At 42.3% G+C, this 115343-nt stretch carries 113 protein-coding genes, 1 pseudogene and 2 riboswitches (1 of these 116 running past the window's edge); of the genes and pseudogenes, 83 read left to right on the forward strand and 31 right to left on the reverse strand.

The features are described 5' to 3' along the window. Nucleotides 1-402 precede the first annotated feature (402 nt). Both CCS02_RS00010 and CCS02_RS00015 read left to right on the forward strand, forming a co-directional pair. Nucleotides 403-888 carry a DUF3015 domain-containing protein gene (locus CCS02_RS00010; RefSeq protein ID WP_100188398.1) on the forward strand — a complete coding sequence of 162 codons (486 nt, stop codon included), beginning with the start codon at nucleotides 403-405 and terminating at the stop codon, nucleotides 886-888. A gap of 118 nt (nucleotides 889-1006) precedes the next feature. Next, the gene (locus CCS02_RS00015) at nucleotides 1007-2884 is read left to right on the forward strand and encodes an Lnb N-terminal periplasmic domain-containing protein (protein ID WP_100188397.1); all 1878 of its coding nucleotides are present in this window, start codon (nucleotides 1007-1009) and stop codon (nucleotides 2882-2884) included. A gap of 44 nt (nucleotides 2885-2928) precedes the next feature. Here the strand turns inward: CCS02_RS00015 and CCS02_RS00020 are convergent, their stop codons facing one another. Further along, on the reverse strand, nucleotides 2929-3864 hold the full coding sequence (locus tag CCS02_RS00020; protein ID WP_100635225.1) for a LysR substrate-binding domain-containing protein: 936 nt from the start codon (nucleotides 3862-3864) through the stop codon (nucleotides 2929-2931). 108 nt (nucleotides 3865-3972) lie between these two features. Here CCS02_RS00020 and CCS02_RS00025 point away from each other — a divergent pair, with 108 nt between their 5' ends. Further along, entirely contained in the window at nucleotides 3973-4881 is a 909-nt protein-coding gene (locus CCS02_RS00025; protein ID WP_100188395.1) for a DMT family transporter, read from the forward strand. Here the strand turns inward: CCS02_RS00025 and CCS02_RS00030 are convergent. Then, a complete protein-coding gene (locus CCS02_RS00030) occupies nucleotides 4867-5469 on the reverse strand; it encodes a TetR/AcrR family transcriptional regulator (RefSeq protein ID WP_072837694.1) in 603 nt (200 codons plus the stop codon). The two genes, CCS02_RS00025 and CCS02_RS00030, sit on opposite strands and share 15 nt — an antisense overlap. A gap of 117 nt (nucleotides 5470-5586) precedes the next feature. On the opposite strand from CCS02_RS00030, the gene CCS02_RS00035 reads away from it, so the two are divergent. Further along, nucleotides 5587-7608: an oxidoreductase gene (locus CCS02_RS00035; protein WP_100635226.1), complete on the forward strand. Its 2022-nt coding sequence runs from the start codon at nucleotides 5587-5589 to the stop codon at nucleotides 7606-7608. Between the two features lie 74 nt (nucleotides 7609-7682). On the opposite strand, the gene CCS02_RS00040 is transcribed toward CCS02_RS00035, so the two are convergent. Further along, complete coding sequence (locus CCS02_RS00040) at nucleotides 7683-8036, reverse strand: YkgJ family cysteine cluster protein (protein WP_100188393.1); 354 nt, start codon at nucleotides 8034-8036, stop codon at nucleotides 7683-7685. Nucleotides 8037-8221: 185 nt separating this feature from the next. On the opposite strand from CCS02_RS00040, the gene CCS02_RS00045 reads away from it, so the two are divergent. Together CCS02_RS00045 and CCS02_RS00050 are read left to right on the forward strand one after the other, a co-directional pair. Next, the gene (locus tag CCS02_RS00045) at nucleotides 8222-9676 is read left to right on the forward strand and encodes a phospholipase D-like domain-containing protein (protein WP_100635227.1); all 1455 of its coding nucleotides are present in this window, start codon (nucleotides 8222-8224) and stop codon (nucleotides 9674-9676) included. A 47-nt stretch (nucleotides 9677-9723) separates the two neighbouring features. Further along, a complete protein-coding gene (locus CCS02_RS00050; RefSeq protein WP_100635228.1) occupies nucleotides 9724-10500 on the forward strand; it encodes an endonuclease/exonuclease/phosphatase family protein in 777 nt (258 codons plus the stop codon). A 31-nt stretch (nucleotides 10501-10531) separates the two neighbouring features. Here CCS02_RS00050 and CCS02_RS00055 read toward each other — a convergent pair whose 3' ends face one another. Continuing rightward, nucleotides 10532-11884 carry a DUF2254 domain-containing protein gene (locus CCS02_RS00055; RefSeq protein WP_157807955.1) on the reverse strand — a complete coding sequence of 451 codons (1353 nt, stop codon included), beginning with the start codon at nucleotides 11882-11884 and terminating at the stop codon, nucleotides 10532-10534. A gap of 36 nt (nucleotides 11885-11920) precedes the next feature. Further along, nucleotides 11921-12439: a hypothetical protein gene (locus CCS02_RS00060; protein WP_100188389.1), complete on the reverse strand. Its 519-nt coding sequence runs from the start codon at nucleotides 12437-12439 to the stop codon at nucleotides 11921-11923. A gap of 276 nt (nucleotides 12440-12715) precedes the next feature. Between CCS02_RS00060 and iscR the strand changes: the two genes are divergently transcribed. From iscR to CCS02_RS00165, 21 genes are all read left to right on the forward strand, one after another. Continuing rightward, nucleotides 12716-13204 carry a Fe-S cluster assembly transcriptional regulator IscR gene (gene iscR / locus CCS02_RS00065; protein ID WP_100188388.1) on the forward strand — a complete coding sequence of 163 codons (489 nt, stop codon included), beginning with the start codon at nucleotides 12716-12718 and terminating at the stop codon, nucleotides 13202-13204. Nucleotides 13205-13278: 74 nt separating this feature from the next. Next, the gene (sufB, locus tag CCS02_RS00070) at nucleotides 13279-14715 is read left to right on the forward strand and encodes a Fe-S cluster assembly protein SufB (RefSeq protein WP_072837701.1); all 1437 of its coding nucleotides are present in this window, start codon (nucleotides 13279-13281) and stop codon (nucleotides 14713-14715) included. 13 nt (nucleotides 14716-14728) lie between these two features. Further along, nucleotides 14729-15514 carry a Fe-S cluster assembly ATPase SufC gene (gene sufC / locus CCS02_RS00075; protein WP_100188387.1) on the forward strand — a complete coding sequence of 262 codons (786 nt, stop codon included), beginning with the start codon at nucleotides 14729-14731 and terminating at the stop codon, nucleotides 15512-15514. Between the two features lie 3 nt (nucleotides 15515-15517). Beyond that, on the forward strand, nucleotides 15518-16777 hold the full coding sequence (sufD, locus tag CCS02_RS00080; RefSeq protein WP_100188386.1) for a Fe-S cluster assembly protein SufD: 1260 nt from the start codon (nucleotides 15518-15520) through the stop codon (nucleotides 16775-16777). 11 nt (nucleotides 16778-16788) lie between these two features. Then, nucleotides 16789-18006: an aminotransferase class V-fold PLP-dependent enzyme gene (locus tag CCS02_RS00085; RefSeq protein WP_100635230.1), complete on the forward strand. Its 1218-nt coding sequence runs from the start codon at nucleotides 16789-16791 to the stop codon at nucleotides 18004-18006. Between the two features lie 9 nt (nucleotides 18007-18015). After that, nucleotides 18016-18366, forward strand: a complete 351-nt coding sequence (locus CCS02_RS00090; protein WP_100188384.1) for a HesB/IscA family protein — start codon at nucleotides 18016-18018, stop codon at nucleotides 18364-18366. A 4-nt stretch (nucleotides 18367-18370) separates the two neighbouring features. Further along, nucleotides 18371-18901: a putative Fe-S cluster assembly protein SufT gene (sufT, locus tag CCS02_RS00095; RefSeq protein ID WP_100188383.1), complete on the forward strand. Its 531-nt coding sequence runs from the start codon at nucleotides 18371-18373 to the stop codon at nucleotides 18899-18901. 117 nt (nucleotides 18902-19018) lie between these two features. After that, the gene (locus tag CCS02_RS00100; protein WP_100635231.1) at nucleotides 19019-19444 is read left to right on the forward strand and encodes a SufE family protein; all 426 of its coding nucleotides are present in this window, start codon (nucleotides 19019-19021) and stop codon (nucleotides 19442-19444) included. A 51-nt stretch (nucleotides 19445-19495) separates the two neighbouring features. Further along, complete coding sequence (locus tag CCS02_RS00105; protein ID WP_100635232.1) at nucleotides 19496-20650, forward strand: IscS subfamily cysteine desulfurase; 1155 nt, start codon at nucleotides 19496-19498, stop codon at nucleotides 20648-20650. Nucleotides 20651-20806: 156 nt separating this feature from the next. Next, nucleotides 20807-21214, forward strand: a complete 408-nt coding sequence (gene ndk, locus CCS02_RS00110; RefSeq protein ID WP_100188381.1) for a nucleoside-diphosphate kinase — start codon at nucleotides 20807-20809, stop codon at nucleotides 21212-21214. 145 nt (nucleotides 21215-21359) lie between these two features. Continuing rightward, entirely contained in the window at nucleotides 21360-22475 is a 1116-nt protein-coding gene (gene rlmN / locus CCS02_RS00115; protein WP_100188380.1) for a 23S rRNA (adenine(2503)-C(2))-methyltransferase RlmN, read from the forward strand. A gap of 42 nt (nucleotides 22476-22517) precedes the next feature. Next, nucleotides 22518-23237 (forward strand): tetratricopeptide repeat protein, encoded by a 720-nt coding sequence (locus CCS02_RS00120; protein ID WP_100188379.1) that lies wholly within the window; start codon nucleotides 22518-22520, stop codon nucleotides 23235-23237. Nucleotide 23238: 1 nt separating this feature from the next. Next, nucleotides 23239-24243, forward strand: a complete 1005-nt coding sequence (locus tag CCS02_RS00125) for a RodZ domain-containing protein (protein WP_232617188.1) — start codon at nucleotides 23239-23241, stop codon at nucleotides 24241-24243. 8 nt (nucleotides 24244-24251) lie between these two features. Further along, on the forward strand, nucleotides 24252-25364 hold the full coding sequence (ispG, locus tag CCS02_RS00130) for a flavodoxin-dependent (E)-4-hydroxy-3-methylbut-2-enyl-diphosphate synthase (protein ID WP_100188377.1): 1113 nt from the start codon (nucleotides 24252-24254) through the stop codon (nucleotides 25362-25364). Nucleotides 25365-25373: 9 nt separating this feature from the next. After that, nucleotides 25374-26648: a histidine--tRNA ligase gene (gene hisS, locus CCS02_RS00135; protein ID WP_100635233.1), complete on the forward strand. Its 1275-nt coding sequence runs from the start codon at nucleotides 25374-25376 to the stop codon at nucleotides 26646-26648. Between the two features lie 61 nt (nucleotides 26649-26709). Beyond that, entirely contained in the window at nucleotides 26710-27351 is a 642-nt protein-coding gene (locus CCS02_RS00140; protein WP_100635585.1) for a YfgM family protein, read from the forward strand. 2 nt (nucleotides 27352-27353) lie between these two features. Further along, complete coding sequence (gene bamB / locus CCS02_RS00145; RefSeq protein ID WP_072837714.1) at nucleotides 27354-28487, forward strand: outer membrane protein assembly factor BamB; 1134 nt, start codon at nucleotides 27354-27356, stop codon at nucleotides 28485-28487. 91 nt (nucleotides 28488-28578) lie between these two features. Then, entirely contained in the window at nucleotides 28579-29916 is a 1338-nt protein-coding gene (gene der / locus CCS02_RS00150) for a ribosome biogenesis GTPase Der (protein ID WP_072837715.1), read from the forward strand. 210 nt (nucleotides 29917-30126) lie between these two features. Continuing rightward, nucleotides 30127-31032 carry a 30S ribosomal protein S6--L-glutamate ligase gene (gene rimK, locus CCS02_RS00155; RefSeq protein ID WP_012069075.1) on the forward strand — a complete coding sequence of 302 codons (906 nt, stop codon included), beginning with the start codon at nucleotides 30127-30129 and terminating at the stop codon, nucleotides 31030-31032. Next, nucleotides 31032-32081: a succinylglutamate desuccinylase/aspartoacylase family protein gene (locus tag CCS02_RS00160; protein ID WP_100635234.1), complete on the forward strand. Its 1050-nt coding sequence runs from the start codon at nucleotides 31032-31034 to the stop codon at nucleotides 32079-32081. Before rimK ends, CCS02_RS00160 begins: the two co-directional genes overlap by 1 nt. 140 nt (nucleotides 32082-32221) lie before the next feature. Then, the gene (locus CCS02_RS00165; RefSeq protein WP_072837717.1) at nucleotides 32222-32839 is read left to right on the forward strand and encodes a hypothetical protein; all 618 of its coding nucleotides are present in this window, start codon (nucleotides 32222-32224) and stop codon (nucleotides 32837-32839) included. A gap of 92 nt (nucleotides 32840-32931) precedes the next feature. Here CCS02_RS00165 and CCS02_RS00170 read toward each other — a convergent pair whose 3' ends face one another. Together CCS02_RS00170 and tmpT are read right to left on the reverse strand one after the other, a co-directional pair. Next, nucleotides 32932-35199 carry a YgiQ family radical SAM protein gene (locus tag CCS02_RS00170; RefSeq protein WP_100188373.1) on the reverse strand — a complete coding sequence of 756 codons (2268 nt, stop codon included), beginning with the start codon at nucleotides 35197-35199 and terminating at the stop codon, nucleotides 32932-32934. A gap of 148 nt (nucleotides 35200-35347) precedes the next feature. Next, nucleotides 35348-35986 (reverse strand): thiopurine S-methyltransferase, encoded by a 639-nt coding sequence (gene tmpT, locus CCS02_RS00175; RefSeq protein WP_072837719.1) that lies wholly within the window; start codon nucleotides 35984-35986, stop codon nucleotides 35348-35350. A gap of 173 nt (nucleotides 35987-36159) precedes the next feature. On the opposite strand from tmpT, the gene CCS02_RS00180 reads away from it, so the two are divergent. From CCS02_RS00180 to CCS02_RS00195, 4 genes are all read left to right on the forward strand, one after another. Then, nucleotides 36160-36357, forward strand: coding sequence for a DUF2496 domain-containing protein (locus CCS02_RS00180; protein ID WP_072837720.1), 198 nt, complete (start codon nucleotides 36160-36162; stop codon nucleotides 36355-36357). 110 nt (nucleotides 36358-36467) lie between these two features. Then, nucleotides 36468-36827: a DUF1304 domain-containing protein gene (locus CCS02_RS00185; RefSeq protein WP_072837721.1), complete on the forward strand. Its 360-nt coding sequence runs from the start codon at nucleotides 36468-36470 to the stop codon at nucleotides 36825-36827. A gap of 25 nt (nucleotides 36828-36852) precedes the next feature. Then, entirely contained in the window at nucleotides 36853-37386 is a 534-nt protein-coding gene (locus CCS02_RS00190) for a DinB family protein (RefSeq protein ID WP_072837722.1), read from the forward strand. A 42-nt stretch (nucleotides 37387-37428) separates the two neighbouring features. Further along, the gene (locus CCS02_RS00195; RefSeq protein WP_100635235.1) at nucleotides 37429-38670 is read left to right on the forward strand and encodes a leucine-rich repeat-containing protein kinase family protein; all 1242 of its coding nucleotides are present in this window, start codon (nucleotides 37429-37431) and stop codon (nucleotides 38668-38670) included. Nucleotides 38671-38799: 129 nt separating this feature from the next. Here CCS02_RS00195 and CCS02_RS00200 read toward each other — a convergent pair whose 3' ends face one another. After that, nucleotides 38800-39291, reverse strand: a complete 492-nt coding sequence (locus CCS02_RS00200; protein ID WP_072837724.1) for a 6,7-dimethyl-8-ribityllumazine synthase — start codon at nucleotides 39289-39291, stop codon at nucleotides 38800-38802. 121 nt (nucleotides 39292-39412) lie between these two features. Beyond that, nucleotides 39413-39588: riboswitch (FMN riboswitch) on the reverse strand. A gap of 268 nt (nucleotides 39589-39856) precedes the next feature. Here CCS02_RS00200 and CCS02_RS00205 point away from each other — a divergent pair. From CCS02_RS00205 to CCS02_RS00230, 6 genes are all read left to right on the forward strand, one after another. Next, complete coding sequence (locus tag CCS02_RS00205; protein WP_157789926.1) at nucleotides 39857-40222, forward strand: MliC family protein; 366 nt, start codon at nucleotides 39857-39859, stop codon at nucleotides 40220-40222. Nucleotides 40223-40334: 112 nt separating this feature from the next. Continuing rightward, nucleotides 40335-41111, forward strand: a complete 777-nt coding sequence (gene cobJ / locus CCS02_RS00210) for a precorrin-3B C(17)-methyltransferase (protein ID WP_072837726.1) — start codon at nucleotides 40335-40337, stop codon at nucleotides 41109-41111. A 47-nt stretch (nucleotides 41112-41158) separates the two neighbouring features. Beyond that, nucleotides 41159-41932: a precorrin-4 C(11)-methyltransferase gene (gene cobM, locus CCS02_RS00215; RefSeq protein ID WP_072837727.1), complete on the forward strand. Its 774-nt coding sequence runs from the start codon at nucleotides 41159-41161 to the stop codon at nucleotides 41930-41932. A gap of 38 nt (nucleotides 41933-41970) precedes the next feature. Beyond that, on the forward strand, nucleotides 41971-43053 hold the full coding sequence (gene cobW, locus CCS02_RS00220) for a cobalamin biosynthesis protein CobW (RefSeq protein ID WP_100188369.1): 1083 nt from the start codon (nucleotides 41971-41973) through the stop codon (nucleotides 43051-43053). A gap of 92 nt (nucleotides 43054-43145) precedes the next feature. Next, complete coding sequence (gene cobN, locus CCS02_RS00225) at nucleotides 43146-47042, forward strand: cobaltochelatase subunit CobN (RefSeq protein ID WP_100635236.1); 3897 nt, start codon at nucleotides 43146-43148, stop codon at nucleotides 47040-47042. A gap of 82 nt (nucleotides 47043-47124) precedes the next feature. Continuing rightward, nucleotides 47125-48381 carry a sirohydrochlorin chelatase gene (locus CCS02_RS00230; protein ID WP_100635237.1) on the forward strand — a complete coding sequence of 419 codons (1257 nt, stop codon included), beginning with the start codon at nucleotides 47125-47127 and terminating at the stop codon, nucleotides 48379-48381. 66 nt (nucleotides 48382-48447) lie between these two features. On the opposite strand, the gene CCS02_RS00235 is transcribed toward CCS02_RS00230, so the two are convergent. From CCS02_RS00235 to nspC, 3 genes are all read right to left on the reverse strand, one after another. Next, nucleotides 48448-49752: a hypothetical protein gene (locus CCS02_RS00235; protein WP_072837731.1), complete on the reverse strand. Its 1305-nt coding sequence runs from the start codon at nucleotides 49750-49752 to the stop codon at nucleotides 48448-48450. Between the two features lie 202 nt (nucleotides 49753-49954). Further along, nucleotides 49955-51193 (reverse strand): saccharopine dehydrogenase family protein, encoded by a 1239-nt coding sequence (locus CCS02_RS00240; RefSeq protein ID WP_072837732.1) that lies wholly within the window; start codon nucleotides 51191-51193, stop codon nucleotides 49955-49957. Nucleotides 51194-51229: 36 nt separating this feature from the next. Further along, on the reverse strand, nucleotides 51230-52327 hold the full coding sequence (nspC, locus tag CCS02_RS00245; protein WP_100635238.1) for a carboxynorspermidine decarboxylase: 1098 nt from the start codon (nucleotides 52325-52327) through the stop codon (nucleotides 51230-51232). Nucleotides 52328-52728: 401 nt separating this feature from the next. Here nspC and CCS02_RS00250 point away from each other — a divergent pair, with 401 nt between their 5' ends. Then, nucleotides 52729-53310: an NnrU family protein gene (locus tag CCS02_RS00250; protein ID WP_072837734.1), complete on the forward strand. Its 582-nt coding sequence runs from the start codon at nucleotides 52729-52731 to the stop codon at nucleotides 53308-53310. Between the two features lie 89 nt (nucleotides 53311-53399). Here CCS02_RS00250 and CCS02_RS00255 read toward each other — a convergent pair whose 3' ends face one another. Then, nucleotides 53400-55310 carry a methyl-accepting chemotaxis protein gene (locus tag CCS02_RS00255; RefSeq protein ID WP_100635239.1) on the reverse strand — a complete coding sequence of 637 codons (1911 nt, stop codon included), beginning with the start codon at nucleotides 55308-55310 and terminating at the stop codon, nucleotides 53400-53402. 199 nt (nucleotides 55311-55509) lie between these two features. Between CCS02_RS00255 and yegD the strand changes: the two genes are divergently transcribed. The 3 genes from yegD (at nucleotide 55510) to CCS02_RS00270 (ending at nucleotide 59254) form a co-directional block, all read left to right on the forward strand. Continuing rightward, complete coding sequence (gene yegD, locus CCS02_RS00260) at nucleotides 55510-56874, forward strand: molecular chaperone (RefSeq protein WP_100188365.1); 1365 nt, start codon at nucleotides 55510-55512, stop codon at nucleotides 56872-56874. A gap of 167 nt (nucleotides 56875-57041) precedes the next feature. Continuing rightward, nucleotides 57042-58109: an FUSC family protein gene (locus CCS02_RS00265; protein WP_442919279.1), complete on the forward strand. Its 1068-nt coding sequence runs from the start codon at nucleotides 57042-57044 to the stop codon at nucleotides 58107-58109. 162 nt (nucleotides 58110-58271) lie between these two features. Continuing rightward, a riboswitch (cobalamin riboswitch) is annotated at nucleotides 58272-58499 on the forward strand. An 83-nt stretch (nucleotides 58500-58582) separates the two neighbouring features. Further along, the gene (locus tag CCS02_RS00270) at nucleotides 58583-59254 is read left to right on the forward strand and encodes an energy-coupling factor ABC transporter permease (RefSeq protein ID WP_072837737.1); all 672 of its coding nucleotides are present in this window, start codon (nucleotides 58583-58585) and stop codon (nucleotides 59252-59254) included. Nucleotides 59255-59318: 64 nt separating this feature from the next. Here CCS02_RS00270 and CCS02_RS00275 read toward each other — a convergent pair whose 3' ends face one another. Beyond that, nucleotides 59319-60206 carry a LysR family transcriptional regulator gene (locus CCS02_RS00275; protein ID WP_100635241.1) on the reverse strand — a complete coding sequence of 296 codons (888 nt, stop codon included), beginning with the start codon at nucleotides 60204-60206 and terminating at the stop codon, nucleotides 59319-59321. Nucleotides 60207-60320: 114 nt separating this feature from the next. Here CCS02_RS00275 and CCS02_RS00280 point away from each other — a divergent pair, with 114 nt between their 5' ends. Next, nucleotides 60321-61517, forward strand: coding sequence for an MFS transporter (locus tag CCS02_RS00280; RefSeq protein ID WP_072837739.1), 1197 nt, complete (start codon nucleotides 60321-60323; stop codon nucleotides 61515-61517). Between the two features lie 53 nt (nucleotides 61518-61570). Here CCS02_RS00280 and CCS02_RS00285 read toward each other — a convergent pair whose 3' ends face one another. Beyond that, entirely contained in the window at nucleotides 61571-61975 is a 405-nt protein-coding gene (locus CCS02_RS00285; RefSeq protein ID WP_100635242.1) for an NUDIX hydrolase, read from the reverse strand. 111 nt (nucleotides 61976-62086) lie between these two features. Here CCS02_RS00285 and CCS02_RS00290 point away from each other — a divergent pair, with 111 nt between their 5' ends. The 7 genes from CCS02_RS00290 (at nucleotide 62087) to CCS02_RS22095 (ending at nucleotide 65888) form a co-directional block, all read left to right on the forward strand. Then, on the forward strand, nucleotides 62087-62506 hold the full coding sequence (locus tag CCS02_RS00290; RefSeq protein ID WP_100635243.1) for an Rpn family recombination-promoting nuclease/putative transposase: 420 nt from the start codon (nucleotides 62087-62089) through the stop codon (nucleotides 62504-62506). A gap of 27 nt (nucleotides 62507-62533) precedes the next feature. Continuing rightward, on the forward strand, nucleotides 62534-63118 hold the full coding sequence (locus tag CCS02_RS00295) for a 3'-5' exonuclease (RefSeq protein ID WP_100635244.1): 585 nt from the start codon (nucleotides 62534-62536) through the stop codon (nucleotides 63116-63118). Between the two features lie 474 nt (nucleotides 63119-63592). Further along, a complete protein-coding gene (locus tag CCS02_RS00300) occupies nucleotides 63593-63814 on the forward strand; it encodes a TA system antitoxin ParD family protein (protein ID WP_100635245.1) in 222 nt (73 codons plus the stop codon). Beyond that, a complete protein-coding gene (locus tag CCS02_RS00305; protein WP_012069113.1) occupies nucleotides 63807-64097 on the forward strand; it encodes a type II toxin-antitoxin system RelE/ParE family toxin in 291 nt (96 codons plus the stop codon). The genes CCS02_RS00300 and CCS02_RS00305 overlap by 8 nt, the downstream gene beginning before the upstream one ends. A 280-nt stretch (nucleotides 64098-64377) precedes the next feature. Further along, a complete protein-coding gene (locus tag CCS02_RS00310; protein ID WP_100635246.1) occupies nucleotides 64378-64614 on the forward strand; it encodes an addiction module protein in 237 nt (78 codons plus the stop codon). A gap of 2 nt (nucleotides 64615-64616) precedes the next feature. Continuing rightward, nucleotides 64617-64943, forward strand: coding sequence for a hypothetical protein (locus tag CCS02_RS00315; RefSeq protein WP_100635247.1), 327 nt, complete (start codon nucleotides 64617-64619; stop codon nucleotides 64941-64943). Nucleotides 64944-65672: 729 nt separating this feature from the next. After that, on the forward strand, nucleotides 65673-65888 hold the full coding sequence (locus tag CCS02_RS22095; protein ID WP_157807956.1) for a hypothetical protein: 216 nt from the start codon (nucleotides 65673-65675) through the stop codon (nucleotides 65886-65888). Nucleotides 65889-65912: 24 nt separating this feature from the next. On the opposite strand, the gene CCS02_RS00320 is transcribed toward CCS02_RS22095, so the two are convergent. Together CCS02_RS00320 and CCS02_RS00325 are read right to left on the reverse strand one after the other, a co-directional pair. Further along, nucleotides 65913-66884, reverse strand: coding sequence for a hypothetical protein (locus CCS02_RS00320; RefSeq protein WP_100635248.1), 972 nt, complete (start codon nucleotides 66882-66884; stop codon nucleotides 65913-65915). A gap of 85 nt (nucleotides 66885-66969) precedes the next feature. After that, nucleotides 66970-67707: a DUF4145 domain-containing protein gene (locus tag CCS02_RS00325; RefSeq protein WP_100635249.1), complete on the reverse strand. Its 738-nt coding sequence runs from the start codon at nucleotides 67705-67707 to the stop codon at nucleotides 66970-66972. Nucleotides 67708-68161: 454 nt separating this feature from the next. On the opposite strand from CCS02_RS00325, the gene CCS02_RS22425 reads away from it, so the two are divergent. After that, entirely contained in the window at nucleotides 68162-68296 is a 135-nt protein-coding gene (locus tag CCS02_RS22425) for a hypothetical protein (protein WP_269800412.1), read from the forward strand. Between the two features lie 1137 nt (nucleotides 68297-69433). Here the strand turns inward: CCS02_RS22425 and ppsA are convergent. Then, nucleotides 69434-71830: a phosphoenolpyruvate synthase gene (gene ppsA / locus CCS02_RS00330; protein ID WP_100635250.1), complete on the reverse strand. Its 2397-nt coding sequence runs from the start codon at nucleotides 71828-71830 to the stop codon at nucleotides 69434-69436. Between the two features lie 239 nt (nucleotides 71831-72069). Here ppsA and CCS02_RS00335 point away from each other — a divergent pair, with 239 nt between their 5' ends. From CCS02_RS00335 to CCS02_RS00395, 13 genes are all read left to right on the forward strand, one after another. Further along, nucleotides 72070-72873 (forward strand): pyruvate, water dikinase regulatory protein, encoded by an 804-nt coding sequence (locus tag CCS02_RS00335; RefSeq protein ID WP_072838054.1) that lies wholly within the window; start codon nucleotides 72070-72072, stop codon nucleotides 72871-72873. A gap of 450 nt (nucleotides 72874-73323) precedes the next feature. Then, nucleotides 73324-75876, forward strand: coding sequence for a ribonuclease R (gene rnr / locus CCS02_RS00340; protein WP_232728798.1), 2553 nt, complete (start codon nucleotides 73324-73326; stop codon nucleotides 75874-75876). 87 nt (nucleotides 75877-75963) lie between these two features. Then, nucleotides 75964-76731 carry a 23S rRNA (guanosine(2251)-2'-O)-methyltransferase RlmB gene (gene rlmB, locus CCS02_RS00345; RefSeq protein WP_072837750.1) on the forward strand — a complete coding sequence of 256 codons (768 nt, stop codon included), beginning with the start codon at nucleotides 75964-75966 and terminating at the stop codon, nucleotides 76729-76731. A gap of 13 nt (nucleotides 76732-76744) precedes the next feature. Further along, entirely contained in the window at nucleotides 76745-77806 is a 1062-nt protein-coding gene (gene cobT / locus CCS02_RS00350) for a nicotinate-nucleotide--dimethylbenzimidazole phosphoribosyltransferase (RefSeq protein WP_100635252.1), read from the forward strand. 59 nt (nucleotides 77807-77865) lie between these two features. After that, complete coding sequence (locus CCS02_RS00355; protein WP_100635253.1) at nucleotides 77866-78651, forward strand: adenosylcobinamide-GDP ribazoletransferase; 786 nt, start codon at nucleotides 77866-77868, stop codon at nucleotides 78649-78651. After that, nucleotides 78648-79241: a histidine phosphatase family protein gene (locus CCS02_RS00360; RefSeq protein ID WP_072838055.1), complete on the forward strand. Its 594-nt coding sequence runs from the start codon at nucleotides 78648-78650 to the stop codon at nucleotides 79239-79241. Before CCS02_RS00355 ends, CCS02_RS00360 begins: the two co-directional genes overlap by 4 nt. A gap of 69 nt (nucleotides 79242-79310) precedes the next feature. After that, nucleotides 79311-79925: a trimeric intracellular cation channel family protein gene (locus CCS02_RS00365; protein ID WP_072837753.1), complete on the forward strand. Its 615-nt coding sequence runs from the start codon at nucleotides 79311-79313 to the stop codon at nucleotides 79923-79925. Nucleotides 79926-80000: 75 nt separating this feature from the next. Beyond that, nucleotides 80001-80639: a cob(I)yrinic acid a,c-diamide adenosyltransferase gene (gene cobO / locus CCS02_RS00370; protein WP_100187389.1), complete on the forward strand. Its 639-nt coding sequence runs from the start codon at nucleotides 80001-80003 to the stop codon at nucleotides 80637-80639. 214 nt (nucleotides 80640-80853) lie between these two features. After that, nucleotides 80854-81297 carry a hypothetical protein gene (locus tag CCS02_RS00375; protein WP_100635254.1) on the forward strand — a complete coding sequence of 148 codons (444 nt, stop codon included), beginning with the start codon at nucleotides 80854-80856 and terminating at the stop codon, nucleotides 81295-81297. A gap of 30 nt (nucleotides 81298-81327) precedes the next feature. After that, nucleotides 81328-81549, forward strand: a complete 222-nt coding sequence (locus CCS02_RS00380) for a hypothetical protein (RefSeq protein WP_100635255.1) — start codon at nucleotides 81328-81330, stop codon at nucleotides 81547-81549. Next, complete coding sequence (gene sodN / locus CCS02_RS00385; protein ID WP_100635256.1) at nucleotides 81539-82042, forward strand: superoxide dismutase, Ni; 504 nt, start codon at nucleotides 81539-81541, stop codon at nucleotides 82040-82042. Before CCS02_RS00380 ends, sodN begins: the two co-directional genes overlap by 11 nt. A 54-nt stretch (nucleotides 82043-82096) precedes the next feature. Then, on the forward strand, nucleotides 82097-82381 hold the full coding sequence (locus CCS02_RS00390) for a S24/S26 family peptidase (RefSeq protein WP_048813955.1): 285 nt from the start codon (nucleotides 82097-82099) through the stop codon (nucleotides 82379-82381). Between the two features lie 138 nt (nucleotides 82382-82519). Next, a complete protein-coding gene (locus tag CCS02_RS00395) occupies nucleotides 82520-83140 on the forward strand; it encodes a YitT family protein (RefSeq protein WP_100635257.1) in 621 nt (206 codons plus the stop codon). A gap of 170 nt (nucleotides 83141-83310) precedes the next feature. On the opposite strand, the gene CCS02_RS00400 is transcribed toward CCS02_RS00395, so the two are convergent. Next, a complete protein-coding gene (locus tag CCS02_RS00400) occupies nucleotides 83311-84366 on the reverse strand; it encodes a maleylacetate reductase (protein WP_100635258.1) in 1056 nt (351 codons plus the stop codon). 31 nt (nucleotides 84367-84397) lie between these two features. Here CCS02_RS00400 and CCS02_RS22100 point away from each other — a divergent pair, with 31 nt between their 5' ends. Further along, nucleotides 84398-84544 carry a hypothetical protein gene (locus tag CCS02_RS22100; RefSeq protein ID WP_157807957.1) on the forward strand — a complete coding sequence of 49 codons (147 nt, stop codon included), beginning with the start codon at nucleotides 84398-84400 and terminating at the stop codon, nucleotides 84542-84544. Nucleotides 84545-84615: 71 nt separating this feature from the next. Here CCS02_RS22100 and CCS02_RS00405 read toward each other — a convergent pair whose 3' ends face one another. Further along, nucleotides 84616-85920, reverse strand: a complete 1305-nt coding sequence (locus CCS02_RS00405; protein WP_084122045.1) for a short-chain fatty acid transporter — start codon at nucleotides 85918-85920, stop codon at nucleotides 84616-84618. Nucleotides 85921-86357: 437 nt separating this feature from the next. Between CCS02_RS00405 and CCS02_RS00410 the strand changes: the two genes are divergently transcribed. The 4 genes from CCS02_RS00410 (at nucleotide 86358) to CCS02_RS00425 (ending at nucleotide 88765) form a co-directional block, all read left to right on the forward strand. Continuing rightward, nucleotides 86358-86888 (forward strand): GNAT family N-acetyltransferase, encoded by a 531-nt coding sequence (locus CCS02_RS00410; RefSeq protein WP_072837761.1) that lies wholly within the window; start codon nucleotides 86358-86360, stop codon nucleotides 86886-86888. Nucleotides 86889-86918: 30 nt separating this feature from the next. Further along, complete coding sequence (locus tag CCS02_RS00415; RefSeq protein ID WP_072837762.1) at nucleotides 86919-87608, forward strand: pseudouridine synthase; 690 nt, start codon at nucleotides 86919-86921, stop codon at nucleotides 87606-87608. A gap of 25 nt (nucleotides 87609-87633) precedes the next feature. Then, entirely contained in the window at nucleotides 87634-88002 is a 369-nt protein-coding gene (locus tag CCS02_RS00420) for a DUF2750 domain-containing protein (RefSeq protein WP_072837763.1), read from the forward strand. Between the two features lie 133 nt (nucleotides 88003-88135). Further along, nucleotides 88136-88765 carry a TetR/AcrR family transcriptional regulator gene (locus CCS02_RS00425; protein WP_100635259.1) on the forward strand — a complete coding sequence of 210 codons (630 nt, stop codon included), beginning with the start codon at nucleotides 88136-88138 and terminating at the stop codon, nucleotides 88763-88765. A gap of 6 nt (nucleotides 88766-88771) precedes the next feature. Here the strand turns inward: CCS02_RS00425 and CCS02_RS00430 are convergent, their stop codons facing one another. Continuing rightward, entirely contained in the window at nucleotides 88772-92230 is a 3459-nt protein-coding gene (locus CCS02_RS00430; RefSeq protein WP_100635260.1) for a hybrid sensor histidine kinase/response regulator, read from the reverse strand. Between the two features lie 263 nt (nucleotides 92231-92493). Between CCS02_RS00430 and CCS02_RS00435 the strand changes: the two genes are divergently transcribed. The 5 genes from CCS02_RS00435 to CCS02_RS00455 all read left to right on the forward strand — a co-directional run bounded on the left by CCS02_RS00435 (nucleotide 92494) and on the right by CCS02_RS00455 (nucleotide 95791). Next, the gene (locus tag CCS02_RS00435; RefSeq protein ID WP_100187396.1) at nucleotides 92494-92856 is read left to right on the forward strand and encodes a DOPA 4,5-dioxygenase family protein; all 363 of its coding nucleotides are present in this window, start codon (nucleotides 92494-92496) and stop codon (nucleotides 92854-92856) included. A gap of 41 nt (nucleotides 92857-92897) precedes the next feature. Then, complete coding sequence (locus CCS02_RS00440) at nucleotides 92898-93320, forward strand: GNAT family N-acetyltransferase (RefSeq protein WP_100635261.1); 423 nt, start codon at nucleotides 92898-92900, stop codon at nucleotides 93318-93320. Between the two features lie 301 nt (nucleotides 93321-93621). Beyond that, nucleotides 93622-94104, forward strand: coding sequence for an FKBP-type peptidyl-prolyl cis-trans isomerase (locus CCS02_RS00445; protein WP_012069141.1), 483 nt, complete (start codon nucleotides 93622-93624; stop codon nucleotides 94102-94104). 211 nt (nucleotides 94105-94315) lie between these two features. Next, entirely contained in the window at nucleotides 94316-95104 is a 789-nt protein-coding gene (locus CCS02_RS00450; RefSeq protein ID WP_100635262.1) for a hypothetical protein, read from the forward strand. A gap of 60 nt (nucleotides 95105-95164) precedes the next feature. Then, nucleotides 95165-95791, forward strand: a complete 627-nt coding sequence (locus CCS02_RS00455; protein ID WP_100635263.1) for a uracil-DNA glycosylase family protein — start codon at nucleotides 95165-95167, stop codon at nucleotides 95789-95791. Here the strand turns inward: CCS02_RS00455 and CCS02_RS00460 are convergent. Then, nucleotides 95760-96227, reverse strand: a complete 468-nt coding sequence (locus CCS02_RS00460; RefSeq protein WP_100635264.1) for a GNAT family N-acetyltransferase — start codon at nucleotides 96225-96227, stop codon at nucleotides 95760-95762. The genes CCS02_RS00455 and CCS02_RS00460 overlap by 32 nt on opposite strands. A gap of 159 nt (nucleotides 96228-96386) precedes the next feature. Between CCS02_RS00460 and CCS02_RS00465 the strand changes: the two genes are divergently transcribed. The 3 genes from CCS02_RS00465 (at nucleotide 96387) to CCS02_RS00475 (ending at nucleotide 98054) form a co-directional block, all read left to right on the forward strand. Continuing rightward, the gene (locus CCS02_RS00465; RefSeq protein WP_100187401.1) at nucleotides 96387-97193 is read left to right on the forward strand and encodes a PhzF family phenazine biosynthesis protein; all 807 of its coding nucleotides are present in this window, start codon (nucleotides 96387-96389) and stop codon (nucleotides 97191-97193) included. Continuing rightward, nucleotides 97190-97438, forward strand: a complete 249-nt coding sequence (locus tag CCS02_RS00470) for a hypothetical protein (protein WP_100187402.1) — start codon at nucleotides 97190-97192, stop codon at nucleotides 97436-97438. Before CCS02_RS00465 ends, CCS02_RS00470 begins: the two co-directional genes overlap by 4 nt. Before the next feature lie 97 nt (nucleotides 97439-97535). Then, nucleotides 97536-98054 (forward strand): Mpo1 family 2-hydroxy fatty acid dioxygenase, encoded by a 519-nt coding sequence (locus CCS02_RS00475; RefSeq protein ID WP_100635265.1) that lies wholly within the window; start codon nucleotides 97536-97538, stop codon nucleotides 98052-98054. A gap of 186 nt (nucleotides 98055-98240) precedes the next feature. On the opposite strand, the gene CCS02_RS00480 is transcribed toward CCS02_RS00475, so the two are convergent. Together CCS02_RS00480 and CCS02_RS00485 are read right to left on the reverse strand one after the other, a co-directional pair. Beyond that, on the reverse strand, nucleotides 98241-98444 hold the full coding sequence (locus tag CCS02_RS00480; RefSeq protein WP_072838057.1) for an RSP_7527 family protein: 204 nt from the start codon (nucleotides 98442-98444) through the stop codon (nucleotides 98241-98243). 193 nt (nucleotides 98445-98637) lie between these two features. Then, the gene (locus CCS02_RS00485; protein WP_072837773.1) at nucleotides 98638-99111 is read right to left on the reverse strand and encodes an Lrp/AsnC family transcriptional regulator; all 474 of its coding nucleotides are present in this window, start codon (nucleotides 99109-99111) and stop codon (nucleotides 98638-98640) included. A gap of 152 nt (nucleotides 99112-99263) precedes the next feature. Here CCS02_RS00485 and CCS02_RS00490 point away from each other — a divergent pair, with 152 nt between their 5' ends. Further along, entirely contained in the window at nucleotides 99264-100499 is a 1236-nt protein-coding gene (locus tag CCS02_RS00490; RefSeq protein ID WP_100635266.1) for an aminotransferase class V-fold PLP-dependent enzyme, read from the forward strand. Nucleotides 100500-100577: 78 nt separating this feature from the next. Here the strand turns inward: CCS02_RS00490 and bluB are convergent, their stop codons facing one another. The 4 genes from bluB to CCS02_RS00510 all read right to left on the reverse strand — a co-directional run bounded on the left by bluB (nucleotide 100578) and on the right by CCS02_RS00510 (nucleotide 103989). Beyond that, entirely contained in the window at nucleotides 100578-101234 is a 657-nt protein-coding gene (gene bluB / locus CCS02_RS00495; protein WP_100635267.1) for a 5,6-dimethylbenzimidazole synthase, read from the reverse strand. 92 nt (nucleotides 101235-101326) lie between these two features. Further along, on the reverse strand, nucleotides 101327-101854 hold the full coding sequence (locus CCS02_RS00500; protein WP_100187408.1) for a hypothetical protein: 528 nt from the start codon (nucleotides 101852-101854) through the stop codon (nucleotides 101327-101329). 102 nt (nucleotides 101855-101956) lie between these two features. Beyond that, entirely contained in the window at nucleotides 101957-103723 is a 1767-nt protein-coding gene (locus CCS02_RS00505; protein WP_100635268.1) for a sodium:solute symporter family protein, read from the reverse strand. Between the two features lie 5 nt (nucleotides 103724-103728). Next, on the reverse strand, nucleotides 103729-103989 hold the full coding sequence (locus CCS02_RS00510; RefSeq protein ID WP_100187410.1) for a DUF4212 domain-containing protein: 261 nt from the start codon (nucleotides 103987-103989) through the stop codon (nucleotides 103729-103731). Between the two features lie 110 nt (nucleotides 103990-104099). On the opposite strand from CCS02_RS00510, the pseudogene CCS02_RS22210 reads away from it, so the two are divergent. The 3 genes and pseudogenes from CCS02_RS22210 to CCS02_RS00520 all read left to right on the forward strand — a co-directional run. Continuing rightward, a pseudogene (locus CCS02_RS22210) lies at nucleotides 104100-104336 on the forward strand (DUF6500 family protein); the annotation flags it as partial. A gap of 6 nt (nucleotides 104337-104342) precedes the next feature. Continuing rightward, nucleotides 104343-104795, forward strand: coding sequence for a VOC family protein (locus CCS02_RS00515; RefSeq protein WP_100635587.1), 453 nt, complete (start codon nucleotides 104343-104345; stop codon nucleotides 104793-104795). Between the two features lie 125 nt (nucleotides 104796-104920). After that, the gene (locus CCS02_RS00520) at nucleotides 104921-105388 is read left to right on the forward strand and encodes an MOSC domain-containing protein (protein WP_100635269.1); all 468 of its coding nucleotides are present in this window, start codon (nucleotides 104921-104923) and stop codon (nucleotides 105386-105388) included. A gap of 52 nt (nucleotides 105389-105440) precedes the next feature. Here the strand turns inward: CCS02_RS00520 and CCS02_RS00525 are convergent, their stop codons facing one another. Both CCS02_RS00525 and CCS02_RS00530 read right to left on the reverse strand, forming a co-directional pair. Then, entirely contained in the window at nucleotides 105441-107159 is a 1719-nt protein-coding gene (locus CCS02_RS00525; RefSeq protein ID WP_100635270.1) for an aminotransferase class V-fold PLP-dependent enzyme, read from the reverse strand. Nucleotides 107160-107206: 47 nt separating this feature from the next. Next, on the reverse strand, nucleotides 107207-107677 hold the full coding sequence (locus tag CCS02_RS00530) for an Lrp/AsnC family transcriptional regulator (protein WP_100635271.1): 471 nt from the start codon (nucleotides 107675-107677) through the stop codon (nucleotides 107207-107209). Between the two features lie 316 nt (nucleotides 107678-107993). On the opposite strand from CCS02_RS00530, the gene CCS02_RS00535 reads away from it, so the two are divergent. From CCS02_RS00535 to CCS02_RS00545, 3 genes are all read left to right on the forward strand, one after another. Further along, complete coding sequence (locus CCS02_RS00535; RefSeq protein WP_100635272.1) at nucleotides 107994-108860, forward strand: delta-class carbonic anhydrase; 867 nt, start codon at nucleotides 107994-107996, stop codon at nucleotides 108858-108860. A gap of 182 nt (nucleotides 108861-109042) precedes the next feature. Next, the gene (gene zigA, locus CCS02_RS00540; RefSeq protein ID WP_100187415.1) at nucleotides 109043-110254 is read left to right on the forward strand and encodes a zinc metallochaperone GTPase ZigA; all 1212 of its coding nucleotides are present in this window, start codon (nucleotides 109043-109045) and stop codon (nucleotides 110252-110254) included. 177 nt (nucleotides 110255-110431) lie between these two features. Then, entirely contained in the window at nucleotides 110432-110926 is a 495-nt protein-coding gene (locus CCS02_RS00545; protein WP_072837784.1) for a DUF1993 family protein, read from the forward strand. A 68-nt stretch (nucleotides 110927-110994) separates the two neighbouring features. Here CCS02_RS00545 and CCS02_RS00550 read toward each other — a convergent pair whose 3' ends face one another. Together CCS02_RS00550 and CCS02_RS00555 are read right to left on the reverse strand one after the other, a co-directional pair. Next, nucleotides 110995-114249: an efflux RND transporter permease subunit gene (locus CCS02_RS00550; protein WP_072837785.1), complete on the reverse strand. Its 3255-nt coding sequence runs from the start codon at nucleotides 114247-114249 to the stop codon at nucleotides 110995-110997. After that, nucleotides 114246-115343: the 3' portion of an efflux RND transporter periplasmic adaptor subunit gene (locus CCS02_RS00555; RefSeq protein ID WP_100635273.1), read on the reverse strand. The gene runs 93 nt beyond the window's last position; 1098 of the gene's 1191 nt are visible here — the last part of the coding sequence; the start codon falls outside the window, past its right edge; its stop codon occupies nucleotides 114246-114248. Before CCS02_RS00555 ends, CCS02_RS00550 begins: the two co-directional genes overlap by 4 nt.

Here is a 115343-nt window from a genome sequence, read left to right on the forward strand (position 1 = left end):
CCTGCAGGAAATCAGATACTATTCAACGGTTATAGAAGCATTGAGTCACCGCTCGATCCTTCTTGTAGCAGGAGTTCAGAAGCTGCTCCCTATTCGTCTATGTTGTCACGCAAGGGGATATGTGTGTGGGGGATCCCATTTATGGGCCTCAAGCGGATAAGCATTCATAAGCTTTATATTAATAAGGCTCTGATAGCTAAGGCTGTAGTGCTTTTTATTTGGATGAAAGTCGCCAATAGGAAGTAGAAAGGACTATATAGTTGGAGGTTTTTAAATCTATATGACCATTTTAATATTATTGGCATCATCTTTCTGTACATGCACCATTATATATTTATAATGGTGCTGTCTTAATTAACTGATTTATCAGAAAAATTTCTAATCTATATAAAGGATATATATATGAAAAAGTTAGCATTATCACTCGTACTAGCCGGCATGTCAGCAACTTCTTTTGCAGCGGGCGGTCATGGACCGGCAGGTTGTGGTCTAGGTACTGAGTATGTTTTTAAAAATGCTGATGTTTGGTATGAGCACGTAATGGCTGCAACTACAAATGGTACATCTGGCAACCAAAGTTTTGGTATGACTTCTGGTACTCTTGGCTGTGAAGATGCAAATGGCCCTCTTTCTGGTAGTGTAGCGGTTTTTCTGAATGAAAACCTTGAGCCTCTAGCTGTAGATATGGCTAAAGGTGATGGCGAAACTCTTGATGCTTTTGCCTCTTTGATGGGTGTAAAAGCTGAAGATAAAGCATTGTTCAATGCTCAAATGAAGCAAAATTTTGATCAGATCTTTGCTTCTGCAGAAGTAACTCCTACGACTGCACATGAAGGGATTACGAATGTTATGTCTAATTCCCAAGAATTGTCTAAATACTTAGGTTAATTCTAATAGTATTTTGTTAAATGAGAGCTATGTCTTTTAGAGACATAAGCTCTCTTTTTTTTGTCTACAAAATAGCGGTTTTTCTGTATTAATCCCATCTACCTAAAAGTAAGTTGATATGCGTTTTTTAGTTTTTTTATCGTCTGTACTATGGTGCTTTTCAGCATTCGGAACTGAGCCTAAATCTGCAGTTGTAGATGACAGTTTGCTCACAGAGTTAGCACAAAGTTCTTTGTGGTTAGACTTACTGCATTACCACCAAATAGGCGTTATTTCACCTAATGAAAGTCAGATAGATGATTCGAAATTTTTTTTATCTCCTCAGGGAATGTTGGATCCTAAAGCTGAATTACTTGCAACATTGACTGCTTTCCAAACTCCTTTTCTGGGGGAAGATGTTAATGACGCCAGTCAGTGTCGTTACCCTGCAAGACTAAGTTGGCTGAAAGAGCAGCATCTTGGTATAAGTTTTATTGAACCTAATTGCCCTGAATTTCAAGATTGGTATGGGAAATTAAATGGTGAAAGTATTTACTTAGTTTTTCCAGCAGCTTATTTAAATAGTCCTTCTTCTATGTATGGACATACGTTGTTGAGGATTAAAAAGAAAGGCAACAATTCTCCTTTATTAGATTTTGCCGTAAATTATGCCGCGAATGCTGATCCAAATGATAACCAATTGGTCTTTAGTTATAAGGGGCTCACAGGTGGGTATCCCGGTGTTGTTTCAGTAACGCCTTATTATGAGAAAGTAAAAGAATACAATTTTTTAGAAAGTAGAGATATTTGGGAGTATAAGTTGGATTTATCTCAGCAGGAGGTAAATCAATTTATTCGACATGTATGGGAAGTACGTAATACTTATATGGAATATTACTTCTTTTCAGAAAATTGCTCTTATCAATTATTAGCTATGTTAGATGCTAGCAGTGAGCGTTTAAATACGACTAAGAACTTTAACTATTGGGCGATACCAGCAGATACAGTAAGAGAGTTAAAAAATGCTGGTATTTTACAAGATGTGAGCTATCGACCATCTGTTGTTGCTCAAATGGGACATATGTTAGAAGAGCTCACAGATGAGCAAATAGTAGAAGTAAAAGCATTGGTGTTAAATGAACAGCTTTCACTGGAAGGCTTGTTGGATTTTACTGAAGATGAACAAGCGCAGATACTTGAGGTTGCTTATCAGTATAGTCGTTACCTTTCAGCTAGAGAGAAATCAACATTAGACTATTTAAACTCGCGCTCAATTAAGCTTCTATCACTGCGTAGTAAATATGATACAACAAGTGCGTTTTTACCGATTCCCCCTCCAGAGGTGAGAGATGATGAAGGTCATAAAACTCAGCGTCTTGGCCTGACTGTAGGTGAGACAGAAGGTGATTACTTCACTCAACTTGAGTATCGCCCATCATATCATGATTTATTAGATTCGAAAGGCGGTTATCTCGAAGGAGCTGAGTTATCTATGTTTAGCGGTACCTTGGGTGTTCGTGAGGAAGATAGCCTGCGTGTTGAAGAAATTTCCTTTATTAATATTCGTTCGTTGGCAGCCTCAAATGCATTAGTCATTCCTAAGTCTTGGCAAATAAACGCTTCTTTAGTAAGAGATTTTGTAATTGATGATGCTCTGGTATTTCGTCTAAAGGGTGGTGCAGGTGTTACCGAGAAAGTATCTAATCATTTATTTTCTGTACTCATTAATGGTAGTGCTTCCGCTAGTGACAAGTATCAAGATACCTATCAGCAAAAATACAAAATCCAGGTTGGGCCTCAGTTACAATGGCTTTATTCAGGTGATATTCATCGCTTAATGGCTTCTTATGAGTACCTTGATGATGTTGATCATCATGCAAAATCTCTAGAAATTGGCAAAATTGAATGGTCTTATTTAGTTGATAGTGACTGGCAAGTTCGAGCGAAGCTAGAACAACAAAAGCAAGATGGCTTAAAACAAAATACAACACAGCTATCACTATTACATTATTTTTAACTAATGAAGAGGCTAAGATGAAATTAACTAGGGTAACTAAAATTCTAGTTAATAAGATTTTTGGCCTCTTTTTTTAGCCAGCTTCTTAAAGACCTTATTGCGTCTTCATCTTTTCGACTTTCTTTGTAAGCTATATAGAAGTTGTCTCCAGTCTTGAATGAGCTACAAGGGAGTCTTATTAGAGTTGTTTCATCATGTTTTTCACTCATCATGTAGTCATTTACAAGTGCGATCCCTAACGAGTGTTTTGCGGCTTCATAAGCCAGCATAAGGTGACTGAATCGATGAAATTGAATGTGTTCAGGTAAGGGGTGTTTTAAATTAGCAAACCACCGCTTCCAGTCTTCTATGTGACGATCATAGATGCTGTATGAAGTAATAAGTGGGAATTGAGCAAGTGAGCTAGGAGTCGAGCTTAATTTATTTACTAGCTCTTGATGGGTTATTGCTCCCAATTTATTCTTAATTGTCTCAAAATAGCTTTGGCTGCAAACAGGAAATAACTCTTCTTGATAGAGAGATTCAAATAGAAACCCTCGTTTTTCTTTTTCTGTGGTGATAAAAAAGTCTGCAGTTCGATCAGAAAGGTCCGGAGTGCCATGACTCATTTCAATGCTAAGTTCTAGGTTTGGATATAAGTGCTTCAGTTCTGGAAGTCTTGGTATGAGCCAATAGACGGCAAATGAGCTGTATACAGCTAATCTGATATGTGTTTTTTGTTGACCTTTAATGTGGTTTGTCGCCTCTTCAATTTGCAATAATGAATTGCTGATAGAATCTAGATAATGCTTCCCTTCCTTTGTTAATTCGAGATTTCGTCCTTGCCGATGAAAAAGGCTTTCTCCAAGATGGTTTTCTAAAATCCTTATTTGATGCGAAACGGCGCTCTGGCTGATATTGAGTTCGTTAGCAGCCAGTGAAAAACTGTTTAGCCTAGCAACGGCTTCGAAGACGGGAAGTGATTTTAGAGGAGGAAGCATATTCTTATTATCCAAATAACTAATACTAGTGGTAAATATATCACTTTATCTAATGGCATGTACTCATTAAGCTGATGCGAATAATACGTGCTCTCTAGGAGATAAATTGTGTCAGGTCGTACAGTAAGCAGTGCTATTTTAATTCTTGTATTAGGAAGCTTTTTTGCAACCTTGTGCGACGTCTTTATTAAGATGGCAGGCGTTGATGTGGCTATTTTTCAGTTCACCTTTTTTCGTGCAGTCTTCATGTGCCTTATTCTGTGTCCTATCGCAGTTGCTAAATACTTGCGTTCACCTAGGTCAATGGCAACCTTGGGTTTAAAGTGGCATTTTATTCGAGGGAATATATGGGTTTTAGCGGCTGTTCTTCTTGTTATATCCTTAGCTGAATTGCCTTTAGCAACAGCCAATGCAGTGTTTTACACAGCACCTATTCTAATAATGCTTTTTGGCTCTTTTTTCTATAAAGAGCGCTTAACTATGGATGTTGTACTTGCTGCTGTATTAGGCTTTATTGGTACTTTGGTAATTTTAAGGCCAACTGAAGTGACGTTTGCCATGATAAGTGCGATTTTATTTGCGGTAGTGTTAGCGGCGAATAGCTTATTGATTAAAAAACTGCCTCAAGAGCAAAGTATGCTTTATGGTTTATTTGTTACTCAGTTTTTTGCTTTGCCGCTGGCGGGTGGTTTAGCATTTTGGGAAGGAGAAACGTTTGAAATTGAAATCTTGATTTACGCGGCAGTATCTTCAATTTGTTCTATTTTATACAGCGTATCCTGTCTTATTGGGTACCGTTATGTGGCATCGAGTAAAGTCACTAGCGCTGAATACTCAGGGTTGATTTTTGCATTTTTGCTAGGTTGGTGGGTATTTGGTGAAACACCAGACTTAGGTGTTTTCATTGGGTCGCTTTTTGTTATTACACCGTTATTGTATTTAAGTCATAGGGACATTAGGCGATTAAAGAAAGAGCAATTAATGTCTAATACCCGATCCAATTTAGGTGCTGGTTGAACAAAGGTTTTTAATCATTTGTTCAACCATATCTGTTAAATCTTCTGTATCTAGGTAGATGCCATCTATAAACAGTCGGGCTAGTCCGTGAAGGCTAGCCCAAGTTGTTTGTCCAATTCTGAGTGGCGTATTGTTACTTGGAAGGATATTTTGCTCTTGTAACTCTTCCACCCAATCAATCCATGCTTTAAATGTTTGCTTAGAAGCTGCTTTTAGCGAGTCACTTGGATTGCCAGCTTTCCATAGCGTTCTGCCATACATAAGATCATAAGTTTCATTATGTTGAAGCGCATATTCTAAATAAGCGTGAACATATTTTTTGAAACCTTCTTCAGCGGTGTTTTTTTGTGCTCGCAAAGAGTGGAGCATTTTCGCTTGCTCGTAAAAACCTTGTTCTGCTAGTGCGCAAAGCAGCGCGTTTTTATCTTTGAAGTGATGGTAAGGCGCCGTTCTTGAAACACCAACAGTGTCTGCAAGTTTGCGCATACTTAGACTTTCGACGCCTTGTTCTTTGATGATTAAAGAGGCGGATTCAAGTAATGATTTGGTGAGATCACCGTGATGATACTGTGTTTTTAATGTCGACATGGGCTGATTAAATACTTCTATCTTGACAATGTCAAAATGAAAACCTATCTTGACAGTGTCAAAATTGCATGCGGGCAGCTGCAATACCAAAAAATAATAAACAAAGTGAGTCAGATTATGAGCCATTCAACGTATCCACATTTATTTGAACCATTAGATCTAGGGTTTACTCAGCTAAAAAATAGAGTGCTGATGGGATCGATGCATTTAGGTTTAGAGGAAGTGAAGGGCGGAATCGAGAGAATGGCCGTATTTTATGCAGAGCGTGCTCGTGGCGGAGTAGGGCTTATTGTTACTGGTGGCATTGCACCTAACTCTGAAGGTGCTGTTTATGCTGGTGCGGCGACAATGGCATCTGAGGAAGATGTTAAAAAGCATCAAATTATTACCGATGCAGTGCACGCAGAAGGCGGGAAAATATGCATGCAAATCTTGCATACGGGCCGATATGCTTATAATCCAAAACTGGTTGCGCCATCTGCCTTGCAGGCGCCGATTAATCCTTTTAAGCCTGAGGCGTTAACTCCAGAAGGCATTGAAAAACAAATATCTGATTTTATCAATGCCGCTACTTTAGCTAAAAAAGCGGGTTATGACGGCGTTGAGGTGATGGGATCAGAAGGCTATCTGTTGAACCAATTTATTGCTGCTCGTACAAACCAACGTGAGGACGAGTGGGGTGGGGAGTACGATCATAGAATCAAGTTACCGACAGATATAGTGAGACGAATTCGAGACGCCGTAGGCAGTGATTTTATTATTATCTACCGATTGTCTATGTTGGATCTTGTTGAAGGTGGTAGTGACCTTGAAGAAGTGGTGAAACTTGGACTTGCTATCGAAAAAGCTGGCGCCAGTATTATAAGTACGGGAATTGGTTGGCACGAAGCGAGAGTACCAACGATTGCTACCAAAGTACCACGAGCTGCATTCACTTGGGTAACGGCAGAGCTGCGTAAATCCTTATCTGTTCCTTTGGTCACTTCTAATCGAATTAATACACCTGAAGTAGCGGAGCAGGTTCTGGCTCGTGGCGATGCGGATATTGTGTCTATGGCGAGACCTTTCCTTGCCGACCCTGAGTTTGTGATAAAAGCAGAGCAAAATCGTGCCGACGAAATTAATACCTGCATTGCTTGTAATCAAGCCTGTTTGGATCACGTGTTTGATCAAAAGATGACGTCTTGTTTGGTCAACCCAAGAGCATGTCATGAGACAGAGATCATTATCACACCAGTTGATTCTCCTAAGCGTATTGCCGTAGTTGGAGCTGGCCCTGCTGGTTTGGCTTTTGCTACCACGGCCGCAAAGCGGGGTCATCTTGTTACTTTATATGATGCGAGTAATGAAATTGGCGGGCAATTTAATATCGCCAAACGAATCCCCGGTAAAGGTGAGTTTTATGAAACTTTGCGATATTTTGCGCGTCAGGTAGAACTGACAGGCGTTAATCTTCAGTTGAATACCCAGGTTGATGGTGAGCTTCTAAAAAAAGAGAAGTTTGACGAAATCGTACTAGCAACCGGCATCTTGCCTAGAACCCCAGAGATTGAAGGAGTAAAACATCAAAAAGTACTGAGTTACTTAGATGTGATGAGTGGTCACCCTGTTGGTAAACGAGTTGCCGTTATTGGTGCCGGCGGCATTGGTTTTGACATCAGCGAGTATTTAATTCATTCGGTAGCTCATAAAGAGCAAAAGATTGAAGACTTCATGACTCAGTGGGGCGTGGATATGAGTTTTTCCGCTCGTGGTGGCGTGGAAGGTATCAAACCTGTGTTTGCAAAAGCTGAGCGTGAGGTTTTCTTATTACAACGTAAGAAAAGCAAAGTTGGGGCTAACTTAGGCAAAACGACAGGCTGGATTCATCGTACCGAATTGTCGAAAAAAGGCGTCGTCTTTTTGTCAGACTGTGATTATCAGCGTATTGATGATGAAGGACTGCATTTAACCGTAAATGGCGAGGCCCGTTGCCTTGAGGTGGATACGATTGTTGTGTGCGCAGGACAAGAGCCAAATCGATTATTAGAACGCGAAATAGGTCATGCGGTGCACTTTATCGGTGGTGCTGATGTGGCTTCTGAACTGGATGCGAAGCGGGCTATTAAGCAGGGTACCTTGTTGGCTTGCTCATTATAATTAGGTAAAAGGCTTAGAGAGTGATGGTTAAAGATATTGATTCATCACTCTCATTATTTATTAAGCATGGATATTTACACTAACACTTGCCTAGTCGTGGCTATGTAGTGATGAACCTGATCCTCAATTTTAGAATCAACCATGGTTTCTGGACCACAATCATTAGGGCAAGCCATTTTTGGTGTAGTACCAAAAAGTCGGCAGATTAGTGGACGCTCATCGTACACTTCGCAACCATTCGGCCCTAAGTGGACGCAATTAAGCTCTTCTAAAGCTGCGTCATGCTCTGCATCCGATTTAACTGGTAGGCGTAACATTTCTTCCGAAGAAGCTGTGACAGGCCCGCAACAATCGTGACAGCCCGGTTTGCATTTGAAGGTCGGAATTCGCTCACGTAGTCGTGCAATAATGTCTCGGTCATTGGTCATGTGTTTCTGCCTTTGGGTCGCTGTTTTAGTATTATTGCTGATATCTTGAGCTTAATTTTTGCCCGAATACCTCGTAAGCTTTCTGTAAATCACTTTATCTCGTTGATTAATGGTGTAACTTATCACATATAAAATAGTTGATAAAAGTAACGATTATTGGCAGCACATTATTAGAGTTGGAGTTTATGCAGGTATTAGAAGCATTGTTTGAATGGGTTAGCTTTCACTGGGTAACTATTATCGTCGTGTTGCATATTGGTTTGTCTGTTGTGACATCCTTGCATGTGCTGCTGTTCAAAGAAAACGAACGTACTTCCCTTGCTTGGATAGGTCTGGTGATATTTTCGCCTGTCTTAGGCAGTTTGTTCTACTGGTTGTTTGGCATAAACCGCATTAGGCGTATCGCAAAGAGAGAGCATCCTCAAACGCTTAAACAAGACTTCCGCTATAAAGAGGATTGTATTGATTTTCATTGCCTACCTGAAAACTGGCATTCCTCTGTTATCGCGGGGTACGCTATTCATCCAGTGAATTATGTTGATGATAATAGTATTGAGCCCCTTGTTAACGGCGATAATGCTTATCCAGCGATGATAAAATCGATTCAAGCTGCAAAACATCACATAGTTTTATCAAGTTATATTTTTGATTACGACTCACTTGGACGTCAATTTGTTAACGCACTAGCGCAAGCGCAGCAGCGTGGTGTGTTAGTGCATGTTTTATTAGATGGCATTGGAGTGGGTTACAGTTGGCGTAAATCAGATAGGGCATTAAAGAAACGAGGTGTGAGAACAGCACAATTTTTACCTGCGATTTCGTTTACAAGCATTCGTTTTATTAACCTAAGAAACCACAGGAAAATACTCTGTGTTGATGGTGAAGAAGCTTATATTGGTGGCATGAATATCAGTAAAAGTAATCTGGTTAAGTCTGCAAAACACCCGATTGATGATGTTCATTTTAAGGTGACGGGCCCTGTTATTGATCAAATTAGCCAGGTTTTTATAGAGGACTGGTTCTTTGCTACAAGAGAGTTGATTCAATTTCCTTCCTATAGCCCAAGCACTCCGAAGGTAAAAAATGATAAATCTGTTGTCGCTAGAGTTATTCAAGATGGCCCGGATGAACATCATAACAGGATACGTTGGACACTAATTAACGCACTCGTTTGTGCGCAGAAAAGCGTTAAAATCATCACTCCCTATTTTATTCCAGACCAAACATTAATGACGTCTCTTCATGCCGCAGCTTTGCGTGGCGTGTCTGTTGAAATTATTGTGCCTGAGCACAGTAATATTCTATTTGTAGATTGGGTTATGGAAGCCAATTATCCAAGAATTATAGAGCATGGTATAAAAATATATAAAAATAAGCGGCCGTTTGATCACAGTAAAATAGTGCTTATTGATGATGTCTGGTCATTCATAGGTTCAACTAACTGGGATGCCAGAAGTTTAGAGTTCAACTTCGAAATCAATTTAGAGTGCTTTGATACGAATCTGAATGGGCTACTGACGGAATTATTTGAGTCCAAGAAATTCAACGCTGAAGATGTGCTAGAAGAGGATGTTCGAGGCTTATCCATCTACAAGAAAATCCGTAATAACCTATTTCGTTTGTTTTCTCCGTATTTGTAATGCGAACAATTGTTCGTTGTCGTTATCATTTTTAAAGGCTATTTTTTATGATGAAAAGTCGTTATAGCACTGTTGAATCGTTAAAAATAATGGGGAGCGCTTCGAAACAGGTGATAGGGCCAAACATCAAAGTGTTATTGTGGAATGTATTTAAATGCAAACGAAAGGGCTGGCAGAGCGATTTTGCTTCCCTCATTGATAATAAAGATTTAATTTTATTGCAAGAGGCTATTTTAAATTCCCCCTTTGATGGAATGTTTAATCATTCTTCGCAACATCAGTGGATTATGGCGAGCAGCTTTAAAAACGTAAAATCTAACATTGAAACGGGCGTTAAAACCGGATCAAGCGTTGTGGCAAATAAGCATTTTTTTTCAGCATCTACTCATAGTGAACCTATTACTAAAACCAAAAAAATGGTGTTAGCGACCGAGTATCCGTTAGCGAGTACAACAGAATCTTCTCTTGAGCAGTCGCTGCTCGTTATCAATACTCACATGATTAACTTTGTTTCTTTCGAAAAATTCAGAGCGCATCTTGACCAAGCTTTTCAGGCTCTAGAGCATCATAGTGGTCCGATATTATTGGCCGGTGACTTTAATACTTGGAACAAAAAAAGAATGCAGTATTTTGATGAGCTAGCTATTTCATGCTCGTTAAAAGAAGTGGATATCACTCGCCAGCCAAGGTTAAGCCATTTATTTCGTCATCTTGATCACATTTATTGCCGTGGATTAGGCGTTGTAGACGTGCATGTTCACACAGATATTCATTCTTCTGATCATTACCCAATCAGTTTGTCACTTCGTCTCGCAGGTGATTAGCTTTTTATACAGGCTAATCATTGTTGGTTTTTTACGCATTATCTAATAGTTTACTCAAGGTTTGTAGGCGGATGGATACTTCCTTTCTGTCCAAGTCTATTAGTTGCTGTTGCTCTAATCCATGTTCGATCATGAGCTTTTGATGACAGACAAAAGACCAATGAGTTGCATGACTTGCTTGTTCAGCAATACAAATCAAACCTTCTAATTGACGCAAACGCACTGCTAGGCACGATTGTGAATATTGGCGAATTTGGTCAAAGGCGATATTGGCTAGGGTTTCAAATGATGTCGTTTTGTAGGTTACTCGTTCTACTCCTTTCTCATCATAGGTGATGCCTTCAGGGAAGTTTTTTTGAGTCAAATCACAAATCGCTGCGGTGAGTTTATCTATGCAGGCGATAGCCGTGTATGGATCATTTATCCCAGGTGAAAGGGCTCTTAAGGCTATTTCAACAAGTTGGTGAACGGCAAATTCAGGGTCTTGTAATGGTGTGCGTTTTGGACCTAAGGTAAAACATTCGTGCAGTATTTGTTCGTCTTTTGCTGGGAATTGTTTGATGTCACTTGTCATAACAACCATCCGGTTTACCACAAAGTCCCCTGGATTGATTAAGATATTCATGTGGCCATCTAGTTTGCTCATTATATCGGTGAGGTCAGCATAGTTGATGGTTTGAATATAGCCACATGAATGGCTTCTGAATTGGTTTTCTTTGTTTCTATCTTTTGTTTGGTTTGCTGCCAAAATTTTGTTTTGATTTGTTGAGGATCTTGTTTCTTCTTCCTCTTTTTGCAAATTAAAAATCTGATCAATGCTGTCTTTTAGTTCGGTATAAACGTTGTCTATGACGCTGTCAGATTGCAGATTGAGTGCAATGTGATGAATAAAATAAATGAGCAAAAGAATACCGCATAGCGTCATGACGATAGCGCCAGCAATAGTAAGACCCGGAAGGAAAGCTCCACCAGCAAAATCATCGGTTGTTCGAGCCAAAATTAGGCAGTAAATAAATAAGGAGATAAAAACACCAAGTACGACTTGGGTGCTTGAGTCTTCCATAAAGTTACGAATTAACCTTGGCCCAAATTGTGACGAAGCGTTGGTAAGAGCAACTATGGTAATCGAAAAAGTGATACTTACTACCGTCATCATGCTACTAGCCACTGTGGTGAGGAGATCTCGAGTGATAGCAGCATCGGCATGGTATAGAAAATTTAGCCAATTTAACGAGTTTAGACCCGCGTATAGATCAATAAACAGTAGTAATGTGCAGCTTGAAATAGTGAGTGATAAAATCAGACATGGGGTAAACCAGAAGCTGGTTTTAACCGCATCGTATATTTTTAGTATCTTGGTGTTTTTTATTATCGATAATTGCAAAAGGATACGTCCTTGTGTGTTGTTGAAAATTGGCGGCTACTGACTCTTTTCGTTTGGCTCGCCAGTTTTTAGTAGTTTTAGCAAGTCTTCTCTTTCTATGCTGCCTTTTAGTGCTAAGTCTAGTTGGTACTGATATTCGTCATTCCAGTCTGTCGTTCTTGGGCTGAGCTCAGACAGGTCTCGCATGGCCGATTTCATAACCTTCAGATAAGCCTGAATATTTTGTTCTTGATCGACTAAGATATTTTTTAATGCTGTTGCGCTACTGTGTCTTAGATAAAGCTTAAGCACATCGGTTTGTTCTTCGATCGCTTTTATTTTGGCGTCTTGCTTAGAAAGTGATTGCTCAAAATTTGAGAGTGCAGCACTTTGCTCTGTGATCTTTTCGTTGGCTAGGACGTCTTCTTTTGAAGATTGGACAAGAAAGTAAGTGACGCCAGAAGAAGCTGCGACGCTAAAAACAAAGCATAGAAAAAAAGCGATAATAAGCATAATCTGCTTTTTTTTGGGAGCCTCTTCCTGAGGCTTTTTATCATCATTAGGTTTTGATGGCATGGTATTTCCTTTTTATTCTGTTCATGTGTCGAAATTAATAGTGTGCTTGTTTGGCTGTAAAGGACAAGGCTTTTATTATCTATGATTTACCGAATAGTGATGGTGCCCCTTTTTATACGTATTCAATAGTTTAGTTTTTTCCCTAGTACACGTAAAATACACACGGATTATTACACGTGAGTAATAACCTACTAAAATAGTCAGGTAAATACTTGATCAAAACAGTAGGTTTTGTGTACTATTTACCCTCACTGAATAATTTTAATTGGATAGCTTATGCGCCTGACAACAAAAGGTCGTTATGCGGTAACCGCCATGCTTGATCTGGCATTGCATTCGGATCAAGGGCCAGTGTCTTTATCTGATATTTCGAGTCGACAAGGGATATCGTTATCTTATCTTGAACAACTGTTCTCCAAGCTTCGTAAAAAGTCATTGGTTAATAGTGTAAGAGGTCCCGGTGGTGGATACCGTCTTAGCCGTTCGAATCATGATATTTTTGTTGCGCAGATAGTCGATGCTGTTAACGAGTCCGTCGACGCAACAGGTTGCAGAGGACGAAGTGACTGCCAAAGTGGTAATACTTGTCTTACCCACCATTTGTGGTGTGATTTAAGTGATCAAATACACGATTTTTTAAATCAAATTAGCCTCGATCAACTCGTACGTCGAAATGATGTGCGCCAAGTTGCTGAACGGCAAGAATTCGAAAGCCGACAACGTTGTCTTGAAAATGACAAAATTAGCGCGGCCATTGTTGATTAAATAGAGAATAAATTAGTAGAGCTTAATGCGCTGATTCACAGTGCGTTAGTGACTATAATTGAGTGAGTTTTTATATGACTGAGCAGATAGATAAGGCGCTGGCACGGGAATACGAAGCGGGTTTTGTGTCTGATGTAGAATCAGAAACATTTGAGCCCGGTTTGGATGAAAATGTAATCCGACGTATTTCTGAAATGAAAGGCGAGCCTGAATGGATGCTCGAATGGCGCCTAAGTGCATTTCGTGAATGGTTAGAAATGGAAGAGCCTGAATGGGCATTGGTTGACTATCCGAAAATAGATTTTCAGTCTATTTCTTACTATTCAGCTCCAAAAAGTATGAAAGATAAACCTAAGTCTTTGGACGAGGTTGACCCTGAATTACTGCGTACTTATGAAAAACTTGGCATTCCTCTGATAGAGCAACAAATGTTGGCCGGCATCGCAGTTGATGCGGTATTTGACTCTGTCTCTGTTGTGACCACATTCCGTGAAAAGCTTGAAGAAGCCGGTGTTATTTTTTGCCCGATTTCTGAAGCACTGCATAAATACCCAGATCTTGTTAAAAAGTACATTGGTAGCGTTGTTCCGAAGAAAGACAACTACTATGCGGCGTTGAACTGTGCTGTCTTTACTGATGGTTCTTTTGTTTATATTCCTAAAGGCACTCGCTGCCCGATGGAATTGTCTACTTACTTCCGTATTAACGAACAAAATACCGGTCAATTTGAGCGTACTTTGATCATTGCGGATGAAGGGAGCCATGTCAGTTATCTTGAAGGCTGTACTGCACCTCAGCGTGATGAAAATCAGCTGCATGCTGCCGTTGTAGAATTGGTTGCTATGGATAACGCTGAGATAAAATACTCAACGGTTCAAAACTGGTATCCAGGTGATGAAAACGGTAAAGGCGGTATTTACAATTTTGTAACCAAGCGCGGCATTTGTCATACCAATGCCAAAATTTCTTGGACGCAAGTAGAGACAGGTTCTTCTGTTACTTGGAAGTACCCAAGCTGTATTTTGAAAGGCGATAACAGTGTTGGTGAGTTTTACTCGGTTGCTTTGACGCGTGGTCGTCAGCAAGCAGATACGGGCACTAAAATGATTCACATTGGTAAGAACACCAAGTCCACCATCATTTCTAAAGGTATCTCGGCAGGCCGAAGTAACAACAGTTACCGTGGTCTTGTTCGTATGAATCCAGGTGCCGAAGGCGCACGTAATTTCACACAGTGTGATTCTTTGTTGATTGGCGATCAGTGCGGAGCGCACACTTTCCCTTATGTGGAAAGCCGTAACCCTTCTGCAATTATTGAGCATGAAGCAACGACGTCGAAGGTCAGTGACGAGCAGATGTTTTTGTGTCGTCAGCGTGGTCTTGATCCCGAAAAAGCCGTATCCATGATTGTGAATGGCTTCTGTAAGGAAGTATTTAAAGAATTACCAATGGAATTTGCCGTCGAAGCGGGCAAGTTACTAGAAATAAGCCTTGAAGGCTCAGTAGGTTAAGGAATTATTAAAGATGTCGAACACGAAAAGTTTGTTGACGATAAAAGATTTGCACGCCAGCGTTGAAGAAAAACAGATCATCAAAGGGTTGGATTTAGACATCAAACCAGGTGAAGTACACGCGATCATGGGGCCAAATGGCGCCGGTAAAAGTACGCTTGGTTATGTTCTATCAGGTCGTGATGGTTATACTGTAGACAGCGGTAGTGTGACGCTTGATGGTGAAGACTTGTTGGAAATGGAGACAGAAGACCGTGCTCGTGCTGGTTTATTCTTAGCGTTCCAATACCCTGTCGAAATTCCTGGTGTAAGCAACTTAGAATTCTTAAAAGCATCAGTTGATGCGCAGCGTAAAGCACGTGGCGAAGACGCCATTACTTCTGCTGATTTTTTGAAAGAAGCCAAAGCGGCTTGTAAGCAAGTTAACTTGCCAGTGGCTTTCTTGAAGCGTGGTGTTAATGAAGGCTTCTCTGGTGGTGAGAAAAAGCGTAATGAGCTAATGCAAATGTTATTGCTTAAGCCAAAGCTTTGCATCCTAGATGAAACCGATTCTGGTTTGGATATCGATGCCTTGCAAGTGGTTGCTGAAGGCGTGAATAGCCAACGTTCTGCTGATCGTAGCTTTGTTGTTGTAACGCATTATCAGCGTCTTTTGGATTACATTAAGCCTGACTTCGTGCATGTATTGTCTGACGGTAAAATCGTTAAGAGTGGTGATGCTTCCCTTGCACTTGAGTTAGAAGCTCAAGGTTACGCTTGGTTGCAGAAAGAGCCGGCTGAAGACGAACTTGAGGGGTAATTCATGAGTGAATGGTTAGAAAGCGCCATTGCTCGAGCGCAAGGTATCAATGATTGGCTTGCTCCAAAGCGAGCACACGCACTTGAACTTTTAGCAAATACCAAATGGCCAACACGTAAAACCGAAGCGTGGCGTTACACGCCACTTCGCCCGGTAGAGCGTACGCAAGCTAAAGTAATAAGCGATAAAGTTGATTTGTCGCCAGTTGCCATTGCGGATTTATCGGCTATTGAATTGGTATTTGTAAACGGTCAGTTTGATCAAGCTCAATTAACGAAAACGTTGCCTGAAGGTTTGTCTATCTCCTTAGGTAGCGATTTAGGTTTGGCTGAACAAACTGATGCGCTAAGTGTTTTTTCAATGATTAAACCTGAGCGCCATATCTTTGGTCTAGTAAACGATGCGCTGGCACAAGATGTTGTCGTTGTGACTGTTGCGGAAGGTGTTGAGATTACTCAACCGATTCGTATTAGTTCTTTGCTAAGTCAAGGTGCAGAATCTCATACACGTGTTCAAGTTGCTCTGGCGGCGGGTTCGCGATTAGTCGTTATTGAAGATGTGCAAGCACAAGGCGATAGTTTAAATACGGCATTTGTTGAATACAATGTGGCGGCCAATGCACGTCTAGAACATTACCGTTTTGCACTGCAAACGGGTAGCAACGTTGCTATTGGTGGCAGTCATTTTAACTTGCATGACCATGCGAAAATGAACAGTACAATTGTTGGTTTTGGTAGTGACTTGTCTCGTTTGGATACAGATATTATTCATGCTGGTGAGTTTGCTGATGCCAAGTTAAATGCCATGTATTTGCTGGATGGTAAAGAGCTGTTTGATCTTCATGCGACCGTTGAACACGCTAAGCCAAATGGCAAAACTGAAGAAAACGTTCGCTGTATCGTCGCGGATCGTGCGCGTGCGGTATTTAATGGCCGTATTCATATTCACCGCGATGCACAGAAAACCTTGGCAGAGTTAAACAACCGCAACTTGTTGTTATCCGATAAAGCCGAGATTAATACCAAGCCTGAGTTAGAGATTTACGCTGACGATGTGAAATGTGCTCATGGTGCAACGGTTGCTCAGATTGATAAGCAAGCTCTGTATTACTTGCAGACTCGCGGTGTTAGCCGTTCGAAGGCGCAAGTTATGCTTAACTTTGGTTTTATTAACGAGCTGATTGATTTAATGCCAAATGCAGCGTTAGCGGAGTGGATTCGTCCGATTATTCGTGAACGTTTTGCGCAGATGGAAGTGAAATAAGCGAGAATCGAATGAGTTTTGATGTAGCGGCTATCCGCGAGCAATTTCCGATTTTAAAGCGCGTCATTGACGGTAATCCGCTTATTTATCTCGATAATGCAGCGACAACGCAAAAACCACAGTGCGTGATTGATGCTTTGGTGGATTACTACACGACATGCAATTCCAATGTGCACCGTGGTGCCCATCGTCTTGCGGATGAAGCCACGCGTCGTTTTGAAGACGCACGCGACATCGTAAAAGACTTTATTAATGCGCCGAAACGCGAAGAAGTCATTTGGACTACTGGCACAACTGAAGCGATTAATATTGTCGCAAATGGTTTGGGTTCTTTGTTGTTACCGGGTGATGAAGTTATTGCTACAGGAATGGATCACCATGCCAATCTTGTGACTTGGCAGCAAGCATGTAAAGTGTCTGGTGCGACTCTAAGAACCATTCCAGTGACGGATGCTGGTGAATTAGATCAAGCTGCTTATGATGCCATGCTAAATGAGTATACTAAGTTTGTCGCTTTTCCACATGTTTCTAATGCATTGGGTACAGTGAACCCGATTAAAGAAATGACGGAGAAAGCAAAAAAAGTTGGTGCTTGGGTTTTAGTGGATGGCGCTCAAGGTGCCGCTCATGGTCATGTAGATGTGCAGGATATAGGTTGTGATTTTTATGCCTTTTCAGGTCATAAAATTTATGGGCCGATGGGTGTTGGTGTGCTTTGGGGTAAAGAGTCTGTTTTATCGACTTGGCCTGTTTGGCGCACCGGTGGCGAGATGATTTCCACCGTGACTTTGCAAGACGCTACATGGAATGTCTTGCCTTATCGCTTTGAAGCGGGCACGCCAAATGTGGGTGATGCCATTGCTATGGGTGAGGCGATTCGTTGGTTTAGCGCCTTGGATCAAGAGGCTGTTGCGGCACACGAAAAAGCCTTGCTGGATCATGCCACAGAGCTTGCTGAGCAATTCGAAGGCTTAACCATTATTGGTACTGCCAAAGAAAAAATTGGTGTGCTGAGCTTTGTAATGGATCAAGGGCATCCTGCTGACATCGGTTTTTTGTTAGACCGTCAGGGGATTGCTGTTCGTACTGGTGATCATTGCGCGCAGCCTTTGATGGCGCGTTTTAATGTTCCTGGTACTGCGCGAGCTTCGTTCGCGATTTATAATACATTAGAAGAAGTTGACGCTTTGTTTGCGGCACTGAAAAAAGTGCGAACAATGCTGGCTTAGGAGGTTTCAATGACAGTAACAACGTTTGATCCTGTCTCTAGCGTGTCTTTAACCGCTTCTGCACAGAAATATTTTGCCTCTAAGTTGACAAAGCAACCAGGCAAGCTGATTCGATTAAGTACCAAAGAAAGCGGATGTACGGGCTTTTCCTATGTACTTGATATTGTTGATGCTGCTTTAGAGAATGACACTGTTTTGGATTTTGGCAATGTCACCCTTGCGGTTGATTCGCAATCCACTTCCATGCTGAAAGGCACTGAGATTGACTTGGTACGCGAAGGCGTTAACGAAGTTGTGAAGTTTAAAAACCCTAACGTTGTAGCCGAATGTGGCTGTGGCGAAAGCTTTAGTGTGAGTTAACTTCATGCAAAAAATGGTAGTAACACAGCGCCCTTGTCCAGCTCGACGAGTGCCAAGCGGTGAACCAGTTAGTATTCCTGAAGGTCAGTTTATTACGATTAATCAGAGTTTGGGCGGTAATTACACTGTTACGTGGCAAGGTAATATGCTGCGTATAGATGGAACTGATGCTGAAGCAATTGGTCAGCAACCCGAGGTTTTAGATTTTGAAGATCTCGGTACGGGTGACATTAGTGAAGAGCAAGTCTGGCAAGCGCTAGACACAATTTATGATCCAGAGATTCCGATCAGCCTAGTATCGTTAGGCTTGGTGTATAAAGTGAGGTTAGATCAAGATTCAAAAACTGTTTTGATCGATATGACATTAACGGCGCCAGGTTGCGGAATGGGGCCTGTGTTGGTTGGTGATGTTAAGTATCGAGTGGCGAAAGTGCCAAATGTCGACTCAGTGAAAGTTGATTTGGTATTTGATCCACCTTGGGCGCGAGAAATGATGAGTGAAGAAGCTCAATTGGAAGCGGGTCTTTTCTTTTAATGGCTTTCTTTTGATAGCTTCGGTCATTCATTAAAATCGAATACAATATGAAACGGCCTTGGCTTTTAGCCAATGCCGTTTTTGTTTTAATAGGCTTAGTGCAAAAAGAGGGTAGTCATGGCTTTACCTAGTACAGAAGACATCGTAGACGATCTGTCGTTTTTTGACGATTGGGAAGATAAGTACAAGTACATTATTGATTTGGGTAAATCTTTGCCAGCATTTGATGATGCGTGGCGCACGCCTGAACGTTTGGTAAAAGGCTGCCAGAGCAGTGTTTGGATTCAGCCAGGCAGTGAGCAAGATGCCATAAAGGGCGAAGTGCTGACTTTTGCGGTAGACAGTGATGCCATTATTGTTCGTGGTTTACTTGGTTTGGTGTTGGCAGCATTGGATCATAAAACACCGCAAGAAATTTTAGATTTCGATATTACAGCGTATTTCGAAGAGCTGGATCTTGAAAGGCACTTGAGTCCAACTCGTGGCAATGGTCTGCGTTCTATTGTGGGTCGCATAAAAGGCATCGCACAGGCTGCCGCTTAACTTTTTTAATTGTAAAAAAGCAGCCGTTTAATTTTTATTGGAGAGCTTTAAATGAACACCCCGGTTTACCTAGATAATTCTGCTACCACGCCAGTTGACCCAAGAGTGGCTGAAAAAATGATGGCGTGTTTAACGCAGGACGGCAACTTTGGAAACCCGGCTTCGCGTTCGCATCTTTTTGGTTGGCGTGCGGAAGAGGCGGTAGAAGAGGCTAGATTGCAGGTGGCTAGTTTAATTAAAGCGGATTCTCGTGAGATTGTTTGGACATCCGGTGCGACAGAAGCAAACAACTTGGCGCTGAAAGGTGTTGCTCATGCTTATCGCCAAAAAGGCCGCCATATTATTACTTCGATGATTGAGCACAAGGCGGTTTTAGACCCTTGCAAGCAGCTTGAAAAAGAAGGCTTTGAAGTGACTTATTTGCAGCCTGATGTTCATGGTGTGATTTCACCTAATCAGGTTGCAGAAGCGCTTCGTGAAGATACAATTTTAGTGTCTTTGATGCATGGCAATAATGAGCTTGGTGTGCTGACGGATATTGCTGCAATTGGTGAGTTAACTCGCGCTCGTGGTGTGTTTCTTCATGTAGATGCGGCGCAAACCACAGGTAAAGTTGAAATTGATGTAAATGCCATGAAGGTGGATTTAATGTCACTGACGGCTCATAAAACCTATGGACCAAAGGGCATTGGTGCCTTGTTTGTACGTCGTTCTCCGAAGATCAAGTTAGAGGCGCAGATTCACGGTGGTGGTCATGAGCGTGGTATGCGCTCTGGCACATTGGCAACGCATCAAATCGTTGGTATGGGTGAAGCGTTTCGTTTGGCGGGTGAAGAAATGGAGCAGGATTGTGCTCGTATCAAAGCTTTGCGCGAACGTTTGTGGTCGTCTTTGACTGAGTTATCTGGCGTGCACCTTAATGGTGACTCAGATAACCGCGTTGCCGGTGTGTTGAATGTGGGGTTCTCTGGTGTTGATGGGGAAGTGTTGTTGATGTCTTTGAGCGATATCGCGGTGTCTTCTGGTTCAGCTTGTACTTCCGCTAGTCTAGAGCCGTCTTATGTTTTACGCACGATTGGTTTGGCTGATGATCTGGCGCATAGTTCTTTACGTCTTTCTGTGGGCCGCTTTACTACCGAGGAAGAGGTGGATTTTGCTGCGGAAACTATTAAAAACGCAGTGAGCCGTCTTCGATCCATAGCTTAAACGTAAGAATTTGTACTTTTGTCCTTGTTTGGATAAATAATGTTCGTTAGATCATACAATTTTAATGAATTGGTGCGTATAATACGCGCGCTGAACTTTTAAGTCCCGGGCCATGCAAAAGGCATCGCCCCTTTAAATTTAATTTGGAGTTATATCATGGCGTTAGAACGCACTCTATCTATCATCAAGCCTGATGCTGTTGCGAAAAACGTAATTGGCGAAATCTACACTCGTTTTGAACGCGCTGGTTTCAAAATCGTTGAAGCTAAAATGATTCAACTAGACGACGCACTGGCTGGTGGTTTCTACGCTGAGCACAAAGAGCGTCCTTTCTACAAAGATTTGGTTGCTTTCATGACTTCTGGTCCTGTTGTTGTTTCTGTTCTTGAAGGTGAAGGCGCTGTTCTTCGTCACCGTGAGCTTATGGGTGCAACTAACCCTAAAGAAGCTTCTGCTGGTACTTTGCGCGCAGATTACGCAACTTCTATCGATGCAAACGCTGTTCATGGTTCTGATTCTGTTGAATCTGCAACTCGTGAAATTGCTTACTTCTTCGGTAAGTAATTGACAGCTAGGACCTTTATGTCCGATCTGTTTTATAAAAGCGGGCGCTAGCCCGCTTTTTTACAGAGGCTTCTGAAAAGACTTTTCTTTTCAGAGGCTTTTTTCGTTTACACTTAATGCTACCTACAGCAAGCGACATTGAATTATGACTGACATCAAAAAAGTAAACCTTTTGGGTTTATCCCCCGACAAACTGATTGAATTCTTTGAATCCATTGGCGAGAAGAAATTTCGCGCTACTCAAGTGATCAAATGGATCCATCAAAAGGGAGCGGAAAGCTTCGAAGAAATGACCGATGTCAGCAAGGCGTTACGTGCAAAATTAGAGCAGATTTGTGAGATTCGTGGTCCAGAAGTGGTTTCGCAGAATATCTCTACTGATGGCACGCGTAAGTGGATTATTCGTACTGAAGGGGGTAAAAACGATTGTGTTGAAACGGTTTTGATTCCTGATGGTGATAGAGCTACTTTGTGTGTGTCTTCGCAAGTAGGCTGCTCTTTGGATTGCAGTTTTTGCTCAACGGGCAAGCAAGGTTTTAATCGTAATTTAACACCCGCAGAAATTATTGGTCAGGTTTGGATCGCGATTAAATCGTTTGGCCCTATGGACCCTAATGGTCCTCGTCGTGTTACAAATGTGGTGATGATGGGTATGGGCGAACCATTGATGAACTTTGAGCCTGTTGTTGATGCGATGATCCTGATGATGCATGATCACGCTTATGGGTTGTCAAAGCGTCGTGTAACCTTGAGCACTTCTGGTGTTGTACCTAAAATCTATGAATTGGTAAAACGTACTGATGTGTCATTGGCGATTTCATTGCATGCACCAAACGATGCGCTGCGTAATGAGTTAGTGCCAATTAATAAAAAATACCCGATTGCTGAGCTGCTTGAGGCTTGTCAGTTTTATTTGGCAAACTTGCCAGATAAACGACACATCACGATCGAATATACCTTGATGTCAGGTGTGAATGACAATGAAGAGCAGGCACATGAATTGGCTGAGCTTCTTAAAGTATTGGAATGTAAAATCAACTTGATTCCATTTAATCCATTCCCTCATTCTGGGTATGAAAAACCGTCTAATAATCGCACTCGTCGTTTCCAGAAGATTCTGGCTGATGCCGGTTATACCGTTACAGTTCGAACGACTCGTGGCGATGATATAGATGCGGCTTGTGGTCAATTGGTTGGAGACTTTCAGGACAAAACTCGTCGTAGTCAAAAATACATAGAGTTGCGCGAAGTGAAGAGTTAATCTATTTGAATCATTGATTCTGTATATGACAAGGATGTCGGTATGCGTTTATTGCTATTTTTATTGTATTGTTTGCTTTGTACGTCTTGTGCCTATCAAGTTGTTTCTCCAGACCCGCCTCCTATTTCGGAATCTAAAAAGCTGTCGATTGTTCAGGCGCATCTTTTATTAGGGCAGTTGGGGTTGGCGAAAAAGAAACTGGACCAGATTGATGTTGCTTATCGGCGTCGTGATTATTGGCGATTGCTTAGTTTGTATTGGCTGAGTATTGAAGATTATAACAAGGCACTTTTGGTGCATGAAAAAGCTCTACAGAAGTTTCCCTATGATGATTTTATATGGAATAACTATGGAGTGCTTTTGGGGCTGAAGAAACATTGGGATGAGGCTTGTGAGGCTTTCGAAAAAGCAGGTGAAAAAGGCTTGTCAAAGCGTCAATCAGTGCAAATTAATCTTTCTAGGTGTGCTATACGTCAGAATCAAGTAAATTTAGCCGGAATCTATCTAAAACAAGCAAAAGAAATTGCGGATTTGCCTCTGATTGGTTTGATGACGGAGCTCAATCTTGTTTTAATACAGGGTAGTAATGACAAAGCTCGCTTAATTTTTAATAATATCCAGGCTGATAAAGAAACTGCCCGAGGATCGGTGCATTTTGATGAGTATAACTGTCTGTCGCGGCATTTAATTGCACGCGAAACTGACCCTACACTGTATTCATCTGCGAGTAATTTTACATGCCTGAATGGCTCAAGGTATTGACATGACAACTGAATTTCAAACGGATGCTTCTGTAAGTAAAACAAATATGGACACCATAAATATTGGTAATAGATTAAAGGCAAAAAGATTAGAGCTAGAGTTTGATGAAAGGCATGTTGCTACCGCACTAAAAATTCCTATCGATCAAGTTAGAGCACTTGAAGCGAATAATTTTAAATACTTCCGATCCATAACTTTTGCTAGAGGATTCTTGAAAAGCTATTGCCGTCTTTTAGGGATAGAGCCCTCTGAAATGTTACGCGCATTTGATAGCGAGCGAGAAGATGCAGAGCCAACAATTAAGCCTGTAGATAAGGTAAATAAGCAGACGAACTTTGGCGATCCAATCGTTATATTCATTTCTGTAGTTATTATTGCTGTTCTAGTATTTTTAGTTTTTTGGTGGCCTTCTCAGCCAAGCAAGCCTGTCGTGCCAAATGAAATTAAGAGTGAAGTAAGTGAGCCCACTACTGCACCTGAACCTGCTTCTAATGAATCTCTTATGGATGACTCAAATGAGCCTTTAGCTATTGCTAATGTTTCTAGTTCAAACTCTAGTACGGGTACGGATGTTGCTTCAGGAAATGATGAGCAAGCTGCTAGTGTTCAGGTTGATAAGCCCGCTGACAATGGTGGTGTTGTAACTGGTCTTTCTGCTGAAACAATGGCAATTCTGGAAGAAGCTGGCGTTAGGCCTGAAGATGTTGTTAGAGCAACGGCAGAAGTTCCTGCTGAACTTGTAGCAACGCCGAAAGTACCTTCTTATACTGATGAGGTTGAAATTGCTTTTGATGCAGATTGTTGGACTGAAGTGCGTGATGCTTCGGGTAAAATCCTGTTTTCTGGCGTGAAATCTGCTGGTAGTCAGTTATCACTAACTGGTAAAGCTCCTTATCGCGTCGTATTGGGTTACGCGAAAGGCGTTTCATCTTTGAAATACAAAGGTGAAGTATTCGATTTTTCTTCTTTTACAAATAAAGATTTGGCTCGATTTGAGCTCAAGTAGAGACTCTTATGCATTTTGAATCACCTATAAAACGCCGTCATTCTCGTCAGATCATGGTTGGGAATGTACCGGTTGGCGGTGGTGCGCCAATTAGTGTTCAGAGTATGACGAACACAGAAACTTGTGATGTTGATGCTACCGTGGCTCAGATTCGTGCTATTGCCGATGCCGGTGCCGATATTGTTCGTGTTTCTATTCCATCTATGGATGCTGCTGAAGCGTTCAAAAAAATACGTGAAGCCGTTTCGATTCCATTGGTCGCAGATATTCATTTCGATTATAAAATCGCTTTGAAAGTGGCTGAATATGGAGTCGATTGCCTTCGGATTAATCCAGGTAATATCGGCAATAAAGACCGTATTCGTGCGGTTGTTGATTGCGCTCGAGACAAAAATATTCCCATTCGTATTGGGGTTAATGCGGGGTCTTTGGAAAAAGATCTACAAAAGAAATACGGTGAACCGACTCCTGATGCTTTAGTTGAATCTGCTTTTCGTCAAATCCAATATTTTGATGAGTTGGATTTTCATGAGTATAAGCTGAGTTTGAAAGCATCTGATATTTTCATGACAGTTGAAGCATATCGTAAAATTGCCAGCCAAATAGATAATCCGCTGCATTTAGGGATTACTGAAGCTGGTGGGTTGCGTTCTGGTACAGTCAAATCTTCGATTGGTCTTGGTTTGCTTTTAATGGATGGAATCGGCGATACGCTACGAGTTTCTCTAGCGGCCGATCCTGTCCAGGAGATCAAAGTCGGTTGGGATATGTTGCGTAGTTTGAAGTTGCGTAATCGTGGCATTAATTTTATTGCTTGCCCAAGCTGCTCTCGTCAGAATTTCGATGTTATTAAGACAATGAATGAATTAGAAGAGCGTCTTGATGACATTACTGTCCCAATGGACGTTGCTGTTATTGGTTGTGTAGTGAATGGTCCGGGTGAAGCAAAAGAAGCGGACATAGGTCTTGCTGGTGGTTCGCCGAATAACTTGATCTATCAAGATGGTAAGCCGAACAGCAAAACGAAAAATGAAACGCTTGTTGATGATTTAGAAAGAATGATTCGTAAAAAGGCTCTCCTTAAAGAGCGGGAATTAGCCAATATCATTGTAAAAAATTAAGGATCCATTGTGGCTCGTAAAATTCAAGCGATCAGGGGAATGAACGACATTTTGCCTGATCAATCCTCTGTTTGGTTATATCTAGAAAAAACAGTGGCTGATGTTGTTAAGTCTTATGGGTATCAGCAAATTCGTTTTCCTATCGTTGAAAATACGGATTTATTTAAACGCGGTGTCGGTGAAACAACGGATATTGTAGAAAAAGAAATGTATACCTTTGATGATCGTAATGGTGAGTCTTTGACTTTACGTCCTGAAGGTACTGCAAGTTGTGTTCGTGCTGCGGATCAGGCAGGTTTGTTGTTTAATCAAACTCAGCGTCTGTGGTACACAGGACCGATGTTCCGTTACGAACGTCCTCAAAAAGGTCGCTATCGCCAATTTCATCAAATTGGTGTGGAATCTTTTGGTATGGGGTCTGCTGATATCGACGCTGAGTTAATTATTTTGTCCGCTCGATTGTGGAAAAAACTCGGTTTGTTGGAGCATGTTGAGCTGCAATTGAATACCATCGGCTTGGCGTCTGAGCGTGAAACTTATAAAGCAGCTTTAGTTGATTATTTGACTGAGTTTAAAGATCAACTGGATGAAGATAGTCAGCGCCGTCTAGGTACGAATCCATTAAGAATATTAGATTCTAAAGATGAGTCGACCCAGACAGTACTTAAAGACGCGCCAAATCTAGAGGATTTTATTGGCGAAGAGTCACAAGCTCATTTTGATCTTTTACAAGCTATGTTGAAAGCTAATGGTATATCGTATGTTATTAACCGCCGTTTAGTGCGTGGTTTGGATTATTACGGTAAAACTGTTTTCGAATGGGTTACGACACATTTAGGTTCTCAAGCAACCGTTTGTGCGGGCGGCCGTTATGACGGTTTGGTCGAGCAGCTAGGTGGAAAGTCAACGCCAGCTGTTGGTTTTGCTATGGGGATAGAGCGTTTAGTGCTTCTGCTTGAAACGTTAAACTTGACTCCAGATGAAGCGAAATTTTCTACTGATGTGTTTGTTATTAGTATGGGGGATGATGCAGAGCTTGCTTCTTTTGTTTTAGCTGAGCGATTGCGTGAAAAGAATTCAAACCTTGTCGTTTTGCGCCACTGTGGCGGTGGTAATTTTAAGAATCAAATGAAGAAAGCCGATCGTTCAGAGGCTCGTTTTACGATTGTTTTAGGACAGGACGAGATCGATAGCGGTATTTGTCAGGTAAAAGATATGTCAACGGGTGAGCAACTGCCTCATTCAATTGACGATGTTGCTGACTATATTAATGCCAAGTTGTAATTTGATTTAATGGAGTGTCGCTACTCATATATTTGGCGGCACCTTGCATGAGGAAGAAAAAGTGTCTGAATTAAAGACTGAAGAAGAACAAATCGAAGCGTTTAAATCATGGTGGAAAAAGAACGGCATAATGTTGGTCGTTGTTATCGCTGTTGCTGTTGGTGGTTATTTTGGTTGGCAGGCGTGGAAAACGAGCCAAGCTAACTATACTAGCGAAGCATCTGCGCTTTATCAAAACTTGGTCCAAGCCTCTGCTGATTTAAGTGATGAAAATAATCAAAAAACTGTCGTCTTTATCGCTAAGCAACTTGCCGATGATTATGGTGACACTGGTTATGCAATGTTCGGTCAATTATTCTTGGCTCGTGTAGATGCTGAAAATGGTAAATACGATGAGGCAATTAAGGCATTGGATGATGCTATTGCCAAAACAAAAGATATTTCTTTTGTGGCGATTGCGAATCTACGAGTAGCGCGATTAATGCTTCAAAAAGAGGATTATGCTGGCGCTATGGCTCGTGTTGAAAAAGTATCTGAAGAAGAGTTTGCTGCACAGCAGCAAGAATTGATTGGTGATATTTTAATCTCACAAGGTAAGCGTGATGATGCGCGTATTGCTTATCAGAAGGCTGGTGAGGCATTGGGCGTTGGTGTAAATCATCCATTGCTTGATATTAAACTTAAGGATTTGGTGAAAGGTTAACTATGAGCAAGTCTCTTTTTTTCGTCGTATTGTTTACTGCTTTGATCATTCAGGGTTGCTCTAACTCTCGTCCAGCTTTGCCAGACCTTCCTTCTATTGAAAGTAAGGTTAATTTAAAAACATCGTGGCGGACTGGTGTGGATGGTAATTTTGGTGAGTCTAGTGAACGTTTTAATCTTGTTGCAGAAAACGGTTCGTTGTTCTTTGTCACTGCTAAGGGAACGGTTTACGAACTTGCACAAGAGAATGGAAAGAAAAAAGATACTTTCTCAACTGAATATAGACCTAGTGCAGGTGTGGCGCGCCATGGTGACGTTGTCTATTTTGGTACGTATGATGCTCAACTGATTGCCGTTTCTTTAACAAGTAAATCGATATTGTGGGAAAAGACGTTAAGTTCTGAAGTGTTGTCGGAAGGCTCTTATGCTGCTGGTAAATTGGCTATTCAAACTGCTGATGGCTGGTTAAGCGTACTTGATGCTGAAACGGGTGATACTCAGTGGCGTGCGAAAGAAGATTTGCCATCTTTGACAGTACGTGGTACAAGCGCACCAGTTATTGCTGACGGCAAGGTTATTGCTGGTTTTGCCAGCGGTAAGTTGAAAGCTTATTCGCTACAAGACGGTAATTTACTTTGGTCGTATGAGGTCGGTAAGCCTGAAGGGCGTTATGAAATAGAGCGATTAAGCGATATCGATGGTCGTTTAGTAGTAGAAAACGGTGTTGTTTATGCTGTTGCCTACAATGGTACGCTTGCCGCTCTTTCGATTGAAAATGGTCGCCCATTATGGCAGCGTAGTATTCCTAGTTCTGTAGGTGTTGCCGTACGAGGAGAGCTGTTAGTTGCGGTTGATATGACAAGTAAAGTCATTGCGTTGAACGCTAAAAACGGCACCGAGGTTTGGGAAAATAAAGATCTTGTAGACCGAGATTTAATTACGCCAGAATTTTTCCGTGACTATGTTGCTGTGATGGATCGCGGTGGTTATGTTCATTTACTTGATCTAACAACGGGCGAAGTTGCAGCTCATAAAGTAGCTGATAATGGCGTCCCACCAGGTAGTCGCATGGTGGCAAATGACAAGCAATTGTTTATTCTTACGCCGAACTCTAATGTGACGGCATTGAGCTATTGAAATCAGTTTCGATTTCTTTTAGCGATTTTTAAAGAGGCTGCCATCCCTTTTATAGGGGTGGTGGCCGCTTTGTATTTTTATAGGTAAAAAAATGATTCCAGTTATTGCATTGGTAGGTAGACCCAATGTTGGCAAGTCAACTCTCTTCAATCAATTGACGAGATCTCGTGATGCTTTGGTTGCCGATTATCCAGGCTTAACCCGTGACCGAAAATACGGTGACGGTAAACTTGGTGAACATGAATTTATCGTCATTGATACCGGTGGTATCAGTGGTGATGAGCAAGGTATTGATGAAAAAATGGCACGCCAGTCTTTGTTGGCGATAGAAGAAGCAGATGTTGTCTTGTTTCTTGTTGATGGCCGTCATGGTCTGAACCCTGCTGACGAGATGATCGCTAGTCATTTACGTCGTTCTAATAAGCAGGTTTCTCTTGTGGTGAATAAGACCGACGGTATCAATGAAGATATCGCTTTGGCTGATTTTTATTCATTAGGTTTTGGTGAGTTACACCCAATTGCTGCTTCTCATGGTAAGGGTGTACATGTCCTAATTGATAAGGTCATGTTGCCATTTGCAGAGCGTGTTGAAGAAGCCAAGAATCAAATTAGCATAGAGTCACGTGGCATTCGTATTGGTGTGGTGGGTCGTCCAAACGTGGGTAAATCTACATTGGTAAACCGCATGCTAGGCGAAGATCGTGTTGTGGTTTATGACATGCCAGGCACCACCCGTGACAGTGTTTATATTCCTTATGTGCGTAACGATAAAGAATATACTCTTATCGATACCGCAGGTATTCGTCGCCGTAAACATGTTAAAGAAGCGGTTGAGAAGTTTTCTATTGTTAAGGCTTTGCAAGCCATTCAAGATGCTAACGTAGTTATTGTAGTCATTGACTCCCATGAAGATTTGGTTGAGCAAGATCTACACATGATCGGTTATGTGTTGGATGCGGGGCGTGGTGTTATCATTGCCATCAATAAATGGGATGGTCTTAAAAAAGACGATCGTGAGCATATCAAGAGTGAAGTTGAGCGTCGTTTGGGTTTTGTCCCTTACGCTAAAGTGCATTACATCTCGGCCTTGCATGGTACTGGTGTCGGTGATTTGTACGATACGATTGAAAGTACTTACGAGTCTTGTTATGCCAAATGGACCACAAACCGTTTGACAAGAATTCTTGAAGATTCCATTGCAGAACACCAGCCTCCAATGGTGAATAGTCGTCGAATCAAGCTTCGATACGCTCACCAAGGTGGGTCAAATCCACCACGTATTGTAGTTCATGGTAATCAGACTGATTCTTTGCCAGGAAGCTATAAGCGTTATCTTGAAAATAAATTTAGAACTGTGCTGAACATTACTGGTACACCGATTATTTTTGAATTTAAATCGGCTGAAAACCCGTTTGCTCCTAAGAAATAATCGTTATTTTTAAAAGATAACTCAAGAATCTCTGAGTGCCTTTGTTATGCAGGGGGGCTTGGAGATTTTTTTATGTAAAATGTATGAAATCTCTTTCTAAATATAAGGTTATTCACTATTCTCGCGCCAATGGCATTAACTTTTTTATAAGCACTTTTTTTATAAGCATCGTTTGTACGTTTGCTTTCTTATTTTGTTCAAAGGACATCTATGAAAATCGCAATTCTTTCTCGTAATCCTCGACTTTATTCTACTCGTCGATTGGTTGAGGCAGGTGAACAGCTTGGGCATGAGGTAGATGTAATTGATACGATGCATTGTTATATGGACATTACAAGTAGCAACCCTTCCGTTCGTTACGACGGTAAGCCTCTGCCTAAGTATGATGCGGTTATTCCAAGAATTGGAGCATCAGTTACTTTTTATGGTACGGCTGTGGTTAGACAGTTTGAGATGATGGGCACTTACAGTATTAACGAGTCTGTGGCGATCAGTCGTTCACGTGATAAGTTAAGATCTTTGCAGCTTATGTCCCGTAAAGGCTTGGGTTTGCCTAAAACAGGTTTTGCGCACCATCCTGATAAGATAGGCGACTTGCTTAAAAATGTCGGTGGCGCGCCTGTAGTGATTAAGCTTTTGGAAGGTACTCAAGGTATTGGTGTCGTTTTGGCGGAGTCGAATAAGACTGCTGAGTCTATTATCGAAGCCTTTATGGGCTTAAAAGCTAATATCTTGGTGCAAGAGTATATCAAAGAAGCAGGTGGTGCTGATATTCGCTGTTTGGTAGTTGGTGGTAAAGTTATTGCTGCAATGAAAAGACAAGGTGCAGAAGGCGAGTTTCGCTCAAACCTTCACCGCGGTGGCACAGCGTCTTTAATTCGATTGTCGCCTGAAGAAAGGCGCACAGCGGTAGAAGCTGCAAAAGTAATGGGCTTGAATATGTGTGGTGTGGATATACTAAGATCCAATAATGGCCCTCTTATTATGGAAGTTAACTCCTCGCCTGGTTTAGAAGGTATTGAATCTGCAACCGGCAAAGACGTTGCTTCTATGATTATTAAGCACATTGAAAAAACGGCATTTTTGAGTAGCACAAAAACAAAAGGAAAAGGTTAATGGGGAAAGCAACTTTAACAATTGGCGGTGTAGAGATTCCGCTAGGTGGTACTGCTCGTATAAAACTGCCAATGGTAAAGTTGTATACGGACACGAACATGTCTATGCCGGTGTTTGTAAAGCGCGGCAAGCGTTCTGGTCCGACCTTGTTTATTAGCGCTGCGATTCATGGTGATGAGTTGAATGGTATCGAGATTATTAGTCGAATCATTCAAAGCAAATATCTTGAGAGTTTAAAAGGTACCTTGATCGCAGTGCCAATTGTTAACGGTTATGGCGTGTTGAGTCAAAGTCGTTATTTACCTGATAGGCGAGATTTAAATCGTTCTTTTCCAGGCTCTCAGCGTGGCTCCTTAGCGGGACGCGTTGCAGATCGTTTTTTGAGTGAGATTGTTTCTAAGGCAAATTACGGTATCGACCTTCATACGGGAAGTTTGCACCGTACCAACTTGCCGCAAGTGCGAGCGAATCTTGATGATCCTGAGACGCTGGCTATTGCAAGAGCCTTTGGTGTTCCTGTTTTGATGAACTCTAACCTTCGCGATGGCTCATTACGTGAATGTGCCAATGATGTTGGTGCTAAGGTTATTTTGTATGAAGCGGGTGAAGCGTTGCGCTTTGATGAGCTATCTATACGAGCTGGTGTGAAAGGTATTGTTGGAGTCATGAGGCATTTGGGAATGTTGCCTAAGTCGCGCAGTAAAAAGTCTCTGTCTGAGCCGAGAATTGCACGCAGCAGTAGTTGGATAAGAGCCACTGATAGTGGTTTTACAACACATATGAAAGAGCTAGGTGATCTTGTTGAGACCGGTGATGTGCTTGCTGAGATTAAAGATCCTTATGGTGATATTTTAGATAAGGTTTTGTGCAAAAATGGTGGGATTATTATTGGTAAGCAAAATATACCATTAGTTCAAGAAGGTGACGCTATGTACCATATTGCTCACTTTTCATCCCCAGATGAAGTGGCAGGACATGTGGAAAGTATGCAGGATGAGTTGATGGACAGTGAAGCGTCTTTGAATTTGATCGACTATAAGTCTTCTTGACTCGATGACTAATGTCATTTTTATTATAAATGTCATGACATAAGCATGAAACAAGTAATGATAGTGTCATCTTCACGTGCCATATCGTTTTTTCACTTTTTTTTCACTAAAATCTCAACTTCAAAAGTTGAGGTCTTTTCATGTTTATTCTTCGTGGTTTGGTTTATCTTTTTGCTGTTGCTGGCGTAGCTCAGCTTATCTCTTTGGAAGGGTATCAGTCGCTAACTGCTGCTGAATACAGTGAGCAAACTCTTACTGAGCATCTGCAAGACTTCATGTCTTTCTTTAGCTGCATGTTATTTCTTTATGCTGCGCGTTTAGACGCAAAATTAAATATAGCCGCGACATTGCTCGGAGCTTTGCTGGCGATGATGTTTGTGCGTGAATCTGATTCTTTATTGGATCAGTATGTGTTTGATGGGGCGTGGCAAAGCATTGTAAGTATTATATTTATATGTGTTTTAATTTTTCTATGGGGGCGGTTTTCTTCAATTTACGCTTCTTTAAAAGAATATTCTCTACAATCTAGCTTTGGTACTTTTCTCGCTGGATTTGTCACTATACTGGCGTTTTCTAGGTTGATGGGTCGTAGTTCATTTTGGCAGGCTGTAATGGGCGATTCCTATATGCGTCTTGTTAAGAATATTGTAGAAGAGGGGATTGAGACATTAGGTTATACCTTAATCTTAATCTCTGCTATTGAGTTGGTTATTGCTTGTCGTAGACGCAGTAAGCTAGCAAAGATAGAGCATAACTAATTTCTAATGTAATGAAAAAAACGCGCCATGTTGAATAAGCATGACGCGTTTTTTTATGTCTGTCTCTTTGTGAACTTAATTTGGAGATAAGCTTACTGTTGGCGAGACTTTACTTTTGTCTTGCGGCGTTTTGCTGGAGCAGTTGGCCCACCATTAATACGGCTACTTGCAGGTTTGGCATCGTTGCTCGTTTTGCGGCGAGCTTTTTCTGCAGCGGCATTCTTCTCCATAGTTGGTCTGTTTGACGTATGGGAAGCGCCAGTAGCTTGGCCTGGTTTGGCTTTTTGAGGGCGACGATGGATCTGCTTATCTTTCTCTTCAGCTGGCACCAATTTGTTATCACCATGACCTATAAGGTCAGGGCGTCCCATTTTGATTAAAGTGTTGCGTAGGTCTTGCCAGTTGCTTGGATCGTGATAACGCAAGAAACCTTTTTGTACCGTACGTTGCTTGGCATCTTTGGGTGTATAAACGTCTTCGCTTTTATAGGTAACTGGTTTTAGTGGGTTTTTACCAGAATGATACATAGCTGTCGCTAATGACATGGGCGAAGGATAAAAGGTTTGTACTTGGTCCGGTTTGAAGTCGTTGGTTTTCAACCACACAGCAAGGTTAAGCATATCCTCGTCTGAACTGCCCGGATGGGCGGCGATAAAGTAAGGGATTAAATGCTGCTTCTTGCCTGCTTCTTTGGAATATTTATCAAACATGCGTTTGAAGCGGTCATATGTACCCATACCTGGCTTCATCATTTTTGATAAAGTGCCTTGCTCTGAGTGCTCTGGAGCAATTTTCAGTAAGCCACCAACGTGATGGGTGACGAGTTCACGAACGTACTCAGGATCTTCTACAGCAAGGTCATAACGTAAACCGGAGGCGATAGATACGGTATGAATACCTTCAACCGCACGAGTTTTACGATATAGTTGAGTTGTTGGGCTATGATCTGTATTCAAGTTGGAGCAAATGGTCGGATAAACACAAGACAGTTTACGGCACGACGCTTGTACTTCATCGTCGTTACAGTTCAGGGTGTACATGTTGGAAGTAGGTCCGCCAAGGTCAGAAATATGCCCTGTGAAACCTGGCACCTTGTCCTTGATATCTTCAATTTCCTTCAAAATTGATTCGTGTGAGCGAGATTGAATCACTCGTCCTTCATGCTCGGTAATCGAACAAAAAGTACAGCCACCAAAACAACCACGCATAATGTTGATCGATGTTTTGATCATGTCATAAGCAGGAATGCGGGCTTTTTTGTATTTCGGGTGCGGCACACGTGCATAAGGTAAATCAAACACGCCGTCCATTTCAGGTGTTTCCAATGGAATCGGTGGCGGATTTACCCAGATTTCTTTCTTGCCATGTTTTTGAATCAGTGCGCGTGCGTTATGCGGGTTTGATTCAAGGTGCAAAATACGTGATGTGTGCGCGTATAAAACAGGGTCTTTAGAAACTTTTTCAAAAGAAGGTAAACGAATATAGGTTTTTTCAGGATCGAGCTTTTCGCCACGACGAAGTGGAGCAGGAATTACGCGAATAGGCATTACGTCGGACTCTTCTTCGTCCTTTGTCTGACACTTACCTTCTGGAATATATTCATAAGGGCTGTAAATTTGTTCTACTTTGCCGGGCCAATCCACACGAGTCGAATCGATTTCTGTATAGCCGCCAGGTGGGGTATTTCGAACAATAGTCGTGCCGCGAATATCGGTTAACTCATCAAGTGTTTTACCCATAGCCATCTGATGGGTTACTTCAATCATGGCGCGTTCAGCATTGCCGTAAAGTAAAATATCGGCAGTCGAATCGATTAGCACTGAACGGCGCACTTCATCACTCCAATAATCATATTGGGCAATACGGCGAAGGCTGGCTTCAATACCGCCAATCATCACTGGTACATCATGGAAGGCTTCTTTACAACGCTGAGAATAAACAATAACCGCGCGATCAGGACGTTTTCCGCCAATGCCATAAGGTGTATAAGCATCATCATTACGTACTTTCAAGTCGGCAGTGTAGCGGTTGATCAAGGAGTCCATATTGCCTGCAGTAACGCCAAAGTACAGGTTAGGACGACCAAGACGCATGAAATCTTCAGTGTTACGCCAATCTGGTTGATCGATGATGCCGACGCGATAACCTTGCGCTTCTAATAAGCGACCTAAAACCGCCATACCAAAACTAGGGTGATCCACATAAGCATCACCTGACACTATGATTACATCACAGCTGTCCCAGCCAAGAGCGTCCATTTCTTCTCTTGTAGTTGGTAGGAAGGGCGAAACGCCATAACACTCAGCCCAATATAATGGGTAAGAAAAGAGTTCTTTGGCGGTTTTATGTCGTTTGATCATTGTTTACTCTTGGTATCGGGCGTAATGGCTAGCGATATTCTTTGTCATTACGAGGATACATGGCTTATCGGTGAAAAATTGTGCTGCATTATCCCAGAAAAAACCTAGGGTAGACAGCCTAATCTAGGTCTATTCAGGCTTATATTCTCTAAGGTTGAATACGCCATACACTTTCTTCAAATATGTTGTGTCCTTCCTCTTTATACTGAGGATTGGTCAGTGCTAGGTTTTCCGAGGCGATTTTCTGAATTTGACTCCCCCACAGTGATACAACACTATCTTCATTGACAGAAAACGGCGGACCTTGTTTGTCGCCATCATACTGTAATGAAACCAATAGCACACAAGCAGATGAAGACAAACGATCAAGTGTATGGGTAACATACTCTTTACGTTTTGAATCTGGCATGGCTATCATTGCTGCGCGATCATAACAGGCATCAAAATCGGTTTCGTTGAATTGAAAATAGTCACCCTCGACAATGCGTAGAGGCAATCCGTCAACACTATGAACTTTTAAATCGCCTTCTTGATGTGTTTCAAAGGCCAAATCGTTATCACCTAAAAACTGAATCACCGCTAGAGAAGATAGCTCAACGCCTGTAACCTGATAACCTTGCTCAGCTAACCAGATCATGTCATTGGACTTTCCACATAAAGGCACAAGAATTCGACTTCCTTTTGGCAAGACAGGCCAGAACTCTATTAGCTTTGGGTTGACGCCTTCTTGATGAAAGCCAATACGCCCTGTTTTCCATCGATCCAACCAAAATTCATTTGTAATCACGATAACCTCGTTAAATTAGGCTTGTTTATGTTCTATGTGTATTGTATTTGTCTTATTTTACGTCGAACAATTCGTAATGCAAAAAATCCATTATAGACGGCAAAAAAGTTTTTTAGCTGCCTATTTTTCGCATTTTACACATAGATTGTTGCAGTCTTCCATATGGAGTTTTTATGTCTTTAGACCACGCGCCAGATCATATCAAGCTGGCTGTTGATCTTATTGAGTTGCTTGAAAGTCACGATATTGATCCAAGTGTCGCTGTTGGTGCTTTGACCATTGCTTTGAGAGACTTTCAAGCGAAGCTTGAAAGAATAGATAAAGAGCAAGCGAAGCTTGAAAATACAGATAAAAAAGTAAGTGGAGCTTGAGTGAATAGACCAAGAAGAAACAAAATAGTTTCTCAGAGGCTTCATTCGAACTCGACGAGTTAAATTAAAATTGTTTTACCAATAGAATAAAAAAATAAGAGGTTCTATCTATGCAATTAATTGCACTTGTTGCCACAGCACTTGTCGCTCTTTTACATCTATACATTATGTACATCGAGATGTTTCTTTGGGATAAACCTAAAGGCATGAAAATATTTGGCTTGAAACCGGAATTTGCCAAAGCGAGCAAGGTAATGGCTGCGAACCAAGGGCTTTATAACGGTTTTCTTGCTGCGGGGTTATTGTGGGGGTTGTGGCTTGGTGTGGCAGGCTCACAGGTGACAGTTTTCTTTTTGCTTTGTGTGGTTGTTGCTGGTGTTTACGGTGCGATTACCTCAAGCAAGAAAATATTGTTTGTACAGGGATTGCCTGGGGTGATTGCTTTAATTGCGGTTTTATCAGCAGCTTAGCGAATACATTAAGAGGGGGAGGGTTATGTCGGTAAAAGAAAATATGCAGCTGATGGCGTCTTATAATCAATGGATGAATCAGGCTGTTTATAAAGCCGTTGGTGAGTTAAGTTATGCCGATCTAGTTGAAGATAAAGGTGCATTCTTTGGCTCTGTGCTAGGCACGCTTAATCACAATTTAGCGGCTGATATTATTTGGCTGAAACGCTTTGCAGACCATTTCATTGAGCTTTCTAGTCTAGATCTTGTTCGTGCATTAGAGCGTCCGGCTGAGCTTAATACTCAGTTGTTTGATGATTTACTCTTATTGCAACGTAAACGTTTCGAGCTAGATAAGCAGATTATTACCATGATGGATGAAGTAACCGACGAGATGCTAGCATCGGCATTGGTATATAAAAATATGAAGGGGATTGATCATTCTCAACGGTTTGGTTTTACGCTGCAGCATTTTTTTAACCATCAGACCCATCATAGAGGACAGATAACTACCTTGCTTTCACAAATGGGAATTGACGTTGGTATTACTGACTTGATAATCACCATTCCACGCATGTAATTGTTATAATGCGCATAAATCTTATTTAAAAAGAGTTCTATTGTGCACACACTTGACCAACTTAACCGTGGAGAGTTGAAAGGCAATGTTCGCCTGCAGCTATCTGAGAATTTAACAGTTTTTCCTGAGGCTATCTTTGATCTAGCTGAAAGCCTAGAAATTTTAGATTTATCGAATAACAGTTTAAGTGAGCTACCAGCAGATTTATCACGTTTTAAAAAACTTCGTATACTTTTTTGCTCGAATAATCGCTTCACGCAATTGCCAGAGGTTCTAGGGCAATGCGAGAACTTGGAGATGATTGGTTTTAAAAGCAATCAAATTACTAGCGTGTCTTCTGATTCGTTGCCGACACTGACCCGTTGGTTAATTCTTACCGATAACAAAATTGACTCTCTTCCAGAGGATTTTGGAAAGCTAATACGTCTACAGAAGCTGGCTTTAGCGGGAAATCGTTTAACATCACTGCCTGATTCTATCGTTAATTGTCGCAACCTGGAATTGGTTCGCCTTTCGGCTAATCAGCTGGTGGCTTTCCCTGATGCCTTATTGGAGTTGCCTCGTTTGGCTTGGTTGGCATTCTCTGGCAATCCATTTTGTGCCGAGCGTGATCCGCATAATGAATTTAAAACAGTGCAATTTCGTGATTTGGAATTGCATCAAGTATTGGGACAGGGGGCATCAGGTGTTATTTCCTTAGCGACTTGGCGTGAAAATACCTTTGATTTTTCAGACTCTGTAGCCGTCAAGGTATTCAAGGGTGAGGTAACGAGTGATGGTTATCCTGAGGACGAACTTGATGCATGTCTTGCTGTCGGTAACCACAGTAATTTGGTTCAACCTTTGGCAAAAGTGACGGAGGTTGATTGTTCTGCGCTGGTGATGGAGCTGATTCCTGCACATTATACGAATCTAGGTCAACCACCAAGTCTTATGTCTTGCACACGCGATACTTTTGCGGTGGATCAGCAATTCTCGATAGATAAAATAATTCGAATTGTTGAGCAAGTAGATCAGTTAGTCGCGCATTTTTGTGAGAAAGAAGTCAGCCATGGCGATCTTTATGCCCATAACATCTTAATCAATGAAGAAGGTCATGTATTGTTTGGTGATTTTGGTGCGGCATCAAAATATGCTAATTTATCGCCTCAGCAGCAGAAAGGGATTGAGCGAATAGAGCGACGAGCTTTAGGCTTCTTTATCGATGATATGTTGAGCTTGTGTGTTGAAGAAGATCGAAATAGCGACCTTTATAAATTGCTACGCTCTCACGCATTTTCCTAGATTATAAAGTTGTTTTAAACCTTATTTGTTAGGTAAAAAGTGCCCCGCATCTCATGCTCATGAAATGCGGGGCACTTTTACGAACTTAGTACTCTCTTAACCAAACTTAGTGTTTTCTAAGCCAAATGCTTAGAGCATTTGTTTGGCTTTTTCTGTTAAGCGAATGGTTTGATCGCAAGCATTTGCCAGCTCAATACCTTTCTTAACAAAATGACGGCTGAAGTATTCTTTATGCTCGTCGTGCTCATGGAAGTTATGAGGTGTTAGTACCGCTGTTAGAACAGGTACTTCCGTTTCCAATTGAACTTGCATTAAGGCGTTACAAATTGCCTGAGCAACAAAATCGTGACGGTAAATACCACCATCTACAACCAATGCCGTACCTGCAATAGCGGAATATTGCCCACTTTTTGCTAGCAGTTTTGCTTGTAATGGAATTTCGTAGCCACCAGGTACGGAGATAACCTCAATTAAAGAAGCATCGTAACCGCGAGAGACTAGTTCGTTTTTAAAGCCTTCAACGCAATTTAATACAATATCTTCGTGCCAAGTAGCATGAAGAATAGCGATGCGTTTTGTAGCAGGAGTGAAATCAATGTTATTCGTTGAGCTCTGATTCATTTTTTAATCCTAAATATCTAAGGTGAATCAGGGCGAACGGGCAGGCAAATACACCACTTTTAAATGGCATACCTTAAATCGGGCGTAGCAAAAGTTGCTAAGCCAATATAGGTCTTGTCTGACGCGCTCTCTATCATCCGGACTATAACCGTCGGCTCTGGAATCACACCAGATCTGCTGACCCTAAAAGAAAGGCTTCTTAAAGGCGCTCGCGGGCTTAGATTTTAGTTTAAATTCTTTAGTTTAAACAAAGTCTTTACCGCCGGTGGGGAATTTCACCCCGCCCCGAGAACGAAGTCGGATAAATCCGACTGGTGAAATATACTCGTTTTCATCCTTGACTGTCAAAGAGTCTGCTCTTGTCAATTGTGGCGATTTTGTGACAATTTTGCCGTTAATTAATGGTTTAAATAACAAAAAGTAACTAATAACTGATAGTGCTTGGTAGAGCTTATTATCTAGCGCTATATAATATGAGCTGTTAAAATTCAGATTGCTCACTATAATGACCTTTTAGTCAAGAATGGTGTATCGGAAAAGTGGTTCTAGAATGGAGTCTCATATAGTGCACATTAAAAAGTTGCTTCTACAAAGCGTCCTGCTTGGTTCTTCTTTATTTGGACTAGCTGCTTGCAGCTCAGTTAATAAAAACGTTGCTCCAGATGAAGATACATATGAGATAGAAGACGTTGCTCAAACCAATGAGGCTGATTATCTCTGCAATAACATGCCTTTAAATATATTTTTTCATGCCGAACAAGCCCAGTTATCTTGGAAAGAAAAAACCTATGTACTTACTCATGCAATAAGCGCCTCTGGTGCATTTTATTTGGGTGAAGGCCTATCTTTTTGGATTCATGGTGATGAAGCTGAACTAGAGTTTAATGGCGTAGAAAGAAATCATTGCCGCCTTGTTCGTGTTGAATCCTAAACCTGAACATCACTCATTCTAAATAGTGGTGTTTTCATCCCGTCAAATTTGCAATCCGTGTACAATGGCCTCATTCGCGTCCTGTGGCGCTTGATTATATTGTAGAGAATGCATGAGCAAGTTATTTGTAATGGGTATGGGGCCCGGTGATTTAGGCTTGGTGGCACCGAATGCCACCAAAGCATTGGCAGTTTGCAGTGATTGGGTTGCTTACGGCTACTATTTAGATTTACTGGGTGAGCTAAGCGAAGGAAAAACCTTTCATAATCTGCCATTAGGTGAAGAAATAGGCCGCGCACGCTTGGCTCTTGACTTGGCTGCGCAAGGAAAAAATACTGCTTTGATTTCCAGCGGTGACATTGGCATTTATGCAATGGCGACTTTGGTATTTGAATTGCTGGATATGCAGTTACAAGGCAAAGAAAATCATCCTGAATGGCTGGATGTGGATATTGAAGTTATCCCAGGTATTTCTGCTATGCAAGCGGGCGCTAGCCGAGTTGGCGCCATGCTTGGCCACGACTTCTGCACTATTTCATTGTCTGATTTATTAACTCCTTGGGAAACCATCGATAAGCGCTTGCATGCTTGTGGCGCTGGCGATTTTGTTGTGTCTTTTTACAACCCCGTTTCGAAAAAACGCGATTGGCAATTGAACCACGCTCGTGATGTTTTGTTGCAATATCGTCCTGCTACCACACCAGTCATGATTGGCCGCCAATTAACTCGCCCTGAAGAAGATATTACCTTTACGACGCTTGGCGAATTAGATGCTAAAGACGTGGATATGTTTACCATGGTTAGTGTCGGGAACTCCGACACCAAACACATAGTCAATGGTGAGAAGAATTGGATTTATACGCCGCGCGGCTATTCTAAGAAGCTTTAAGAGCTCTTATAAACGTTTTAGCTCTTTATAAAAGATAAGGGAAATAAATGAAGGTTTACTTTATTGGCGCAGGCCCAGGCGATCCAGACTTGATGACGGTAAAAGCCGTCAAAACCATGGAACGTTGTCCGATTGTTCTTTATGCGGGTTCTTTGATTCCACCGCAGGTGATTGATAGTGTTCGTGGTTCAGCAGAGGCAATTTACGATACAGCGGAAATGAATTTGGATGAAACAACAGCAGTCATCGAAAAAGCCGCGCAAGAAGGCAAAGACGTTGCCCGTTTGCAGTCTGGTGATCCGGCTCTTTATGGCGCGATTGGCGAGCAAATTCGTCGTTTGGAAGCCTTAGATATTGATTACGAAGTGATTCCGGGTGTTAGTGCGGTTGCGGCATCGGCTGCGTTATTACGTAAAGAACTGACGTTATCTGGTGTTTCACAAACCGTTATTATGACTCGTTATGAAGGTAAAACGCCTTTTCCAGAACGAGAGCGTTTGCCAGCCTTGGCGCAAAGTGGCGCGACGTTAGCGATTCATCTTGGTATTACTCGTATCCATAAAATCGTTGAAGAACTCATTCCTCATTATGGTGAAGATTGTCCTGTTGCTGTGTGTTATCGCACCAGTTGGCCGGATCAAGATTATGTTGTGGGAACTTTAGCGGATATTGTTGCCAAAGTAAGAGAGAAAAAATTCACTCGTACCAGTTTGATATTGGTCGGAAAGGTATTAGACACGGAAGATTTCGCGGATTCCTATTTATATGATAAAGGACAAGCGCATATCTTTCGTAAGATACACAAGTCTAAGAAAACATAATTTTAAAATACTATCCCTGAAAGTAAGAAGGATGAATCATGCAGTTGAATAAAATTCCAACAACAATTGTGACTGGCTTTTTGGGCAGTGGTAAAACAACGTTATTATCTAATGTGCTAAAGCAAGCGGCTGGAAAGCGTATTGCCGTGATCGTCAATGAGTTTGGCGAACTAGATATCGATTCTGATCTATTGCGCTCTTGTCCTCTTGATTGCCCAGAAGGTGTAGAAGAGGGAAGCCAGCGTAGTGACGACGGTTTTTACGAACTGGCGAATGGTTGTATTTGCTGCACCGTAGAAGAAGAGTTTTTGCCAGTGATGCAGCAGCTGGTTGCTCGTCGTGGTGATATTGATCATATCTTGATTGAAACCAGTGGCTTGGCGTTACCAAAGCCTTTGGTGCAAGCCTTCAACTGGCCGGGAATTAAAGAGCATTGCACAGTCGATGCGGTCATTACCGTGGTGGATGGTGCTGCTGTAGCGGCAGGCCGCTTTGCCCATGACGAAGACAAAGTACAAGCACAACGTCAAGCTGACGAAAGTCTGGATCATGATCCTAGCTTGCAAGAATTGCTGGATGATCAGTTAAGCGCGGCTGACTTAGTTGTGGTCAGTAAAAATGATTTGTTGAACGATGAAGAGCGTGCTCGTGTGCAAGCGATTATTGCTCATGAAGTGCCAAGTACAGTCAAAACTGTTTATATCGAAAACGGCGAAGCCGCGTTGGATGTCTTGCTAGGTATTGACGCTGCAACAGAAAGCCGAATTGATGAAGTACATAACCACCACGATCATCATCATGCTCATGGTGCACATCATGACCATGCCCACGACCATTTTGATTCTTTTGTCGTGACATTGGGTGAGGTTCAGTCTGATCTTTTGCAAGAAACCCTGACTCAACTTGTGGAAGAACACAACATCTTCCGTGTCAAAGGCTTTGCGGCAGTACATGGCAAACCAATGCGCCAAGTGTTTCAAGTGGTAGGAACTCGTCTAGATCGCTACTTTGATCGCCTATGGCAACCTGAAGAAGTGCGCAAAACGCAGTTAGTGTTTATCGGTAAAGGCATCAGTAAAGAGCAGATTGAGAATATTCTTCATGATGCTTTGAGTGCTTGATATTTGAACGAAGCGGCTGCGCTCGTGACGCTGTGGATAAGAGTCGAATAATCTGATGACAAGATTGATTTAGTAAACAAACTGGAGAAACCGTGCACTTATTAGCAGCCAAACCGGGGGGCTTTGTTGACGATGAAGGGATTGTCGATCTTAGGCAAACACCTGCGGACTTAGTGATTTTGGCCGCGGCTGATAGTGTGCTCGGTGCGCTTGGTAGCGCTCTTGATCAGATCCTTTCTCTTCATCGTGCCAATGATGGATGGGACAACACACGATTACCGAGTGTTCGCCTTGCCAATTGGATGCAGTTGGTCAAACCTGCCGCTTACGATTTATACGAACACAAGGTGCTCGATCACGCTAAAGTGGTCGTCGTTTCACTACTCGGTGGCGAGCACTATTGGGCGTATGGTTTTCAGCGCTTACAAGACTGGGCGAAAGCGAAAGCTGGCCGAATACTGATTGTGGTGCCGGGGGATGACTCGCAAGATCCATCACTAATGAACGTCTCCACCGCGAAACCAGAAGACTGCCATCGTGTGTGGCGTTATCTGCGTGAAAGCGGTCAAACAAACTCTCAGCAATTATTCTATTTCCTCACCGACCGATACTCTGATCAACCTTGTCCTTGGCAAGAGCCAACACCTTTACCCAGTGCGCTTATTTATCATGCCGGTCATTCGTCTGGCTTTACTCAGTGGCAGAACCACTATGCTGATTGGCTGGCGGAAGGTCGTCCTGTTGCCATCTTGGCGTTTTATCGTTCTCATCTACAAAGCGGTAATACTGCCATGTTTGATGGCTTGATCGAGATTCTAGAGCAAGAAGGGCTGGTACCGCTGGCCGTGGCCGTGAGTTCACTCAAAGATGATGTGTCGGTGGGTCTGATCGAATCATTAGTGGAGCGTACCCAAGCTAAGGTCATTTTAAATACCACAGGCTTCGCGGCGAATCGTGTCGGGAGCCCTGATTTAGCCTCTGAACCGACGGATTTTCAATCTGCCTTTGCTTCGCCCATTCCGGTTTTGCAGTTGATTCTTTCTGGTAGTACCGAAGACGATTGGCAAGCGCAAACCCAAGGCTTACGCAGCCGTGATGTAGCCATGCAAATCGTTTTGCCGGAAATGGATGGACGCATTATTACTCGTGCTGTCAGTTTTAAAGCTTTAAGTCATTACAACGATATCGCCCAAGTAGATTTAGTGCGTTACGAATTGCATGAAGAGCGTGCGCGTTTTGTCGCTCAACTTGCCAAGCGTTTTGCGAATTTAGCCAGCAAACCAAACCACGAAAAGCGCATCGCTTTTGTTTTAGCCAATTACCCAACCAAAGACGGTCGTATTGGCAATGGTGTGGGTTTGGATACGCCCGCCTCGACGGTGAATTTATTAAAAGCGCTAGAGAGTGCAGGTTATCCGATTGAGAATATTCCCGATCATGGTAATGCCTTGATCGAAGAATTACTTGGTGCGGTTACCAACAATCCTAACACCTTACATGAACGTGGTTGCTGGCAAAGCCTCGCCTTAGAAGACTACTTAAAGTACTTTTATCTGCTGCCGTTGGAATGCCAAAACGCAGTTTGGGATCGTTGGGGGCCACCAGAAGACGACCACAAATGCCGTGAGCAAAACGGCCAGCGTCGCATCATGTTGGCTGGGATTCGCTTAGGTGAAACCTTTGTCGGCATTCAGCCAGCTCGTGGTTTTAATTTAGATCTCGCCGCGAACTATCATGACCCTGATTTGATTCCGCCTCATAGCTATTTGGCTTTTTACTTTTGGTTGCGTCATGTCTATCAAGTGGATGCTTTTGTACATGTGGGTAAGCACGGTAACCTCGAATGGTTGCCGGGCAAAGGAATTGCCTTGTCGGCGTCTTGTTGGCCAGATATTGCTCTAGGTCCGATGCCGCATTTTTACCCTTTTATCGTCAATGATCCGGGCGAGGGCGCGCAAGCCAAGCGCAGGACTCAAGCAGTGATTATCGATCACCTTATGCCGCCCATGACCCGTGCCGAAACCTATGGCGACATGGCCGAGCTCGAAAACTTAGTAGACGAATATTACCAAGCCATGGGCATGGACGTGCGCCGAGAAACCTGGCTGCGCGAGCAAATTCTCAAAAAAGTTCAAGAGTCCCATTTGTTAGAAGAGCTTACCGGCGTTGAATCTGGTAATGACGATGCTGTGCTGGAAGGGCTAGATACGTATTTATGTGAGATAAAAGAAGCACAAATTCGTCATGGTTTGCATCGTCTAGGAGAATTGCCCGAAGACGATAAGCTCGCTGATACACTGGTGGCTTTGTTACGTTTACCGCGCGGTAGCGAGATAACCAGCCAAGGGATACTTCATGGGTTAGTCAATGATTTTTCATTGAAACAAGACGATTTTGATCCGATGAAAAGTGAGCGTACGCCTTGGCTTGGCAATAAGCCCGTGCTTCTACAATCTATTAGTGAATTAGATTGGCGAACCCATGCGGACACCAAAGAACGCTTAGAGTTATTAGCCAAGTCGCTGGTGAAAAGTCATTTGATTGGTGACGATTCAACAGATGAGTTAGCAACAAAGTTACCTCAAACAGCCGCGATACTGGCTCACAGTAAAAAGCGTTTGTTAGTCGCTTTACAGCAAAGCGCGCATGATGAAATCCAAGCGTTAATAACTGGTTTGGCGGGTGGCTTTATTCCCCCTGGCCCAAGTGGCGCGCCGACACGTGGCCGACTCGATACCTTGCCAACAGGTCGCAACTTTTTCTCTGTCGATAATCGCGCTATACCTTCTCCTGCGGCCTGGGCGATTGGTCAGATGTCGGCTGAAGCGCTGATTCAACGACACTTACAAGAACATGGCGATTACCCGAAAGATCTAGGTTTGTCCGTCTGGGGAACCGCTACCATGCGAACCGGCGGCGATGATATTGCCCAGGCTTTTGCGTTGATGGGGGTTCGTCCAATTTGGGCACCGGGATCAAATCGTGTGACCGATTTTGAAATTCTTTCCTGCATGCAATTAGGTCGTCCAAGGGTGGATGTGACTTTGCGTGTTTCAGGCTTTTTTCGAGATGCTTTTGCCAATGTAATGCGGCTCTATGATGCGGCCGTGCAAGCCATTGCGGCATATCAAGAGCCGGGGAATGGCAACGTGATTCGCGCCAATGTGGAAGCGCGAAAAAGCAAATTACTTGCTCAAGGCATGAATGAAACTGAGGCGAATCGCCAAGCGACTTACCGTGTATTCGGTAGCAAGCCGGGGGCTTATGGCGCGGGCTTGCAAGGTCTTATTGATGAGCGTTGTTGGGACACCAAGGCTGATCTTGCCGAAGCGTATGTAAACTGGGGCAGTTATGCTTATGGCTCTTATATCGATGACGCTGATGGTCATCATAACAAGGGGAGTGGCGAAGGCGTCGAAGCCAAAGATGCGTTTATTGAGCGTTTGTCTCAACTGGATGCGGTGGTGCAAAACCAAGATAACCGCGAGCACGATATTCTCGATTCAGACGATTATTATCAATTCCAAGGCGGCATGACCAATGCGGTCACTGAGTTTAGTGGTCAAGCGCCGAGCGTTTATCATAGTGATCACTCTAACCCGAGCTCGCCAAAAATTAGGACCTTAAAAGAAGAGTTGAATCGTGTGGTGCGCTCACGAGTGCTGAATCCTAAATGGATCGAAGCTATGCAAACCCATGGCTACAAAGGCGCGTTTGAAATGACCGCCACCGTGGATTATTTATTTGCTTACGATGCGACCACCGATCTGGTGGCCGATTATCAATACGAGCAAGTTACCGATCGATTGTTGCTTGATCCAGAAAACCAAGCCTTTATGCGTGATAATAATCCCCATGCGCTAGAAGAAATGGGTGAGCGCTTATTAGAAGCCATACAGCGTGGCATGTGGCAAAATGCCGATGAGCACCGTGAAAAAATTCAATCCTTGTTGCTTGATTTAGATCAGCAACAAGAACAACGTCAGTGATCTTGGGCAGAAGATCTATTGTAACCTTGCTGGTCGAGTCTACACTCACTACCAGCTGAGATGATTAAAGTAGAGAGAAATGATGAGTAATAAAGAACAGGCCAAAAAGGGCATTATGATTTGTGGTCACGGCAGTCGTGATAAAGACGCTGAGCGTGAATTTGGCCTAGTGGCGAAAGGACTTAAAGCGCGTTATCCAGACCTTCCTGTGGAATACGGCTTTTTAGAGTTTTCTGCACCGAATATTCATATGGGATTAGACAGCTTAGTGAGTCAAGGTGTAGAAGAAATCTACGCTGTGCCAGGTATGCTGTTCGCTGCTACCCATGCGAAAAACGATATTCCTTCTGTGTTGACGACGTATGAAGAAAAACACCCAGGTTTAAAAATCACTTATGGGCGTGAATTAGGCCTACAAGATGACATGATCGAAGCGTTCCAAGCGCGTATTTATGAATCCCTTGGTCTTGATCCAGAAAACCCACCAGAAACTCTTTATGACACCCTTTTGGTGGTAGTTGGTCGTGGTACATCGGATACCTCTGCCAATGCCGAAGCGGCTAAGTTGACGCGTATAGTTAACGAAAACATGGGCTTTGGATGGGCGGATACTGTCTATTCTGGTGTGACTTACCCTTCTGTTGGTGTGGGCCTTGAAAAGCTAATGAAACTTGGCTTTAAGCGTATTGTTGTCGCACCATATTTCTTGTTCACTGGTCGTTTGATCAAACGTATCCAAGGTTATGTGGACAAGGTGGCTCAAGAAAATCCAGAAGTAACTTTCGTTCAAACACCTTATTTGAATGATCATCCTCGTGTAATTGATGCCTTCCAAAACCGTGTTGAAGAGATTATGCAGGGAGAATTACAAACGGGTGAAGAAACTCTAATGAACTCCTTCAAACGACGTCTTGCAGCGGGCGAAGTAGATGTTCATCATCACCACGCAGAATTTGTTGATCCGCAAGACGATACACAAGGCTTATCGGAGTTTGATACCAAACACTTTACCAATTTGGTCCAAGCTTTAGATCATTCAGAAAAGCGTCACTCTGTTGTTCTTAAGCATCACGATCACTCCCATTCTCAAGGGAATGGTCATTCACACGATCACTCTCATGGACACAGCCATTCGCACGATCATTCACATGGTCATAGCCATTCTCATGGACACTCACATGGCGTGTACAAACACATTGGTCATCCAATGGGTCCACGTACCATGATTGGCGAGGGGATCTGCTGCTGCTTTATGAGTCAGTTTACCGACGAAATTCTGGCAGAAGAGAAAGATAAAATCGAAGGTGACTGCACGAAAACGGCATTTGCTCATAGGTAGATAATATTTTCTAGCCAAAAAAAACCAGAGTGCATGCTCTGGTTTTTTTATGTTTTATAAAACGGGTTACTGAGCCGTTGCACTTTCTGTTTGTACTGTTTCTGTCTTAACCTCTGCTGGAGCTTTTGTCTCTACTTTCGCTTCTTCTGCTTTTAGGTTTTCTTGTTCTGCTGTTGCTTGTTTCGCTTTAGCTACCTTTTCTAACGCCGCTTTCTCTGCTGCTATTTTTTCTGATGATAGGTCCGCTAATGATTTTTTTGCATCAGCTAAGTTAGCGTTTAGGGTGTTAATTTTTTCTTTTAGAAGTTCGACGTAGGATTTTTGATCTTTCAGTTCTTTGCGTAGTTGCTGCTGTGCTTGAATAGACGCTTCTTGATCTTTTAGATTGGACTCGATGAATGCTACTAATACTTTTCCTTGGTCTTCGAAAGCTAAATCCCGACGATCTTCAGCATTAAGAGCATTGCTGATTTCAAGCAGTATGTTTTCGTAGATGATGGCATAGTCTTCATAATCTTTTTGTTGCAGTGCTTTAAGCTGTTTAACGGTTAGTGCTATTTGTTCAGCTCTGTTAATTGAAAACATTGCTGCTTCAGCTTGCAATTTGATTTTATCGATGGATCTTGGTTCTGCTGCAATAAATGCGGTTGCTGCCGTTAGTGATGCAGAAGCTTGAGATAAAGATTTTGGGGCATGTTGAGCTGTTCCCGCTTTGACGAGTCTGTCTAGTTCTTTTTTAGCGTCGGTAAGATAGATAGCTGTGACTGTTTTTATTTCTAGTGCTTGTTGTTTGGCTACTAACGTCGGTTGGGCGCTAATTGCAGCTTCAACTTTATCGTTTGAGACTTGGTCTACCAGTTTTTTAAGATCATTTTCTAGCTCTTTAACTGTGCTTGGGAAGTATTTTTGAGCATCAATTTTTTTAAGTTGTGTACGATATTCAAATGCTTCTGCTAACACCGATAGCGCTGCAGCTTTAATGTTAACTGCTTTTGTCATGTGTTCATTGAATTTGCTGATACCTTCTTCTGCAGCAGCAATGTTGGTTGTCGAACTAAAAAAGCCTGTGCTGCTATTTGCTTCTGAAGGATTAAATTCAAATTTTGCGTAGTACACTTTCGCTTCAGCTAATGCTTTGTTTGCATCTGTTACTTCTTCTGTAGCAAACCAATCTAGTTCTTCTTCTATGCCTTGCGCCATTTTCTTATTGGCAGCATCAATAGTTTGCTTGAGGTTGTTTATTTGAGTAATTGTCTCTGATTGTTTTGCATCGGCAGCTAGGTTTGAGGCAGAGTCTGGATTGGACGCACAACCAGCAAGAGTTAGTGTAATTACAGCGGTTAGTGCTGCAAATTTTAGTTCCTTTTTCATAACGATGTTCCTTGGCTAGATTCTAAAGAGGGGGATCGAGAGCGTTAAGATATTGTAAGGATTTTATTTTAATTGTGTAAGTCTTGAGGGCTGGTATTTATTTTAATCAGGGTGCTTTTATTGAATGGGCTTTCTTAGATAAAAAATAACCCCGCAAATGCGAGGTTATTTCGAGTGATGGATCGCTAATCTTAATTAGCTATTAAAGTGTAAAAGGGCGGTCGCCGTTTTCGTCTTTAATACGAGTTGGAAGCCCCATCTCATTTAGCAAACCCAAGAAAGGTTTAGGATCAAGTTGCTCTACGTTGCGCATTTCCTTTGCATCCCAAGTACCATTGGCAACTAAAATTGCAGCAGCAACAGGAGGTACACCAGCAGTATAAGAAATTCCTTGGCTACCTACTTCGTTATAAGCTTCTTTATGGTCAGCTACGTTATAGATGAATACTTCTTTGTCTTTGCCGTCTTTTTTGCCTTTTACCACATCACCAATGCAAGTCTTACCTGTATAAGCAGGTGCAAGAGAAGATGGATCAGGAAGTACTGCTTTTACAACTTTAAGTGGAATAACTTCTAAGCCTTCGGCTGTCTTAACTGGCTGCTCAGATAGCAAGCCTAGATTTTTAAGAACGGTGAAGACGTTGATGTAATGCTCGCCAAATCCCATCCAAAAACGTACGTTTGGAACGTTTAGGTTTTGAGAAAGTGAATGCACTTCATCATGGCCTGTCATGTAAGTCGTTTGTGAGCCAACCACTGGAAGGTCATCTGTACGGCTAACTTCAAACATTTTGTTTTCTTGCCATGCGCTGTCTTGCCAAGAGTAAACACGTCCGGTGAATTCACGGAAGTTGATCTCAGGATCAAAGTTAGTGGCGAAGTATTTGCCATGGCTACCAGCGTTCACGTCGATGATGTCGATGGAGTCAACGGAGTCTAAATAGTCGTTATAAGCAAGCGCTGCATACGCGTTTACGACACCTGGATCAAAGCCCACACCTAGAATGGCGGTGATGCCTTTTTCTTTACAGGCATCGCGACGTTTCCACTCGTAGTTGGCGTACCAAGGTGGTGTTTCACAAATTTTGCTTGGATCTTCGTGGATGGCTGTATCTAAATAAGCCGCACCTGTTTCCATGCAAGCTTCAAGTACAGACATATTAACGAAAGCTGAACCTACGTTAATGACGATTTGTGATTCGGTTTCTTGAATCAATTTAATCGTTGCTGGCACGTCAAGAGCGTCTAGGGCGAATGCTTGAATGCGGCCCTCTACCTTCATGCTGCCTTTGTCGAGGACACTGGATACAATATCGTCGCATTTCGTAACGCTGCGCGAAGCAATTGCGATATTGCCCAGTGTGTCATTGTGTTGGGCGCATTTATGTGCCACAACACGTGCCACGCCTCCGCCGCCAATAATGAGTACATTTTTTTTCATGGTAGTGCTTACTCCAAAATATTAACCGAAGCAGAATTAAGACAGATTCTGCTCAAAATCGTTGTAACCGAATTCCCTTACAAGCTCGATGCTGCCATCCAATTGGCGTATGGCAATAGACGGCATTTTGACACCGTTAAACCAGTTCTTTTTAACCATGGTGTAACCAGCTGCGTCTTGGAAAGACAGGCGATCACCCACTTGTAGTGCTTTATCAAATTTAAATTCGCCGAAAATATCGCCTGCTAAACAGGATTTTCCGCAAATCATGTATTCATGTTCGCCATCACAAGGAGCCATCTTAGCGTTTTCACGGTAGATTAGTAGGTCCAGCATGTGAGCTTCAATAGAGCTATCAACAACGGCTAAGTTTTTGCCATTAAATAGTGTGTCTAATACTGTGACTTCTAGAGTGGTGCTTTTTGTAATGCTGGCCTCACCAGGTTCTAGGTAGACCTGAATGTCGTATTTTTGGGCAAAAACTTTTAGGCGTTGGCAGAACTTATCAATTGGGTAACCTTCTCCAGTAAAGTGAATGCCGCCACCAAGGCTGACCCATTTTACTTGTTGGATCAAATGGCCAAAACGTTCTTCGATAAGATTTAGCATCTCATCAAAGCGTTCAAAACTGTTGTTCTCACAGTTATTGTGGAACATAAAGCCAGATATATCGTTAATTACAGTTGCGATTTTTTCTGGATCCCACTCTCCAAGACGGCTAAAAGGTCGTGCTGGATCGGCAATCAAAAATTCAGAGGTGCTTACTTGAGGGTTAACACGCAAACCACGGGTCTTGTCTTTACTAGCTTCTTTAAAACGATTGAATTGACCAATGGAGTTGAAAATGATTTTGTCAGAGTGATCTAGTACTTCTGCGATTTCATCGTCGGAATAGGCCACGCTATAAGCATGCGTTTCGCCTTGAAACTTGGTTTTCCCTAATTTGACTTCGTATAGAGAAGAAGATGTGGTGCCATCCATGTAGTCTTGCATTAGGTCAAATACAGACCAAGTTGCAAAGCATTTTAGAGCTAACAGAGACTTGGCTCCAGACTGCTGGCGCACATAAGCGATCTTCTCTAAGTTCTTCAGAAGCGCTGCTTTATCAATAAGGTAATAAGGTGTCTTGATCATGGCAACCTGCCCGTTAGTCAAAACGGTGTATTCTAGTGCAAAAGAGGGGGCTTTTTCTAGCTCAATAAAGGTATTTTACAGGGCTTTTTATGACATTTTGACGACTTTTACTAGGATTTGTCCTATGCCCATCTTTCTGTTGCTCATATTTCACTATAGAAGATGAACCGATCGGTCATTTTTCCTTAGTATTGGAGATAAACTAGTTGGATTTTTAAGACATTTAATCATTCATGGGATGACCGTAATGAATAATAGGCCTCTTGAGTATTTCCCTCTATAATCCTGCGCTATAAATTATAGTCCAGAGGATCGGATCTTTTAGGATTGCGAGTATTGTATTGCAGTAATCGCGTATAGACAGTTGAAAGATTTTTAAAGTGTAGAAGGAACATCTTAGTATGTTGATTTTAGTGATGGGGTTGGTAATTTTCTTTTTTGTGCATTCGGTTCGTTTAGTCGCACCGAATTGGCGTGAAAAAAGTATGGCAATACATGGTGAAATGCGTTGGAAGATGCGCTTTGGTATGATCACCTTGATTGCCGTTGGCCTGATTGTTATGGGGTATTCTCAAGCGCGCCTTGAACCTGTTTGGTTGTGGTTTCCTCCAGTATGGACGAGGCACTTGGCAGGCCTATTAGTATTGGTTGCTCTTTTCTTTGTCGGTTCTGCTTTAGTGCCGAACACGACGATGAAAAAGAAAGTGGGTTACCCAATGATTATCGCTATTAAAATCTGGGCATTTGCTCATTTAATCAGCAACGGAAGCTTGGCTGATGTAATACTCTTCGGAAGCTTCTTGGTTTGGTCTATTGTCAGCTTTGCTGTTTATCGCCGTCGTGATAGAAAGGCAGGTGTAATACGTGATCAAGAAGCTGGTGTTCAGTTTGATTTAGCGGCTTTCACTTTTGCTATGGTGACTTGGTTTGCTATTGCTTTTTACCTACATCAGGCAATCATCGGCGTTTCACCTCTGGTCTAATGCCTTGTTAAAGAGAGCTGAAAGTTAAAGAACAAAAAATGCCCTATTCAGGTAAACCTGAATAGGGCATTTTTATTGGCATCAGTCTCTTACGTTCTGAAGTGATTGATGTTTTTGGTTAGGTCATCGGCAAGAGATTTAAGCTCTTCGGCACGAGCGGCACTTTCAACCGCAAGCGTTACTAGCTCTTTAGAGCCTCGCTGAATATCAGTCGTGTTTTGATTTACCTCTTCGGTCACACTGGTTTGCTCTTCAGTTGCCGTCGCAATCTGTGCCGCGCGATCATTGATTGTTGCAACCGATTGTTGGATTTTGTCTAGGCTGTCTTTTGCCTGATTGACGTCTTCAACGCTATTGTTTGCTCTAGTATGACTTAATTGAATTTTGCCTACTGCGTCTTTAGTGATTTTTTGCAAAGACTCAATCATTTTTTGAATTTCTTCAATTGAACTATAAGTACGTTGTGAAAGTACTCTTACTTCGTCAGCAACCACCGCAAAGCCTCGGCCTTGTTCACCTGCCCGTGCAGCTTCGATTGCAGCGTTTAATGCTAATAAATTAGTTTGTTCTGCGATTCCCGAAATCGTCGTTAAGATGGTATTGATGCCATCAGCATTTTTGCTTAGATCGTTAATAACATTGGCAACCTCTTGAATATCAGTAGCTAGTGTTCTGATACTTTCTTGGCTTTTAAGTACTTGAGTTTGACCTATATTACCTGCAGCTACTGTCTCATCAGCATTTATTGCAGTATTGGTTGCGTTGTTAGCGATTTCTTGTGTTGCTTGTGACATTTGATGAATAGCAGTAGCGACCATAGAAATATTATGCTGCTGCTCTTCTAGTTTTAGCGAACTATTTTGTGAAGAGTCGTGAGCAATACTGGCTTGGTTTGCCAATTCATGACCAATTTTTTTAAGATGAGAGACCGTTCCGTGTAGTAGTACGACGAACTTGTTAAAATTGTCGACCAAAACGGCTATTTCATCTTTAGAGCTTGCAGTTAATCGTTGTGTTAAGTCGCCTTCACCTTGGGCGATTTGCGCCATACTGTCAGACACCCGGCGCAAGTCTTTCAGTAAAAATCGGGTAACTTGAACTGCTATCAATACAGCAATCGAGAGCAAAATAAACACAGCAATAATAATATTAGTACCTAAGCTAACAAGGGGGGCATTTAGAACATTTTTGTCCATCATCAACCCTAAAGCCCAAGGGCTGCCTTTTATGTTGCTGGCATACATATCTATATCTTTGCCGTCTAATTTAAGCTCGGTAAAAATGGCTTGATTACGAACTTTTTTGAAAAAATCGCTGGTTAATACTGGAGACAAATCCATAGCATCTTTCAATATGTGGTTTGTGTTTGGGTGAGCGATGATTTTGCCATTTCCATCGAATAACACGCTATAACCATTACCTGCGACTTTCATCGCTAAAATACTATCTAAGACGCTGTCTAAAAAGACTAGACCACCGATAGCGCCAACAAACTTGCCATTAATCGTAATAGGTTCGACAAACGTCATGGAGAGTTGTTTGGTAGCCGCTGATATGTAAGGCGCTGTTACATAAGCACTGTTTTTAGCTTTGGCATCCATGTACCAGCTACGATTGCGAGGATCGTAATCTGCGCTATTTAGAGATGGATCATGGCGATACATGTCTCCATTTTCTAGACCCAAAAATGTCATGCCAAACCCTAAGCTAGCTTGGGCTTGTTGTAAGATATTCTGGATATCTTTTTCATTTAGGTTAGGGCTTTCTTGTAAAGAAGTTTCTATCTTTTGTTTGATGGCTTGCATGGTGCCGATACGATCCCCAGACCAGCTATTTATATAAGTCGAAATAGCATTTGCTTGAGAGCCGGCTTCTGATTTTATACGGGCATCGCTATCTGATTTTAAGGCGTAAAGAGAAACGCCACCAACCCCGATAGCGATGATAATGGCCACAATTATGGACTGGAGGGTAATTTTAGTTTGTAACGAAAAGAGCATCCTTTTTCTCCTATGAAATATATTAGGTACACTAACTATCTTGTGTGCCGTATTTAAGTAAATTTAAAAGAATGAGCATTCTCTATTATTTAGAATAGGCTTGCTATGGGGATATAGTGACTTGATAGTTTTGATACTTTTGAATCTTTCTGTTATCGTCCGCGACCCTTTTCTATTAGCGATAACAGGTAAATATTAGATGATTTGTGGATTTGATTACGGAACATCAAATTGTGCATTAGGTATTGTGCAAGATTCGGCTGTGCGTTTGGTCGCTTTAGAAGGAGAACATGCTTTTTTACCGTCTACTTTATACGCTTTAGATCGAGACTTGATTACCGAAGCGGTCGGAAGAGGCCTTCAAGATATTCATTCAAGACAAGCCTTCGCAGAATTGCGTATGAATGCTTTAACACGGGCCAAGCGTGCGCGTTATGAAGAAGATATTGCAGATGAAGACCAAACGTTATTTTTTGGGCGCGCTGCGTTTGACGAATACTTTCAATGGCCTGAAGAAGGCTACTTCGTAAAATCGCCTAAGTCATTTCTAGGTGGCGCTGGACTGCGTTCCGAACATATTCATTTCTTTGAAGACGTTGTGACTGTGATGATGCAGAACATCAAACAGCGCGCCGAAAAAAGCTTGGGTGCAGAAATTACTCATACCGTCATTGGTCGTCCTGTCAATTTTCAAGGTCTTGATGCAGAAGTCAGTAACCGTCAAGCGCTTGAGATCCTTACGACAGCAGGTAAACGTGCAGGTTTTAAAGAAATTGAGTTTCTGTATGAACCTATTGCTGCTGGTTTGGATTTTGAAGTGAAACTGGCTGAGAATAAAACCGTATTGGTTGTGGATATTGGTGGTGGTACCACCGACTGCGCGATGGTTCGTATGGGGCCTGACTACCTCAAAAAAGAAGACCGTCGTAGTGATTTTCTAGCTCACACTGGTGAACGAATTGGTGGTAATGATTTAGACATACAGATTGCAGGCAAACACTTTATGCCGTTATTTGGTATGGGTTCGCTACTTAAGACGGGGTTGCCAATGCCGACTCAACTGTATTGGAATGCAGTCACAACGAATGATGTGTCTGCCATCGCGACCTTTAATAGTATGGAAACAAAGAATCAAATAAATCAGCTACGTTTAGATGCTGCACAGCCAAAGTTGATTGAGCGCTTCTTGCGCATGCGAGAAGAAAAACATAACTATCATATCGTGCGTAGTGCAGAAGAGGCGAAAATAGCCTTATCTGATGCTCAGAGTTATCTTGCTTCATTGGATTATATTGAATCGGAGTTAACTGCTACTGTTACTCGTGAGGAACTGACGAAGTCAATTGCTTCACCTTTAGAAAAAATGCTGAACTTGATGACTGCTGCGATAGAGCAGGCAGGTGAGAAACCAGATTTGATCTATATGACAGGTGGTTCGGCAAAATCCCCGGTGATTCGTGAGGCTATTCAACAACGTATTGGTGATATTCCTGTTTTGGATGGCGACCACTTTGGCAGTGTGGCGGCAGGCTTAACGGTATGGTCTGAGCGTATCTTTAGATAAAGGTGGTTTTTTATCTTTTCAAACACTTTGATTTGATAAAAAGTTTGGTTTTTTATCCTGGGGATCTATCGAATTGATGTCGCTAGTAACTTTAGTTTTTCCATTATTGAGCAAAGATAATGCTGATATAATGTTTATCTACTAAACATTATTCACGGGGTATGCACTTGTTTAACGCTTTATTAATTCAAATAAGAGATCTTTTTGCGTGGAGTGATGTTAAGCGTCCCTGGCACCTGGCGGTCCTTGCTGCAGTCTGTGTTGGTATTCCTGCCTTGATTGGCGCGGCGACAGACCAATTCGCAGTGGCGACATTGTCTAGCTTAGGGGCAATGGTCATTTTGTATTTGCCTAAAACGCGTACTGCACATCGAATGGTGACGCTAGCCATGTGCTCATTTGGCTTTATGGTGTGTTTTACCATTGGTTCTCTGTCCAGTTTTAACTCTTACGTTGCAGCTTTTGCTCTTGGGGCGCTGTCCTTTGGCGCTATTGTTATTACTCGATATTATCGCTTACCGCCTCCAGGTAGCTTTTTCTTTATTCTCGTTTCCGCGTTGGCGATTTATTTACCTTTTGATTTAGGTAAATGGTCATCGAATATCGGCATGGTTGCTTTGGGTGGGATGCTATCTTGTGGTCTGGCGTTTATTTATAGCTTAATGACAGGCGCAAATGATTTACCAGCAACAAAAATTGAAACAGACACTCAGGTGAATGCGATTATTTTAGAAGGCGCATTAGTGGCTTTCTTTATATCTTTCTCTTATTTATTGGCTGTGTTACTGGCTTTACCTAACGCACTTTGGGTACCTATTTCATGTGCGGCTATTTTACAAGGTGCCACTTATCGAATGATCTGGCACCGAAATGTTCATCGCATTGTTGGTACCGCAATTGGTATGGGTGTCGCTTGGTGTTTGTTTTCTTTGCAGCCGAATTATTGGGTTTTAGCGTTAAGCATGATCTTCTTTCAATTTGTCGTGGAATTATTGATCGTCAAAAACTACGGCGCAGCGGTGATTTTTATTACTCCGTTAACGGTCATTATGGCGGAGTTTACTAGCGCTAATATGAGTACTGCCGTTTTACTAGAGCATCGATTGGTCGATATTTCTATTGGTAGTGCTATTGGAATTATTGGCGGAACTATCTTTCATCGAACATCTTTGCTGAAGAATATTGAGTCGCGTATGAATACTCGCAGTTCTTTATCTGGACGTAAACCTTCTTAAAACTTTTTCAGACTAACAAACCTAGATGAATGCCTTTCTTCTTTGTATGAAGGGTGTTCGTTAAGCGTTCAGTATTTCCATCGCTTTAGTTGCTTAAATTTAAGTTAAACCGTACGCTTCGAATCTCTGGTAATCGGTTATTAATCTTGCATTAAAATAATGAATACCAGTTCTTGTGAAGGTGCCCTAACGGGTGAAACGGGAAACAGGTGCGCTCTTTGTTAAGCAATCCCTGTACTGCCCCCGCAACGGTAAATAAGTGATGTATTTTTCTTGCTCCCACTGTCCATTGATAGAAATATCTTTGAATGGGAAGGGACGAGAGTTTTAGAAATACATATCTGCAAAACACTTATCAGTCCGGAGACCGGCCTTCATTAATTAGGACTTTTCTTGTCGGCAAGCTTTGTCATGCGAAAGTCCGCTAATTTGAATCATACGGGTGAGTATGAAGCATATTTTGGAGGCACATAGTGCATATTGAACCTGGCGTCGTTGACGGCGCAAAAATCGTTTTGAGTTACGCTACGGCGTTGGCCGCTTTTGGATTTTCTGCTAAAGCTTCTATCGACATGATAAAAAAAGACGGCTTTATGTCTTTAATCGGTCGTAGTACTTTGACCACACTTTTTGTTTTTGCCTTTTTTGAACTCTTGCCTCATCACGCCGTCGGAGTGTCTGAAGTGCATCTCATATTAGGTTCAACGCTGTTTCTAATCTTTGGCCCAGCCGCAGCTTCTGTTGGCTTGATATTAGGTTTGCTAACGCAAGGAGTCTTCTTTGCTCAGTTTGACCTGCCTCAATATGGCATGAACGTGACCACCTTATTGTTACCTCTGTTTGCCATGTCTGCTGTTGCCCGTCGTACGATTGCTGAGAATACGGCTTATGTCGATATTAGCTACAAGCAAGCATTGAAACTGTCCCTAACTTACCAAGGCGGTATTGTCGCTTGGGTGGCTTTTTGGGCGTTTTATGGACAAGGTTTCGGTGCCGAGAACGTAGCGGCTGTCGCGACGTTCGGTATGGCTTACCTTAGTGTTGTACTGATCGAGCCGATTCTAGATCTTGCCGTATTGGCTGGGGCGAAAAGCTTACATCGCTTTAAGAACTCGTCTTTGTTTGAAACGCGTTTGTTTAACTAAGTAGAAAGCACAGTTCCAAATGCCCGCTCTGTTTACCTATAGTAGAAACAGAGCGGGCATTTTTTTATTGTCGGCGTTTATATCGACCATGCTCGTTAACAAATTCCAAAAAAGCTCGGTTGGCTTTCGATAAGTAACTGTCTTTGCGCCAAGCAATACCAAGATCTAGCCAGATTGGTGGATCAAAAGAACGAGTGATGAGGTCATCGTCTTCTTCAATAACCATGGCGAGTAAAGTAGAGATGCCAAAGCCTTGCTGAGTGATGGATTTGATCAATGGAATCAAATTGGTTTCAAAACCAATTTTGGGCGTTTTTTTACAGGCTTTAGCCAGCTTATCGACGATACGGCGATGAAAGTAACCTTCTTTAAACATGACAAGCTCTTCATCGAAAAATGCCTCTGGTGAGATTTTTTCTAGTTGGCTGAAAGGGTGATCAGTTGCTATTGTGACGAGCATTTCTTCTCGGATCAGCGCTTGAGTTTCCAAACCATCGGGGAGCGTTTCAGCAACGATAACACTAAGATCTAATTCGCCATTTTCGAGCATTTTTTGCAGCTGCCAGGTTCCGCCTTCGATCACTTTGAGCGTAATAGTGGGGTACTTATGACGAAATGCCATCAGAATGGGTGGAAAGTAATAGGAGCCCAGCATACTAGGAATTCCCACTCGTACTTCGCCTTGGCTCAAACCTTTTAGCTCGCTCATTTCTAATAAGGCATCATCGGTAGCTTGAATGATTTTTTCTGCATGTATCAGCAGCTTTTTGCCTTCGTCAGTTAGACCAATATTTCGATCTGCCCGATGGATTAAGGTTAGGCCCAAATCCGCTTCTAGTTTTTTGATTGCCATACTAACAGCGGGTTGAGCAACGCCAAGCTGCTGGGCTGCTTTGGTAAAGCTTTCTGTTTTTGCGATGGCAATGAAATAACGTAGCGGCTTAATGTCCATCAATAACCCTTATGGATTGGATAAAATGAATATATTTTATTGATAAAATGGCGAGGCGTATAGTATCGCAATAATATTTGTTTGATTTGTTTTTGATGTCTGTGGAGTTTTGCTGTGATAGAAGTAGGTAGTTCGGTATTTTGGCGAGGAACCTTGGCTCTAGTCATTGGCTCTTTTATGATTTTTGCCAATGTGTACGTGACGCAGCCTTTGTTACCCATGATCGCTAACGAGTTTTCTATTAGTCCACTGCAAGCTAGCGGTAGCTTTACTATTACAACTCTTACGTTGGGCATATCCTTGCTTTTCTACGGTCCAATTTCAGATGCCTTAGGTCGCAAAGGGATTATGGTGATGACCATGGTTGGTATTACTTTAACCACCTTTTGTTTGTCCCTAGTACAAAGTTACGAATCATTATTGGCATTGCGTGCCCTGCAAGGTTTTTTTCTAGCTGGGTTGCCTGCTATTGCCGTTGCTTATTTGGGCGACGAATATACACCAGAAGCTTTGATGGTTGCTGTTGGCTTGTACATCAGCGGAAACACGTTAGGCGGCATTGGTGGTCGTCTGATTGGTGGTTTTGTTGGTGAATGGCTAGGGCGTTCCGCAACCTTTGGGGTAATGAGTGTTATTAGTCTGATTTGTTTATTGGCTTTTTTCTTTCTATTACCAAAATCACAACATTTCGAAGCAAAACCGCTACGCGTTGGTCATATCTTGATGAACATGAAGAGCCATCTGCAGAATCGTCGCTTATTAACCAGTTATTTCATCGGTGGTTTTAGCTTCTTCATTTTTATCAACCAATACAGCTACGTGACCTTCGTTTTGGAAGCCGCACCTTATAACTTAACCGCTAAATATGTTGGCTTGCTTTTCCTTACCTACTTGTCAGGCACATTGGGTTCAGCTATTTCGGGCAAACTTGCCAAACGCTGGAGTCAGCCAAACATTATGGTATTAGGTACCTGCATATTCATGTTTGGTTCTTTAGTCACCCTTGGTGATTCATTATTGGCGATCATAGTGGGCTTATTGATAAACAGCTTTGGCTTCTTTTTGTGTCATTCAACGACTAGTAGTTTTGTGAGCCGCAACGCCAAACACGCCAAAGCCAGCGCATCTTCCTTGTACCTAGTGTTTTATTATCTAGGCGCCAGTCTTGGCGGGTTTTATCTTGATCCTTTCTGGCAAGCGGATGGCTGGACCGGCGTCATCATGGGATCTTGGTTAGTATTGGGTGTCGTCGTATTGGCGGGAGTTAGCTTGATTCGAGGACAAAAAGCCGTGCAAGCGCAGAGCTATTGATTGCGTCATTGATCTAATTGTTGAGCTGTACATAAGCTCAACAAAGGGCGTTGTTAACCTAATTCAACGCCTGCATTTTTAAGTCTTCGATACTCTGCCAATGCCACTTTATCTGCCTCAATATCTAGAGGATTGGAATCAAGTGAATGCCAAGTGACTTCGTCTGCCTCTAGAGACAATATTTCACCTTGCCAACGATTAGCAACGTAATAGTGAATGAGTTGAAGCTCGCCTGTTGGATGATAAAGAGAGCACAAGTGAACATAAGACTTTGGGACGATATCTAGCTCTTCTTTTAGCTCTCGTAACAAAGCCTGTTCCTGTGTTTCCCCCAGCTCCATGTGACCGCCAGGAATAGCAATCAGACTTGGATCATACTCCTTGTCCTTGGCGCGTTTCTCTAACAACACCTGATCGTCTTTTAGCAATATAAAAGAGACACATTCATGAACTTGCATTTAGATAACTCCTATTATTTGTTAAGAACCCAGCGAAAAGCTGTCATAAATAGTCTATTAAAATTACCATACTCGTTATTACATAATCGAATGCTTCAAACAGAGTGAAATATGAACACTAAAATATACAAAGAAGTGCTTTTTTTAGCCAAAGAACTCATGACTTGTGCTAACAAAAAAGACCAAGCGGGCTTTGATGCTTATTATGCAGAATTGAAAGCCATCTGTGACGACAACGACGGCACAGACAAAGATCATCCAGTGCAGTGGGAAACCCTTGGTGACTTTACCGACGATTTAGAACAGGCGATTGTTATCTACGATAAAGCTTTAGAAAAAGCCGCGGCAATCAACTCAAAAGACTATCTATCCTCCATTGGCTTCGCTGCCGCTCAACTAAAAATAGAGCTTGGCGATAACGCTAGTGCCATTGAATACCTTGAACAAGCTAAAATTCACAGCAATAAAATCATTGATAAAGAGCTAAAAGCGGAAATCCACGACGTGCTATTTGATCTGAAAAAAGCTTAAAGAAACAAGAGAGAAAAGAGACAAAGAATGGAACGTCCTACCAAGGAACAGATCAGCGAATTACCCTTATATATTGGCCTTGGTCTTTCCGACATCTACATCGTTGAAAACGAACTTGATGCCGCACAAGCCATAAAAGAGCTAGAAAACGAGACTTCTATCGGATTCGATACCGAAAGCAAACCGATTTTCCTGAAAGGCCAAGTCAGTCCGGGTCCATCGCTCATCCAACTGGCGACAGAGTCAAAAGCGTTCCTATTCCCAACTCGATTTCCTTCGGCTGTCGCTGCGGCCAAGGAAATACTAACCAACCCAAAAATCAAAAAAATTGGCTTCGGCATCAAAGACGATAACAAAGAACTGCGTAACAAACTCAACATCGATATCACCAACACGCAAGATTTGTCTGTCACCTTAAAGCAACTCGCCGGAGAGAAAAACAGCATCGGCGCCCGCGCCGCCGTCGCCATGGTACTCGGAAAACGCCTTGGCAAAGGCGCCCAAAAATCCAACTGGGGCGCTTATCCACTGAAAGAAAACCAGATTCTTTATGCAGCTAATGATGCGCATTCGGCTATATGTGTAGAAAGAGCGTTGGTACTGCTGCGCTAGGCTTTATAAAGGTTTCCATTCAAACGCTTTGTATTCCCGACCGTTATTTCCGCTTTTTAATTCAGGGAAAAGCTGAGCGGGTAACTTTTTTCAATTGATAAAAAAGTAACCAAAAATTCGCTTAAAGATCTTTAATGCCTGATTTTCTTCATAAGCGCATGATTGCTACCTACGCTCGTAATATCGTAAGGCATAGATTGTTTTTGCAGGCTTGAGAGAGGATGTTTTTAACTGACTCTGAAACTCCATAAGGTCGCGCAACTTCGTTTCGTCGAACTGAGTTCATAGTGATGCTGGTTTTTCGTAGGGCGTCATGAGCGAAGCGTGATGCGCCGTTAGGCATTATGGTCAGACAAACATGTTTAATTATTATCTGGGCTTAATTGTTCTTTCGGGAGGGGATGTGGTTGATGCGTGTTGCTGCATTTGTGGCGATTTGCTACAGTTCTTGTATAACACTTAGGAGATTTTATTATGTCTACAGCAAGTATTCGACTTGACCAAGAGCTGGTTGATAAAGCGGCCATCATGGCGAAAGCTTTAAACCGAACAACACCTAAGCAAATTGAGCACTGGGCGAAAATCGGTGAAATGATGGAAGATAACCCAGATTTACCTTATGAATTTGTAAAACAAGCCATCATTGCCAAAGCGGAAAAAGAAGCCGGAAAACTTGAGGAATACAGCTTTGGCTAACATTACTCAAGTTCTTCAAACAACCACATTTAAAAAAGCGGTTAAAAAGCTGCATAAAAACCAAAAAGCGGATCTAGATAATGCAATCAGAGAATTGATTAAAGATCCGCTTCTAGGGCAACAAAAGAAAGGCGATTTATCCTTCCTTCGTGTCTATAAATTTAACATGGTGAAACAACTTACATTACTTGGTTACAGCTACGAAGATGGCACCGTGACACTCGAACTCATGGCGTTAGGTACTCATGAAAACTTTTACCGTGATGTGAAAAATATCATTTGAGCGGATATTGATCATAATGGTTAAGCCAGCTCCAATTTCTTAGACTTGGAAAAAAGGCCTAATCCTAATTGTTACAAAACTCGAAACTCGCAATTGTTCTTCGCATGAGCCCCGAAAAGTAATTCAATTTTGAGCAACCAAACCACAAAACATTTCGCTTACTATTTTCATGTATAACGCTAAGCTTACCAGACTATGTAATCCGGTAGAGTGCCTTGTGATGGAGTACATTTTGGTGCATCATTTGTTCATTATCATTTGAAAAGTTTTAGGTGATGCAATGGAAACAGCACAACTTGAAAGTATTACTAGTGCCGCTATGAACTTGCCTGAGAAAGAGCGTGCTAAACTTGCACATGATCTGGTTGCCAGTTTAGATGGTCCAGCCGATATTAGTGTTGCAGAGGCTTGGGACATTGAAATCTGCCGCAGAATCAATGACATTGAATCAGGCAAAACTGAACTTCTTGATATTAATGAAGCCATTTCACGCGCCAGAGCTCGGATTAGGGGCTGATCTTGAAGGTAAAGATTAGCACGGAAGCTAGCGTAGAATTGACCGAGGCCGCTGCTTGGTACGAACTTGAGATACCCGGTCTGGGAGAGCAGCTCATTACTAGTTTTGAGCAGGCTACGGCAAAGCTCAGCAAACCAAACCCACCGCTCGTACCGGTCATTGGTAAAGCTGCCAAGCTTGGAGCCAAAAAATTGATTCTTCAAAGGTTCCCTTTCTCCTTTGTGACTATAGCAAGTAGTCAAACAATTACGGTCGTTGCTTTCGCCCATCATTCTAGAAAACCCGGCTACTGGCACGATCCTCACCCCATAACCAAGGCGAGAACGTGAACGCTTTTTAAACAGTCAAACTCGATATTATTGCTCAATTTTGAAAATAAATGTATTAGCTTCTATAAAGACAGCGCAAGTCAATGGTATCGCAATAAGTAATGAATTTAGTGAATTTAGGGTCAGATGAAAGGTACTATTTTTCATTTGACCCTAATATACTCATGGCTTTTGATGTCTTGTACAACCGCCTAGACTTCACTGTTTTGAGTGATAAAGTGCTCTTTTTCATCTGACCCCAAAACTCAAAATTATTGATCACCAAGGGCCATGAACGTTCCATTCTTACGTTAACTAATTGTTATTTATATCAAATTTTTGGAGATATCTCAGCATCTGACCCTAATTATTTTAAGGGTTATAACGCCGCATTAAGGTGTGAGCAACGCAGATCACTTAACTTAAAGTATTTGCCGTAAACACTTAAGTTGAATCAAACCGAAAATGCCGAGCGTTAGGGATTCGTCTTAAATACTTTGTTAGTTTGTATTTTGAGGGGGGGAGTAATGATATAGGTAGATATGATTCCCATGATGAGTAAACCTCTGGAAAGTTAAGAGCGCATAGGAAGCAGGGGGAAAAACCACAATCCTAGCAAGAAGAGAGCAGCTCGGAAACCGAGGGAATTAATAGCTTGTTTTAAACCAGATGTTTCTTGATTTACCACTGAGTCATTTTTCTCCATAAGCTGTACCTCGCATTTTCTTCTAAGTGGGCGTCGAACCCTGAATGATTCTACAAATAGTATTTTTAAGTCATAGGCAGTCACCAAAGCGACTACAACGTTTAATACATAACCTGCAATTTCGAACCACTCCCCCGCGCTACCTATGCACTCTAGAAAAGCACAACAATCATATTGATATTTTACCTGAAAATCAATTGCCTGAGTTACCTTTACAAACTAATGCTTGCCTACAGAATGGTGTCGAAGGCCCAATGTAGTATGCGTCGCCGTGTCTGCACTGGTTAGATTTCTTGATTGCCATTGCCAAATAAGTCTGCTTGTGATGTATGCAACTTTTGCGTATGTTTGTAGTTCTTTCCTTGCGGAGTCTCAATGGACTGTCTTTCGTCATATTTACGAATTACAGTTGTCACGACGTAGCCCGTAATCTCGACCTCGCCAACCTCATCTAGCTTTCTAAAGACATTGAGAATGCACTCTAAGCATGTTCCATGCTGAAAGGTGATCTCTTCTCTTAGAACTTGATGCTGGAAGGCCGCATCTTGCATAGTGAAACCAATAACCTGCTCTTCATAAATCCCTTTCCACTTGTAGCGCCCTTCTCGCAATACAGGGCTTACGACTTCAATATTGGCATTCTCAATGATTAACGGCTTGATTGAATGCGAAGTCAATATAAACTCGTAGAAACGAGCACTGGGGACGTTCCTTTCTGGCGTAAGTGGTCTGAGGTTTTGATCTAGATGTGAAATTCCAATTGACTCGACGTTTTCACGGCCGTTTAAGTTTTTATAGAAATTTGACCTTCTTACAACTATTTTCGGCTCTTTTCTCAATATGTGGACAGCGTTGTCTCGAGCAGCATTCTCGATTCTAGGCTCCATGTCACGCAATTCCTGGCGCAGCTTTTCAATTTGGAGTCTTTTCTCCTCAATACTTAGCTCGGTTAGCTCTTTGCTGAGCGCTTCCTCTTCTGATTCATATATCTGAGGTGCAAGAGCTACAAGAATAGCAACTACGGATAGCACAAGACTCAACTGCCCAGAGTTTTCTCCTGCCCATTTCCAAACTTCCCTTAACCCACCTTCTGCAAGTGCTTGAGCATCAATCTGGACAGGCACTCCAAGTGTGGAGGCAACCTCTTGAAAAATTGCGAGCAACTCGGCCTCGCAGCGATTCCGAAGAACGGCATCCATTGAGTGCTCGCGATCTTTCAAATAGTAATGAAGTTCGATCCCCCCAACTGAGGTCATACCATTCTCCTTGTAAATCTAACCCCTCAATAACCGGTGCAGTTTTGCTGCGTCCGGCGCTGTAAGCGCGAAGTTAATTGGTTTGTTATGTTCCATCTCGCTGCTTAATATGCTCTTGCGTTTCAGTTGGAATTAAATCTGCATATAGCTGCTCAAGCTCTTTTGGCTTTGTTAATAGTTCCTCAGCAATAAAGTTCAAGATTCCGAACAGTTTTTGAGCAATATCAGCATTATCTTCTAAGTTTATCTGGCCAGGATGAACAGCATTGTTTCCTACAACTCTAAGTAAATCTAAAGCTTGTTGAATTTTAGGACTAAGACCTTCTGCAACCAATTCTTTGATATCTCCATTGATATTCTTGCCACTCTTACCAACTTGTTCTAATAATTTCTGGAGTGCTAGTCTCAGCAAAGCTGTTGATCCTTTCGGTGAGTCGATAAGAATTGAGGAAGCCTCAAGGTAAAGCGATTTTATATCTTCACTTAAGTCAGCGTTTGGTGGCGGCAGCGTAGTTTTCTTAGGGAAAACAATTTCCTCATTAACCCAAAGTGTAAAATCTTCACACGAGGAGCATGTCGCCACTGCGAAGTCATCAGGAACGAAGTTATAAAAGTTGCTGCTAAATGGTTTTTTAATTTCCTGCAGAAACCTGCTTATTATCTTTTGCGAATAATCATCAATATTTGCTCTGTAATTCAAATAGAGATGGTTAATTATGTTGGTAGCTGTCGAACTTGCATTGTTCGCCGTGAACCACTCTTGGGTAGCAACTGTTTCGCAGTGTGGGCACTGAAATTTCTTACTTCCATGCTCAGGAATCATTATTTACTCCGAAATTTGATAGCACATAATATTTTCATAGTGTGCTTGCGCATCTATACAGTTTTCAATTTCCATGTAAATCCCTATAACACACTGATTTTATGGTACTTTTTTCCATATGGCGATTAATTTTAGATCCGAGCGTGCGGGTTATGCCCTTTATTCACAGCGCGTTATTTCTGCACAGTAGATCCTTATTCATTGATATTAGGAGGCTTTTTTACTTTATACCAGTACAAATACGCAAAACACGACTATTCAAAACTGGCAAACCGAGCCAAAATTTGGCAACCATAAAAATAAACTCTACATACACCCATAAATTGCGTTTCAAAATGTAGTTAAAAAGTGGCAGTTTCTTATCCTAGCCCATAAAAGATTGATTCCCGTCTTCGCGGGCGCTTGTCCCCTTGTGGGGAATGACTTATCTACGTAAGGGCTCATAGTGGAAATAATGAAAGCTTCGCTTTTAACGGCGGATTACGGTCGTGCCTCCCTTATCACGCCCTACGAAAGAGCGGCATCACCGATGAAGTCAGTTCGACGCAATCCTGATTGCGCGACTCTATGGAGCTTCAGAGTCAGTTAAAAATACCCTTTCTTTAGCCTGCAAAAACAATCTATGCCTTTCGACAAAAATCGTCTTGCCAAAACGATAATAAACAAAGTGAATGAGACGTTTAGGCGATAGCCCGATAAAAGATTTTTTGCTTTTCTATTAAATGAAAGCGTTGCATCGGTTGGCAAAAGTTACACGCCAAGCAGGGCGGAATAAAGATTGGGAATGCAAGGCGTTTGAATGGAACGTCAATTCCGCGTCGGGCTGAAGCCGCGACCTACTTCACAATGAAAGCTTCGCTTTCAGCGGCACATTACGCTTCGCTTATGATGCCCTACGACCCCCAGTTTCCATTATGAAGTCAGTTCGACGCGACGAAGTTGCGCGACTCTATGGCGTTTCAGAGTCAGTTAAAAATACCCTTTTTTAAGCCTGCAAAAACAATCTATGCCTTACGATACAAGGAGCGTAGGGGAACAATTATGTACCTATGAAGAAAGTCAGGCATTAAAGATCTTAAAGAGACCTTTTGGTTACTTTTGCGGATCTGGGCAAAAGTTACCCGCCCAGCAGGGCGGAATAAAAGGTTGGGAATACAAAGTGTTTGAATGGAGCATGAATTCCGCGTCGGGCTGAAGCCGCGACCTACAATAAAAGATTCGCTTTCAGCGGCACATTACGCTTCGCTCATGATGCCCTACGCCCCCCAGTTTCCATTATGAAGTCAGTTCGACGCGACGAAGTTGCGCGACTTTATGGAGTTTCAGAGTCATTTTTTGACGAGCTATCTCCCACCGAATAAACAATCTATGCCTTACGATAAAAATCGTCTTATCAAACTTAATAATAAACAAAGTGAATCAGACGTTTGGGCGATAGCCCGATAAAAGATTTTTTGGTTACTTTTGCATCGATTGGCAAAAGTTACACGCCCAGCAGGGCGGCATAAAAGGTTGGGAATACAAAGCGTTTGAATGGAACCAAAGAAAACAAAAAAAAGCCCCGCAGGGCGGGGCTATAAAACTAGGGAGTGACTTCGATAAGGTCACGTGCTGCTTTTACACAGCATTCTGATCTGGTGCTGCATTAAGAAATGCAACACCAAACGCAGACTGTTTTCCCGTTACGCCATGTCTGGTATTACTGCGATGTAACGGGAAGATTTCTTTAAATGGCTTTGTTGTTCAATTCGGTATTTTTCAATACTTCATCAAGGTGTAGCCAGGTTTCGATGACGGTGTCTGGGTTAAGAGACATGCTTTCGATACCTTGCGCTACAAGCCAGTCGGCGAAGTCGGCGTGGTCAGATGGGCCTTGGCCACAGATACCAACGTATTTACCTTGTTCGCGACAGGCGGTGATCGCCATTTTTAGCAGTTTTTTGACTGCTGGATTGCGTTCGTCGAATTTGTCTGCGATTAATCCTGAGTCGCGGTCAAGTCCAAGTGTTAGTTGGGTTAAATCGTTTGAACCGATTGAGAAGCCGTCGAAGTATTGTAGGAACTCGTCTGCCAGTAGGGCGTTAGACGGAAGTTCGCACATCATGATGACTTTTAGGCCGTTTTCACCGCGAGCTAAGCCTTGTTCCGCAAGCAGTTCGGTAACTTGTTGCGCTTCTTCCAAGGTACGAACAAATGGGATCATAATTTGTACGTTGGTTAAGCCCATTTCGTTACGAACGCGGCGGATGGCTTCACATTCTAGAGCGAAGCAATCGCGGAACGAGGCGTCGATGTAACGCGCGGCGCCACGGAAGCCAAGCATTGGGTTTTCTTCGTCTGGTTCAAACAACGGACCACCAACAAGGTTGTGGTATTCGTTTGATTTGAAGTCGGACAAGCGCACGATGACTGGTTTTTTAGAGAAAGAGCAAGCCAGCGTTGCGACGCCTTCGACCAGTTTGTCGACGTAGAATTCCACTGGGCTGTTGTAGCCGGCGATGCGGTGGTTGATTTCTTCTTGCAGCGCTGGTGTCATTTCTGCGTAGTTCAGCAAGGCTTTCGGGTGAATGCCGATCATGCGGTTGATGATGAATTCTAATCGCGCCAAGCCAATACCTGCGTTTGGTAGCATGGCAAAGTCGAAGGCGCGGTTTGGGTTACCCACGTTCATCATGATTTTTACTGGCAATTCTGGCATGTTGCCTACTTCAGAGGTGATGATGTCGAATGGCAGTTCGCCTTGGTAAACAAAGCCCATGTCGCCTTGCGAGCAAGATACGGTGACTATTTGGCCATCTTTCAATACATCTGTTGCGTCGCCACAACCAACGACTGCTGGAATACCTAGTTCACGTGCGATGATCGCTGCGTGACAAGTACGGCCACCACGGTTGGTCACAATAGCAGAAGCGCGCTTCATGATAGGTTCCCAATCTGGATCGGTAATGTCGGTAACCAGAACGTCGCCCGGTTGGATGCGATCCATTTCGGTAATAGAGGACAATACTTTCACTGCGCCTGTGCCGATTTTGTGACCAATGGCGCGGCCGGTGATCATGACCTGAGAGGTTTTCTTTAGATTGTAACGTTCCATGCTTTGGGCATTGGCTTGGCTACGAACGGTTTCTGGACGCGCTTGAACAATATAGATTTTGCCGTCGATGCCGTCTTTCGCCCACTCAATGTCCATAGGACGTTTGTAGTGTTTTTCAATGATGCAGGCTTGGCGAGCAAGATCTTGAATCTCGTCGTTAGTCAGTGCAAAACGGTTTTGGTCATCCAAAGCGACTGGAACGATTTTAACGAATTCTTCGCTGCCCGCTTCGGCGTATTCCATTTTTTGTGCTTTGCTGCCTAGGCTCTTACGAACAACAGAAGGGCGGTTTGCAGCCAGTGTTGGTTTGTGTACGTAGTATTCATCAGGGTTGACGGTGCCTTGTACAACCATTTCACCAAGGCCATAAGCGGCAGTTATGAAAACCACTTCGTCAAAGCCAGATTCCGTGTCTAGAGTGAACAGCACGCCAGAAGCGCCGATGTCACTGCGTACCATTTTTTGAATACCTGCGGACAAAGACACTCCTTGGTGTTCAAAGCCTTGGTGAACGCGGTAAGAAATCGCACGGTCGTTAAATAGGGAAGCAAAAACGCGTTTGATAGAGGCTTTGATGTCTGCCAAGCCTTTCACGTTTAGGAAAGTTTCTTGTTGGCCTGCAAAAGACGCATCTGGCAAATCTTCTGCTGTAGCAGAAGAGCGCACTGCAAATGATGTATCGTCTGCGTTGTCGTCACAAAGTGTTGCGAAAGCTGCTTCGATTTCTTGGTCAAATTCTGCTGAGAAAGTGGCGTCTTCAATCCATTGGCGAATCTTTACGCCAGTTTCAGCAAGGGCGTGAACATCGTCCACATCCAATGCGTCTAGTGCTTGATGGATTTTTTCGTCAAGGCCGCTTTCTGTGATGAAGCTTTGATAAGCATAGGAAGTAGTTGCGAAACCGTTAGGTACTTGAATACCAAGGTCTGTCAGGTTGGAAATCATTTCACCTAAAGAGGCGTTTTTCCCGCCTACTTCACCGACATCTTCCATATGAAGATCTTTAAACCACTTAATAAATTTGCTCACAAGAGACTCCAATTATTTTTTTCTTATTAAAAGAATTTGGCTGGTTGGCCAAAAGATGGCTGGTTTGCCAAGTGGACTTCAGACGCTCATCAAATTGCTGTGTGCTCTTGTCAAAGCGCTTGGTCTGAGTTCATTGTATGTAGGGTAGTTGCTTTGAATAAAATCGATTATTCGATGTAGTTTTATTTCAATCGAAAAAACGAATGTCGTTAGATAACAACAAAAATGGGAAAAAACGCATGAAAGTGTATTTTGTATCAGACGGGACAGCGATCACGGCTGAGGTATTTGGGTCAGCAATGTTGTCGTTTTTTGATGTGGCGGTAGAGACCAAAAGTGTGCCTTTCTTGGGCACCAAAGATCAGGCAGAAGGCTTGAAGCAACAGATCAATTTGGAAGTGCAGCAAGGTGTTGCTTTGCTGGTATTTTATACTATTTCCGATGTGGCAATCCGCGAGATTATCGATTCTTGTAATTGCCATTGTTACAATTTGTTTGGTGATTTGTTGTCGCCGATTGAGCAAGCCTTAGGTGTCAAGGCTCAGCCGACAGCACAAAAAGCTCATGGTATGAAAGAGGGCGTTTACGATGGTCGAATAGACGCTATTAACTATGCTTTGGCGAATGATGACGGGGCTTCAGTGAAGAATTTTGCCGAGGCAGATATTATCTTGCTGGGAGTGTCTCGCTCTGGCAAAACGCCAACCAGTTTGTATTTGGCGATGCAGTACGGTATCAAGGCAGCAAACTATCCGATCACTGAAGATGATTTTTCCACGCCCGGTTTGCCTAAGGTGTTAAAGGATCATAAGAAGAAGCTGTTTGGTTTAACCATAGAAGCTCAGCGCTTACATGAGATTCGTACTGGTCGAATGGCGGCAAGTAAGTATGCCTCGGCTCGTCAATGTCGCTATGAAGTAGACGAAGTGGAGTCTTTATATCGCCAAGAACGCATTCCTTTTTTGAATTCGACAAAACTGTCTGTGGAAGAAATTTCCACCAAAGTGATGGCTGAAATGAATTTGGTGCGTCATAGGCAATAAAAATGCTTGGCGGAATGATCAGATAATTCGATGGGTTCATTGTTTTTGCTTGAAATTTAGACAATTAAGTAATGAAAATATTTCGCTTAGGCTAAAATGGCATTACAAATGCTTGTAAAAGACAGACAAATATCGAGTCATAAGGGCTATTTGTTGTGTAATTACCAAATTAACTCGAAGAGAGTGTGCAGATAATGCTAAGAGCTACGCTAACTTCGAGAGTATTTGGTGAATATGCTCTATAATAACGATTAATTGAGCGCGACAGTGACTCGGCAAAAGTGGCTTATTAGAAGTGACTTGCCAGAAATGGCTTATCAGAAGTGATAGCGAGTACTGCAAATGTTCTAAATAGTGAGATGTTCATATTTCTATTTTATAAAAGGGCGTCTTATTGAAAAAACCAAGGATAAAAATACATTGAGTAATAAAAAAATTAACGATCCACACATGCAGCGAGAAGCGTCTAAGTACGATAACCCCGTACCAAGCCGTGAATTCATTCTAGAGTTTCTTGCCACCCAAAATAAAAGCATGGGTCATTTAGATTTATGCAAAGAGTTTTCGCTGACTGGCGAAGACGAAATCGAAGCCCTCCGTCGTCGTCTCATCGCTATGTGTCGAGACAATCAAATGACTAGCAACCAAAATGACGAATACTCGCCGATTTTAGAAAGTGACCTAATTGAAGGTTACGTTCAAGGCAATAAAGAAGGTCATGGTTTCTTGTTGCGTCAAAGTGATGACGATATTTTCCTATCTGCCCGTCAAATGCAGAACGTGATGGATGGCGATAAAGTAAAAGTACGTCTTTCTGGACGTAGTGTTAAAGGTCGCTTAGATGGTGTGGTTGTTGAAGTCATAGAGCGAAAGCACAGCCAATTGGTTGGCCGCTACTATGAAGAAAGCCGCACTGCTTTCGTTACACCAGAAAATCCACGTATTGCCCAAGATATCCTGATCACCACAGAATCTGGTTTAACACCAACACATGGTCAATATGTATTAGCAGAAATCGTTACCTACGCTGAGCGCGGCAAACCAGCTCAAGGTTTAGTTAAAAAAGTTCTTGGCGACTTTATGGCGCCAGGCGTTGAGATCGAAGTGGCGATGCACCGTTATGAAATTCCTAACGAGTGGCCAGCAGCAGTCGAAAAGCAAATCAAAAATTTCAAAACAGAAGTCGCAGAAGAAGACAAAGAACATCGTGTTGATTTACGTGATACGCCTTTTGTTACTATCGATGGCGAAGATGCACGTGACTTTGATGACGCGGTGTATTGTGAAAAAACACCGGGTGGTTGGAAGCTGTTTGTTGCCATTGCCGACGTTTCTCATTATGTGAAGAAAGACACGGCACTAGATGAAGAAGCCATTGTGCGTGGTAACTCGGTCTATTTCCCAGGTCGCGTTATACCTATGTTGCCGGAAGTCTTGTCGAATGGTTTGTGTTCACTTAACCCAGACGTGGATCGTTTGGCGATGGTAGCCGAAGTATCCTTGACTACTAAAGGCAAGATGCGCGGCTTCAAGTTTTATGAAGGCATTATTCGTTCTCATGCTCGTCTAACATACAGCAAAGTCGCGAAAATGATCGACGATGAGCCAGAAGAGCAAGGTATTGAGCTACGTGAACGTTATGCATCTATTGTGTCGCATATCGATGACTTAAAAGGTTTGTATCATGTCTTGAAGGGGTCTCGTGATGAACGTGGTGCGATGGAATTCGATACCATCGAAACTCGCATGGTGTTTGACGAGAATTCTAAGATTGAACACATTATTCCGGTTGAACGTAACGACGCTCATAAGCTGATTGAAGAATGTATGTTGTGCGCCAACGTGGCGGCAGCAGAGTTGTTGATTAGCGCAGATTTGCCAGCCTTGTACCGTGTTCACGAAGGGCCAAAAGACGACCGTTTGTTAACCTTGCGTACTTACCTTGCTTTGCTGGGTTTAGAGCTAACTGGTGGCACTAAGCCAACACCAGCAGATTACGCGGCATTATCTGAAAGCATTAAAGAGCGTGCGGACGTTCGTAGTATTCAAACAATGATGCTGCGTTCTATGTCTCAGGCTGTGTATCAAGCGGATAACTTGGGCCACTTTGGTTTGAATTACGAAGCTTATACTCACTTTACGTCGCCAATTCGTCGTTACCCAGATTTGTTGGTTCACCGCGCGATTCGTTATTTGATTCGTGGTGAAGGCCGTCCAACTGTGCGTCAGGCGCATCGTGTGGCAGGCAGCCCAGAACTAAAAGAACGTAAAATCTACGGTTACACTCATGCGGATATGGATGGTTTAGGGGATTCTTGTTCCTTGACTGAACGTCGCGCTGACGAAGCAACTCGTGATGTAGAAGCTTGGTTGAAATGCCAGTATGTTGAACAGCACTTGGGCGAACCGTTTGAAGGTGTCGTTACCGCAGTGACTTCGTTTGGTTTATTCGTTGAGCTGCAAGGTTTGTTTGTCGATGGTTTGGTGCATATTTCAGGGCTTGGACAAGATTATTTTGTTCACGACATGGAGCATCAGGCGATTATTGGTGAACGAACTGGTCGTGTATTCCGCCTTGGCGATACGTTGAAAGTTCGAGTATCTAGTGTGAACTTGGAGCAACGTAAGATTGATCTGAGTTTGGATGAAAGCGCAGCGCGTCAACCACGTAAAAAAGTGGAACGTAATGAAATGACCGAACTTGAAATGCAATTGGCTCAGTTGCCGCCTATTGAGTTGGGTGGTCGTCCTAAGCCGAAGTCCGCTGCAAAAGTGGAAGGCGATAAGTCTAAAGACGGCAAATCAGCAAAAGATGGCAAAGAGTCGGATGGCAAGGCAAAGAAAAAACGTCGTCCACCCGTTTCAAAAGGCAAACGCATTAGACAGAAGAAATCGTCTTCTGCCGCGGCAGCGAGCGGTAAACCAGCTTCTGCAGCAGCGAAAAAGCCGAAGAAGCCAAAAAAGCCGAAAAAGAATAATGCTAAGCCAAAAGCAAAAGACTGATCAGAAGCTGTGAACTGGGCTTTATAGATGAATAACTTTCTAGATAAGTAAAAGGGGGCGTATGCCCCCAAATTAATAGAGTAAAAGATGTCAGATTTAGAATGGATATACGGCATACATGCCGTGGAAAATGCGTTGAACCAACAGCCAGAACGTATCAAAGAGGTGCGTTTTCAAGAAGGCCGTGACGATAAGAAAACTCAGCGTTTAATGCAGCTTTGTAAAGCCAATAAAGTGCGTCATAGCGTTGTTGCCCGCCGCGATCTCGATCAGTTGTTTACCTCAAATAAAGATCGTGTGGTTCACCAAGGTGTTGTCGCTTATACCACGATGAACAAAGCAGGTAATGAAGCGGACTTGCATACACTAGTCGCTGGTTTAGATGAAACGCCGCTGATTATTATTCTAGATGGCGTGACGGATCCGCATAACTTGGGAGCTTGTTTGCGTAGTGCTGACGCAGCTGGTGCTCATGCGGTTGTCATGCCAAAAGACAATTCTGCGCCATTGAATGCAACGGTAAGCAAAGTAGCTTGCGGTGCTGCAGAAAGTATTCCTGTTTATGCGGTGACCAACCTTGCTCGCACCATGAAGAAGTTGCAAGACCAAGGTGTCTGGATCTTTGGCACGGCTGGCGAAGCGACACAAACTATTTATGAGCAAGACTTAACCATTCCGACAGCCATTGTTATGGGCGCGGAAGGTGATGGCATGCGTCGTTTGACTCGTGAGCAATGTGATTATCTAGTGAAACTGCCTATGGCTGGTGTGGTTTCTAGTTTGAATGTGTCTGTAGCGACAGGTGTTTGTCTCTACGAAGTAGTGCGTCAGCGCGCTGTTAAGGCCAAAGGTTAAGGGGCATCAAGCCTTGTTTAAGCAATTTAGTATTCCGGCACCTTCGGCAATTATTGCCGAAGAGTTACAACACAAAATTGATAACAAAACTAAGCCGTTTGGCGCGCTAGGAGAGTTGGAAAGCATTGCTTTTCAGCTTGGGAAGATTCAGCAAACGTTAACGCCTGATACGTCAAAACCTAAGATGATCATCTTTGCCGCTGATCATGGTGTTGTCGCTCAGGGCATTAGTTTGTTTCCTCAAGAAGTGACACCGCAAATGGTGATGAACTTCTTGATGGGTGGTGCCGCCGTGAGTGTTTTCTGCGATCAACATAAGGTACCGTTGCGAATAGTTGATGTGGGTGTTAATGCAGAATTAGCTGCGCATCCTTTATTAGGTGCGCGCAAAGTAGCCTTTTCATCTCAGGACTTTAGTCAACAAGCCGCAATGACAACGCAGCAGTTAGAAAAAGCGATTCAAGCGGGTGTTGACGAAGCCAATCTTGCTATTGATGATGGCGTGAACTTGTTGATGTTTGGTGAAATGGGCATTGGCAATACCTGTGTATCTTCTTGCATGATGACGGCGTTAATTGGTGTGAGCGCTGCCGACAGTGCTGGACGCGGAACAGGATTGGATCAGGCTGGTGTTTCTCATAAAGCTCAGGTGATTGAGCAATCATTAAAACGTGCCGAGCAAGAAACCGGACAGCCAATGGCAAATTGGAGCGCCCAAACCCTTGCTGAGCAGGTAGGGGGCTTTGAAATTTTGGCGATGGCAGGTGCGATGTTGCAGTCTGCACAGCGCCAGACGGCCTTCGTGGTGGATGGTTTTATCTGTTCAGTGGCTTTGCTGTTTGCACAAAAAGTTGCCCCGAATGTGCGTGAATATGCGATTTTTGCTCATCAATCAAATGAAAAAGCTCATAAGTTGCTGCTCGATCATTTGAATGCGGAACCTATTTTGTCTTTGGACCTGCGTTTGGGCGAAGGTTCTGGTGCTATTTTAGCTTATCCATTAATCAACAGCGCGTGTCTGTTTTTGAATAAGATGGCGAGCTTTGAAAGTGCAGGCGTGAGTGATTCTAAATAGATTTCGTTCGAATAGACTACTGGCCAATAGAAACAAATAACTAGATAAGCAGAAATAAAATGAAAGGCATGATTATTGGCCCTTATTGGCAAGGCTTTAAACGTAGCCTTGTCACCTATACTCGAATCCCTCTGAAAGTGGATTGGAGTGATGATATAAAGCACATCCCAGCGGTGTGCTTTTTACCATGGATCGGTTTGGTTGTTGGTCTACTGAGCGCTTGGCCATTATGGTTTGATTGGTCAACGTCGTTGCAAGCTCTATTTATGTTGTTAACCGCGGTGTTATTAACCGGTGGATTTCACGAAGATGGTTTGATGGACAGCTGTGATGGGTTGATTGGTGGCTGGGACAAAGAGCAACGCTTGTCGATCATGAAAGATTCGCGCATTGGAAGCTATGCTGCCTTGTCTATTTGGTTTTCTTTGTCGTTAAAATGGGTGCTGCTGAGCGAATTATTGCAGGTGATTCCTGATTCGTTTCTAGGCTTTGTTTACACCTTAAGTGGTTGGTGTGTTGTACATGTTATCGCTAGATTCATACCTATCGTGCTAATGAATACACTAGATTATGTGACCATGGGGCAAAGCAAGGCATCTAGCATGATTGCTGAGTTGAATCCTAGTCAGTGGCTGGTGGCGTTGGTGCCATGTTTATTGGTTGGTGTGTTGGCGTTTAATTTGTTTGATTTGATTCTTACCTTTATTTTTGCCGCCGTTTTAGTCTTTTTGATGCGCCTGTATTTACGTAAAAAAATTGATGGCTTTAATGGTGATACCTTAGGTGCGAGTGAACAGATAGGTGAAATATTTGTTGTCTTATGTCTGTTGGTATCTTATTCATGAAGCTTTATTTGATTCGACATCCAAGGCCAGAGGTTAAGAAAGGTCTGTGTTACGGTGATATGGATGTACCACTTGCCGATGGTTGGGAAGAGGGAGCACAAGCATTAAAAAATGCTTTGTCGATTGAATTTGATGGTGAGTCGAATGTATGTTTTCACAGTCCATTAAGCCGAGCAGCACGATTAGCTGAACATATTGGTGATGGCAAATCACAAGTTGTTGAAGCACTAAAAGAACTGGATTTTGGTGATTGGGAAGGATTGTGTTGGCAAGATATTCCAAAGCAAGAAATAGATCTGTGGGCTGACGACATTGTGCTCTCCGCGCCTTATAATGGTGAATCGCTGCAAGTTGTAGCTGATCGCGTTTGGCGATGGTGGCTATCGGTGAAAGATATGCCGATGGAGAATTGTGTATTGGTTGCCCATTCTGGTGTCATCAAGGTATTTGTCAGCATGCTCTGTCAGTGGCCTTTGGATCAATGTCACCGAATAGATGTGGGCTTCAGTAGTTTGACGGAGTTTTTCATTCAGGGAGATTTGGTTATGTTAAAGCGTTTGGGTGCTGGTGACTGGGTATCTAGTCAATAACGGGTGCTTTTTAATGTTGGATTTGGTATTCGCCAAATCGTCTTAGGTTCGATTGAGAAAAAATAAAAAATGTTGCTATATCTTTTGGGTATGTTTGGGATTGCCGCGTTTGCAATCACAGGGGTTATTTCGTCCGGTAAAAAAGACATGGATCTTTTTAGCGTGGTATTCCTTGGTATGGTGACATCCTTGGGTGGTGGTACGATTCGAGACACGGTGCTATCTGTTGAAACAGTTTATTGGGTAAAAGACACGTCTTACTTATGGGTGGCGTTTTTGTCTTCAACCTTGGCGTTTTTTACGGTTCGATTCATCGAAGATAGACAAACCGTTTTTCATTATGCTGATTCATTTGGTTTGGCTCTTTTTACAGTTGTTGCAACGGAAAAAGTGCTGAACCTAGGTTTCCCGCCAACCATTGCTATTACTATGGGTATTATCACTGGTGTGGCTGGCGGCATTATTCGCGATGTTTTGAGTCATCGTCCGCCTTTGGTTTTAGGACGAGAGTTTTACGCAACCCCAGCATTTTTAGGTGCTTTGTTATTAGTACTACTTGAAAAAAACGTACCGACACATGAGTTTAACTCGATTTACGCGGTAGCTTTAGTCTTTATACTAAGGGTGTTCGCGATACATAAAGATTTGTATTACCCAAGTTGGTTGTTGTACAAGAAAAAGTAGTACAAGAAAAAACAGTACAAGAAAAAACAGTACAAGAAAAAACAGTACAAAAAAATGACATTAAAGAGACAAATTATGACGGATCCTTCTCCTGAACAAAAAGTCACAGAGCAACATGTAGAACAAGCAGAAAAGAACGAAGCGCGCTTGTTGAAGAAAAAGGCGGTTGTTGATCAACGTATTGCTGCGGCAACGGAAGAGCGTGGCGTAACCATTTTATTAACTGGTAATGGCAAAGGTAAAAGCTCTAGCGCCTTTGGTACCATGGCTCGTGCTTTGGGTCATGGGCAAAAAAGTGCGGTGATTCAGTTTATAAAAGGGCGCAAGGCGACTGGCGAACAATTGTTCTTTGGCTCTCATCCATTAGTTGATTTTCATGTCATGGGGCATGGTTTTACGTGGGAAACACGTAATCCAGAGTTGGAAAAAGAAGCTGCTGAACAAGCGTGGGCCTTGGCTAAGAGTGTTTTGTCTGATCCCAGTGTGCATTTTGTTTTGTTGGATGAAATCACCTACATGTATAAATATGGCTATTTAAACGAAGACGATTTGATTGCCGCATTGAATTCTCGTCCAGCTCATCAAAACGTAATGATGACAGGGCGTACAGCACCACGCGTTTTGTTAGACAGTGTTGATACGCACAGTAAAATTGCCAATGAACGTCACGCTTTTGCAAATGGCGTAAAAGCTCAAGTTGGAATTGAATGGTAGTTCGCATCGCGAGCTACTTTTTCTGATTCATTTTATTTCCCTCTCTTTACCTTTCTTTTTTGTCTACGACTTTGATCTAACCTGATCCTTCATAATGTAAAAAATGCGTTCAAATGAGATTTATTCTCAAATTAGCTGGATTTTTTAAAATTCTTTTACGATAATGATTCTCATTAAGTTCTATTTGCTATCATAACATATCGTGGAGGAAACAATGCAAGACTGGGAGCGTTTAACGAGACAAGCTAACCGGGCTTATTCAAATCATGCTTTTACTGATGCTGTGGATTTAAATCGACAGGCATTGATGCAAGCAGAGCGTTCATTCGATGAGGATTTTTATCGAGATGCTGAATCTGCTGTGGCAGCTGCTGCCGTGAGTTTTTTGAATATTGCCGAATCTTATACTGCCTTGGGTGACTTTATTTCCGCCAACACTCAATTTGAAAGTGCGGTAAATTTCTTACAAACCATTATTACCCGACCTGATATGGATGATGAACAGCGTGATCTCATTATGAGAACGGCAACTCATATTCGTTTTGAATGGGAGCTGTTTACTCAGAGTTATAGCAAGGAGGTTTCTGCGCAAAGTAGAGCATTGATGCAGTCGTTGACTAATGCAGTGTCTATATCAACTGCTGTGATGCGTCATTAATTGTCAGGTGTTAATGAAAGGAATGATGATATGAAATCCATTATTAGAGTCATGTTGTTCAGTGTTTTTATTGTCATGAGCCAAGTGATTCAGGCACATCCTGGTCATGATGATTCACATTGGGCGAGTGATCTTATTCATGTTTTAACCGTATTGGCTGTGGGAAGTATTATTGTGGGCGGCTTTGTTTATAAGCTGTTACTACGTCGCCGTAAACAACTTGAGCGAGAGGAGATTAGTCATGATGCATAGTGTGATAAAAACATTAGATAAAGTGATCGGCTTTAAAACGGCACAGGCTCATTGTGACATCCCGTGTAAAATTTATGATCCTTCTACCGCTCAACTAGCGGCGCTGAGCTGTGTTCGCCTTATGGACTTGATTAAAGAAGTAGAGGAAAAAGAGTCATTAAGTGTGACTGATTTTGCCCAGATCTCTCGTTTGGTTAGCGAAAAAGAGTCAGCTTGTACGGAAGTGAAAGAAGCTGTTCGGATTATTTGGGGTGATTATTTTAAAGCGCCGCAATTTGAGCAAGTTCCTAATGTCCATGACTTAGTTCATTCCATCATGTTGCAAGCTTCAAAGTGCAAACAGGGAATTGATCGTGCAGAAGGGGAGAAGTTGGTTGCTTTAGTGAATAACTTTGCAGAAGCCTTTTGGTTTACGAAAGATGTTCTAACTTATCGAGCACCTTGTCCTTATCCACCTATGTTAGATGTGGTTTATCCAGATCTAAAAAATTAAAAGCCGTGTTTCAAAAAAATTAATTTAGTAAAGAGATTGCATAAAGGAGTGGTCATGCTTCATTTAATTAAGGTGCAAGGCGAAAGTATGGCTCCATTTTTAAATGATGGGGACTTTGTGTTTACCAGCCGTTGGCATAAAAAACTCAAAATAGGCCATCTTGTCGTAGTTGATCATGCTTTGTACGGATTTATTATCAAAAAAGTATTGCACATTGCCCCAGATGGTCAGCTTTGGTTGGGGGGGGAAAGTAATAAAAGTCTGCAGTCCGAACGAATTGGGTGGGTGTCTCCAAGGCGTGTTGTGGGAAAAGTCATTCATCGAATTTGTGCTACATAATTGGGTGTACATAAAATAAGACACTTTTAAAAAACTAGCTAAAAATTGCTTTCTGCTTTGATATTGGTCTTAGGCCTGTTTTTCTCTAAAATCCACGCCCCTGTAATACCAATAATTGATTTATCCGAAGAGAAATTCATGTCGACAGCAGAACTACCAAAAATGAAAAAACATACTCGTCTTGAGGATGTTCAAGCAGTAATTCTTGGCACCTTGATAATTGCATTGGGTGTGAACCTTTTTACTCATGCAGGTTTGTTAACGGGTGGTTCTGCTGGATTAGCTTTTTTGATGAAGTATTCAACTCCTTTGACTTTTGGTCAGGCATTTTTCTTGATCAACCTTCCTTTCTATATTTTGGCGATTCTGCATTTTGGTTGGGAATTCACCATCAAAACTTTCCTTTCAGTATTTTGTTTGTCGGTTTTTGCTGATATCACGCCTATGCTGGTTACCTTCGATAAGGTTAATCCATTTTATGCCAGTATTGCGGGTGGTTTTTTGATGGGGGTGGGCTTTTTAATGCTATTCCGCCACAACGCTAGCTTAGGTGGTATGAATATTTTGGCACGTTATTTAGCTGAAAAATATGGTATTTCCATGGGGAAATTCCAGATGGCTGTTGATTGTATGATTGTGCTGTTGTCTGTTTTTGTGGTGGATTACACCTTAATCATTATCTCGTTTGTTGGTGCCATTGCTTTAAATATGATTATCGCGGTAAACCATAAACCAGGGCGTTACATGGGGACTGTTTAAGTAGCATCATAAATACCTATTTAAGAGCAATTTATATTTTAGTGGCATAGTGTAGTGGTCAAGTAAAACTGGCCATCGCTTTGTAAGGTGCTATTTGGCAAAATTATCTTTCTTACTTCTTTCCTCAAAGAGTTGGTAGGGTATCAGTGCTATTGTTCACTGTGTCTTTTTCAAGGACGTTTACCGTAGAAGGCATTACTTAGTAGATTATGTATAGCATTTGCTTCTATAGGTCGAGGATTCCAATAAGGCGAGGCACATGCTATTTCGACAGCCAAATTTATATCAGAAGCATTCATCCCTATTTCTTTGAGAGACGTTGGAGCGCCATGTTGAGCTGCTAGATCGTAAAGACCTTGTGCTGCATTACTAACCCCTAATGCTTTGGCGACTCTTGCCATTACTTCAGTTGTAGCGCTCTCATTGTAGGCAACTGCATGGGGAAGAATTACGGTGTGCGTTTCAGCATGAGGAAGGCTAAAACTGCCGCCTAGTGTATGACAAAGCTTATGATGAATAGACATACCTACTGCTCCGAGACACGTTCCGCAAGCCCACGCACCGAATAAAGCATCAGAGCGAGCCGTGCTATCTAGTGGGGAATGGTAAATAATCGGAATTGCACGTGCCAAAGCTTCTATTCCTTGTTCGGCTAACATAGAGATAAAAGGATTGGTGTCTTTAGAGTAAAGGGCTTCGATAGCATGAGCTATCGCATTCATAGCTGATGTGATTGTTATAGGTACCGGTAGCGTTTTAGTTAACTCTACATCATAGATAATGACTTCAGGTAATACCTTAAGGGTACGCTGAGTTGTTTTCACTCCATTCTCAGTTTGACCAATGATTGGAGTCGCTTCAGAACCTGCGTAGGTAGTTGGAATAACTATTTGTGGTAGGTTTGTATTAAGAGCTATTGCCTTTGCTAAACCTATAGTGGAACCGCCCCCGATGGCAATTATACAATCAGCTTTAGTTTCCATTACTATTTTCAGTGCGTCATTTGTTACTGTGATAGGAGTGTGCATCACTGCACCATTAAAGCAACCAACGGAAAATTCTCCTAGTAGATTAGAAACTTGACTGGCTGCCTTATGTTGGCCTGCTGTAGATAAGACTAGTCCGCGATTTTTTCCTAGCAGTCTTAGTTCGTCTTTAATTTGATATAAAGTATTGGAGCCAAAAATCACGCGTGATGGAAGAGCGTTGTAAACAAAAGGTTTCATGAATTATATATCTCTATATAGTTGAAATAAGTTGGGAGAGACTGTTCTTATTGCTCTGAATCTAATGCTTGGTTTTCTAGTCTATCTATTTGGTGCATTGGCTCTGATATGGAAAGAGTTTGAAGGTTCAACCGATAAGGACTTGATTGAAACCGTAACGGGTGCCAAAAGTATTTAATGAATAAATAAAAAAGTGCCTATTTATGAAGTGACCTCATAAAGTTAGACACTTTTTTATCAATAAAATACTTACATCAGTAGCATAAAGGTTCCAGCAATCGCAATACCGGAAATCCCTAACCAAATGACTAAATACCCCATGATGTCACGTGCAGAAAGCCCTGCTACGCCTAATAATGGTAACGCCCAAAATGGTTGAATTTGATTTGTCCAACCGTCTCCCCAAGTAAAAGCCATAATGGTTAGGGCCGGATCCGCTCCCAACTCATAGGCTGCTTGCATCATAATTGGACCTTGAATCGCCCATTGACCACCACCAGATGGAATAAAGAAATTTACAATACCTGCGCATAAGAAGGTAAGTACTGGAAATGTCTTGACCGTTGCTACCGATATAATGGCATTGGAAAAAATGGTGACTAATCCAGCTTTGGTCATCATACCTGCTATGCCGGCATAAAGCGGGAACTGGACAATGATACCTCGTCCAGCTTTTACCGCTAACTCAGCAGCATGAAGATAAGATACGGAGTTTCTATGAAGTATTAATCCTAGCGCCAGAAAGATTAAAATCATGCTATTTAGATCAAGACTAAAGCTGCCGTTGATGATTTTAGCGATTAAATAACTTGCGGCTAATAATCCTAAAAACAAAGTGGGTAGTCGGCTGTGCTCGATCCAGTCAGAAAAGCACATTTTTCCCTCAAATGCTTTTACTTCAATATCGTCATCTTCCTTATCGTCTAGCAAAATGATTTCTTTTGGTTGCTTTTGTAGCATAAAAAAGGCAATCAATAAGACCAAAAGGACGATGGTTAGCGCTATATTCCAGCTTGAATATAGTGTTTGTGATACAGGTACAATCCCGATTGATTTCTCCATAAAGTGGCCAGGAGTTGCAATAACCAAAGGGATGGAAGAAGAAGGGCCACGTACTAACTCGCCGCCATAAGCTGCGGCGACAATGAGAGGGAAATGTACTTTTACACTACGCCCCATTGCTCTTGCTAAAATGGCGCCCGCCACCATACCAAAGCCCCAGTTTAGGTAATAGCAAACGAAGCTAACTAAGATGGTAAGGGCTAACGCTTGTTTGGGCGTGCTGGCCTGTTTTGCCAAAGCATTGAGTGCATTTTTTACAATTGGTGTCATTGCTAGAACATAGCCAGTCAATAAGACTAGGACCATTTGCATCCCGAAGGTAAATAATTTGGAAAATCCATCTCCCCAATAACCAACCATAGCCATGGGGCTTTGGCCAGCAATAGCAATTCCTAATACGAAGGTGATGGCTGTGAGTATGACAGCGAGTACAAAAGCACTTGGCAAGTATCGCTGTACAATACGCACGGAAAAATTGGTTATTGCTTCCATAATATTATTCTCTTTTTATTAGATGGTTATGTATCAATAAAAGTGATGGCTACAGTTATTTGTGTTCGCATTGCGAATTTATCTTTGTTATGCGAACAAATTTAATCAATGTAACGGTTTTGATCAAGGTTAAAAGCAAATTAATTTAAAATAACTTTTTGTTAGTAGCTCACTTCGGTTGTATTTCTTGTTTTTTTGTATGAAAGCGCCCTTGTTTTATGATGTCTTAAGGTAATAAGAATGAGTAAGCTCAGCCTTTGAGCTTACTTTTTGCTTCACCGGTTGTTCTTAAGGGACTATCACAGTCGAAACTAATAGTTAAAGTTCTGTATTTTTATCATTTTTGTGTCTTCTGGTTGCTTAACTCATGCTGGCGTTTCCTAACTGAGCCTCGCTCAGGTATTATTACGCCAATCAAAAAGACAGAGGAAAAGAGTTTGGAATTACTCAAAGTAGACAACCTTAACCCCTACCTAGATGATCTTGTCGAATTGTTATGCGATGCCGTCGATTCAGGTGCGCCAATTGGTTTTTTACCGCCAATGAGTGAATCCGAAGCGAAAGCTTATTGGTTGTCTATTAACGATGATTTGCAAGCCAACTCCCGCCAAGTTTTATTGATCCGTGAAGACGATAAAGTAGTTGGCAGTGTGCAAATTGCCATGTCACCAAAAGCCAATGCATTACATCGTTGTGATGTGGAAAAGCTAATGGTTCATACTCAAGCGAGAGAACATGGCTTGGGCGGTATGCTGATGCAAGGTGTTGAGCGCGTTGCGGCATCGATGCAACGACAGCTACTAATGCTTGAAGTTAGAAGCGATGACATCGCTCACGACATGTATGTCAATATGGGCTATATTCCGTTTGGTGAAGTGCCTGGTTACTCTCGTAGTGCGAACGGCATGTTGCATAACGCGACGTTTTTCTACAAAGAAATTGAAACCACCCACGAAGTATTCTCTTAAATTTAATTAACAAAGCCATAGGCGATACCCTTGAGACTTGATTTTTATTTATCCCACGTGACCGAGTTGGCACGTAAAGCTGCAAAAATTGCAGCATCAAAAGGCCGTGTAACTGTAAATGGTGAAGTGGTTAAAAAAGCCAATTACACCGTACAAGAGGGGGATCAGATTTGCCTTGATGATACCCTTTTGGCATGGCCATCTGAGGGATACTATTTACTGCATAAACCTGCGGGTTATGTGTGTGCTACTCAAGATCCAGACCACCCAACGGTGCTGGATCTTTTGCCTTCTCATCTAGGGCAAGAGTTAAAAATTGTTGGTCGTCTAGACAAAGACACTACTGGCTTATTGCTGCTAACCACAGACGGTCAATGGCTGCATCGAATTACCTCACCACGTAATGCTTGTAACAAACGATATCGTATGATGTTGGCTGATCCAATTAGTGATGAAGATTTGAAACAATTAGAAGCAGGTGTGATGTTGAACGGAGAGTCACAACCAACATTACCTGCGGTAGCTGAGCGTATTAGCGATTGTGATATTTACCTGACGATTCAAGAAGGTAAATATCATCAAGTAAAACGCATGTTGGCAGCAGTAGGCAATAAAGTTGAAGAGCTTCATCGCGATCAAATTGGTCCGTTGTCACTGGATGCCGACATACCGGCTGGCGAGTTCCGTGCGTTAACAGAAGATGAAGTGCTTTACTTTTAAACAAAGCTTTAAGAGAGATTGAAAAATGAAAGAATTATCGATGGAAGAACGCGTTCAACTTTTAGTTGCGCCTGACAGCGAACGCTTAGCGTATTTTGTTGAGCAAGTAAAAGCCACAGAGCTAGTCTGGAGTTTGAGTAACGAAGAAGGTTTCGTCATGGTTGAAACTGACGATGGCGATTGTGTGATGGTTTGGCCAGATGCAGAATTTGCCAGCCAGTGGGCTATTGAAGATTGGGATGACTGTGAGCCTGTGTCTGTTTCCCTTGAGACGTTCAAAACTGAATGGCTACCAAGCCTTGTGGCAGACAAGATTACTGTAGCCGTTTTTCCGAATATTGAAGACGAGGGTAAGCTATCGACAGCGGAAGAGTTGGCTGCGCTGTTGGCTTGATCTTGGAAATAAGTATTTATAATTAGCCGCTTTCTTATTGGTTTTTCGTCATGAGGAGCGGTTTAGTTTTTATTAAAGTGTTATAGATATTTTTATAGTAACGGGACAATACAAATAAGGACTTAACTCCCCCATGAGCAAACGTCAAAACCACCGTGAAGAAGTCTTTGTTAAAATATTAGAAGCCGCTGAAATTGAATTCGGCTTAAAAGGCTATAACGGTGCCAGCCTTCAGCATATAGCTGAACGCGCAGGTTTACCCAAGCCAAATATTATTTATTACTTTCAATCTAAAGCTAACTTGTACAAGCAAGTACTTGATCAGACCTTGATGGGTTGGAATGATTTGTTTGATAAGGCGACTATCAACGATGATCCAGCCGTTGTATTGGACAGTTTTATCCGCGTTAAACTTAAGCAAAGCTTTGACAAAGGGGTTGCTTCTCGTTTGTTCGCTATGGAAGTGATTGGTGGAGCACTGCATATTGGCGACTACCTAAAAGAAGAGTTACAGCCATGGTTTAAATCTCGCGTAGCCTTGCTTCAATCTTGGATGGATGCAGGAAAAATGCGTCAATGCGACCCTGCTAGTGTCATCTACATGATTTGGGCAACCACTCAGCATTACGCAGATTTTGAGGCGCAAGTGCTAGCCTTAAGCGGAATTGAATCCTTGGGAGATGAAGATTTACAGCGTATCGGTGATACTGTGAGCGGTATTATTCTCGCAGGTTGTGGTTTAAGTCTGCCTAACACGAATTAATATCTGTTATTTCGCGTCTTCTCTCAATTGATGGATATGTTGAACCAAAGCCCGTAATTTTGCGGGCTTTGCTGGTTTTGCCATGTAGGTAATGTTCTGTTGCTTACATTGCTCAACTAATTCAGGATCGCGTAAGGCGGTGATCAACACTGCTGGAATGCTTTTTCCAGCACGGGCTCGAAGTGCTTTAATCAAAGACAAGCCATCTTTATTATCATCAAGATGATAATCCACTAATAGTAACTCTGCTTCTCCTTCTGCATCTAAGGCATCATTAAAGCGGTTAAAGGTGCGACAATCACATTGCCAATGAGTTAACAGCGTATTCATGGCGATGAGGTTATTTTTTTCGTCATCAATACACCAAACATAGCAATGAGCCAGTTTTTCTTGTTGTGTAATTGTGGCTTGAGAGGTTGAAAAATCAATAATGTGATCACTTTGAGCCAAAGGAATACCGATGCTAAAGCAGCTACCTTTGCCAGGTATAGAATGTATTTCGGTACCTAATCCTAGTTGTTTCTGCATCCGACGAACTAACCCTAGTCCTAATCCCATGCCGGGCTCTTGGGTATTTTCCCAGCGATAGAAGTCATCAAATATTTTCTTTTGCTCGGTGGCTGGTATGCCAACACCCGTGTCCCATACTTGTAAATACACGACGCCAGCACGTGGTCTTACACTTATTAATACGCGTCCTTTTTGCGTGTACTTCACCGCGTTAGAGACAAAATTTTGAATGATTCGGCGTAAGTAAATAGGATCTGTATGAACTCTAAAAGGCCTTAAATGTGTAGTTAAACGGATGTTTTTACTGTCTGCGATAACTCCAAATTCAGCAACAATAGGAGCGAGAATATCTTGCAGATTACAATCCACTAACTTGGGTTGAATGGCACCTTGGTCTAGGCGGGCGATCTCAAGTAGGGTTGAGATAAGTGCTTCGGTTGATTCTAATGAATCGGATAATTTTTCAATGACTTGGTTGGTGTTGTCTGGCAACTCTGTGGATTGCAAAATCCCCATATAGAGCTTGGCGGCGTTTAATGGCTGTAAAATGTCATGGCTGGCTAAGGCGAGGAACTCTGTCTTTGACGCATTGGCTTGCTCGGCTTCTGCTTTGGCGCTGATCAGAGCTTTTTCAGCCTGATTACGTCGTTCTATCTCTTGCATGAGTTCGTGGTTAACGCCTTGCACTTCTACCGTACGAGCTTCGACACGCTTTTCTAAGTCTATGTTGGCTTCTTTTAAGGCTTGCTGGCTTTCAATGTGTTCAGTGACATCGGTAAAGCTGGTTACAAAGCCTCCGTCAGGCAGAGGATTACCCACCATTTCGATGACTCGACCACTGGCTCGACGACGTAAGAATCGGTGCGTGCTACCTTTTTTAAGATGCTCTAAACGCTTGTTAACCAGTTCTTCTATGTCACCTACGCCACACTCGCCGCGTTCAGCATTAAAGCGGATTAGCTCTTCCACTGGCAACCCAACAGTCAACATACCTTCAGGATAAGGATAAAGAGACAGGTAGGTTTTGTTCCAAGCGACAATACGTAGGTCTTTATCGACCACACTAATGCCTTGGTCTAAATTATCCATGGAAACGAAGAGTAAGTTTTGGCTAAACTGAATGGCTTGGGTAGTTTCATCCAAGTAAGTCACCATTTCTTCTACCTTGATTTGTTTATCAATCAAGATGGAATTAATGATGGTGCGAGCCGAAGAACCGCCTAACACACCACCTAAAATGCGTTCGCAGTAGTCAACAAATAAACGATTTGGAGAAGCATTTGGTGGGATAGTTTGGCTGTAATCTTGTTCAAAGTTCGACAGAACTTGCTGGCTCTTTTGTTTGCCCAAAAAAGTTTCCAGCAAAACAAAAAAATCGCCATTAGTAGCCTTGCTCTTGGGTTTGAAGAAGCCTTTTTCCAGCTCTGTGGTTGGGCTAACAAAAGCGGTGGCTTGGATACGGTCTATCAAGCGCTCGGTGGATAATAAAGAGCCAACCACATAGCCAAAAATATTCGCTAGTAAGCTGATAAAAGCGCCGTAGCTAATAAGTTCTGAGCGCGACTGGGCATTTTCTAAGTCCCAATCCATATTACCTGTTAGAGGCAGCATCATGAGCAATACCCAACACAAGAAACCGAAGGTTAAGCCTGTATAAACGCCATGGGCATGGGCGCGTTTCCAATAAAGACCACCTAGTACGGCAGGCATAAGCTGTAACACGAGAGAGAAAGCCAATATGCCTGTGTTTGCTAATGACTCAGCATTGGCCATTTTTTGATAATATAAAAACGATAACAGCAATATCCCCATCATGGCTAAGCGGCGAATTAGCAATATCCGACGACGATATAGAGGCAAGGCTTGTTGCTGCGCGCTGGCTCTAGCCAACATCAGAGGTAAGATTACGTCGTTACTGATCATGATGCTTAGGGCAAAAGTAGCGATGATAATCATCGCAGTAGTAGCCGACATTCCACCTAGGAAAATTAACATTTGCAAAGGAAGGTTATCAGACGTTAAGGCGAACTGAATGACATAAGTATCAGGGTTTATATCAGCAGAGAAAAGATTCTGACCTGCAATGGCTATTGGTGGAATGAGGACTGCAAAAATCAGTAAATATAAAGGGAATAACCAACGCGCCATGTTGGATTGACGATTATTTTGATGGTCAACTACGGTGACATGGAACTGGCGAGGCAAGCAAATCACCGCCGCCGCCGACATGAAGGTTTGCATTAGAAATGTGAAGGACAAAAACTGCTCAGGGTTCCATACCGTGAAATCGACATTTTTGCTGAGTTTGTTTATATCAAACTCTTGAGTCATAAGAACCGCAACAATACCCACTGCAACAATAGAGATAAGTTTAAATAAGGATTCAGCACCAATCGCTAGCATCATACCTGAACGATATTCAGTAACTTCGACTTTTCGAGTGCCAAATAGCATGGCGAAAATACCAATTAAAATAGTCGCCACTAAGACAACAAAACTGGTTGAAGACTCATCCTGATTGACAAAAAGTGCAAAGTTTGAGCCGATGGCTTTTAGCTGTAAGGCAATGTAAGGAATTACCGCGAGCATACTAATCAGTATGACCAAAGGTGCGGTCATTGGGCGTTTGCCATATCGAGAAGAGATAAAGTCAGCAATAGAAGTGATGTTTTGTTTACGGCTGACCGTAATCATCTTTCTGAGTACAGGAAAGGCAAATAAATACAGTAAAATTGGGCCAAGAAGAATGGGTAAATAACTCCAGCCCGACCGTGAAGCCTCACCAATCGAACCGTAAAACGTCCATGCTGTACAGTATATAGCCAGTGATAAGCTGTAGACCAACGGATGACGAGTCAGTTTTTTTGCTGTTGGACTTTCTTTGTCGCCCCAAATGGCGATCCAGAATAGACCGAGAACATACAGAATGGCTAACAGAATCCAGAAAACAGTCATTGAATAAATCACCTGAACTTAGGCTGATACGTCATTATTGTTTGTCTTAAGACTTTTGGGTCTTATTTTTATATAAATGTAACACAGCCGATACAACAATCCTCTACGACTTAGGTCGCGTAATTCATAAGGAAGGTTGTTTTAGTGAGAGATTATTTCACATCAAGAAATACTGTTTATTTAGTAAGAGATTCTTGGTGAGTGGAAACTAATGCTAAACTTGTTTTTCTTCAGTTGACTACTTATTAACGTTAGGCGGTACGATGATCCAACTTCCTTTAAATGACGATATCAAAGCGTTTCATGCGCATCTTTATTACTGTGACGAAGCGGGTGTTGAACTGGCCAAAATAGTAGCTGAGCAAGCTAGTGAGCTGTTCGAAATTCGTGTTGGGCGTTTCCATCAAAAGCCAGTAGGGCCGCATCCTGTTTGGAGCTGTCAGCTTTCATTCGCTGCAGAAACCTTTGGTAAGATCATTCCATGGTTGATGTTAAATCGCCAATCATTAGATGTTTTCGTCCACCCACTAACAGGTAATGACTATGTTGATCATACTCAAGGGGTTAGTTGGTTAGGTAAGTCTTATGTGCTTGATACTTCTCAGTTCATGCCGCCGAGTGTATGAGTTTTGTGCAAACTGATGAATAAATGGAGTACTAAGAAGTAATGGAAATCCGATTAGCTAATTTACAAGACGCCAATGCCATTGCCGATGTCGCTTCGGCATTAGGTTACCAAAATACGGTTTCAGAAAATCTTGCTATAAAGCGTCTTGAGCGATTGCTTTTATCTAGCAATGATAAAGTCTGGGTCGCTGAATTCAATGGGCAACTGATTGGTTGGCTACATGCTCAGCATGCCTTTCGAGCGGCTTCTGCGGACTTTATAGAAATCCTAGGTTTGTCCGTTGCGGATCAAGCAAGATTAAAAGGCGCGGGGCGAGCTTTGGTCGAAAAAGCAAAAGAATGGGCTTTAGATGAGAAGATAGTATTACGAGTTCGTACCAATGACACACGCGATGGCGCGAAAAAGTTTTATACCTCGTTAGGTTTTACGGCTACAAAAATTCAATCTGTCTTTCAACTTTAGGATTGGCCTGCAATTTTTGGATTAACTCGCTGATCAAATTTCGCTTTAAATTTGATCAGCTCGGATTATTTTTGCATTTTTTTCAAAATATTTGTCAAATATCCCTTTAAAAATCGTCGAACGTACCAAACTTCTAGGGTTATACGGTAGTTATTGAGCTTATGGGACGTTATCATAATGCCACAAACTATTGTTTGGGTTCGTGTTGTGGCGGTGTAACGCTTATTGTTGAAATGTAAGATTTGCTTGTATCAAGCGCTCGTTCCCTCATTATTTATTATTGGTTCATTAGGAGAATACAATGCAAATCACAGAAAACACCGTTGTTAGCATGCACTACACGTTGACTGACGAACAAGGCCAAGAACTAGATTCTTCTGTTGGTCAAGAGCCTTTAGTGTTTCTAAGTGGCGCTCAAAACATCATTGATGGTCTAGACAAAGCGCTTCAAGGCAAAGCTGCTGGCGACAAGCTTGCTGTTTCTGTTGCTCCTGAAGACGGCTACGGTGCTGTTCATGAAGAATTGATTCAAAAAGTACCGACTGAAAATTTCCAAGGTGTTGACGAAATCCAAGTTGGCATGCAATTCATGGCACAAACTCCAGGTGGCCAACAGCCAGTAACCGTTATCGCAGTAGAAGACGATGGCGTGATGCTAGATGGTAACCATCCTTTGGCGGGTAAAACATTGAACTTTGATGTTGAAATCATTGAAGTTCGTGAGGCGTTGGCTGAAGAACTAGAGCATGGACATGTTCACGGCGCTGGTGGCCATCACCACTAAGCACTAAATAATTAATTAAGCGGCTTCTGACTTATGTTTTAGAAGCCGTTTTTTTTTGCATTTAATAATTTGATAGTTAACTTTGCGAAGTCTCTACTTTGCCAAATTCCTAGAAAGGCAGAAAGATAAGTGTTTAAATATCGCCCAAATCTACATTGTGGCGATTTTGCTACTTTTTTAATAATGCACCGCAATCTAAAAGGGACTTGAGATGAAAAAGACGTTATCTGTGTTTTTGCTTTTTTTAAGCCATTCCGTTTTCGCGTTAGACTTGGCTAAATATCCAACGGAATTAACTTCTGGCGAAGGTGTAAACGTCGTCATTGCGCCGACCACTGACAATAAACAGGCTTTGGTGAAAGTAACTGGCGTGAATCACGAAATTGATGGCGTGGTTTTTCTTACCGAAATTAACAAACAGGGCGATGATCAAAGGCTCAAATACACCTTTGATGGCTCAAAAAGATCGTTGATTTATATCGCTAATAACTACGGCTGTTGCTCTTATGCCTTATATTTGCCAGACACCAAAGATGGTATTTACCTTGGCAAAAAAGATGAAGCGAAAGCGGATACCGTTCAAGCCATTTCTGCACTTTATGACCAGCAATTAAAGCAAGGTGTGCAAGAAAAATTAGCGATGTTTAATCGTGAAAAACATTTAGCGTATCAAAAAAACAAAATACAGGAAGCCGATGACAATGTCGCTAAGCAGTGTGGTACAGAGATACCAACCAAAGTAGATTGGAATAAAATCTCTGACAGTGATTTGGGTACTTATGCCATTGCCGCTTATTGCGCACAAGTATCATCAAAAGTGGCTGATCAATGTGCGGCAAAACCAGCCTTCAAAGAAACAGCGAAAGATTTTAAAGCGATTAGCTGTGACTTTACCGATGAGCTTAAGTTACGGCTTAATGATCAAGTATTGAATTTTAAAACCGCACCTAAAGCACCAAATCAAGGTCAGTTTATCGAGGCTTACTTAAACAACATGTAATCGCCTTTCAAATCAGAAAAGCACTGCGCACGAGCAGTGCTTTTCTATACGGTAATTTTTATGTCTCATGATGCATTTTTTGTACTAAAAGACGCGGTTCTTTCCTGTCAGCATTGCGCTGATGTTCTGCCTTATCCCCCCAAGCCGATTCTGCAAATACACCCTAATGCAAAACTATTAATCGCTGGTCAAGCGCCAGGGCAAAAGACGCATGATATTGGTCGGCCATTTGATGACCTAAGTGGCGAACGCTTACGTGAATGGCTCGGGTTATCTGTTGATGAATTTTACGATGAGCAGCAAGTCGCTATCGTCCCAATGGGGTTTTGTTTTCCTGGGAATAGTATTCATAAAAGCGGACCGTCAGCAGGAAAGAAGTCAGGTGATTTACCGCCACGCCCTGAATGCTCGATCAAATGGCGAGAAGCTGTGCTTAATCAGCTGACTAATATTGAGTTAACAATTGTCTTAGGCGCTTATGCGCAAGCCTACCATTTAGGTCAGTCTGGTAATGTGACTGAGCAAGTAAAGCAATGGCGTTATTGGCTAGAGCAAGGCAAATTAGTATTGCCTCACCCCAGTCCAAGAAACAATCGCTGGCTCAAGCAAAATCCTTGGTTTGAGGCTGACGTTTTGCCTGAGCTGAGATCACGGATTAAAGGCTTACTTCAGTTTCCCTCGTCATAACATAATGCTCTATGCCATCTTCCATGTAGGGTTCGGATACTGTAATAAAACCGTGGGATTGATAAAAGCGTTCAAGGTGAGATTGTGCGCCAATTTTAATCGGACTGTCTGGCCAAAGGTTGAGGGTTTCTTTAATCGCATTCGTCATTAGCACGTGACCTAATTTATCTTTACGGCTTTCTTCTGCGACTACCACTCGACCTATGCTGCTATGATCTGGATAACAATCACCTTTTGCCAAAAGCCTTACATAAGCGACCACTTTGTTATCTTGTAAGGCAAACAAGTGTCTCGTATTAGGCAGTGTATCCAAATTATCCATATCAGGAAAAATGCAGTTTTGTTCTACCACGAACACATCACTTCGAAGCTTCAGTAGGTCATATAAGGTGTAATTGGATAGCTCGCTAAATGCCTGACAGTGCCATGTGATCATTTCTTTTTTCCTATTCGAATCTGTTCAATTTTACTGGTCAATATTATGCCTAGGAAGTCACATCATGAATATGAAAGAAATGGCTTCCTCTGACAGTCTGTTTTTTGTATTGTCATTTAGATACTCAATAACCTCATCGTTCAATATAAGGATGCAATTTTGGAACTAGATATATATCAAGTCGATTCATTCACCTCTGTTCCTTTTAAAGGTAACCCCGCGGGCGTGTGCATAACAGAAAATGCACTTGATGAAAGCCTGATGTTTTCCATTGCTGAAGAAATGGCTGTTTCCGAAACGGCATTTTTATCTTTAAGTAACATGCGATTAAGATGGTTTACACCTAAGGTAGAAGTCAGCTTGTGTGGCCATGGAACCTTAGCGGTTGCACATATTTTAAAGGAGAATGGCTTTGTTTTGAGCGGTGAAACATTGGTGTTTGATACCTTGTCAGGTGCGTTATCGGTTACAGTACAAAATGAAATTATTGAAATGGACTTTCCGGCAGCGACTCTTAGCACTATTGTCGATGATCATGTAATGCTCTTAGAGCATCTTGGAATTAATCCAAATAACGTTGTGTTCTTTGGTCGCTTTGATGAAAAATTTATTATCGAAATTGACAGCAACGATAGGTTATTAGATTTAACCCCCAATTTTGATGGCTTAAAAGCATTACCGGGTCGTGGTGTTATTGTTACAGCAAAGTCACCATCCAATGAAGTGGATTTTGTTTCTCGTTACTTTGCTCCTTGGGTAGGTGTGAACGAAGATCCTGTGACAGGTTCAGCGCATTGTGCCTTAGCGGTATATTGGCAGGGAAGACTTAACAAAAATAAGCTTAAAGGTTACCAGGCGTCGACTCGTGGTGGTTTTGTAGAAGTTGAGCTTTTAGCAAACAATCGAGTGAAACTGATTGGTTCAGCGGTAACGACATTGAAAGGGAAAATGTGTATTAGCGAATGATTCTCGAAAATATAGAAACAGAAAAAGGTAATATCTTTATCGATAGGCTAAAGCAGGAAGGCTGGAAGTTGAAATCACAATACAGTCCTTTTGCCTTTGATAAAGGTATCGACTATGACTGCTATGAGTTGGTGTTGGGCAAGGAAACGATAGTGCTTGAATGGAATAATTGGTTTGAGTGGGCACTATTCGGAAGTGAAGAGGTTGTTTGTGATTTGCAGGCACGGTTCTTTTTAAGTAAATGAATTTTTCCTTTAAAGATATATCAATTATTTTCTTCAATATTCATTAGAAATGCGTTTTACTGATATCAATAAAATAATAAAAATAGAGGTCTGTAAAATGAAAACCATGCTTGAACACTTGTCCCAATACGCTTTTTACCACCAAGATCGTCGTAATGTTGCAACGCATTTTGTTGGTATTCCGATGATAGTTGTTGGAATTGCTGTTTTAATGTCTCGTCCACATTTTACCTTGCTCGACATAGTGTTCACGCCCGCTCTCATCATTGTCCTTGCCAGTAGTGTTTTTTATGTCCGCTTAAACAAAATGATTGGCATTGTAATGACAATATTGTTGGCTTTGATAATTGGGTTCGCCGAGTTTGTAGCAGTTCAAAGCACATTCGTATGGTTAATCACGGGGATTAGTTTGTTTGTCGTAGGTTGGATATTTCAATTCGTAGGGCATTACTTTGAAGGTAAGAAGCCGGCATTTTTGGACGATATAACTGGGTTGATTATTGGACCTTTGTTTGTCTTTGTTGAACTGTTGTTTTTACTAGGGCTAAAACGGGATTGGCAACAAACAATAGAACGTTCTTGCGAAAAACAAAATAAAGCTGTGAATAAAAAATAATTAAGATTGAAGTAGAATTGCTTGGAGCGATTAGATAGATAAGGTAGGAACAGGAAGCGCTTAATGTTTTTATTCTAGCGCCATTTCCTTACAAGCCTGTTGGAGTAAGCCAAAATATCTGTTTTGAGAACAGATGCTTACCCAATAACTTTCTAGTGAACTTAACTGTTACAGCGTATTGATCTATTAAGCGTGTTGAGCAGAAGAAGATACAAGTGCTGATTTCAATTTGATTGCTACATTTTTAACGGCTTGAACAGCAGAAGAGATACCAGCAATGATATATTCAGCGCGTTCTGCACGAGCGATAGCTTCGTATTTTTCAGCATCAGTAAGATAAGAAGTGTTTACGTTTTCTAATAGCTCAGCAACAGATTTAGTGTTTTTCATGATGTATTCCTCGTTTATGGTTGTTTCAAAAAGCATCAAAACTTATTCCGTTTTGATGCTTATATAGTAGAAACTATGGGTAAATAAGACAAACGATAAAAAATACGCCTATACCTGAAAAAAACTAATCAATCGGACAGTTAATCATTATGTAAGTGAGTGAAAGCAATATATATAAAGGCTTTCAGCTTATTTATATACTGTCCAAAGGGCTACCATTTTGTTTTGCTGTGTCTAAACGTATGTAGGATTTTGTGCTCACGACGTCTGCATGGGCATAAAGTTGTTTGACTACTAAGTCAGTGAATTGCGCCATGTCTTTAGCACAAATTTCTACCATCAAATCTACGTCTCCAGTGACACCATGTACGCTAATTGCAGCACTTTTTTGTTGCAGAAAATTCATCACATTATCTCGTGCATTGGGCACATCTTTACTGACGGTGACTAATGTCCAAGCCATGACGCTGTAGCCGAGTTTTTGGTAATTCACCTGCGCCCGATAACCACTAATAATGTCCATTTCTTCTAACTGACGTAAGCGTCTTAGGCACTGAGATTGCGAGAGGTTAATACTCTCTGCTAACTGTGTATTGCTAAGACGGCCATCTTTCTCCAATGCTTGGATTATTTTGTAGTCGGTACGGTCTAGGGTGATTTCTTTCATAAAAGGCTCAATTTAAACAAAAATCTTGTATTACGTTAGTGATTCTCGCTTCAAATAGCAAACAACTTGTGTGGCATATTATCTATACTTTTATCATATTAGTTTGTTGTTGATGACAAGCTTTAGATTGCATCCGATAAGGGGATAAGGTTATGGCACCTAGGTTAGATTTGGCGTTTGTACGTTCTCACTTCCCAGCTTTTAAAGAACCTTCTTTAGCGGGTCAGGCGTTTTTTGATAATGCAGGTGGTTCTTATGCTTGTCAGGCGGTGATTGATCATTTAGATCAATATTATCGAGAAACCAAACTGCAGCCTTATCATCTTCATCCTGCGGCACAAAAAGCCGGTGCTCAGATGGATTTATCTCACGAGCGTTTAGCATCTTATTTGAATGTGAAGGCCAGCGAAGTTCATCTTGGACCTTCTACTTCTCAGAATACTTATGTACTGGCGCAAGCTTTTGGCAAGATTCTAAAAGCAGGCGACGAGATCATAGTGACCAATCAAGATCACGAAGCAAACATTGGTGTTTGGCGTGCATTAGAAGTACGTGGAATCGTGATTAAAGAATGGCAAGTTGATGCAAAGACTGGATCGTTAGATATTAATGACTTAGAGACCCTTTTTACTGAACGAACCAAGCTTTTAGCCTTTACCCATTGTTCGAATATCGTCGCTGAAATTAATCCTGTAGCAGAGATTTGCACCCGAGCGAAAGCCAAGGGTGTTGCGACTGTGGTTGATGGTGTTTCATTTGCTGGTCATGGCTTACCAAATGTGGATGCATTGGGTGCGGATATTTATCTATTTTCTCTTTATAAAGCTTATGGAACTCATCTTGGTGTGATGGTCATTCGTGATGCCATGGCGGATAAATTGGGCAATCAAGCGCATTACTTTAATAAAGCTTATCGTCAAAAATGGTTTGTGCCAGCTGGACCAGATCATGCTCAAGTTGCGGCGAGCCGTGGAGTGTTGGATTACTTTGATGCCTTGCACGATCATCATTTCGATGCCACGGATTCTGGTGCTGAAAAAGCGCAGCGTGTGCGAAATTTGTTCCATGATGCCGAGCAAGTATTGTTGGCTAAGTTGCTTAATTTTGTTGATCAACATCCCAGATTGACCTTACTTGGAACTGCAGATCCTGCGAAGAAAGCCGCGACAGTGTCGATTATCCCTAAAGGGCAAACGCCTCAGGAGCTGGCGCAGAAACTAGTTGATCAAGGCATTATTTGTGGAGCAGGGCACTTCTATGCGGTGCGTTTATTAGAAGCGATGGGAGTGGACACAAGTACGGGCGTGGTTCGCTTGTCATTTGTTCATTATACGAATGACGAAGAAATGGATCAGTTGATCGAGGCTTTAGATAAGGCGCTGTCATAACGGTACTTTTTAATAGTATTTTTGTTGTAGAGACAAGGTAGATAAAACATCTGCCTTGTCTCTATTTTTCAATTTACCTTATTTGTTTTTTTGTTCTGGCCAAGAATCATAATGAACCGCAGAACTAGCATCTCGTCTTGGCAACCAGCCAGCCCTTTCTAGGTCTGGCGTGTCATGAAATATGTCTACATAGCCCACGCACAAATAGGCAATGATATCGATGGATTCAGGAATGTTAAGCGTATCGCGTATGACCTTGTCATGAACAATACTGACCCAGCCAACACCGAGATTTTCCGCTCTCGCGGCTAGCCATAGATTTTGTACCGCGCACACCGAACTGAATAGATCCATTTCTGGCTTCGTGGTTCGCCCTAATACAACAGAGCCTGTCCGGCTGCGATCGCATGTCACACAAATACCCAGTGGCGCTTCTTCAATTCCTTCTAGTTTGAAACTCTTATATTGCTCTTTACGCTTGCCTTCAAACAGTTCGGTTGCTTCGGCATGAGCTTGCAAAAAACCTTGTTTAATTTGAGTCTTGGATTCTGCTTTGGTGACAAGAATGAAGTCCCAAGGCTGCATAAAGCCAACGCTTGGCGCATGGTGAGCAGCCAGTAATACGCGTTCTAAAACATCGTTAGGAATAGGGTCGGGTTTGAACTCTCGTCGTACATCACGACGAGAGAATATGGTTTTGTATACCGCGTCGCGCTCTTCTGGAGTGATGTTCATAATGATCGACTTTTGTTTTATGGAAAGCCGATATTATGGGGATTGAAATCAATTTATGCTAATGAGGAAAGCTTAGGTTAAAGAGAGTTTTTCTAAACTTGATCGCTACAAACCGCTTTTAGTAATAAATCATCGCTTTCAAGTGGGTACCAAGTTGAAGTTGATGGCTGTTTTGAATCTGGGGAAGCTGTGAAAGATTGAGTGAAATCTGTTCTGGCGCCTTGTACGCAATCGACTATTTGTGGAACACGTTTCGCCATGTGGCGACGTTCAAAAAAGTACAAGTCGACTAGAACAAGGTTCGGATCAATTTTATTTTTTGCAGAATTCTCTATGTCGGCAGCGATAAAACGAAGAGTTTGTGGGAATACGTAGCTCCAAGGACGCCAAGGGGCTTCTTCTTGAACAGCTTTTACAACGACAACGCCTTCTGGCAGTAAGCTCGTTTGATGATCATACCAATCGTACTCACCTTGAATTTGAAAACCAAGCATGGTGGCACCAGCAAACACAGGAACCAGCCATTTCGGCGCAGTTTGTTTGGTTATCTTTCTTAACAACAGAGCAATACCTGCGCCGCCAATACCGGCAAAAACGGTAGCAATGAGTTCCCAAAACATAAGCGCTCTCTTTTTTGGTTTGTGTGGATTCTTATTATAGGGAAATTGGGCCTCACAAAGAAGTGAGGCCCAATGGTTAGAAGTGCTTTTTGTTGTTAAACCTTAGTGGTCAACTGCACCGCCTGCACCTTGAGGGTAACGAACACTTTCAACAAGGTCTTGGATTTCTTTTGGTGGTGGCGCTGTCATCGAAGATACAGTGAATGCGACTACAAAGTTAATCACCGCACCAATGGCACCGAATGACAATGGTGATACACCGAACCACCAATTATCAGGAGTATTGGCGAACGATGCTGTACCTGGGACGAAGAACCAGCCAAGGAATAAGAAGATATAAACCAAGGTAGAAATCAGACCCGCTAGCATACCAGCGATTGCTCCAGTGCTATTCACACGTTTAGAGAAGATACCCATCATTAGAGCAGGGAAGATAGAGGCTGCAGCAATACCAAATGCTAATGCTACTACCTGAGCCGCGAAGCCCGGTGGGTTCATGCCTAGATAGGTTGCCACAACAATGGCAACGAACATGGATATCCTTGCAACCCTGAGTTCTCCTTTGTCACTAATATTGGGGTTTATCGATCCTTTTATTAAGTCATGACTTATCGCAGACGAAATCGCCAATAGTAAACCAGCAGCAGTAGATAGTGCAGCCGCTAAACCACCCGCAGCAATCAGTCCAACGACCCAACCTGGCAAGTTTGCAATTTCTGGGTTAGCCAATACAAGAATGTCACCGTTAACCGTTAACTCATTGCCAGCCCAACCACGAGCTGTTGCTTCGTCTTTAAAGGCAGGAACATCGTTGTAGAACTGTACACGGCCATCGCCGTTTTTATCATCGAACTTGATAAGACCGGTAGTTTCCCATGTTTGAACCCAATCAGGACGCTCAGCGTACTCAATAGGTGCCGCCGTTGGGCCAGAAGGATAGATAGTGGTCAATAGATTCAAACGAGCCATAGACGCAACAGCAGGTGCTGTTAGATATAGCAAAGCAATGAATACTAACGCCCAACCAGCAGACCAACGAGCATCGGCTACTTTAGGAACAGTGAAAAAACGAATGATAACGTGTGGCAGACCCGCTGTACCTATCATCAAAGATAGTGTAAACAGAACCATATTCAGTTTGTTATCAACATCGGCAGTGTAATCTCTAAAGCCAAGCTCTCTCACCACTTCATCTAATTTTTGTAGCAAAGGCATGCCAGATTCAGTGTGATTAGAGAAAAGACCGATAGCAGGGATAAACGTATCCGTTAGCTGTAAGGAGATGAAAACGGCAGGGATGGTATAAGCAATGATTAGTACCACATATTGCGCAACCTGCGTATAAGTGATGCCTTTCATGCCGCCCAATACTGCGTAGAAGAATACAACAACCGCAGCGATCATAAGACCTGTGTTGTTATCTACTTCCAAGAAGCGAGAGAATGCCACGCCTGCACCAGTCATTTGACCGATTACATAAGTAACTGAAGCAATGATCAAACAGGCGACAGCTACTAATCTAGCTGTATTGCTGTAGAAGCGATCACCGATGAAGTCTGGCACGGTAAACTTACCAAATTTACGTAAGTAAGGTGCAAGCAACATAGCCAGTAATACATAACCACCAGTCCAACCCATTAGGTAAGTTGAGTTAGCGTAACCGCCTGCTGCGATCAAACCCGCCATGGAGATGAAAGACGCAGCAGACATCCAGTCAGCAGCTGTTGCCATACCATTAAGTACTGGATGGACACCGCCGCCTGCAACGTAGAATTCTTTTGTCGAACCAGCTCGTGCCCAAAATGCGATACCGAAGTAAAGCGCAAAAGAGCCGCCGACGAAAAGTAAATTGATAGTAAATTGATCCATGCGACTTACTCCTGAAGGCCAAATTCTTCATCAAGCTTGTTCATTCTCCAAGCATAGAAGAAGGTCAAGATGATGAATACGAGAATGGAACCTTGCTGAGCGAACCAGAAGCCTAAATCAGCGCCTCCAATCATAATGCCTGAGAGCATGGGACGAAGTAGAATGGCACAACCGTAAGATGCTAATGCCCAAACCACTAAACTGCCTAGTATCAGCCTGAGGTTTGCTTGCCAGTATTTTTCTGCATTAATATTATGATCTGACACGGTAGATCTCCTTATAATTATTGTTATACGCCTTATTAATTTAGCAGGCAGTTGTCTAATAAGAAGTCAGACTTTAGTCGCATAGAGTGCTTTTTAATCAATATATGCTCATGTGGGATTTACGCAATATTGCCTTTCGAAAGAGAGTAAGAGAAGTGAATACTAAGATTAAGCAAAAGATTCTTTCGGTTTGTGCTGAAAAAATAAAACAAAAAGGCGACGGCGTTCAGGTATCGTTTTATGCTTTTTTTGCCAATAAAAACCATGATCCAATCACCTTGATGGCTGTTGCTCGCTGGTGGATTGAAGAACAGCAACTGAATCACTTCGAAAAAGCCACTAAGATTTACGCCATGGTGGCATCGCTTGATGACTCATCAGTATTTCAATCATCTTATGCTGAACAAGGTAAAGGCCTTAATCATCTGACGTTGAGTGTGACGAATCTCGATTCCTCTCTCGAATTTTATTGTCACCTGCTCGGTTTTAAAGCAGAAGTACGTTGGAATACGGGTGCCTATTTGTCATACGGGAATTGTTGGCTTTGTTTATCACTGGGTGAAGCCAAACCTAGTCGGGATTACACGCATTTTGCTTTTAGTTTTGACTCATCAGCCATGTCTCGTATTCAGCAAAAAAATGCTTTTCAAGCAGTGAAGCAATGGCAAGTAAATAGCAGTGAAGGGGATTCTTTATATATTGAAGACCCTGATGGTCATAAGTTAGAACTGCATTCAGGTTCCCTTGCTACGCGTCTTAAGTCTTTAAAAGCTAAACCTTATGACGGATTGGAGTGGTTAAATTAAATCTGTACCATATCAGTCTTACTAAAGAAGAATAGCCTTCTTAATAACTGATCTTTTGGTGGAGGTTTTTAATAAGTGCGTATGTCATAATCGACCAGTGACAGACTTGTCTTAGGAGACAAAGGGTGATTCAAGCAATTTACGTGTCGAAAAAATCCAAACAATCCCAGATAGGGATTGATGCCGTCAAAGTTGATGCGGGTAAAGGCATCGTAGGCGACAGATATTACGGAAAAAAGGGCACAGACGGCCCAAATATTACCTTTGTCGAAAGTGAAGAAATCGCAGCTTTTAATGCTAACTTTGGACAAAGTATTGGTCTTTCTGCGACCAGAAGAAACATAGTGACCCAAGGCGTGCGACTTAACCAATTAGTTGGTCAAGAGTTCTCTATTGGTAATGTACGTTTTTACGGAGTCGAACTGTGTGAACCTTGTGTCTCGCTAGGAAAATCCCTAGCCAATGATTCGATATCATCACCACAAGTCGTGAGAGCTTGGCTTCATCGCGGTGGTTTAAGAGCTAACGTATTGAGCACCGGTATTTTGCGTACTGGCATGCAGTTTAATTTGATCCAGAATGGTACTAATTAGAAAAAGGCTAAGCAGTAAAAAGTAAGTAATAGCACCTTTCTGGATCGTTTAATTAAACAAGATCCTCAGCCAAAACAAAGCGTTTAATGTCGTTAAACTCTTTATTAAAAAGCTGTGATTGCGGTGTGTATTTACCTGCTAGGCAGTCTTTTACAATCTCTTCAGCACGCGTTAGATAAGTGTTTCTATCTTCCGTTTGACTTGGCTTTGGTTCTGCTTTTGGCAGCGGCACTTTTGTTTGCAACAACAATAGTTCATTAAGCGACTTAGCTTTGGTTGATTCACCTTGGAAACGCCATAAATCAGTGCCTTGGTCATAAGCGTAATAAGGCAATAGGGTCGTGCCGTGTTTCGCGACGAAATCGATAGCGTCTAAAATAAACACCGCTTCTGCATTGTCTAAGAAATAATTCAAATTGAAGCGAACCCAGCCCGGTTTTACCAGTTTCTCACCTTTTCTCAGTGCTTCTTGAATACGTTCCGATTCAGTTTTGTCGATATCTAAAAGCTGATGGCCATAAGGCCCAGCGCAAGAGCAACCGCCTCGAACTTGGATGCCAAACACATCATTCAGTACAGCGGTGACAAAACCGTGATGTAAGTAACCAAAGTCGGTTTTAATGCGAAAAGCGGTAATCGACAAACGCGCTGCGTCAGCATGACCTAAGCGTTCAATGTTTGGATGATTGTGCCAATGTTTGTCGATCAATTGTTCGAGTTCGTGTTCACGGGCTTCGATCGTTTTGTCACCAACAGCTTGTTTGAGCTGAAATACCAAACCGGCACGAATGGATTCTAGAATTCCTGGTGTACCGCCTTCTTCTCGACGCTCGCCAATCGGTAAAAATGTGTGATCTTCAGGTGTCACAAAAGACACCGTGCCACCGCCAATAAGGCTTGGTTTTTGGTTAGTTATGATGACTTTTTTAACGACCAAAATACCTGAAGTACCCGGGCCGCCGATAAATTTATGGGTAGAGAAAAAGATCGCATCTTTGGCAAGTGCTTGGTCTTTGCTTGGGTTCATATCTAGCGCCACATAAGGCGCGGCCGCGGCAAAATCCCAAAAAGCGAGGGCATTATAGCGATGTAACAAGGTGGTAATGGCATCTTGATCACATAAAATGCCTGTGACGTTGGATGCAGCGCTGAAACTACCGATGAGGCGTTTATTTTGTTTTGCCTGTAATTGCTCTTCTAAGGAGATTAAACAAACGCCGCCGTCTTTTGACTCTGGGATTCTGATTACTTCAATGCCCAGCTCTCGCCAAGGCAATTCGTTGGAGTGATGTTCATACGGTCCAATAAAAACGCATACATCTGATTTGTCAGATTCACTCAATTGACGTAAGCCTAATTGACTAATTAAGGTATTAATCGCGCTAGTGGCGCCGCTGCCGCAAAATATCACCAAGTCTTCTTCTGATGCGTTGACGGCTTCTCGAATTTGCTGGCGAGCTTGTTCACGAAAGGCGGTAGTTTGTTGGCCGGTTGCATTGGCTTCAGTATGAGTATTAGCATAAAGCGGTAAGACGTTTTGACGAATAGCGTCTTCGATAAAGTCTAGACTGCGGCCAGAGGCGGTGTAGTCGGCGTAGGTTAAGGTTCGAGCGCCAAAAGGTGTCTGTATTTGCGTGTCTTTACCTATGATACCGTCCCGAATGCGGGCAAACAAAGCCTCTTCATTAGATAGTTCTTTTGTGCCGTGGTTTTTTGTACGTTGGTTTAAAGTGCTTTGATTTAAAGTGCTTTCTGCGGCAGCAATGGACATGTTTCTTTCCTCATTTGGCTTGCCGCATCAATGAACCTGTCAATTGCTCACTCTTTCATGCTGGGCAAGGGCAACTGAGTTGTCCATTTGATTTGCTCCATGGCGAAGTTTGAGGTGACGTCGGTTAATGCGGTGGCACTAATTAATCGTTTATAAAATTTGTCGTAGGCTGGAATGTCTTTTACCAACACACGAAGTAAGTAATCGTATTCACCTGCCATGCGGTAAAATTCCACCACTTCAGGGAATTCGGCCACAACGCGAGCAAACTCATCGGCCCAATTTGCGTCATGCTGATTGGTTTTAACTTGTACAAAAACCGATACGCCAAGTCCTAGTTTGTCTGCGTCTAAAAGCGCGACACGACGCTTGATAAATCCTGCGTTTTCTAGTTTTTGAACTCGTCGCCAGCAGGGCGTTTTTGATAAGCCAACTTGCTGAGCCATAGCCTCTGTTGAAATACTATCATCACTTTGAATTAAGGCAAGTAGTTGCAAATCTATCTCATCTAAGTGCATTTTGTTCTCTTTTTTGTTTGTTTTTTGGATTTTTGTTTCCTATTGTCATGTTTTTTTTCGCTTGCTGCAACTCGGTTCCTTGACCTTGTCTAATAGAGGAATTTAATTTTTCACTTGATGGAAAAAAAACGCTCAAAAAGACAGATATTTTTTTAAAAATGAGGATATTAAGTGCTTTAGTGAAAGGGTTTTATAAATATTTTTTATCCGGCGTTCTTACTTTGGGTTGTCATCATATAATCAAGACCACCTTATTTGAGTAAGGTAACAGCACATTAATACAAATTTGGACGGTTAAATATTACAGGAGTAATAAATGATATTGCGTAACACAATTCGTTTTGTTGGTTTAAGTTTGCTTTCGAGCGCAGCGTTCGCCGCTAATCAAGTTGCAGTGTCGGATGACGTGATATTAAAGCAGCGTCAAGCGCTGCAAGAAAGTACAAAGGGGCAAGGCGTTGGACCTCAATCACCGCGAGACATCGATATAAAGTTTGGCCGTAATATTCAAACCTTTGCACAAGCACCAGTCTCGAGCAATATGAACCTCTGCAATATTCACTTCCATAAAAATGCTGAACATAAAGGCGGTGAGTTTACCAAGTATGCCGGTAACGGCGACGGACAGGGATTTCAAACTGGTTATGTTTATTCTGGTCAATTGAGTCAGCAAGAGTTAGAGCCATTGAAGGGTGGTGCTGTCTGTAAAAGTAAGCATAGCGAACTATTTCCTGGCGATACCATTGAAGTACATTACGTGTATTCCACTGCAAAAGTTGAACCAGGTCCAACCTTAGGAGCCTGTATTATCAAGGGACAAGCAAGCCCTCAACTTCGTGTAGAAACTCAAGTTTATGTAGCGGTGAATGATAACAAAGCGCTTAACTTCAAGGCTTTGACGGCTCACGATGTTCGTAATGGTCTTTATCAAGCGACACACATTCCTAATAACACAGGCACACCAGTGACTTATTCAGGTTCTACGACAGGCCCCAGTTACAATGAAAAAGCGTCACCGTATCAAGTGACATGGAATGTACGACCTAACGTGGCAAAGGTTGATATTCAATCAGTAGGAGACTGGTGCGATAGTCAAAATATCTACCAAGAAGATCACGCTCATGGTGTAAGAAACCTGATAACCAATCTAGATTTGCTATCAAAGGTTACCGATGCTAATTAAGCAAAAACAGCATGAATTCATGTTCCAGTTACTTTCTAGTTTTCGCATAAGGCCCTCTTTTTAGAGGGCTTTTTTGCTCTTTTGTAAAGCTTATTTTCTTTCTATCAGGTTTTCTTTAAAAAGCGTCTATCTCGATTTTATATAATGTTATATCATAACATTTTGTTCTATAGGAGAGAGTTATGGAAAGTATGCTAGGCAAATTGCCAGTTACAGTTTTATCAGGCTTTTTAGGTGCAGGTAAAACAACGGTTTTAAGCCATATATTGAATAACCGTGATGGTTTAAAAGTTGCGGTGATTGTTAACGATATGAGTGAAATCAATATTGATGCGACGACGATTAAGCAAGAAGTGTCGTTGAATCGTAGTGAAGAAAAATTAGTAGAAATGAGCAACGGCTGTATCTGCTGCACCTTACGTGAAGATTTGCTTATTGAGGTACGAAAGCTTGCGGAAGACAATTGTTTTGATTATTTAGTGATTGAATCAACCGGTATTTCTGAGCCCTTGCCCGTAGCAGAGACCTTTACTTTTGCGGATGAAGACGGTGTGAGTCTATCTGATATCGCTCGCCTAGATACCATGGTCACTGTCGTGGATGCGGTGAATTTTATGAAGGATTATGACGCTGCAATATCCTTGCGAGAAACCGGTGAATCCCTTGGTGAAGAAGATGAGCGTAGCGTGGCGGATCTGTTGATTGATCAAGTTGAATTTGCCGACATCATTTTGATCAGTAAAACCGATTTGGTGAATGAAGCGGAATTACGACAATTAGAATCCATCCTTCGTAGCTTTAATACTGAAGCGGAGATTATCCCAATTCATCAAGGCAAAATAGAGCCTAAACGATTGTTGGGAACCGGCAAGTTTAGCTTTGAGCGAGCACAACAAGCAGCTGGCTGGTTAAAAGAAATGCGTGGAGAGCATGTGCCAGAAACGGAAGAATATGGAATTGGGAGCTTTTCATATTTAGCGCGACGACCTTTTCATCCGCAGCGTTTTTTTGATTTCCTTCATAACACTGAGGCGTTTGGGAAATTGCTGCGCTCGAAAGGCTATTTTTGGTTAGCGACTCGTCCAGAGTTTGCTGGTCAATGGAGTCAGGCGGGCGGTATTGCGCATCATGGTTTTGCAGGCATGTTTTGGAAAGCGGTACCTAAGGATAAATGGCCACAAGATCCAGAATATCTTGAATCAATAGCAGATCAATGGGTAGAGCCTTTCGGCGACATGCGTCAGGAGTTGGTGTTTATCGGCCAAAATCTGAAAAAAGAGGCTGTGATAGAAGCGTTGGATGCTTGCTTGTTAAGCGATCAAGAATTGCTGGCAGGAAAAGCAGTATGGGCCACATTGCCCGATCCATTTCCTGAATGGCAAGAGGTTGCTTAAGCTTACTCTTGCTCTGTTGCTTTTCCCCCAATGCTTGGTTAAAACTCTGAGTACTTTGATGGATTATAACGCTCACTAAGCTTGTATTAGGAAGTTATTTCAATCTTGTATCTGTTCAAATTTTTTTTATATTTGCAGTATTATGCGAATATAAAACTCTATCTGGGCTGGAGAAATATGGATATTGATTTAAAGGCATTACTCACACATTACCTTCGTCAACTTGATAATATGTTGGAACAAATTCCAGAGGAAAGCTTTTCAGCTTCGCTGTCAGATAACATGTTTTCTCTTGCGGGTAATGCTCGGATAGCGGCTAATTTTGCTTTGCGTGGATATTGCCCGCTTGTTGGTGTTAAAACGGTTTCTTTTGATCTAGGGAGCGATGATCAAAACGCAGTACGGGAACAAATTTCCGCTACTTTAGATTATCTTGAAGGGCTACCTGCAGTAGAGACCTTGAATAAAGATGTGTTGCTTAGTGAGAAGGCGGGATTTACTGAACTGAACCTGCCACAACCTGAGTTTTTACATCATTATATAATGCCTAATTTTTTCTTTCATATCAGTATGGTTTACGCCATTGCGAAATCGGTTGGTGTCGACTTAGGGAAGGCAGATTTTGATGGTTATCACAGCTATCCAGTCGGTTTTAGTTGGTTAAAGCCTTAAAGGAATCAGATGAACTGAACTAAACTGTAGCCTCTTTTGTTTTTCAAAAGAGGCTAAATTGACTTTAATTACTTCTGTTCTCCTTCGTTAATTGGTTCTAGCACTTCCACAGTTTTATTTTTTAATCTATTCATTAATAAATGAATGTCTTCTTTTATCATCAGTAAAACAGGGATCAAAATTAATGTTATCACTGTGGCAAACATGATGCCGTAGGCGAGGGACACGGCCGCAGGAATGAGCATTTGTGCTTGTCTTGAGGTTTCCCAAAGAATCGGAATCAAGCCAGCAAAAGTGGTGAAAGACGTCAGCAATACCGCACGCAAGCGGCTGCGGCAAGCGAGACTGATGGCTTTTTTGACGTGGCTGGTTTCATGACGAAGGTCGTTGAAGCGAGACACGAGCAACAGACTGTCATTTACCACAACACCGCTGAGCGCAAGTATGCCGTTCAGAGAGAAAATCCCCAACGCTAAATTGTTCATCCAATGACCAAGCAATGCACCAATGATTCCGAATGGAATCGCCATCATGATGATAAGCGGCTGCGAGTAAGATTTTAGAGGTATCGCCAAAAGTCCATAAATGATCAAGAGAGCGATGAGGAACATCTCCGACATAGATGACTGAGTTTTTTCTCTTTGCTCTGCTTCCCCAGAGAAATAGATCGAAACTCCGGCAAACTGACGCTTCATCTGTGGTACGACGGCTTTTTGTAAATATTCGACGACTTCTGTTGATGACATGGCGTCTTTATCAACTTCGGCAGACAGATACAAAGAGCGTTTGCCATCAATGCGAATAATACGAGTCTCTGCATCTTCTTGAGACAGCGTAGCAACAGTTGAAAGTGGTACGCGGGTACCGTCGTCTAAAACAATTTTGGTATTCATTACGGCGGCTGGTGATTCTTTTTGTTCGCTTGGATAACCTAAGCGTACTTCGACTTCCGAGTTGTCTCGCTGGTATTTTTGTACTACCTGACCATCAAAATTACGGGCGACTTGAGTGGCTAAATTGCTGGTGGATAATCCTAATAGTCGACCCTGATCGGTTAGTTTTAGGGTGAGTCGAGACTCGGTAGGCTCATTGTTTTGCTCTATTCCTGTCACCGCTGGTAGTGTGGCTAATTGCTTTAATAGTTCTTCCATTGCACCGTTAAGAACACTTGTGTCATTACCGCGCAGTTCAACTCTTAACGCGTCAACTGTTTCACGAGCACTACGAATTCGTAGGTTTTTTACACCTTCTGGCATGCCTGAAAGTTGCTGCCATTTGCTAGCAAATTGCGCTGAGGTATAGGGTCTATTCTCGTCTAGCTCTATGCGTATGTTGCCAGATTGGTCATCACTTGCCGTGACTTGGATGTTTTTGATGGCGACATCGCCTTTCGGTTTAGGAGCTTCTTTAGGTTTTGCCGAGTCTTTTGGTTTTTTGTCTGATTGCTCCGCGCTGTTAACTGGTGGACGTCGGTGTTCGCCGCCATCGGTGCGTAATGCGATGTCGGCTTGATACGCTTTTTGCTCTAACTCAAATAAAACTTTGTTGGTTTGTCCGTAGCTGACGTCGTTGTACATGGTGAGTGTGCCACGCACTGTATCTCCTGGAATTTGAGGGAAAAAACTCATCCTGATAGCGCCTGTAAATGGCATGGAAATAACCAGTACAAAAATAGCGATGAAAAACAAGCAAACAGCGTACCTATGATTAAGCGCTAGATCAATTGTCGGTCGGTAGATACGCTCGCTGAACCACTGTAAACCAAAATCTGCACCTTGTTGAACCATAGCCCATGCTTTAGATATTGGATTGGTGCGAGTCGATTTTTGTGTATTTATGTGGGCAAGGTGAGCTGGTAGGATAATTTTAGATTCGATTACCGATAGAATTAAACAAATAGCCACGACAGTAGCAAATTGAGAATACAGTTGCCCTAAACGCCCTTCAATATTTGATAGAGCCCAGAATGCTGCGACAGTAGTGAAAACGCCAAATAGTGTCGGAATGGCAACTAACATGGTGCCTTTAATTGTGTTGCCTATGGTGTCGCCTTCTTTAGACCTGACGGTATAGACGCTCTCACCAACCACAACGGCATCATCAACCACAATCCCTAAGGCCATGATAAAACCAAAGGTTGTAAACATGTTCAATGTCAGGCCGATGCTTTCCGTACCCATAAAAAATAAGGTGCCAAAGAAAATAAACGGCAACCCCATGGCTACCCAAAATGCCACAGTGACGTTCAAGAATATCGCTAGCAAGATAAAGACGAGTAATACGCCTGTAATGGCGTTTCCTATCATCAATTCTAAGCGTTGATTAATCGATTCACTACGATCATACCAAGTGCCGAGTTCGACATTAGCTGGTAAGCGTCCGCTGTCCTGCCAATCTTGAATGACAGCTTTTGCTCCGATCACGGAGTTGGAAATATCGCTGGTGCCTGTAGTTAGAACTTGAATGCCTAAACTATTTTGGCGATTAAAACGCGATAAAACATAATCATCTTCGTCAAATGTGTCGCGTATGTTAGCGATATCACCCAGTAGAACTTTTCCTCCAGATAGGTTGGAAATAACGGGAATTCGAGCAAACTCACTTTTTATGTAGGCTTGCTCAGATGCGCTGATGGTTAAGTAAATGTTTTCGTCCCGCAACGTCGCGACTTGAGCTGGAGATGATTCGGCATTGATTGCAGTGGCAATATCGGACAAGGTGAGCCCGTAAGCTTCAAGTTTGTTTTTATCAATGTCGATCATAATGGTTGGGTCTAGCCAACCAGATACTGAAGTCGCACTGATGTTTTCGTTTGCCAATAAATCAGATTCTAATTCATCAGTAAGCTTTTGTAGGGTACGTCGATCTGCATCACCATAAAGTTGAATCCAAATTGAATGTTCTTCGCGAGTGGCTTTAGATACGACTGGCGGATCGGCTTCATCAGGAAAAGAAGAAATCTGATCAACCTTATCTTTGACATCGTTTAGGAGCGTATCTATGTCATAACCATCCAGCATTTCGACAGTGGTGCTGGTTGATTTTGCGGTTGATGAAGTCGTAATGGTCTTGATGCCAGAGACACCTTGTAAGGCTTCCTCTAACGGAATGGCAATACCTTCTTCGTTTTCTTTGGCTGAGCCGCTGTCATTGCTAACAGAAATAGCCACGCGGTTTGGCGTTAAGCTTGGGAAGGCCTCTTTATTCAGCGAGCCCATGTTCAAAACGCCTAAGCTGATAACCAGAATTAGCAATAAATTCGCAGCCACTGGATTATTGGCAAACCATGGAATAATGCCTTTCGGCTGATCAGTCGGACTCATGGTTTCACGCTCTTATCATCTGATGTCGAGGTATTTAATGACTTAACAAGAGTGCCTTTTAAATAACTGTTATAAGGTTGTACAAGCACTTGATAGGGTTTGTTTAGCATGGATGTTGGCACTTGAATATAAACGTATTGAGAGTCAACAAAACGAGGAGTGGTTTCAAAGGCAGCTAGCCGACTATCTTGATCTATGTACCAGATTTCGCTCTTTTGACTTAAGGCCGTGTTAGGTAGTTTCCAAAGGTTATCTAGATGCTTGCCTTGAATCGATACTTGAACAAAAGCGCCAGGAATTAACGCTGGAGTTTGATCAAGTGGGCGGTCTAAGCTAACCAACAAGCTGCGCATGCGAGTCGTTTCGTCGATGTGTTGGTTGACACTTAAAATTTTACCTTGCCAAGAGTCATTGTTATCAATGCTTGAGATTAACGCTGGCCAGTTGTCTTTTAGTAGCGTTTTAGTATCGGGGAGCTTTAGCCAATCACTGTTGGATAAATCGATTTTAATTTCGGCTCGATCGACGCTGTATAGTATGCCTATCTCGCTTCCTGCGCTTAGATATGAGCCAAGTGAAACATTACGAGTGACTATTAAAGCGTCAAAAGGTGAGGTTAGTTGGGTATGCTTTAATCTGGTTGTTGCGTTGCTAAGTTCAGCCTTAGCAGCTTCAACATCAGCTTTAGCGGCTGCTAATTGTGGCTCTCGTAATACTAGGTCTGAATCTGGATCACCTTTAAATCCAGCGGCGGCCCATTCTGCTCTGGCTTGCTCACCTTGGCGAGCTTCCTCTTTGAGCGCAAGCTCTGCGGTTGCTAGAGTGTTTTTGGCACTGGCTACTGCACTGTTTAGTTCGCTGTTTTGTAATTGGCCTAAAAGATGACCTTTCTTGATGACTTGGCCAGACTCAAATTGATTTGAAATGCTAATAACTTCGCCGCTTACTTGGCTTGTCATTGTCAGATAATACCTTGGCTTAACTACACCTGATGCCTTAATAGTGGCCGCATAGCGACCAGTGTTGGCGGTGATTGTTGATAATTCTAGTGCTTGCGCTGGCGTCTCAGGGCGCGGTGTTTGCAATCGATTTTG

The sequence above is a fragment of the Marinomonas sp. ef1 genome, assembly GCF_002806845.1.
Taxonomy (GTDB): domain Bacteria; phylum Pseudomonadota; class Gammaproteobacteria; order Pseudomonadales; family Marinomonadaceae; genus Marinomonas; species Marinomonas polaris.

Coding starts and splice junctions, on each gene's coding strand:
- bamB (WP_072837714.1), top strand. CDS start 27,354: ATGAGCAAGTCTCTTTTTTTCGTCGTATTGTTTACTGCTTTGATCATT.
- CCS02_RS00545 (WP_072837784.1), top strand. CDS start 110,432: ATGGATATTGATTTAAAGGCATTACTCACACATTACCTTCGTCAACTT.
- CCS02_RS00490 (WP_100635266.1), top strand. CDS start 99,264: ATGGCACCTAGGTTAGATTTGGCGTTTGTACGTTCTCACTTCCCAGCT.
- sufB (WP_072837701.1), top strand. CDS start 13,279: ATGACTGAGCAGATAGATAAGGCGCTGGCACGGGAATACGAAGCGGGT.
- CCS02_RS00535 (WP_100635272.1), top strand. CDS start 107,994: ATGATATTGCGTAACACAATTCGTTTTGTTGGTTTAAGTTTGCTTTCG.
- CCS02_RS00300 (WP_100635245.1), top strand. CDS start 63,593: ATGTCTACAGCAAGTATTCGACTTGACCAAGAGCTGGTTGATAAAGCG.
- CCS02_RS00405 (WP_084122045.1), bottom strand. CDS start 85,920: ATGGAAGCAATAACCAATTTTTCCGTGCGTATTGTACAGCGATACTTG.
- CCS02_RS00360 (WP_072838055.1), top strand. CDS start 78,648: ATGAAGCTTTATTTGATTCGACATCCAAGGCCAGAGGTTAAGAAAGGT.
- CCS02_RS00035 (WP_100635226.1), top strand. CDS start 5,587: ATGAGCCATTCAACGTATCCACATTTATTTGAACCATTAGATCTAGGG.
- CCS02_RS00200 (WP_072837724.1), bottom strand. CDS start 39,291: ATGAATCAGAGCTCAACGAATAACATTGATTTCACTCCTGCTACAAAA.
- CCS02_RS00460 (WP_100635264.1), bottom strand. CDS start 96,227: ATGATCACATGGCACTGTCAGGCATTTAGCGAGCTATCCAATTACACC.
- sufT (WP_100188383.1), top strand. CDS start 18,371: ATGCAAAAAATGGTAGTAACACAGCGCCCTTGTCCAGCTCGACGAGTG.
- CCS02_RS00525 (WP_100635270.1), bottom strand. CDS start 107,159: ATGTCCATTGCTGCCGCAGAAAGCACTTTAAATCAAAGCACTTTAAAC.
- CCS02_RS00230 (WP_100635237.1), top strand. CDS start 47,125: ATGAGTAATAAAGAACAGGCCAAAAAGGGCATTATGATTTGTGGTCAC.
- CCS02_RS00060 (WP_100188389.1), bottom strand. CDS start 12,439: ATGCCATCAAAACCTAATGATGATAAAAAGCCTCAGGAAGAGGCTCCC.
- CCS02_RS00500 (WP_100187408.1), bottom strand. CDS start 101,854: ATGTTTTGGGAACTCATTGCTACCGTTTTTGCCGGTATTGGCGGCGCA.
- cobJ (WP_072837726.1), top strand. CDS start 40,335: ATGAGCAAGTTATTTGTAATGGGTATGGGGCCCGGTGATTTAGGCTTG.
- cobW (WP_100188369.1), top strand. CDS start 41,971: ATGCAGTTGAATAAAATTCCAACAACAATTGTGACTGGCTTTTTGGGC.
- CCS02_RS00275 (WP_100635241.1), bottom strand. CDS start 60,206: ATGGACATTAAGCCGCTACGTTATTTCATTGCCATCGCAAAAACAGAA.
- CCS02_RS00010 (WP_100188398.1), top strand. CDS start 403: ATGAAAAAGTTAGCATTATCACTCGTACTAGCCGGCATGTCAGCAACT.
- CCS02_RS00430 (WP_100635260.1), bottom strand. CDS start 92,230: ATGACTGTTTTCTGGATTCTGTTAGCCATTCTGTATGTTCTCGGTCTA.
- rlmN (WP_100188380.1), top strand. CDS start 21,360: ATGACTGACATCAAAAAAGTAAACCTTTTGGGTTTATCCCCCGACAAA.
- CCS02_RS00185 (WP_072837721.1), top strand. CDS start 36,468: ATGCAATTAATTGCACTTGTTGCCACAGCACTTGTCGCTCTTTTACAT.
- CCS02_RS00395 (WP_100635257.1), top strand. CDS start 82,520: ATGTCGACAGCAGAACTACCAAAAATGAAAAAACATACTCGTCTTGAG.
- zigA (WP_100187415.1), top strand. CDS start 109,043: ATGGAAAGTATGCTAGGCAAATTGCCAGTTACAGTTTTATCAGGCTTT.
- CCS02_RS00015 (WP_100188397.1), top strand. CDS start 1,007: ATGCGTTTTTTAGTTTTTTTATCGTCTGTACTATGGTGCTTTTCAGCA.
- sufC (WP_100188387.1), top strand. CDS start 14,729: ATGTCGAACACGAAAAGTTTGTTGACGATAAAAGATTTGCACGCCAGC.
- CCS02_RS00485 (WP_072837773.1), bottom strand. CDS start 99,111: ATGAAAGAAATCACCCTAGACCGTACCGACTACAAAATAATCCAAGCA.
- CCS02_RS00250 (WP_072837734.1), top strand. CDS start 52,729: ATGTTGATTTTAGTGATGGGGTTGGTAATTTTCTTTTTTGTGCATTCG.
- CCS02_RS00100 (WP_100635231.1), top strand. CDS start 19,019: ATGGCTTTACCTAGTACAGAAGACATCGTAGACGATCTGTCGTTTTTT.
- CCS02_RS00355 (WP_100635253.1), top strand. CDS start 77,866: ATGAAAGGCATGATTATTGGCCCTTATTGGCAAGGCTTTAAACGTAGC.
- nspC (WP_100635238.1), bottom strand. CDS start 52,327: ATGATCAAGACACCTTATTACCTTATTGATAAAGCAGCGCTTCTGAAG.
- CCS02_RS00435 (WP_100187396.1), top strand. CDS start 92,494: ATGATCCAACTTCCTTTAAATGACGATATCAAAGCGTTTCATGCGCAT.
- CCS02_RS00180 (WP_072837720.1), top strand. CDS start 36,160: ATGTCTTTAGACCACGCGCCAGATCATATCAAGCTGGCTGTTGATCTT.
- CCS02_RS00480 (WP_072838057.1), bottom strand. CDS start 98,444: ATGAAAAACACTAAATCTGTTGCTGAGCTATTAGAAAACGTAAACACT.
- sufD (WP_100188386.1), top strand. CDS start 15,518: ATGAGTGAATGGTTAGAAAGCGCCATTGCTCGAGCGCAAGGTATCAAT.
- CCS02_RS22425 (WP_269800412.1), top strand. CDS start 68,162: ATGAAAGCTTCGCTTTTAACGGCGGATTACGGTCGTGCCTCCCTTATC.
- CCS02_RS00455 (WP_100635263.1), top strand. CDS start 95,165: ATGTCTCATGATGCATTTTTTGTACTAAAAGACGCGGTTCTTTCCTGT.
- rimK (WP_012069075.1), top strand. CDS start 30,127: ATGAAAATCGCAATTCTTTCTCGTAATCCTCGACTTTATTCTACTCGT.
- bluB (WP_100635267.1), bottom strand. CDS start 101,234: ATGAACATCACTCCAGAAGAGCGCGACGCGGTATACAAAACCATATTC.
- CCS02_RS00505 (WP_100635268.1), bottom strand. CDS start 103,723: ATGGATCAATTTACTATCAATTTACTTTTCGTCGGCGGCTCTTTTGCG.
- CCS02_RS00040 (WP_100188393.1), bottom strand. CDS start 8,036: ATGACCAATGACCGAGACATTATTGCACGACTACGTGAGCGAATTCCG.
- CCS02_RS00550 (WP_072837785.1), bottom strand. CDS start 114,249: ATGAGTCCGACTGATCAGCCGAAAGGCATTATTCCATGGTTTGCCAAT.
- CCS02_RS00165 (WP_072837717.1), top strand. CDS start 32,222: ATGTTTATTCTTCGTGGTTTGGTTTATCTTTTTGCTGTTGCTGGCGTA.
- CCS02_RS00190 (WP_072837722.1), top strand. CDS start 36,853: ATGTCGGTAAAAGAAAATATGCAGCTGATGGCGTCTTATAATCAATGG.
- CCS02_RS00235 (WP_072837731.1), bottom strand. CDS start 49,752: ATGAAAAAGGAACTAAAATTTGCAGCACTAACCGCTGTAATTACACTA.
- CCS02_RS00400 (WP_100635258.1), bottom strand. CDS start 84,366: ATGAAACCTTTTGTTTACAACGCTCTTCCATCACGCGTGATTTTTGGC.
- CCS02_RS00375 (WP_100635254.1), top strand. CDS start 80,854: ATGCAAGACTGGGAGCGTTTAACGAGACAAGCTAACCGGGCTTATTCA.
- CCS02_RS00170 (WP_100188373.1), bottom strand. CDS start 35,199: ATGATCAAACGACATAAAACCGCCAAAGAACTCTTTTCTTACCCATTA.
- CCS02_RS00160 (WP_100635234.1), top strand. CDS start 31,032: ATGGGGAAAGCAACTTTAACAATTGGCGGTGTAGAGATTCCGCTAGGT.
- CCS02_RS00380 (WP_100635255.1), top strand. CDS start 81,328: ATGAAATCCATTATTAGAGTCATGTTGTTCAGTGTTTTTATTGTCATG.
- CCS02_RS00240 (WP_072837732.1), bottom strand. CDS start 51,193: ATGAAAAAAAATGTACTCATTATTGGCGGCGGAGGCGTGGCACGTGTT.
- CCS02_RS00295 (WP_100635244.1), top strand. CDS start 62,534: ATGGAACGTCCTACCAAGGAACAGATCAGCGAATTACCCTTATATATT.
- CCS02_RS00290 (WP_100635243.1), top strand. CDS start 62,087: ATGAACACTAAAATATACAAAGAAGTGCTTTTTTTAGCCAAAGAACTC.
- ispG (WP_100188377.1), top strand. CDS start 24,252: ATGCATTTTGAATCACCTATAAAACGCCGTCATTCTCGTCAGATCATG.
- CCS02_RS00445 (WP_012069141.1), top strand. CDS start 93,622: ATGCAAATCACAGAAAACACCGTTGTTAGCATGCACTACACGTTGACT.
- CCS02_RS00045 (WP_100635227.1), top strand. CDS start 8,222: ATGCAGGTATTAGAAGCATTGTTTGAATGGGTTAGCTTTCACTGGGTA.
- rlmB (WP_072837750.1), top strand. CDS start 75,964: ATGTCAGATTTAGAATGGATATACGGCATACATGCCGTGGAAAATGCG.
- iscR (WP_100188388.1), top strand. CDS start 12,716: ATGCGCCTGACAACAAAAGGTCGTTATGCGGTAACCGCCATGCTTGAT.
- CCS02_RS00470 (WP_100187402.1), top strand. CDS start 97,190: ATGATTCTCGAAAATATAGAAACAGAAAAAGGTAATATCTTTATCGAT.
- CCS02_RS22095 (WP_157807956.1), top strand. CDS start 65,673: ATGATTCTACAAATAGTATTTTTAAGTCATAGGCAGTCACCAAAGCGA.
- CCS02_RS00320 (WP_100635248.1), bottom strand. CDS start 66,884: ATGACCTCAGTTGGGGGGATCGAACTTCATTACTATTTGAAAGATCGC.
- yegD (WP_100188365.1), top strand. CDS start 55,510: ATGATTTGTGGATTTGATTACGGAACATCAAATTGTGCATTAGGTATT.
- CCS02_RS00085 (WP_100635230.1), top strand. CDS start 16,789: ATGAGTTTTGATGTAGCGGCTATCCGCGAGCAATTTCCGATTTTAAAG.
- CCS02_RS00090 (WP_100188384.1), top strand. CDS start 18,016: ATGACAGTAACAACGTTTGATCCTGTCTCTAGCGTGTCTTTAACCGCT.
- rnr (WP_232728798.1), top strand. CDS start 73,324: ATGCAGCGAGAAGCGTCTAAGTACGATAACCCCGTACCAAGCCGTGAA.
- CCS02_RS00335 (WP_072838054.1), top strand. CDS start 72,070: ATGAAAGTGTATTTTGTATCAGACGGGACAGCGATCACGGCTGAGGTA.
- CCS02_RS00325 (WP_100635249.1), bottom strand. CDS start 67,707: ATGATTCCTGAGCATGGAAGTAAGAAATTTCAGTGCCCACACTGCGAA.
- CCS02_RS00515 (WP_100635587.1), top strand. CDS start 104,343: ATGGTGGCATCGCTTGATGACTCATCAGTATTTCAATCATCTTATGCT.
- CCS02_RS00475 (WP_100635265.1), top strand. CDS start 97,536: ATGAAAACCATGCTTGAACACTTGTCCCAATACGCTTTTTACCACCAA.
- CCS02_RS00440 (WP_100635261.1), top strand. CDS start 92,898: ATGGAAATCCGATTAGCTAATTTACAAGACGCCAATGCCATTGCCGAT.
- der (WP_072837715.1), top strand. CDS start 28,579: ATGATTCCAGTTATTGCATTGGTAGGTAGACCCAATGTTGGCAAGTCA.
- CCS02_RS00450 (WP_100635262.1), top strand. CDS start 94,316: ATGAAAAAGACGTTATCTGTGTTTTTGCTTTTTTTAAGCCATTCCGTT.
- CCS02_RS00365 (WP_072837753.1), top strand. CDS start 79,311: ATGTTGCTATATCTTTTGGGTATGTTTGGGATTGCCGCGTTTGCAATC.
- CCS02_RS00530 (WP_100635271.1), bottom strand. CDS start 107,677: ATGCACTTAGATGAGATAGATTTGCAACTACTTGCCTTAATTCAAAGT.
- ndk (WP_100188381.1), top strand. CDS start 20,807: ATGGCGTTAGAACGCACTCTATCTATCATCAAGCCTGATGCTGTTGCG.
- sodN (WP_100635256.1), top strand. CDS start 81,539: ATGATGCATAGTGTGATAAAAACATTAGATAAAGTGATCGGCTTTAAA.
- CCS02_RS00310 (WP_100635246.1), top strand. CDS start 64,378: ATGGAAACAGCACAACTTGAAAGTATTACTAGTGCCGCTATGAACTTG.
- cobO (WP_100187389.1), top strand. CDS start 80,001: ATGACGGATCCTTCTCCTGAACAAAAAGTCACAGAGCAACATGTAGAA.
- CCS02_RS00425 (WP_100635259.1), top strand. CDS start 88,136: ATGAGCAAACGTCAAAACCACCGTGAAGAAGTCTTTGTTAAAATATTA.
- CCS02_RS00030 (WP_072837694.1), bottom strand. CDS start 5,469: ATGTCGACATTAAAAACACAGTATCATCACGGTGATCTCACCAAATCA.
- CCS02_RS00050 (WP_100635228.1), top strand. CDS start 9,724: ATGATGAAAAGTCGTTATAGCACTGTTGAATCGTTAAAAATAATGGGG.
- CCS02_RS00285 (WP_100635242.1), bottom strand. CDS start 61,975: ATGCAAGTTCATGAATGTGTCTCTTTTATATTGCTAAAAGACGATCAG.
- CCS02_RS00105 (WP_100635232.1), top strand. CDS start 19,496: ATGAACACCCCGGTTTACCTAGATAATTCTGCTACCACGCCAGTTGAC.
- CCS02_RS00020 (WP_100635225.1), bottom strand. CDS start 3,864: ATGCTTCCTCCTCTAAAATCACTTCCCGTCTTCGAAGCCGTTGCTAGG.
- CCS02_RS00390 (WP_048813955.1), top strand. CDS start 82,097: ATGCTTCATTTAATTAAGGTGCAAGGCGAAAGTATGGCTCCATTTTTA.
- CCS02_RS00120 (WP_100188379.1), top strand. CDS start 22,518: ATGCGTTTATTGCTATTTTTATTGTATTGTTTGCTTTGTACGTCTTGT.
- CCS02_RS00125 (WP_232617188.1), top strand. CDS start 23,239: ATGACAACTGAATTTCAAACGGATGCTTCTGTAAGTAAAACAAATATG.
- CCS02_RS00420 (WP_072837763.1), top strand. CDS start 87,634: ATGAAAGAATTATCGATGGAAGAACGCGTTCAACTTTTAGTTGCGCCT.
- cobM (WP_072837727.1), top strand. CDS start 41,159: ATGAAGGTTTACTTTATTGGCGCAGGCCCAGGCGATCCAGACTTGATG.
- CCS02_RS00255 (WP_100635239.1), bottom strand. CDS start 55,310: ATGCTCTTTTCGTTACAAACTAAAATTACCCTCCAGTCCATAATTGTG.